Source organism: Achromobacter veterisilvae (genome assembly GCF_900496975.1).
In the GTDB taxonomy this organism is placed as follows: Bacteria; Pseudomonadota; Gammaproteobacteria; order Burkholderiales; family Burkholderiaceae_B; genus Achromobacter; species Achromobacter veterisilvae.
This window is the reverse complement of record NZ_UFQC01000008.1, coordinates 55395-170737: the sequence shown is the minus strand read 5'-3', so window position 1 is coordinate 170737 and position 115343 is coordinate 55395. Positions and strand designations below refer to the sequence as shown.

The 115343-nt window shown below is 67.6% G+C and carries 98 protein-coding genes, 1 tRNA gene and 1 pseudogene (2 of these 100 cut by a window edge); 79 read left to right on the top strand and 21 right to left on the bottom strand.

The window, feature by feature from the left end:
- Positions 1–1787: the 3' portion of a DNA topoisomerase IV subunit A gene (gene parC / locus AVE30378_RS09500; protein ID WP_129240597.1), read on the top strand. 538 nt of this gene lie to the left of the window's left edge; 1787 of the gene's 2325 nt are visible here — the last part of the coding sequence; the start codon falls outside the window, past its left edge; it ends in the stop codon at positions 1785–1787.
- A gap of 7 nt (positions 1788–1794) precedes the next feature.
- A complete protein-coding gene (locus tag AVE30378_RS09495) occupies positions 1795–3000 on the top strand; it encodes a DUF418 domain-containing protein (RefSeq protein WP_129240596.1) in 1206 nt (401 codons plus the stop codon).
- Here the strand turns inward: AVE30378_RS09495 and AVE30378_RS09490 are convergent, their stop codons facing one another.
- The 4 genes from AVE30378_RS09490 to AVE30378_RS09475 form a co-directional block, all read right to left on the bottom strand.
- Positions 3001–5634 (bottom strand): TRAP transporter permease, encoded by a 2634-nt coding sequence (locus AVE30378_RS09490; RefSeq protein WP_129240595.1) that lies wholly within the window; start codon positions 5632–5634, stop codon positions 3001–3003. It abuts the gene before it with no gap.
- Positions 5635–5798: 164 nt separating this feature from the next.
- Positions 5799–6803 carry a TAXI family TRAP transporter solute-binding subunit gene (locus AVE30378_RS09485; protein ID WP_129240594.1) on the bottom strand — a complete coding sequence of 335 codons (1005 nt, stop codon included), beginning with the start codon at positions 6801–6803 and terminating at the stop codon, positions 5799–5801.
- Between the two features lie 158 nt (positions 6804–6961).
- Positions 6962–8302 (bottom strand): aspartate aminotransferase family protein, encoded by a 1341-nt coding sequence (locus tag AVE30378_RS09480; RefSeq protein WP_129240593.1) that lies wholly within the window; start codon positions 8300–8302, stop codon positions 6962–6964.
- 45 nt (positions 8303–8347) lie between these two features.
- Positions 8348–9280 (bottom strand): MurR/RpiR family transcriptional regulator, encoded by a 933-nt coding sequence (locus AVE30378_RS09475; protein ID WP_129240592.1) that lies wholly within the window; start codon positions 9278–9280, stop codon positions 8348–8350.
- 261 nt (positions 9281–9541) lie between these two features.
- Here AVE30378_RS09475 and AVE30378_RS09470 point away from each other — a divergent pair, with 261 nt between their 5' ends.
- The 6 genes from AVE30378_RS09470 (at position 9542) to AVE30378_RS09445 (ending at position 14401) form a co-directional block, all read left to right on the top strand.
- On the top strand, positions 9542–10090 hold the full coding sequence (locus AVE30378_RS09470) for a MarR family winged helix-turn-helix transcriptional regulator (protein WP_129240644.1): 549 nt from the start codon (positions 9542–9544) through the stop codon (positions 10088–10090).
- The gene (ectA, locus tag AVE30378_RS09465; protein WP_129240591.1) at positions 10087–10647 is read left to right on the top strand and encodes a diaminobutyrate acetyltransferase; all 561 of its coding nucleotides are present in this window, start codon (positions 10087–10089) and stop codon (positions 10645–10647) included. Before AVE30378_RS09470 ends, ectA begins: the two co-directional genes overlap by 4 nt.
- 125 nt (positions 10648–10772) lie before the next feature.
- Entirely contained in the window at positions 10773–12080 is a 1308-nt protein-coding gene (ectB, locus tag AVE30378_RS09460) for a diaminobutyrate--2-oxoglutarate transaminase (RefSeq protein ID WP_129240590.1), read from the top strand.
- A complete protein-coding gene (locus tag AVE30378_RS09455; RefSeq protein ID WP_129240589.1) occupies positions 12077–12481 on the top strand; it encodes an ectoine synthase in 405 nt (134 codons plus the stop codon). Before ectB ends, AVE30378_RS09455 begins: the two co-directional genes overlap by 4 nt.
- Positions 12482–12496: 15 nt before the next feature.
- Positions 12497–13423: an ectoine hydroxylase gene (gene thpD, locus AVE30378_RS09450; protein ID WP_129240588.1), complete on the top strand. Its 927-nt coding sequence runs from the start codon at positions 12497–12499 to the stop codon at positions 13421–13423.
- A gap of 105 nt (positions 13424–13528) precedes the next feature.
- A complete protein-coding gene (locus AVE30378_RS09445) occupies positions 13529–14401 on the top strand; it encodes an MOSC domain-containing protein (RefSeq protein WP_129240587.1) in 873 nt (290 codons plus the stop codon).
- A 22-nt stretch (positions 14402–14423) separates the two neighbouring features.
- Here AVE30378_RS09445 and sugE read toward each other — a convergent pair whose 3' ends face one another.
- Positions 14424–14741, bottom strand: coding sequence for a quaternary ammonium compound efflux SMR transporter SugE (gene sugE, locus AVE30378_RS09440; RefSeq protein WP_129240586.1), 318 nt, complete (start codon positions 14739–14741; stop codon positions 14424–14426).
- Positions 14742–14932: 191 nt separating this feature from the next.
- On the opposite strand from sugE, the gene panD reads away from it, so the two are divergent.
- The 14 genes from panD (at position 14933) to AVE30378_RS09370 (ending at position 31229) form a co-directional block, all read left to right on the top strand.
- Positions 14933–15301 (top strand): aspartate 1-decarboxylase, encoded by a 369-nt coding sequence (panD, locus tag AVE30378_RS09435; protein WP_062681977.1) that lies wholly within the window; start codon positions 14933–14935, stop codon positions 15299–15301.
- Positions 15302–15365: 64 nt separating this feature from the next.
- Positions 15366–16412, top strand: coding sequence for a CDP-6-deoxy-delta-3,4-glucoseen reductase (locus AVE30378_RS09430; protein WP_129240585.1), 1047 nt, complete (start codon positions 15366–15368; stop codon positions 16410–16412).
- 180 nt (positions 16413–16592) lie between these two features.
- Positions 16593–17849, top strand: a complete 1257-nt coding sequence (locus tag AVE30378_RS09425) for a D-amino acid dehydrogenase (protein WP_129240584.1) — start codon at positions 16593–16595, stop codon at positions 17847–17849.
- Between the two features lie 4 nt (positions 17850–17853).
- Complete coding sequence (locus AVE30378_RS09420) at positions 17854–19194, top strand: extracellular solute-binding protein (RefSeq protein ID WP_129240583.1); 1341 nt, start codon at positions 17854–17856, stop codon at positions 19192–19194.
- 245 nt (positions 19195–19439) lie between these two features.
- Complete coding sequence (locus tag AVE30378_RS09415) at positions 19440–20309, top strand: TrbG/VirB9 family P-type conjugative transfer protein (protein ID WP_129240582.1); 870 nt, start codon at positions 19440–19442, stop codon at positions 20307–20309.
- Positions 20306–21895, top strand: a complete 1590-nt coding sequence (locus AVE30378_RS09410; protein WP_129240581.1) for a hypothetical protein — start codon at positions 20306–20308, stop codon at positions 21893–21895. The genes AVE30378_RS09415 and AVE30378_RS09410 overlap by 4 nt, the downstream gene beginning before the upstream one ends.
- A gap of 2 nt (positions 21896–21897) precedes the next feature.
- Positions 21898–23223, top strand: coding sequence for a hypothetical protein (locus tag AVE30378_RS09405; RefSeq protein WP_244235001.1), 1326 nt, complete (start codon positions 21898–21900; stop codon positions 23221–23223).
- The gene (locus AVE30378_RS09400) at positions 23210–23722 is read left to right on the top strand and encodes a hypothetical protein (RefSeq protein ID WP_208742369.1); all 513 of its coding nucleotides are present in this window, start codon (positions 23210–23212) and stop codon (positions 23720–23722) included. The genes AVE30378_RS09405 and AVE30378_RS09400 overlap by 14 nt, the downstream gene beginning before the upstream one ends.
- Positions 23719–25434 carry an ATPase, T2SS/T4P/T4SS family gene (locus AVE30378_RS09395; protein WP_129240580.1) on the top strand — a complete coding sequence of 572 codons (1716 nt, stop codon included), beginning with the start codon at positions 23719–23721 and terminating at the stop codon, positions 25432–25434. Before AVE30378_RS09400 ends, AVE30378_RS09395 begins: the two co-directional genes overlap by 4 nt.
- Entirely contained in the window at positions 25427–26563 is a 1137-nt protein-coding gene (locus tag AVE30378_RS09390; protein WP_165360133.1) for a general secretion pathway protein, read from the top strand. The genes AVE30378_RS09395 and AVE30378_RS09390 overlap by 8 nt, the downstream gene beginning before the upstream one ends.
- A 52-nt stretch (positions 26564–26615) precedes the next feature.
- The gene (locus AVE30378_RS09385; RefSeq protein WP_129240579.1) at positions 26616–27233 is read left to right on the top strand and encodes a type 4 pilus major pilin; all 618 of its coding nucleotides are present in this window, start codon (positions 26616–26618) and stop codon (positions 27231–27233) included.
- 549 nt (positions 27234–27782) lie between these two features.
- Positions 27783–28268 (top strand): hypothetical protein, encoded by a 486-nt coding sequence (locus AVE30378_RS32815; RefSeq protein ID WP_244235000.1) that lies wholly within the window; start codon positions 27783–27785, stop codon positions 28266–28268.
- A gap of 79 nt (positions 28269–28347) precedes the next feature.
- Positions 28348–30972 carry an alanine--tRNA ligase gene (gene alaS / locus AVE30378_RS09375; RefSeq protein ID WP_129240578.1) on the top strand — a complete coding sequence of 875 codons (2625 nt, stop codon included), beginning with the start codon at positions 28348–28350 and terminating at the stop codon, positions 30970–30972.
- Positions 30972–31229: a sulfurtransferase TusA family protein gene (locus AVE30378_RS09370; protein ID WP_129240577.1), complete on the top strand. Its 258-nt coding sequence runs from the start codon at positions 30972–30974 to the stop codon at positions 31227–31229. The genes alaS and AVE30378_RS09370 overlap by 1 nt, the downstream gene beginning before the upstream one ends.
- 76 nt (positions 31230–31305) lie before the next feature.
- Here AVE30378_RS09370 and AVE30378_RS09365 read toward each other — a convergent pair whose 3' ends face one another.
- Positions 31306–31887, bottom strand: a complete 582-nt coding sequence (locus AVE30378_RS09365; RefSeq protein ID WP_129240576.1) for a hypothetical protein — start codon at positions 31885–31887, stop codon at positions 31306–31308.
- Positions 31888–32323: 436 nt separating this feature from the next.
- Here AVE30378_RS09365 and rpsP point away from each other — a divergent pair, with 436 nt between their 5' ends.
- The 8 genes from rpsP (at position 32324) to AVE30378_RS09325 (ending at position 38571) form a co-directional block, all read left to right on the top strand.
- Positions 32324–32584, top strand: coding sequence for a 30S ribosomal protein S16 (rpsP, locus tag AVE30378_RS09360; RefSeq protein WP_129240575.1), 261 nt, complete (start codon positions 32324–32326; stop codon positions 32582–32584).
- 92 nt (positions 32585–32676) lie between these two features.
- Positions 32677–33294, top strand: coding sequence for a ribosome maturation factor RimM (rimM, locus tag AVE30378_RS09355; protein WP_129240574.1), 618 nt, complete (start codon positions 32677–32679; stop codon positions 33292–33294).
- A complete protein-coding gene (gene trmD / locus AVE30378_RS09350) occupies positions 33294–34130 on the top strand; it encodes a tRNA (guanosine(37)-N1)-methyltransferase TrmD (protein WP_129240573.1) in 837 nt (278 codons plus the stop codon). The genes rimM and trmD overlap by 1 nt, the downstream gene beginning before the upstream one ends.
- Positions 34131–34233: 103 nt before the next feature.
- Entirely contained in the window at positions 34234–34923 is a 690-nt protein-coding gene (locus tag AVE30378_RS09345; RefSeq protein ID WP_129240572.1) for a helix-turn-helix domain-containing protein, read from the top strand.
- A 90-nt stretch (positions 34924–35013) separates the two neighbouring features.
- Positions 35014–35769, top strand: a complete 756-nt coding sequence (locus tag AVE30378_RS09340; RefSeq protein ID WP_129240571.1) for an ABC transporter substrate-binding protein — start codon at positions 35014–35016, stop codon at positions 35767–35769.
- Between the two features lie 121 nt (positions 35770–35890).
- Positions 35891–36544, top strand: coding sequence for an amino acid ABC transporter permease (locus tag AVE30378_RS09335; RefSeq protein ID WP_129240570.1), 654 nt, complete (start codon positions 35891–35893; stop codon positions 36542–36544).
- Entirely contained in the window at positions 36541–37272 is a 732-nt protein-coding gene (locus AVE30378_RS09330) for an amino acid ABC transporter ATP-binding protein (protein WP_129240569.1), read from the top strand. Before AVE30378_RS09335 ends, AVE30378_RS09330 begins: the two co-directional genes overlap by 4 nt.
- Before the next feature lie 9 nt (positions 37273–37281).
- Positions 37282–38571 (top strand): NAD(P)/FAD-dependent oxidoreductase, encoded by a 1290-nt coding sequence (locus AVE30378_RS09325; protein WP_129240568.1) that lies wholly within the window; start codon positions 37282–37284, stop codon positions 38569–38571.
- Between the two features lie 196 nt (positions 38572–38767).
- Here the strand turns inward: AVE30378_RS09325 and AVE30378_RS09320 are convergent, their stop codons facing one another.
- Positions 38768–41662 carry a valine--tRNA ligase gene (locus AVE30378_RS09320; protein WP_129240567.1) on the bottom strand — a complete coding sequence of 965 codons (2895 nt, stop codon included), beginning with the start codon at positions 41660–41662 and terminating at the stop codon, positions 38768–38770.
- A 391-nt stretch (positions 41663–42053) separates the two neighbouring features.
- Here AVE30378_RS09320 and ndk point away from each other — a divergent pair, with 391 nt between their 5' ends.
- The 20 genes from ndk (at position 42054) to AVE30378_RS09220 (ending at position 63977) form a co-directional block, all read left to right on the top strand.
- Entirely contained in the window at positions 42054–42479 is a 426-nt protein-coding gene (gene ndk, locus AVE30378_RS09315) for a nucleoside-diphosphate kinase (RefSeq protein WP_006393972.1), read from the top strand.
- Between the two features lie 42 nt (positions 42480–42521).
- Positions 42522–43676, top strand: coding sequence for a dual-specificity RNA methyltransferase RlmN (gene rlmN / locus AVE30378_RS09310; protein WP_129240566.1), 1155 nt, complete (start codon positions 42522–42524; stop codon positions 43674–43676).
- A complete protein-coding gene (locus tag AVE30378_RS09305) occupies positions 43673–44167 on the top strand; it encodes a helix-turn-helix domain-containing protein (protein ID WP_129240565.1) in 495 nt (164 codons plus the stop codon). Before rlmN ends, AVE30378_RS09305 begins: the two co-directional genes overlap by 4 nt.
- 17 nt (positions 44168–44184) lie before the next feature.
- A complete protein-coding gene (gene ispG, locus AVE30378_RS09300) occupies positions 44185–45471 on the top strand; it encodes a flavodoxin-dependent (E)-4-hydroxy-3-methylbut-2-enyl-diphosphate synthase (protein ID WP_129240564.1) in 1287 nt (428 codons plus the stop codon).
- A 50-nt stretch (positions 45472–45521) separates the two neighbouring features.
- Entirely contained in the window at positions 45522–46808 is a 1287-nt protein-coding gene (gene hisS / locus AVE30378_RS09295; protein WP_129240563.1) for a histidine--tRNA ligase, read from the top strand.
- A gap of 3 nt (positions 46809–46811) precedes the next feature.
- On the top strand, positions 46812–47450 hold the full coding sequence (locus tag AVE30378_RS09290) for a YfgM family protein (protein WP_129240562.1): 639 nt from the start codon (positions 46812–46814) through the stop codon (positions 47448–47450).
- 5 nt (positions 47451–47455) lie between these two features.
- Complete coding sequence (bamB, locus tag AVE30378_RS09285) at positions 47456–48613, top strand: outer membrane protein assembly factor BamB (RefSeq protein ID WP_129240561.1); 1158 nt, start codon at positions 47456–47458, stop codon at positions 48611–48613.
- A gap of 22 nt (positions 48614–48635) precedes the next feature.
- Positions 48636–49988, top strand: a complete 1353-nt coding sequence (gene der / locus AVE30378_RS09280; protein WP_129240560.1) for a ribosome biogenesis GTPase Der — start codon at positions 48636–48638, stop codon at positions 49986–49988.
- A 3-nt stretch (positions 49989–49991) separates the two neighbouring features.
- Entirely contained in the window at positions 49992–51065 is a 1074-nt protein-coding gene (gene hisC / locus AVE30378_RS09275) for a histidinol-phosphate transaminase (RefSeq protein WP_129240559.1), read from the top strand.
- Between the two features lie 215 nt (positions 51066–51280).
- Complete coding sequence (hfq, locus tag AVE30378_RS09270) at positions 51281–51517, top strand: RNA chaperone Hfq (RefSeq protein ID WP_006218585.1); 237 nt, start codon at positions 51281–51283, stop codon at positions 51515–51517.
- A gap of 84 nt (positions 51518–51601) precedes the next feature.
- Entirely contained in the window at positions 51602–52708 is a 1107-nt protein-coding gene (hflX, locus tag AVE30378_RS09265; RefSeq protein WP_129240558.1) for a GTPase HflX, read from the top strand.
- Positions 52674–53975 carry an FtsH protease activity modulator HflK gene (gene hflK, locus AVE30378_RS09260; RefSeq protein WP_129240557.1) on the top strand — a complete coding sequence of 434 codons (1302 nt, stop codon included), beginning with the start codon at positions 52674–52676 and terminating at the stop codon, positions 53973–53975. The genes hflX and hflK overlap by 35 nt, the downstream gene beginning before the upstream one ends.
- Positions 53976–53993: 18 nt before the next feature.
- Complete coding sequence (gene hflC, locus AVE30378_RS09255; RefSeq protein WP_129240556.1) at positions 53994–54896, top strand: protease modulator HflC; 903 nt, start codon at positions 53994–53996, stop codon at positions 54894–54896.
- Positions 54897–55158: 262 nt separating this feature from the next.
- Positions 55159–56316 (top strand): ATP phosphoribosyltransferase regulatory subunit, encoded by a 1158-nt coding sequence (locus tag AVE30378_RS09250; protein ID WP_129240555.1) that lies wholly within the window; start codon positions 55159–55161, stop codon positions 56314–56316.
- Positions 56317–56392: 76 nt separating this feature from the next.
- Positions 56393–57688 carry an adenylosuccinate synthase gene (locus AVE30378_RS09245; protein WP_165360131.1) on the top strand — a complete coding sequence of 432 codons (1296 nt, stop codon included), beginning with the start codon at positions 56393–56395 and terminating at the stop codon, positions 57686–57688.
- An 83-nt stretch (positions 57689–57771) separates the two neighbouring features.
- Positions 57772–58314: a phosphoribosyltransferase gene (locus AVE30378_RS09240; protein ID WP_129240553.1), complete on the top strand. Its 543-nt coding sequence runs from the start codon at positions 57772–57774 to the stop codon at positions 58312–58314.
- A gap of 320 nt (positions 58315–58634) precedes the next feature.
- Positions 58635–58847 carry a 30S ribosomal protein S21 gene (rpsU, locus tag AVE30378_RS09235; protein ID WP_006218592.1) on the top strand — a complete coding sequence of 71 codons (213 nt, stop codon included), beginning with the start codon at positions 58635–58637 and terminating at the stop codon, positions 58845–58847.
- Positions 58848–58866: 19 nt separating this feature from the next.
- Positions 58867–60942, top strand: a complete 2076-nt coding sequence (gene dnaG / locus AVE30378_RS09230) for a DNA primase (protein WP_129240552.1) — start codon at positions 58867–58869, stop codon at positions 60940–60942.
- Between the two features lie 679 nt (positions 60943–61621).
- Positions 61622–63889, top strand: coding sequence for an RNA polymerase sigma factor RpoD (gene rpoD / locus AVE30378_RS09225; protein ID WP_129240551.1), 2268 nt, complete (start codon positions 61622–61624; stop codon positions 63887–63889).
- 9 nt (positions 63890–63898) lie between these two features.
- A tRNA-Ile gene (locus AVE30378_RS09220) sits at positions 63899–63977 on the top strand.
- Between the two features lie 101 nt (positions 63978–64078).
- Here the strand turns inward: AVE30378_RS09220 and fhuE are convergent.
- From fhuE to AVE30378_RS09205, 3 genes are all read right to left on the bottom strand, one after another.
- A complete protein-coding gene (fhuE, locus tag AVE30378_RS09215; protein WP_129240550.1) occupies positions 64079–66502 on the bottom strand; it encodes a ferric-rhodotorulic acid/ferric-coprogen receptor FhuE in 2424 nt (807 codons plus the stop codon).
- A gap of 366 nt (positions 66503–66868) precedes the next feature.
- A complete protein-coding gene (locus AVE30378_RS09210) occupies positions 66869–67885 on the bottom strand; it encodes a FecR domain-containing protein (protein WP_129240641.1) in 1017 nt (338 codons plus the stop codon).
- Positions 67886–67913: 28 nt separating this feature from the next.
- Positions 67914–68486 (bottom strand): sigma-70 family RNA polymerase sigma factor, encoded by a 573-nt coding sequence (locus AVE30378_RS09205; protein WP_129240549.1) that lies wholly within the window; start codon positions 68484–68486, stop codon positions 67914–67916.
- Between the two features lie 188 nt (positions 68487–68674).
- Between AVE30378_RS09205 and AVE30378_RS09200 the strand changes: the two genes are divergently transcribed.
- The gene (locus AVE30378_RS09200) at positions 68675–69268 is read left to right on the top strand and encodes a BPSL1445 family SYLF domain-containing lipoprotein (RefSeq protein ID WP_129240548.1); all 594 of its coding nucleotides are present in this window, start codon (positions 68675–68677) and stop codon (positions 69266–69268) included.
- 53 nt (positions 69269–69321) lie between these two features.
- Here the strand turns inward: AVE30378_RS09200 and AVE30378_RS09195 are convergent, their stop codons facing one another.
- A complete protein-coding gene (locus tag AVE30378_RS09195) occupies positions 69322–70254 on the bottom strand; it encodes a LysR family transcriptional regulator (RefSeq protein ID WP_129240547.1) in 933 nt (310 codons plus the stop codon).
- Positions 70255–70393: 139 nt separating this feature from the next.
- Between AVE30378_RS09195 and AVE30378_RS09190 the strand changes: the two genes are divergently transcribed.
- The 21 genes and pseudogenes from AVE30378_RS09190 to AVE30378_RS33095 form a co-directional block, all read left to right on the top strand.
- The gene (locus tag AVE30378_RS09190) at positions 70394–70795 is read left to right on the top strand and encodes a Zn-ribbon domain-containing OB-fold protein (protein ID WP_129240546.1); all 402 of its coding nucleotides are present in this window, start codon (positions 70394–70396) and stop codon (positions 70793–70795) included.
- Complete coding sequence (locus AVE30378_RS09185) at positions 70792–71964, top strand: thiolase (RefSeq protein ID WP_129240545.1); 1173 nt, start codon at positions 70792–70794, stop codon at positions 71962–71964. Before AVE30378_RS09190 ends, AVE30378_RS09185 begins: the two co-directional genes overlap by 4 nt.
- Before the next feature lie 32 nt (positions 71965–71996).
- Positions 71997–72683 (top strand): 3-oxoacid CoA-transferase subunit A, encoded by a 687-nt coding sequence (locus AVE30378_RS09180; RefSeq protein ID WP_129240544.1) that lies wholly within the window; start codon positions 71997–71999, stop codon positions 72681–72683.
- Positions 72673–73341 carry a 3-oxoacid CoA-transferase subunit B gene (locus tag AVE30378_RS09175; protein ID WP_129240543.1) on the top strand — a complete coding sequence of 223 codons (669 nt, stop codon included), beginning with the start codon at positions 72673–72675 and terminating at the stop codon, positions 73339–73341. Before AVE30378_RS09180 ends, AVE30378_RS09175 begins: the two co-directional genes overlap by 11 nt.
- A gap of 33 nt (positions 73342–73374) precedes the next feature.
- Positions 73375–74919, top strand: coding sequence for an acyl-CoA carboxylase subunit beta (locus tag AVE30378_RS09170; protein WP_129240542.1), 1545 nt, complete (start codon positions 73375–73377; stop codon positions 74917–74919).
- A gap of 10 nt (positions 74920–74929) precedes the next feature.
- Entirely contained in the window at positions 74930–76297 is a 1368-nt protein-coding gene (locus tag AVE30378_RS09165; protein ID WP_129240541.1) for an acetyl-CoA carboxylase biotin carboxylase subunit, read from the top strand.
- Positions 76294–76506 carry an acyl-CoA carboxylase biotin carboxyl carrier protein subunit gene (locus tag AVE30378_RS09160; protein ID WP_129240540.1) on the top strand — a complete coding sequence of 71 codons (213 nt, stop codon included), beginning with the start codon at positions 76294–76296 and terminating at the stop codon, positions 76504–76506. Before AVE30378_RS09165 ends, AVE30378_RS09160 begins: the two co-directional genes overlap by 4 nt.
- A gap of 40 nt (positions 76507–76546) precedes the next feature.
- The gene (locus AVE30378_RS09155; RefSeq protein WP_129240539.1) at positions 76547–77575 is read left to right on the top strand and encodes a Bug family tripartite tricarboxylate transporter substrate binding protein; all 1029 of its coding nucleotides are present in this window, start codon (positions 76547–76549) and stop codon (positions 77573–77575) included.
- Between the two features lie 65 nt (positions 77576–77640).
- Positions 77641–78570 (top strand): SDR family oxidoreductase, encoded by a 930-nt coding sequence (locus AVE30378_RS09150; protein ID WP_129240538.1) that lies wholly within the window; start codon positions 77641–77643, stop codon positions 78568–78570.
- Positions 78571–78620: 50 nt separating this feature from the next.
- Positions 78621–79469: a MaoC/PaaZ C-terminal domain-containing protein gene (locus AVE30378_RS09145; protein WP_129240537.1), complete on the top strand. Its 849-nt coding sequence runs from the start codon at positions 78621–78623 to the stop codon at positions 79467–79469.
- Between the two features lie 78 nt (positions 79470–79547).
- Positions 79548–80936, top strand: a complete 1389-nt coding sequence (mdtD, locus tag AVE30378_RS09140) for a multidrug transporter subunit MdtD (protein ID WP_244234999.1) — start codon at positions 79548–79550, stop codon at positions 80934–80936.
- A gap of 257 nt (positions 80937–81193) precedes the next feature.
- Positions 81194–81460, top strand: coding sequence for a hypothetical protein (locus AVE30378_RS09135; RefSeq protein ID WP_129240535.1), 267 nt, complete (start codon positions 81194–81196; stop codon positions 81458–81460).
- Positions 81457–82866 carry a pilus assembly protein TadG-related protein gene (locus tag AVE30378_RS09130; protein ID WP_129240534.1) on the top strand — a complete coding sequence of 470 codons (1410 nt, stop codon included), beginning with the start codon at positions 81457–81459 and terminating at the stop codon, positions 82864–82866. Before AVE30378_RS09135 ends, AVE30378_RS09130 begins: the two co-directional genes overlap by 4 nt.
- The gene (locus AVE30378_RS09125; RefSeq protein WP_129240533.1) at positions 82863–83474 is read left to right on the top strand and encodes a pilus assembly protein; all 612 of its coding nucleotides are present in this window, start codon (positions 82863–82865) and stop codon (positions 83472–83474) included. The genes AVE30378_RS09130 and AVE30378_RS09125 overlap by 4 nt, the downstream gene beginning before the upstream one ends.
- An 11-nt stretch (positions 83475–83485) precedes the next feature.
- Positions 83486–84259 carry a hypothetical protein gene (locus AVE30378_RS09120; RefSeq protein ID WP_208742368.1) on the top strand — a complete coding sequence of 258 codons (774 nt, stop codon included), beginning with the start codon at positions 83486–83488 and terminating at the stop codon, positions 84257–84259.
- Complete coding sequence (gene cpaB / locus AVE30378_RS09115; RefSeq protein WP_129240532.1) at positions 84256–85113, top strand: Flp pilus assembly protein CpaB; 858 nt, start codon at positions 84256–84258, stop codon at positions 85111–85113. Before AVE30378_RS09120 ends, cpaB begins: the two co-directional genes overlap by 4 nt.
- The gene (locus AVE30378_RS09110; protein ID WP_129240531.1) at positions 85110–86474 is read left to right on the top strand and encodes a type II and III secretion system protein family protein; all 1365 of its coding nucleotides are present in this window, start codon (positions 85110–85112) and stop codon (positions 86472–86474) included. The genes cpaB and AVE30378_RS09110 overlap by 4 nt, the downstream gene beginning before the upstream one ends.
- Positions 86475–86478: 4 nt before the next feature.
- A complete protein-coding gene (locus AVE30378_RS09105) occupies positions 86479–88167 on the top strand; it encodes a TadA family conjugal transfer-associated ATPase (RefSeq protein WP_129240530.1) in 1689 nt (562 codons plus the stop codon).
- Complete coding sequence (locus AVE30378_RS09100) at positions 88164–89009, top strand: type II secretion system F family protein (protein ID WP_129240529.1); 846 nt, start codon at positions 88164–88166, stop codon at positions 89007–89009. Before AVE30378_RS09105 ends, AVE30378_RS09100 begins: the two co-directional genes overlap by 4 nt.
- A gap of 12 nt (positions 89010–89021) precedes the next feature.
- Complete coding sequence (locus AVE30378_RS09095; RefSeq protein WP_129240528.1) at positions 89022–89894, top strand: type II secretion system F family protein; 873 nt, start codon at positions 89022–89024, stop codon at positions 89892–89894.
- Positions 89891–90121: pseudogene (locus tag AVE30378_RS33095) on the top strand (DUF192 domain-containing protein); the annotation flags it as partial. The gene AVE30378_RS09095 and the pseudogene AVE30378_RS33095, both read left to right, overlap by 4 nt.
- A 9-nt stretch (positions 90122–90130) precedes the next feature.
- Here AVE30378_RS33095 and AVE30378_RS32810 read toward each other — a convergent pair.
- Positions 90131–90934, bottom strand: coding sequence for a BPSS1780 family membrane protein (locus AVE30378_RS32810; RefSeq protein WP_244234998.1), 804 nt, complete (start codon positions 90932–90934; stop codon positions 90131–90133).
- A 63-nt stretch (positions 90935–90997) separates the two neighbouring features.
- Positions 90998–91966: a homoserine kinase gene (locus AVE30378_RS09085; protein WP_129240527.1), complete on the bottom strand. Its 969-nt coding sequence runs from the start codon at positions 91964–91966 to the stop codon at positions 90998–91000.
- A gap of 214 nt (positions 91967–92180) precedes the next feature.
- Between AVE30378_RS09085 and dusA the strand changes: the two genes are divergently transcribed.
- Positions 92181–93161, top strand: a complete 981-nt coding sequence (dusA, locus tag AVE30378_RS09080) for a tRNA dihydrouridine(20/20a) synthase DusA (protein ID WP_244235006.1) — start codon at positions 92181–92183, stop codon at positions 93159–93161.
- A 28-nt stretch (positions 93162–93189) separates the two neighbouring features.
- Here the strand turns inward: dusA and AVE30378_RS09075 are convergent, their stop codons facing one another.
- Entirely contained in the window at positions 93190–93648 is a 459-nt protein-coding gene (locus AVE30378_RS09075; RefSeq protein WP_129240525.1) for a CBS domain-containing protein, read from the bottom strand.
- A 38-nt stretch (positions 93649–93686) separates the two neighbouring features.
- Entirely contained in the window at positions 93687–94997 is a 1311-nt protein-coding gene (locus AVE30378_RS09070) for a YihY family inner membrane protein (protein WP_129240524.1), read from the bottom strand.
- A gap of 17 nt (positions 94998–95014) precedes the next feature.
- Here AVE30378_RS09070 and AVE30378_RS09065 point away from each other — a divergent pair, with 17 nt between their 5' ends.
- The 3 genes from AVE30378_RS09065 (at position 95015) to AVE30378_RS09055 (ending at position 97783) form a co-directional block, all read left to right on the top strand.
- Positions 95015–95386, top strand: a complete 372-nt coding sequence (locus AVE30378_RS09065) for a DUF2069 domain-containing protein (RefSeq protein WP_129240523.1) — start codon at positions 95015–95017, stop codon at positions 95384–95386.
- Complete coding sequence (locus AVE30378_RS09060; RefSeq protein ID WP_129240522.1) at positions 95383–96864, top strand: protein adenylyltransferase SelO; 1482 nt, start codon at positions 95383–95385, stop codon at positions 96862–96864. The genes AVE30378_RS09065 and AVE30378_RS09060 overlap by 4 nt, the downstream gene beginning before the upstream one ends.
- Before the next feature lie 199 nt (positions 96865–97063).
- Complete coding sequence (locus AVE30378_RS09055) at positions 97064–97783, top strand: response regulator transcription factor (protein WP_129240521.1); 720 nt, start codon at positions 97064–97066, stop codon at positions 97781–97783.
- A 14-nt stretch (positions 97784–97797) separates the two neighbouring features.
- On the opposite strand, the gene AVE30378_RS09050 is transcribed toward AVE30378_RS09055, so the two are convergent.
- Together AVE30378_RS09050 and AVE30378_RS09045 are read right to left on the bottom strand one after the other, a co-directional pair.
- On the bottom strand, positions 97798–99333 hold the full coding sequence (locus tag AVE30378_RS09050) for a sensor histidine kinase (protein ID WP_244234997.1): 1536 nt from the start codon (positions 99331–99333) through the stop codon (positions 97798–97800).
- Positions 99330–101303 (bottom strand): bifunctional diguanylate cyclase/phosphodiesterase, encoded by a 1974-nt coding sequence (locus AVE30378_RS09045; protein ID WP_129240520.1) that lies wholly within the window; start codon positions 101301–101303, stop codon positions 99330–99332. Before AVE30378_RS09045 ends, AVE30378_RS09050 begins: the two co-directional genes overlap by 4 nt.
- A gap of 523 nt (positions 101304–101826) precedes the next feature.
- On the opposite strand from AVE30378_RS09045, the gene AVE30378_RS09040 reads away from it, so the two are divergent.
- From AVE30378_RS09040 to AVE30378_RS09030, 3 genes are read left to right on the top strand one after another with little or no spacing between them, the layout of a single operon-like run.
- Positions 101827–103209 carry a putative bifunctional diguanylate cyclase/phosphodiesterase gene (locus AVE30378_RS09040; RefSeq protein WP_129240519.1) on the top strand — a complete coding sequence of 461 codons (1383 nt, stop codon included), beginning with the start codon at positions 101827–101829 and terminating at the stop codon, positions 103207–103209.
- Positions 103210–103245: 36 nt separating this feature from the next.
- Entirely contained in the window at positions 103246–104313 is a 1068-nt protein-coding gene (gene aroC, locus AVE30378_RS09035; protein ID WP_129240518.1) for a chorismate synthase, read from the top strand.
- Between the two features lie 34 nt (positions 104314–104347).
- Positions 104348–105190 (top strand): M48 family metallopeptidase, encoded by an 843-nt coding sequence (locus AVE30378_RS09030; RefSeq protein ID WP_129240638.1) that lies wholly within the window; start codon positions 104348–104350, stop codon positions 105188–105190.
- Positions 105191–105203: 13 nt separating this feature from the next.
- On the opposite strand, the gene AVE30378_RS09025 is transcribed toward AVE30378_RS09030, so the two are convergent.
- The 4 genes from AVE30378_RS09025 to AVE30378_RS09010 form a co-directional block, all read right to left on the bottom strand.
- A complete protein-coding gene (locus tag AVE30378_RS09025; RefSeq protein ID WP_129240517.1) occupies positions 105204–107168 on the bottom strand; it encodes a bifunctional diguanylate cyclase/phosphodiesterase in 1965 nt (654 codons plus the stop codon).
- 17 nt (positions 107169–107185) lie between these two features.
- Positions 107186–107869, bottom strand: a complete 684-nt coding sequence (locus AVE30378_RS09020; RefSeq protein ID WP_208742366.1) for a transglutaminase-like cysteine peptidase — start codon at positions 107867–107869, stop codon at positions 107186–107188.
- 105 nt (positions 107870–107974) lie between these two features.
- Entirely contained in the window at positions 107975–114889 is a 6915-nt protein-coding gene (locus AVE30378_RS32805; RefSeq protein ID WP_129240515.1) for a retention module-containing protein, read from the bottom strand.
- An 84-nt stretch (positions 114890–114973) separates the two neighbouring features.
- Positions 114974–115343 carry the 3' portion of a response regulator transcription factor gene (locus tag AVE30378_RS09010; RefSeq protein WP_129240514.1) on the bottom strand. Its footprint extends 287 nt past the window's final position, so 370 of the gene's 657 nt are visible here — the last part of the coding sequence; its start codon lies beyond the right edge, outside the window; its stop codon occupies positions 114974–114976.

Sequence of the window (115343 nt, the reverse complement as noted above, 5' to 3'; positions counted from 1 at the left end):
TGAACGGCGCGTCGGGCATCGCGGTCGGCATGGCGACCGAAATCCCGCCGCACAACCTGCGCGAAGTGGCGCAGGCCTGCGTGGCGCTCATCAAGCATCCGCAGTTGCCGGACGCCGAACTGCACGCGCTCATCCCCGGGCCGGACTTCGCCGGCGGCGGGCAGATCATCACGCCCGCCGAAGACATCGCCCAGATCTACGCGGGCGGCCGCGGTTCCCTCAAGGTGCGCGCCCGCTGGCAGTTCGAGGAAATGGCGCGCGGCCAGTGGCAACTGGTGGTCACCGAGCTGCCCCCGGGCACTTCGGGCCAGAAGGTGCTGGAGGAAATCGAGGAAATCACCAACCCCAAGGTGAAGACCGGCAAGAAGAGCCTGACGCCCGAGCAGACGCAGGCCAAGGCGGTCATGCTGAACCTGCTGGACGCGGTGCGCGACGAATCAGGCAAGGACGCCGCCGTGCGCCTGGTGTTCGAACCCAAGACCTCGCGCGTGGACCGCGACGAATTCGTCAACACGCTGCTGGCGCAGACCAGCATGGAAAGCAGTTCTTCCATCAACCTGGTGTGCATCGGCACCGACGGCAGGCCGCGCCAGAAGGGCCTGCGCGGCGTCCTGGTCGAATGGCTGGCGTTCCGCACCGACACCGTGGTGCGGCGCACGCGCTTCCGCCTGGACAAGGTCATCGACCGCATCCACGTGCTGGAAGGCCGGATGGTCGTCTACCTGAACGTGGACGAAGTGATCCAGACGATCCGCGAATCGGACGAGCCCCGCGCCGCGCTGATGGAGCGCTTCAAGCTGTCCGAGCGGCAGGCCGAGGACATCCTCGAAATGCGCCTGCGCCAATTGGCCCGCCTGGAAGGCTTCAAGATCGAGCAGGAACTGGCGGACAAGCGCAAGGACCAGGTCAGCCTGCAGGAACTGCTGGACAATCCTTCCGCGCTCAAGCGCCTCCTGATCAAGGAGATCGAGGCCGACGCCAAGCAGTACGGCGACGACCGCCGCACGCTGATCGAGACCGCCGAACGCGCCGTGCTCGAAACCAAGGTGCTGGACGAACCCGTCACCGTGGTGGTGTCGCAGAAGGGCTGGCTGCGGGCCCGCCAGGGCCACGGCCACGACGCCGCGCAATTCGGCTTCAAGCAGGGCGACGACCTGTACGGCGCGTTCGAGTGCCGCACCACCGATACCCTGATCGCCGTGGGCGACAACGGGCGCGTCTACTCCGTGCCGGTCGCCGGGCTGCCTTCGGCGCGCGGCGACGGCCAGCCGGTCACCACCATGATCGACCTGGGGCCGGGCACGCGCATCGTCCACACGATCGCGGCGGCCGCCGACAGCCGCTGGCTGCTGGCCACGCGCGGCGGCTACGGCTTCGCCGCCAGGCTCTCCGACATGGTCAGCCGCCAGCGCGCGGGCAAGCAGTTCATCACGCTGGAAGAGGGCGACGAACTGCTGCGCCCGGTGCCGCTGTTCGCGGGCGCCACGCAGCTTGCGCTGCTGTCGCACAAGGGCAAGTTCCTGGTCTTCGGCCTGGACGAGGTCAAGACCCTGTCGGGCGGCGGACGCGGCACCATCCTGATGGGCCTGGATCCGTCCGACAAGCTGGACCAGACCGTGCCGATCGGCGCGGGCGGCCTGCGCGCCGCGGGCATCTACCGCAACAAGCACACCGAGGACATCCTGGCCGGCGCGGCGCTGGCGCCCTACGTCGGCAAGCGGGCCCGCAAGGGGCGCGCGCTGGACGTCCGGCCCAAGCAGCCGGTGCTGTCCCCGGTGCTGGGCTAGGCTGGCGATGCGCGTCCAACCGGCCGGGGCTCCCGAGCGGCTGGCCCAGGTGGACGCGCTGCGCGGCTTCGCGCTGTTCGGCATCCTGGTGGTCAACATCGGGGTGTTCTCATCGCCGTTCTACGGCGCCGGCATGGCCGACCCGGCGTACTCCCGCCCCGTGGACCTGGCCGTGCGATGGCTGATCGCCTGGCTGTTCGAGACCAAGTTCTACCTGCTGTTCTCGTTCCTGTTCGGCTACAGCTTCACCTTGCAGATGGCGGCGGCCGAACGCGGGCAGGCCGCGTTCACGCCCCGGTTCCTGCGCCGGCTGGCGGGGCTGGCCGTGCTGGGCGGCGCGCATGCCGTGCTGTTCTACCAGGGCGACATCCTCGTCACCTATGCCTTGCTGGGCGTGGGGCTGCTGCTGTGCCGGCGGATGGCCCCGGCGCGGGCGCTGCGCGCCGCGCTGTGGCTCGTCGTCGTGGCCTCCCTGTTGTGGGCCGTCCTGGGCGCGCTGGCCTTCCTGGACCCGGCGCCGGCCGATTACGCGGCGCAATACAAGGCGGATGCGCTGTCGGCCATCGAGGCCTACCGCGGCACCATCGGCAGCACCATCGCCCAGCACGTCAAGGAACTGGCCGAGGCCGTCTGGTTCACGGTCCTCTTCGTGCAGGGCCCGTTCGTCTTCGCCATGTTCCTGGCCGGCTACGCGCTGGGCCGCCGTGAAGCGCTGGCCGACCCCTGGCGCCGCCCGCAAGCGCTGGGCCTGCTGTGCGCGCTGGGGCTGCTGCCGGGCCTGGCCGGCTCGGCGGCGTACGCCACCGCCGCGCTGCCTTCCGCGGGCGCCGCCTGGGAACTGCCCGGGCTGGCGGCCGACCTGCTGACCGCGCCGCTGCTCAGCATGTCCTATGCGGCCGCTTTCCTCCTGGCGCTGCGCACGCGTCCGGGCGCGCGGATCGGCGGCTGGCTCGCGGCGGCGGGGCGCATGGCGCTGACCAACTACCTGATGCAGTCCGTCGTCTGCGCCTTTCTTTTCACCGCCTGGGGCCTGCGGCTGTTCGCCGCGGTGCCGCCGCTGGCGGCCTTCGGCATGGCCGTGGCCATTTTCGCGGCCCAGCTTCCGCTGTCCGCATGGTGGCTGCGGCGGCATGCCTACGGCCCGGTGGAATGGTTCCTGCGCGCGCTCACCCTCGGCGCCCGGCCGGCCTGGCGGCGCGCGCGGGCGGGCTGATCAGGCCGGGTCCGTCCGCAACCGGCCGGCGGGGGCGCCGCCGTCGCGCCGGCCCTGGCGCATCCACATGCCCGCCAGCAACAACAGCGCGGGCACGTACACCCAGAAGTCGGACCAGCGCTGCGGGTTCGGCATTTTCACTTCCAGCACGTCCCAGCCCTGTTCCCAGCCGGCGCGCTGCGCGCGGCTGCCGAAGCGCAGGCCGCCGATCTGCGTCTGGTCGCCCAGGCTCATCAGCGTCAGCCCGGCTTCGGCCAGGCGCTTGCGGCCCGCTTCCGGCGTGCCGGCGCCCGGCGTCTCGGCGCCCGGCGACAGCTCGGGCAGGGCGACGGCGACGGTCTTGGTCAGATCGTCGCCTTCCAGGTTGATCCCGCGCAGCACCACCGTCAGGCGGCCGTTGTCCGGCAGCGCGGCGGCGATAGCCTGCAACTCGGATGCCGGGCGGCTTTCGTGGCGCGGCGCGAAATGGTCCATGAACCAGTCCGGACGGAAGAGCATGAACGTCACCAGCAGCAGCACGCCGACTTCGAGCAGCGTGCAGCGCGTGCGGAACCATTTCATGGTGGCCGCCGCGAAGGTCAGCGAGGCGAGGGTGGCGCCGGCCACGACCAGCGCCAGCTCCCAGCCGTAGCTGACGTCGATCAGCAGCAGCATTGGGTTGAACACGAACATGAACGGCAGGATGGCCGTGCGCGCCGCGTAGGTGGCCCCCTGGATGCCGGTCTTGATCGGGTCTTCGCCGGAGATCGCGGCCGCCGCGAAGGTGGCCAGGCCCACCGGCGGCGTGATGTCCGCCATGATGCCGTAATAGAACACGAACATGTGCACGGCGATCAGGGGGATGACCAGCCCGTTCTGGGCGCCCAGTTCCACCACCACCGGGGCCATCAGCGTGGCCATCAGGATGTAGTTGGCCGTCGTGGGCATGCCCAGGCCCAGGATCAGGCACACCACCGCCGTGAAGATCAGCATCAGCAGCACGTTGCCCATCGACACCAGCTCGACGAACGCCGTCATGCGCAATCCCAGGCCCGTCAGGGTGATGGCGCCGACGATCAGGCCCGCGGTGCCGCAGGCGATGGCGATGCCGATCATGTTGCGGGCGCCTTCCTCCAGGCCGCCGATGGCGTCGCGCCATCCCTGGCGCCAGGCGGGCCCCGCCGGCTGTTTGCGGAACCACGCGATCAGCGGACGCTGCGTGACCATCTGGAACAGCATCGCCATCGCCGCCCAGAACGCCGACAGGCCCGCCGACAGTTCTTCCACGCTCAGGCACCAGACCAGGATGCCGATGGGTATCAGGAAGTACAGCCCGGCGCGCACGGTGGGCCAGGGCTGCGGCCGCACCGGGTGGTTGATGTCGATGTCCTGCGGCAGGTCGGGGTGGCGGGCCGCGATGCGCAGCAGCCACAGGTAGAGCGCCGCCAGGACGGCCAGCAGCACCCAGGTGGCGGCGGCGCCCGCCACCGCCTGTATGCCTGTGCCGATGTAGTAGACCGCGCCCATCACCACCAGGGTGCCGCTGATGCCCATGCCCCAACCCGCCAGCTTCTGCAGCGGCGTGCGGACGGGGCCGGAAGCCATCATGGGCTGGATGCCGAGTTTCAGGGCTTCCAGGTGGACGATGTAGAAGAGCGCGATGTACGAGATGGCGGCCGGCAGGATCGCGTGGCGGATGATGTCGGTATAGGGGATGCCGACGTATTCGATCATCAGGAAGGCGGCCGCGCCCATGACGGGCGGCATGATCTGGCCGTTGACCGACGAGGCGGTCTCGATCGCGCCCGCGCGCACGCCGCCGTAGCCGGCCTTTTTCATGAGGGGAATCGTGAAGATGCCGCCCGTCACCACGTTGGCCACCGACGACGCCGACACCAGGCCGTTGACGGCGGAGGACACCACGGCCACCTTGGCCGGGCCGCCGCGCAGATGGCCCAGCAGCGCGAACGAGACCTGCATCATGTAGTTGCCGGCGCCGCACCTGTCCAGCATGGAGCCCAGCAGCACGAAGATGAAGATGTACGACACCGACACGCCCAGCGCCACGCCATAGACGCCCTCGGTGGTGAGCCACATGTGGGACATCAGGCGTTCCAGCGACGCGCCCCGGTGCGCCAGCACGTCGGGCAGCCAGGGGCCGGCCAGCGCGTAGGCGACGAACACCAGGCCCAGCACCGTCATGGGCAGGCCCAGCGCGCGGCGCGTTACTTCCAGCAGCAGCGCCAGCCCGATGACGGCCGTGGCCACGTCCATCGTCGTGGGCTGCCCGGGGCGGCCGGCCAGTTCGTTATAGAACAGGTACAGATAGCTGCCGCAGAAGGCCGCCATCAGCGCCAGCGCCCAGTCGTACCAGGGCATGCGGTCGCGCGCGGACCGCTTGCTGGCCGGATACGCCAGGTAGCCCAGGAACATGGCGATGCCCAGGTGCAGCGCGCGCGCCTCGGTGTCGTTGAAGATTCCCCAGTTCAGCGAGAACGGCAGCGGGGACGCGTACCAGAGCTGGAACACGGACCAGATCAGCGCGCCCGCGGCCAGCGTGGCGCCCGCGACGCCGCGGACGTTGCGGCCTCCGCGGTCGGCGTCGGCGACCAGTTGTTCGAGGTCCGGGGCCGGCGTATGCGGCTCTTTTGTCATGAAATTCCCCTACGAGTCATGGCGCGCGCCGTGGAGCGGCGCGCGTTGTGTCCTTGCGCGCGGCGGCGGCGCGCACGGGGCGGCAGCCGCCGGGACCGCGCGCGAGCCCGCCGGGCCAGTGAGCGCGGTCCCTTCCGGCCCGCCGGGCTGGCGGTCCCGCGGCCTTAGAGCAGGCCCTTTTCCTTGAAGTACTTTTCGGCGCCCGGATGCAGCGGCGCCGACAGCCCGTTCTTCACCATGTCGGCGGCCTTCAGGTTGGCGAAGGCCGGGTGCAGCTTCTTGAAGTCGTCGAAGTTGTCGAACACGGCCTTGACCACGGTGTAGACGGTGGCCTCGGGCACGTCGGCCGACGTGACGAAGGTGGCGGTGACGCCGTAGGTCTTGGTTTCGGCCGGGTTGTTCGGATACAGCCCCGCCGGAATCGAGGCGTGCGCGTAGTAGGGGTATTTTTCGACCAGCTTGTCCACCGCGGGGCCGGTCAGCGACACGAGCTTGGCGCCGCAGCTTGTGGTGGGGTCCTGGATGTTGGCCGACGGGTGGCCGACGCCATAGAAAAAGCCGTCGATCTTGCCGTCGCACAGCGCCGAGCCGTGCTCGTCGGGGCGCAGTTCCGACGCGAGCGCGAAGTCCTTCAGCGTCCAGCCCATGGTGGCCAGCAGTTCTTCCATCGAGGAGCGGGTGCCCGAGCCGGGGTTGCCGACGTTGAAGCGCTTGCCCTTCAGGTCCTCGAAGGTCTTGATGTTGGCTTCCTTGCGCGTCACCACGGTGAACGGCTCGGGATGGATCGAGAAGACCGAGCGCAGCTTGGGATAGGGGCCCGCCTGCTTGAACTGGCCTTCGCCGCTGTAGGCGTTGAAGCCGACGTCGGACTGCACGACGCCCAGGTCCAGTTCGCCCGCCTTGATGGTGTTGGCGTTGAAGACCGAGCCGCCGGTCGATTCCACCGAGCAGCGGATGCCGTGGGTGGCGCGGTCCTTGTTGACGAGACGGCAGATGGCGCCGCCGGCGGCATAGTAGACGCCGGTGACGCCGCCGGTGCCGATACTGACGAACTTCTGCTGGGCGGCGGCGGGCGCCGGCGCCGTGGACAACAATGCCGTGGCCAGGCCCGCCGCGGCGAGCGTCCAGGCATTGCGATGGCCCAAGGGGTGTTTGACGGACGTGGTCATGCCAACTCCTTTTGGGGTTTTTCCCCGTGAGATTGCCGGTCTCTGCCGGCGGTCGGCGCATCCCGCGAGCCGCGGAACGCCCTGTGCGAATCGTCACGTACCCGCGCGAGGCGGGCGAAGGCGCGGCGGATTCCCCCCGCCGCGCCGGCAGGCGCCGCCTAGGCGGGCGCCTGCGCGATGGCGGCGTCGATGGCGCCCGCCAGGCGTTCGGTCAATTGGTCCAGTTCGTCGTCCGTGATGATGAAGGGCGGAGCGAGCAGCACGTGGTCGCCCTGGCGGCCGTCGAGGGTGCCGCCCATCGGATAGACCATCAGCCCGCGCGCCATGGCCTCGCGCTTGATGCGCGCGTGCAGCGCAAGCGCGGGGTCGAAGGTCTGCTTGGTTGTCCGGTCCCGCACCAGTTCGATGCCCATGAACAGGCCTCGGCCCCGGATGTCTCCGACCCGCGGGTGGGCGCCCAGCGCGCGTTCGAGCCGTTCGCGCAGGCCGGCGCCTTGTTCGCGCACGCGCGCCAGCAGGCCGTCGCGCCGGATCACGTCCTGCACGGCGAGCGACGCCGCGCAGGCCACCGCGTGCCCCAGGTAGGTGTGGCCGTGCTGGAAGAAGCCGCTGCCCTGCTGCATGGCGTCCACGATGCGCCGCTGCGCCATCACCGCGCCGATGGGCTGGTAGCCGCCGCCCAGGCCCTTGGCGATGGCGATCAGGTCGGGCGTCACGCCCTCCTGTTCCACCGCGTACAGCGTGCCGGTGCGGCCCATGCCGCACATCACTTCGTCGGCGATCAGCAGCACGCCGTGGCGGTCGCAGACTTCGCGGATGCGGCGGAAGTAGCCGGGCACCGCCGTGAGCGCGCCGGCGGTGGCGCCGACCACGGGTTCGGCCACGAACGCCATGACGCTGCCCGGGCCCAGCCGTTCGAACGTCTGCTCCAGTTCCAGGGCCAGCCGTTCGCCGTACTGCTCGGCGCTTTCGCCTTCGCGCTGGTCGCGGTAGGCATAACAGGGCGAGACGTGCTCGACCTCGATCAGCAGCGGCGCGAATTGCGCGCGGCGCCACGCATTGCCGCCCACCGCCAGCGCGCCCAGCGTGTTGCCGTGGTAGCTCTGCCGCCGCGCCACGATGTGGCGGCGCTCGGGCTGGCCGATTTCCACGAAGTACTGGCGGGCCATTTTCAGTGCCGCCTCCACGGCCTCGGACCCGCCCGACACGAAATAGGCGTGCGAAATGCCCTCCGGCGCGTCGGCGACCAGGCGGTCGGCCAGGCGCTCGGCGACTTCCGTCGTGAAGAAACTGGTGTGCGCATAGGCCAGCGCGTCGATCTGCGCGTGCATGGCGGCCTGGACGTCGGGGTGGTTGTGCCCCAGGCACGAGACCGCGGCGCCGCCCGATCCGTCGAGGTAGGCGCGGCCGGCGCTGTCATAGACCCACGCGCCCTGGCCGCGCACGGCGACAGGAGGCGTCTGGCGTAGGGAGCGATGCAGGACGTGGGTATGGCTCATGGGCGGTTCCGCAATGCAGGCGTTGAAGACGAATCCGGGACGGCGTCAGGCGGGCCGGCGGGCCTGGCCGCCGGTCCAGTAAATGTTGTCGGTAAGCAGGCGCTGTTCCACCTCGGTCAGGCGGCTCAGCACCTCGTCTCCGCCGCGCGCGGTCAGGCGCGCGATCAGGTGTTCGGCCAGGCCCAGCAGGCCGGCGGTGGTATGGAAAAAGGACCCGGGGCCCTGGCGCGCCGGGCGGGCCTGCACGCCGTCGCGGTCCGGCGGGGCGAAGCGCAGCGTGTGGCGGGCTTCCACGGCAAGCGGCGACAGCGGGTCGTCGGTCAGCGCGATGAGCGCGACGCCGCGCTGGGCCGCCTGGCGGGCCAGCAGCACGGTGGCGGTGGGATAGGGCGCCTGCGAAATCACGATCAGCGCGTCGCCGGCGCCCAGGTTGTCGGCCTGTTCGGCGGGCGCGCCGCCCAGGCCGTCGATCAGCACGCTGTTGCGGCGGACCAGTTGGTAGGCATAGCGCATCTGGAAGGCGATGCCGAACGCGGAGCGCGTTCCCAGGAAGCCGACCTGCCTGGCTTCCAGCAGGGTCTGCACCGCGGCGTCGAAGGCGGGGGGCGGATTCAGCGCGCACACCGAGCCCATGGCCTGGATCTGGTATTCGGTCAGCACGTCGTGGCCGGGCGGGGCGGGTTCGCCCGCCGCGGCCTGCAAGGCGGCGGCACGGTCGCGCAGCCCCGGCTTGCCGTGTCCCGCCAGCGCCTGCTGGAAAGGCAGGCGGAAATCCTCGTAGCTGGAGAATCCGACGGCCCGCGCCAGCCGCAGCATCGTGGCGGGCGCGACGCCCAGCGCCTGGGCCTGGCGCCGCATCGACCACAGCCCCACTTCCGCGGGATGCGCCGCGACCCACCTGGCCGCCCGCTGCAATTCCGGGGGCAGGCGTTCCAGTTTTTCCTGGAGGACGAGGAGCAGGTCCGATGGCAGGGACATATCGGGCAGGGCCTTGGAAAAAACACATGATAAATCTGTGTTCAATAAGAAAACATATGTTTTTTATAGGGACTTCCACCTAGGGTTCCCAGGGGACTCCCCGCGAGCGGCTCCCGGTCGGCAAGTCCATGAATCTTGCTGCCATCCGCTGCAAATTCGTATTCATTTATTTACATCGCGCAGGGGCATTTTTGTTTGACTCGAATAGATCGTGCGCATATCATTCGTATAGAAATGAATTTGTCCGAACCCACTTCCACCATGACTGACGCCGCGAAATCCGATCCCTCACAGCAGTACGACCTGCGCATTTTGCGGGCCCTGCGCCGCATCACGCGGTCGATCGCGCTGCATTCGCGCCAGTTGTCCGCCGTCAGCCATATCACCGCGCCGCAACTGATGTGCCTGCGCACCGTGATCGGCAATGGCCCGATGACGGCCACGGCCATCAGCCGCGAAATGCACGTCAGTCCCAGCACCGTCGTGGGCATCCTGGATCGCCTGGAAGACAAGGGCCTGATCCGCCGCGAACGCGGCCGCGAAGACCGCCGCATCGTATTCGTCACGGCCACGGAAGCCGGGCGCGAACTGGCGCAAGGCGCGCCTTCGCCGCTGCAGAAACATCTGGCCGACGCGCTCAATGCGCTGCCGGAACTCGAACAGGCCACCATCACGCTGTCCCTGGAGCGCATCGTGGCGCTCATGGAACAGGACGGCCAGGCCGCCGTCGACACGCATGGCGATGTGTCGTCGCCCATCCTTGAAGTGCCCACGGGCGGGGCACCCCCAGAATCGGGAATCGTCGCATGAAGAAAAACGAACTGGATACCCCAACCCTCTCAAGTGCCGTGGCGCCGGCGGTCAACGCGCAGACCCATACCATGCGTCTGCCCGACCGCAAAGACGGCGCCGCCATCCACCGCCTCATTTCCGAGTGCCCGCCACTCGACCTGAATTCCCTCTACGCGTACCTGCTCCTCGCCGAGCACTTCCGCGACACCTGCGTCCTGGCCGAAAGCTCCGGCGGACGTATCGACGGTTTTATCTCCGCTTATGTGATCCCGGCCCGGCCCGACGTCCTGTTCGTCTGGCAGGTCGCGGTGCACACCCGCGCACGCGGCCATCGGTTGGGCCGCGCCATGCTTCGCGAGCTCTTGCGCCGCAAGGGTCTCGAGCATGTCCGCTATCTCGAAACCACGGTGGGGCCTGACAACCAGGCATCGCGCCGCAGTTTCGCCGGCCTGGCCGGCGAACTGGGCGCCCACGTCTCCGAACAGCCGTTCTTCGACCGGCAACTCTTCGGCGGCGCGGACCATGACGACGAGATGTTGTTGAGGATAGGTCCGTTCGCCTTGCCGACCCCTTAGGGGTAGCGCAAGCCCAGCGGTCTTATCGAAATACCGGGATGGTCAAGTCGATCCGGATGCGTCCGCGCGCCCGGAGGGATTCCGGCCGTCCATCAACTTATGAGATGAAAGGGAGGATTAATCATATGGACTTGAAAATCTTTGACCGGATGGAGTCGGAGGTACGGGGCTACATCCGGTCGTTTCCCGTGATCTTCAGCCAGGCCAGGGGTTCGACGCTGATCGATGAGGACGGCACCGAGTACATCGATTTCTTCAGCGGCGCCGGCACCCTGAACTATGGCCACAACAATCCTGTTCTCAAGGAAAAGCTGCTGGAGTATGTGCAGTCGGACGGCGTCGTCCATGGCCTGGACATGGCCACCAGCGCGAAGAAGCGTTTCCTGGAGACGGTGGATCGCGTGCTGCTCAAGCCGCGCAACTGGCAGTACACCCTGCAGTTCACCGGCCCGACCGGGACCAACGCCGTCGAGGCCGCGCTGAAGATCGCCCGGCAGGTCAAGCGCCGCCCGAACGTGATTTCGTTCACCCACGGCTTCCATGGCGTGAGCGGCGGCTCGCTGGCGGTGACCGCCAACATGAAGTTCCGCGAAGCCTCCGGCTACGCGCTGGGCAACACCACGTTCATGCCCTACGACGGCTATTTCGGGCCGGACGTGGACACCATGGCCTATATGGAACGCATGCTGGAGGACCCCAGCAGCGGCATGGACAAGCCCGCCGCCGTCATCGTGGAAACGGTGCAGGGCGAAGGCGGCGTCAACGTCGCCACCCTGCGCTGGCTGAAGGAACTGGAAAAGCTCTGCAAGCGCCACGACATGCTGCTCATCGTGGACGACATCCAGGTCGGCTGCGGCCGGACCGGCACGTTCTTCAGCTTCGAGGCCGCGGGTATCCGGCCCGACATCATCACCCTGTCGAAGTCGCTGTCCGGTTTCGGCCTGCCGATGTCGCTGGTGCTGATGAAACCCGAGCTGGACATCTGGAAGCCGGGCGCCCACAGCGGCACGTTCCGCGGCAACAACCTGGCCTTCGTCACGGCGACGCAGGCGCTGGAAACCTATTGGGCCAACACCGCCTTCACCGCCGACATCCAGCGCAAGGAGCGCCAGGTGCGCGACTGGCTGGAGAACCTGGTGCACAGCTATCCCAACGCCGGCCTGTCGGTGCGCGGCCGCGGCCTGATCCAGGGGCTGGTGTGCAACGCCACGCCCGCCCTGGCCAACCGCATCGCGCAGAACGCCTTCAAGAAGGGCGTCGTGATCGAGACCTCGGGCGCGCAGGACGAAGTGCTGAAGCTGCTGCCTGCCCTGACGATCGAGGAAGAGCTGCTGGGCAAGGGCCTGGAAGTGATCGAGGCCAGCGTCGCGGAAGCGCTCGCCGAAGAAGGGCAGTCCGCCCGCATCCTGAAATTTGGAGGAAAACGTCAATGATCGTACGCAATGTCAAAGATGTGATCGGCACCGCCGACGAAGTCCGCACCGATACCTGGGTCAGCCGCCGCGTGCTGCTGAAGAAGGACGGGATGGGGTTTTCCTTCCACGAAACCACCATCTTCCCGGGCGGCCGCACCCATATCCACTACAAGAACCATCTTGAAGCGGTGTGGTGCATCGAAGGCGACGGTTCCATCGAAACCATTGCCGACGGCAAGAAGTACGACCTGGGACCCGGCGTGGTCTATGCCCTGAACGAGCACGACGAGCACTGGCTGTGCGGCGGCAAGGAGCCGCTGCGCGTCATCTGCGTCTTCAACCCGCCGCTGACCGGCCAGGAAGTGCATGACAAGGAAGGCGTCTACGCATTGCCCCAGGCCGAGGCCCAGGCAGCCTGATACAAGGAGGTTCGCATGATCTCACCTGCACAGGATCCGTACGCCTCGCGCACGGATCGAAGTTCCGCCATCATCGCCCGCCAGGATCCGGTGGTCTACGAAAACGGCCAATACGCCGGCGCCCTGGGCGCCGAGCAGATCGGGCAGTACGAGCGCGACGGTTTTCTCCTGCTGGAAAACCTGTTCTCCGAAGACGAGATCCGCGCGCTGTCGTCCGAGGTCGAGCGCATGACGCGCGATCCCTCGATCATCCGCCGCGAAGAGTCCATCACCGAGCCGGGCAGCAATGCCGTGCGCTCCATCTTCATGGTGCACGTGCTCAACCCCATCCTGGCGCGCCTGGTGCGCGATCCCCGGCTGGTCAACGTGGCGCGGCAGATCCTCGGATCCGAGGTGTACATCCACCAATCGCGCGCCAATATGAAGCCCGGCTTCAAGGGCAAAGAGTTCTACTGGCACTCCGATTTCGAGACCTGGCACGTCGAGGACGGCATGCCCGCGATGCGCGCCCTCAGTTGCTCGGTGCTGCTGACCGACAACAATGAGTGCAACGGCCCGCTGATGCTGGTGCCGGGCTCGCACCGGCAGTTCATCTCGTGCGTGGGCGAAACGCCCAACGAGCACTACAAGCAGTCGCTGAAAAAACAGGAGTACGGCGTGCCGGATCCGGTCAGCCTGCAACTGCTGGTGGAGCAGGGCGGCATCCGCTCCATGACGGCCAAGGCCGGCTCGGTGGTGTTCTTCGACTGCAACACGATGCACGGCTCCAACAGCAACATCTCGCCGTGGCCGCGCGCCAACGTGTTCATGGTCTACAACAGCATGGAGAACACCTTGAATCCGCCCAAGTACGGGCTGACGCCGCGTCCCGAACATATCGCGACGCGCAAGGGATTCAAGGCGGTCACGCCGCTGGACACCCTGAAGCTGGTCGGCGGCTGAACCCCCGCCGGCAGTCAGCAGAGCCCAGGCCAAGCCTGGGCTTTTTTGTTGGCGGACCGCTCTGCTATTCTTGGCGCACCCCGCCACCCAGGAACCCGGTACGCCATGTCCGCCCGCATCCTCAGCCTGCACATCTACCCGCTCAAATCCTGCGCGGGCATCGACCTGAACGAATCCTCCATCGACCGCGCCGGCCTGGCCTACGACCGCCGCTGGATGCTGATCGGGGAAGACGGGCAGTTCATGACGCAGCGCCAGTGGCCGGCCATGGCGCTGGTCCGCACGGCGCTCACGGCGGACGCCCTGCGCCTGTCGGCGCCCGGCATGCCCGACCTGGACGTGGCCCTGGACGGCTCGGGCCTCGAATCCGGCCCGCAGGACGTCACCGTCTGGAAGGACACGATCTCGGCCCGGCGCGAAAGCGCGGCCGCGGGGCGCTGGTTCTCCGAGTTCCTCAAGACGCCTTGCGGCCTGTACAAAGTAGACGCGGCCGCGCGGCGGCCGGCCAAGCTCGACTGGGTGTCGCGCTGGACCGAGGCGCACCCCGACCTCGCGGACACCTTTTCGGGAGACCACTACTTCGGTTTCGCCGACGGCTTCCCGCTGCTGGTGGCCAACCAGGCGTCGCTGGACGACCTGAACGCCCGCCTGCGGGCCAAGGGGGCCGCGCCGGTGCCGATGGACCGGTTCCGCCCCAATATCGTCGTCCAGGGCGAATGGGAGCCCTTCGAGGAAGACCACACCGCGATGATCGAGGCGGCGGGCGTGAAGATGGCGTTCGTCAAGCCCTGCACGCGGTGCTCGATCCCCGACATCGACCAGCGCACCGCCCAGCGCTACGACGAGCCGGGCCTGACCCTGGCGGGCTATCGCAATCTGGAAATCGGCGTGGTGTTCGGCCAGAACGCCATTCTCGACGCGCCCGCCGGGGCGCGCCTGAAGGTGGGCGACGAAGTCGGGATCGAACTGGATTTCTAGCCCGGCGCCCGGGCGGGCGGCCTCAGGCCGACGACAGCTTCAGGCCCACCAGGCCAAGCACGATGAGGGTGACGCTGGCGATGCGCATCCAACTGGTGGATTCGCCGAACAGCACGATGCCGGCCACGAAGGCGCCGATCGTGCCGATCCCCACCCAGACCGCGTAGGCGGTGCCCAGGGGCAGGGATTTCATGGCCACCGCCAGCAGCCAGACGCTGATGGCCATGCCGCCCGCGGTAACGAGGGATGGCCAGAAACGGGTGAATCCATGGGTGTACTTCAGGCCTACCGCCCAGACGATTTCGAAAAGGCCCGCGAGTACCAGGATGATCCAGGTCATAGTCGACTCCTGCTGCATTCAGGGGTCGTCCCCGGAGAGAGGCATGCCGGCCTGGCGGCCGCGCGCGGCAGCGGGCCGTCCCGCTGCGGCAAAAATTATAGAATACGGGCTTCCGACGGCAGAACCGGGTGCCGGGCATCGACTCTTGCAACACTTCGCGTTCCGGGCCGCGAAACCAGGATATTTCCATCATGCAACGCATAATGCTGCGGGCAAAGCTGCACCGCGTCACGGTCACCGAAGCCGACCTTCACTATGAAGGGTCTTGTGGCATCGACGAAGACCTGCTGGACGCTGCCGGCATGCGCGAGTTCGAACGCATCGAACTCTACAACGTCACCAACGGCGAACGCTTCGATACCTACATCATCAAGGCGGCCCGCGGCAGCGGCGCCATTTCCTTGAACGGCGCCGCCGCGCGCCGGGCCCAGGTCGGCGACCTGCTGATCATCTGCACGTACGGTCCGATGTCCGAAGCCGATTCGGCCGCGCACAAGCCGCAAGTCGTGCTGGTGGACGACGCGAACCGCGTCAAGGAAATCCGCAAGTTCCCGGCCTGACGCCGGGCCGCGCGCGGCGCCTGCCTTGCCGGCCGGCGCCGCGTCAACCCTGAACCGTTTCATCATGAGCTTCCAGGTCATCATCCAACCCAGCCAGCATCAATTCCCGGTCGAGCCCGGCCAGACCGTGCTCGACGCCGCCCTGGCCGCGGGCATCGTCCTGCCCTATAGCTGTCGCAACGGCGCGTGCTCCACCTGCAAGGGGCGCGTGGTTTCCGGGGAGTTCGATGCCGGGCAGTATCCGGCGCAGATCCTTTCGCCCGAGGAACTGGCCGACGGCTACACCCTGTTCTGCCAGGCCCGGCCCGCCTCCGACATGGTGGTGGAGTCCACCGAGGTCCGGCTGGCCAGCGACATCCAGATCCGCAAGCTGCCTTCGCGCGTGCAGACGCTCGAGCGCGTGGCGCCGGACGTGACGGTGATCAAGCTGCAACTGCCGGCGTCCGAGCAGTTCCGCTACTACGCCGGCCAGTACATCGAAGTCATCCTGAAGGACGGCCGCCGGCGCAGCTATTCCATGGCGGGCGCCCCGCACACCGGCAGCCCGCTCGAACTGCACATCCGCCACATGCCTGGCGGCGTCTTCACCGACCATGTGTTCGGCGCGGGCGACACGCAGATGAAAGAGCGCGAGATCCTGCGCCTGGAAGGGCCGTTCGGCTCCTTCTTCCTGCGCGAAGACAGCGACAAGCCCGTCGTGCTGCTGGCCAGCGGCACCGGCTTCGCGCCGGTCAAGGCGATCGTCGAGCACATGATTCACAAGAACATCAAGCGCCCCGTCGCGCTGTACTGGGGCGGACGCCGTCCGCGCGACCTCTACATGCACGAGCTGGCGCAATCGTGGTCGGCCCAACTGCCCGATTTCCGCTACGTGCCGGTGGTGTCCAATGCCTTGCAGGAAGACGGCTGGACCGGGCGCACAGGCTTCGTCCACGAAGCCGTCATGCAGGACATCGAGGACCTGTCGGGCCATCAGGTCTACGCCTGCGGCACGCCGCTGATGGTGGACGCGGCCCGGCGCGAGTTCAGCGCCCAGAACGGACTGCCCCCGGAAGAGTTCTACGCGGACGCCTTCACGTCCGAGGCCGACCTGGCGAAAGCCGCGTCCTGAGCCACCGGCCATGAACGGAAGGGGCGGAACGAACGGGCCTGGAAAGGTTTGTGACTTCCGCCCCTTTTTATTCCGTAGGCGCGGGCAAATCGCCGGGGTAAACTGCCGTGGCAGCAGCTTGCCATGGGGCGCGGGCATCGGGTCCGCGAGCCGGGATGGCACGCAAGGAGCAATGCGGGCATGAAAGTAGCGGTATTGGGTGGCGGCATCATCGGAATCTCAAGCGCCTGGTGGCTGAGCCAGGCCGGCCACGACGTCGTTGTCATCGATCGCTGCACCGGTCCCGCGCAGGAAACCAGCCTGGCCAACGGCGCCCAGATTTCGGTGTCGTATGCCGAGCCCTGGGCCAATCCGCAGGCTCCCTTCAAGCTGCTCAAATGGATGTTCCAGGACAACGCGCCGCTGCTGTTCCGTCCGCAGTTGGACTGGCGGCAATGGATGTGGGGGCTGGCGTTCCTGCGCGAATGCCTGCCCGGCCGCCTGGCTCCCAACATCCGCGCCATGGTCCGCATGGCGGAATACAGCCGCGCGACCCTGCGCGGCATGCGCGCGGACCTGGGCATCCAGTACGACCACCTGGAACGCGGCATCCTGAATTTCTACCGTGACCAGCACGAATTCGAGAACTCCCAGCGCGCCGCCGGCCTGATGCGCGACTTCGGCGTGGAGCGGCGCGTGGTGTCCACCGACGAGGTCATCGCCATCGAGCCCGCCCTGGCTCCGCACCGCCAGACGATCGTCGGGGGCGACTACACGCCCGAGGACGAGAGCGGCGACGTGCACCTGTTCACGGTGGCCCTGGCCGAGCATTGCGTCCGCGCCGGCGTCGAATTCCGCTACAGCACCCGCGCCACGCGCCTGCTGACCACCGGCGGCACGGTGCAGGGCGTCGAACTCATCGGGCCCGACGGCCGCTACGGCACCCTGTCGGCCGACGCCTACGTGGTTGCGATGGGCAGTTTCAGCCCCGGCCTGCTGCGTCCGCTGGGCATCCCCTGCAACGTCTATCCGGCCAAGGGCTATTCCGCGACGTTCCCGGTGCTCAAGCCGGGCGCGGCGCCCACGGTCAGCCTGACGGACAGCAGCCACAAAGTCGTGTTCTCCCGCCTGGGCGACCGCCTGCGCATGGCCGGCACCGCGGAACTGTCGGGATATTCCCGCAGTCTGAACACCGGGCGCTGCGAGGCCATGACCCGCCTGGCGCGCGAACTTTTTCCCGACGCGCTCGATTTCGAGCGCGTCAGCTATTGGTCGGGCCTGCGCCCGTCCACTCCTTCGAACGTGCCCATCATCGGCCGCAGCCGTATCCCCAACCTGTACGTCAATACAGGGCACGGTACGCTCGGCTGGACGATGGGCGTTGGCTCGGGCCGGGCATTGGCCGATCTGCTCAGCGGACGGCGGCCAGAACCGGAATTTCCTTTTCTTGGTCTGTGAACCTATGAAGAATCTGCAATTGGCGGGCATTGCCCGCGCGATGTTCGCCAACCGGCGCGCATGGGTATTCGGCGCCGCCATGGCGATGGCCGGAGCGGCGAACGCCGCCGCGGTCGAAATACAGGTCTGGCACACGCTGACCGACGCAAACAAGGCTGAGTTCGAAAAGCTCGCCAAGCAATACAACAAGGAGCAGGACCAGGTCCGCGTCACGCTGCGCGGCTTCGCCTCGCCCTCCGCGCTGGAACAGGAAGCCGTTTCCGCGGTCAAGGCCAAGAAGGGCCCGAACCTGCTGCAACTGACCGACAACCATTCGCCCGAAGTCGTGGCCCAGCACAAGGCGGTGCTGCCGCTGTACGAACTGCTGGCCAAGTATCCGATCAAGGACCTGAACTGGTTCGTGCCGGCCACCAGCAGCTTCACGCGCGACAGCAAGGGCCGCCTGCTGGCCTTCCCCTGGATGGCCGAAGTGCCGGTGATGTTCTACAACACCGCCGCCTACAAGAAGGCCGGGCTGGATCCCAACAAGCCCGCCCGCACCTGGACCGCCCTGCAAGGCGAGCTGCTGAAGCTGCGCGACGTGGCCGACATCGACTGCCCGTACGCATCCAGCGACCAGGTCACTGTCCACCTGGAGAACCTGGCGCCGATCAACAACCAGGCGTTCACCAGCAACAACAACGGGCTCGACGCGGTCACCAAGAAGTCGACTGCTGCGGCCATGCAGTTCGATACGCTCTACATGCGCCACATCTCGCTGATGGTGAGCTGGAAGCGTTCGCTGCTGTTCATGGCTCATTCCGGCGACAGCGCCAGCGACAAGCTGTTCGCCAAGGGCGAATGCGCGGTGCTGACCTCCAACACCGGCGCCTTCGGCCAGTTCATCAACACGAAATCGCTGTCCTTCGGCGTGGCGCCGCTGCCTTACTACGACCAGGTCACCAAGGACGGCGGCAAGCCGTTCGTGAGCGGTTCGGCGCTGTGGGCGCTTGAAGGCCATCCCCAGGCTGAGGAGAAAGCCACCGCCCAATTCCTGGCCTGGCTGTCCAAGCCCGTCATCGCGGCGGAATGGCACCAGCGCACCGGCTATCTCCCGCTGACGGAAGCGGCCTTCCGCGCTTCGGACGTGTCGTTCTACGACCGCATCCCGGGCGTCCAGGCGCTGATCACCTCCATGCGCGCGCAGCCGAACACCAATAGCCGCGGCTTCCGCATGGCCAACTACGAGCGCATCGAGCCCGTGCTCAACCAGCAGCTCAACGACGCCTTCGACGGCAAAGTGCCGCCGGTCGCGGCGCTGAACAACGCCGCCTCGCAAGCGCGCAGCATCGCCGCGCAGCGCTGACGGCCCAAGGCGGCCCGGCGGCGCAAGCACCGCCGGCGCCCTGGAGAAACCTGGTCCTCGGGCCGGGTTTTTTTTCGTCCCGGGCCGGGCCCCGCGATGAATCGCGGCCCCTTTCCGGGCAGCGGGTCCGCGCGGCGGGACCAAACCATCCATGCGTACATGCCAGTCTGGCGGGGCAAAGGGCGCTCCTCCACCATGCGGTCATGCGCGTCGCTTTCCGGTGCGCCTTTCGCTCGCGGTGAGGCATGGTTCGACTCTTCTTCATGGCGGCAGGCCTGTCCTGCCTGGGGGCTTGCTCATGGTCCGGCAAGGGCCCTGCCGGATCGTCCTGGCAGGCGGCCGGGCCGGCCGCGCAAGGCTTCCGTTTCGATTGGCAACTGTCCGGCGATCCCGCCGTGGCGCCCATGCAGGTGTTCGACGACGGTAAGGAAACCTGGCTGCAATTCGCGCCAGGCCAGGCCCTGCCGGCAATCTTCGGCATCGGCGGCGATGGCGAACGCGCCTTGCCGTATTTCCGGCGCGATCCCTATGTGGTGCTGACGGGCGGGTGGAACAGCCTCTCGTTCCGGGGAGGGCGGCTGACGGCGCGGGCCCAGCGCATGCAGCCGCTGGCCGCCAGCGGGCACGAACGCATGCCGTCCGAACCGCCAGCCGTCGCGCAACGCATCGGGCCGCCGCCCGGCGCGCAGGCGCCCGTCGGCGCCTTGGCGGCCGGCGGTCCGCTGGCCGCGATCACGGGGCCAGCGGACGCGAACCAGGCCGCCGCCGCGCCGGCCGCCACCGCGCTGCCGATGCCGGATAATCCGGGCGCCGCGGCCGCGCTTTACCGCGCCGCCCCGCCGGACGCCACGTTGCGGGCCGTCCTGGCGCGTTGGGCGGGCATGGCGGGATGGACGTTCCAGCCGCAGCACTGGGCGGTGGACGTGGACATCCCCCTGTCCGCCACGGCGGAATTCTCCGGCGACTTCAAGTCGGCCGTGCGCGATCTGCTGGGCGCCACCGAACTTGCCGAGAAACCCTTGCAGCCCTGCTTCTACGGCAACAAGGTGCTGCGCGTCGTGCCGCTGGCGCAGTCCTGCACGCGCACGGCCGCGCCGGGAGGGGCCGCCGCATGACGCGCCGACTGCTCTTGTGCGCCGTGGCGTCCGGGGTGCTGGGCGGCTGCTCGGTATCCCAGCAGGTCGCCGATATGCGCCGCGCCGCCAGCGACCGGCAGGCCGGGGTGGCGGCGCGGCATCAGGCGTTCGCCGACGGCCTGTCGGACCGCGCGACGCGCCTGGCCGCGCAAGAGGTCGCCACGCCGTGGCTGGCCGGCAAACCCCAGCCCCTGGCGCGGGACGTGCTGCTGCCTCCCGCCTTGCGGGAAAACTTGCGGACCACGCTGATGCTGGCCGACGATGCCGACCTGCCCGCGGTGGCGCAGCGCCTGACCGCCGCGACCGGCATCCCCGTGCGGGTACAGCCGGACGCCTTGCTGCCGCTGGACCTGTTCCTGCCGCGCCTTGCCGTCAGCGGCGCGCTGGCCGTCCCGGCGCCGGCCAGCCTCGAGATCCGCGCTGGCGGGCAGCCGCTGGCCGACCTGCTCGATGCCCTGGCGGCCCGCTACTCCGTGCACTGGCGCTATGAGCGCAATGCGCTGGAGTTCTACCGAACCGAAAGCCGCGTATTCGATCTTCGCGCGCTGTCGCTTGCCAGCAAGGTCGACATCCGGCTGGGCCGTTCGGGCAGCAAGGAAGGCGAGGGCTTCGAAAGCGCGTCCAACACGTCGTTGTCCGCCGGCCAACACAATGCGCTGGCCATCCTGCGCGCCAGCCTCATGCCGTTCCTGACCCGTTCCGGCGTCCTGGCCGATGCGGTCGACGGCGCCACCTCCCTCGTCGTCACGGACACGCCCGAGGCGCTCGAACGCGTCGCCCGCTACCTCGAACGCGAGAACAAGGCGCTGACGCGCCGAGTGCGGCTGGTCTTCGAGGAAATCACCGTCATCGCCAACGACTCGGCCTCGGGCGGCATCGACTGGAACGCCGTCTACGCCGCGGCCGGGGCGACGGCCCGGCTGGCGCTGCCGGGCGCCGGCGCCGCCGGCGACGGCGTGCTGGAAACCGCGGTGGGCAGGGGGCCGTTCCAGGGTTCGCAGGCCATCGTTTCCGCGCTCAGCGCAATGGGAGCGGTCGTGCGCCACAGCAAGGTTCCCGTATTGACCCTGAACCGCCGGCCCGTCACGCACGCCGTAAGAACCACGTTTTCCTACATCGACCGGGTGCAGAGCACCGCCGTCCCCGGCACCACCGCGGGCGGCGCCAACGGCACGCTGCCCGCGGTGTCCATCAGCCAGAAGGAAGAAACGGTCGGCTCGTTCCTGACGCTGCTGCCCGACATCCAGGAGGACGGCCAGATATTGCTGTCGCTCGCCTACGACAACGCGGTCGCGCAACCATTGAAAACCATCACCTTCGGCGAACGCGGCAACCAGGTCCAGGTCCAGCAGATCACCATCGACGGCAACGGCACGGTACAGCAGATAGAACTGCGTCCCGGGCAGCCCATCATCGTTTCCGGGTTCGACCGCAGCCAGGACCAGCACGAACGCCGGCGGCTCGCGCCCGCGGCGCCCCTGATCGCGGGCGGCCAGGACAGCGCCGCCTCGGCACGCACGACCACGCTGGTGCTGGTGACGGCCCAGGTCGAGGAGGGCTACTAGGCATGGACCGGGTTCCCCACACGCTGCTGCTCGATTGTCCGGGCGCCGGGCGGATGCTGGCGTTCGGCCTGCGCTGGTTCGCGCTGATCGGCTCGAACGCGCCCACGCTGGCCCGTTCGCGCGGACGGCGCTTGCGGGCCAGCCACTACGTCGTCGGCGGCGCGCCGGCCACGATGGCGGGCTATGGCCGCGTGCGGCCGCAGCGGCGGGGCGGATGGCGCGCCGGACGCGCGAGGGCGCGCGGCGCGGTCCCCATCCAGGCCGCGGCGCAGCTTTTCGCCTTGCTGTATCCCGAAGGCGGACACAGCCTGGTCCGCCTGCCCGATGGCGGGCATTGGCTGGTGGCGGCCCATCGCGGCACGGTGCTGTCGCAGACCGACAGGGTGTTCGCGTCCCGGGACGAGGCCCTGCGCGAACAAGCGCTGTTGCTGGCCCAGCGGCCCGCCTTGCCCTTGCGGGAGGCCGGCGAGGTCTGGGAAGCGCTGCAGCAGGCGGTGGATCCCGCCACCCGGCTGAGCGCGCTGCCGACCCGCTGGGCCGAACTGCCGCTCGCCCTGCGGCTGTTCCTGGCATGCGTGGGGCTGGCGGCCTTCGCGCCCGCCCTCTGGAACGCGCTGGGAGCGCCGCGGCCCGGACGCGAAGCCCCCGCGCCCGGCGGCCCCGGAAACGGCCAGTCCCCGCCGGACCCCTATCTCACCTTGCTGCAAACCACCGCGGCCCACGCGCCGTCCGAAGTGCCCCGCCTGCTGGCCAGCCTGGGCAGGCTGCCCATACAGGTCCGGGGCTGGGCGCTGCGCCGCGCGCATTGCCTGGCGGGGGCGCAGCGCTGGACGTGTTCGGCGGCCTACGTCCGGGCCTATCCCTACGCCACGAACCAGGCGCTGTATGCGCTGCGGCCCGCCGGTTGGGAACTGTCGTTCCAGCCGCTGGAGGCGGCCACGCTGTCGTGGGGGATGGCTTCGGGGCAGGCATGGCTGGCCGACCTGTCCCTGCCCACGGGCATCCAGGTCGATACCGAGCTGGCCGCCGCCTTGCAGCGCCTGCAGCCGGCGTTTTCCGCCGTCGTCCTGGCGGCGGCCCTGCCGCTGCCCGTCCCCGCGCCCGCCGCCCACGGAGGCGCCGTCGCGATCCCGGACCAACCGCCAAGTATTCGCCGCCGGGCGCTCACCCTGCGCGGGCCGTTGCGTTCGTTCGCGCTGCTGCCGGACGCCATTTCGACTGCGCGGTGGTCCCGCCTATCGCTGGAAATCCAGCCGCAGCCCAGGCCCGGCCTGGCGGCAAGCACACTCATCGCAGAATTGCAGGGGGAACTCTATGAACAGGAATAGGGCGGCCGCGCGCCTCGGAATCGCGGGGCGCCTCGCCTGCTGCCTCGCGTTGTCGGCCGTGCCGGCCCAGTACGTCCGCGCCCAGCTTGCGCCGCCGGCCACGGAGGAACCGCAAGCCTGGCCGGAAGCGGAAACCGTGCGCACGCTGCTGCGCGCGGACGCCGCTGCAGCCCTGGCGGATTGCCGCGTTCCCGGCATCTGCCCGGCCGGCGGCGCAGCGGCGTCTCCAGTGCCTCCGGCGGGGCCGGCGGTTCTTCCGGCCCGGCCGTTCGACGACATCCGCGTGCTGGCCATATTCGGCGTCGCCCGAAGCCTGCGCGTCGACCTCAACGTCAACGGCGCCGTGCTGCGCTACCAGGCCGGCCGCGGCGCGCCCGTCGCGGGCTCGGCCGTGGCCGGCGCCTACCAGTTGCTCGCCATCGAAGACGCCTGCGTGCGGCTGCGCCGAGACGGCCGCGAACACACCGCTTGCCTGGACCTCGGCAGGGCCTACCCATGACGGCGCCCGCCTTGCTGCCCGCCGTCGCGGCATCGCGTCCGCCCGAGCTGCGAACGCCGGAAGACATCGCCCGCCTGGCGCCGGCGTTCGTGCGCGCCCTGGGCCGCGAATTCGACCTGGCCGCCCTGGCGGGCCGGCTGTGTCCGGTGCTGCTGGAAAACGGCGAGGTCGCGGTCTTCGCGGTGAAGGACTACACCCTGGGCGACCAGATCGACGAAGTCGAACGCATGGTCGGGGCGCAGGGATACCGGCTGGCGCGCGTGCCGCGCTACCAGTTGCCCGCGCCGCTGCTGTTGATGGTCGCCCGAGGCCAACTGGCGGCTCCGGGCCTGGCCGCGCGGGGCGGGGCGCAACGGGAAGAGCGCGCCTCGGCCCTTGCTTCGCTCTTCCTGGACATCGTGCGCTGGGGCGTGGCGCAGGGCGCGAGCGACGTGCACATCAACGTCGACCGGCGGCGCGAAGCCTGCGAAATCCGCTACACCATCGGCGGCGAATACGTCGGCACCGGCCGCTACGCAGGCCTGTCCAACGCGACCCTGCTGGAAGTCCTGGCCGTGGCCTGGATGGACGTCAGGGGCGGCAACGGCGCGGTGTTCGATCCGGCGCTGGAACAGCAGGGGCGCATCGGCCTGGACGTCGACGGCATTCCGATCGTGCTGCGGTGGGCCTCGCTTGCCGCCGACGCGGGGCCGTCGGTGTGCCTGCGCATCCTGCGGCTGGATGCAACCGCCGACGGCGACCTGCTCTCGCTGGGCTATCTGCCGGCCCAGGTGGAAACCCTGGCGCGCGCCCGCGAACGCGAGGGCGGCGCCATCGTGCTGGCCGGCGTGGTGGGTTCGGGCAAATCCACCACCATCGCCGCGCTGATGCGCGGAATCGCGCCCACCCGCAAGGTCATTACCCTGGAGGACCCGGTCGAATACCTCATCGGCAACGCCTTGCAGAACACCCTGGGCGGCGCCCTGGCGGCGGCCTGGCCGGCGGTCGACGCCAAGCTCAAGACCATCAAGCGGTCGGCGATGAACGATCTGCTCATCGGCGAAATCCGCGATGCCGACACCGGCCGCGCGTTCATGGACCTGGCCGGTTCCGGCGTCAGCCTGTACACGACCACCCACGCGGCCTGCGCCGTGATGATTCCCGAACGCCTGGCTTCGGACTCGATCGGGGTGTCGCGGGATTTCCTGGCCTCGCCCGGCATCCTCAAGCTGCTCGTCTACCAGACCTTGCTGCCGCGCCTGTGCTCCCGCTGCGCGCTGCCGGCCGACAGCCTGTGGGCGGCGTCCGCCGCGTCCTCCGGGGACGCGGCGGCCATGGACTGGCGGGCGTGGATCGAGCGGATGGCCGGGAAGTTCCAACTGGATGCCGGCGCGCTGCGGGTCCGGAACGCGGCCGGATGCCCCGATTGCAGGCGGCCCCACCTGCCGGAACTGAACGGCACGGCCGGCCGCTGCGTCGCGGCCGAGATGGTCGAGCCCGAACGCGTGGACGGGTTCCTCGAACGCGTGCGCGCCCGCGACAACCTCGGCCTCAAGCGGCAGGCCCAGGCGGCAGGCCCGGCCGCCTGGCGCAACGAGGCCACGCGCGGCGCGCAGGCGCTGGACAGCGCCCTGTACCGGGCCAGCCTGGGCGAAATCGACCCGCGTTCCCTGCTGCGCCGCTTCGACCTGCCGGCGGCCGTGCCGGACTCCGCCAGGGGCGCTCATGGCTGAGCCGCTCATGCAGGCGCCCGCCTGGCGCCGGCCCGCCGGCAGCGCACTCTTGCTGCGCCTGGACGCATTGCGCTTCCGGTCCCGCCGCGCGGACTACTACGAATATCTGGCGGATCTGGTCGAGGGAACGCAAGGGCGCAAAAGCCTGCGCGACATCTTCGAAGACGACGCGCGCCGGCACGGCCAGGACACGGTGCGCGGACGCCTGTCGCAGCACTGGGCCGCCGCGTACCAGGAAGCGGGCGGAGACCTTAGCGCCGCCTGGTCGGACACGCTGCCCGCCGGCGAATGCCTGTTGCTTGGCTGCGTGCAGGAAGAAGGCGGCGACCTGCCGGCCGCGCTGCGCGATCTGGCGCGCGCCGTCCGCCTGGCGACGGACGCGTGGCTGGCGCTCGTGTCCGCCGCGGCGGCGGGGGTGGCGGCGGCGGCGGTCGCCTTCGCCCTGCTGTGCGCCATTCCCTTTTTCAGCGTTCCTCGGCTGCAGCACGTATTCCAGGCCGTGCCGGCGGAGGACTACGCCCGGCTGACCCGCGCGCTGTTCGCGCTTGCGCAGGGCCTGCGGACATGGCTGCCCCTGTGGCTGGTGCTGGTCTTCGGCCTGGCCGGGCTGGGCCTGTGGTCGCTTCCGCACTTCACGGGGCCCCTCAGGGCGCGGCTCGACCGCTGGCTGCTCTGGCGGCTTTACCGCGATTTCCACGCCATCCGCTTTCTTTCCCTGCTGGCCGTGCTGGTCAGGCAGCACGGCTCCGCCGACACCCGCCTGCGCCGCGCCCTGGCGGTGCAGGCGCGCGGCGCGCCGCCTTGGCTGCACGCGCACCTGCTGGACATGCTGGCGCGGATCGACGCCGGCCTGGCTGGCCCGGAGGTATTCGGCACCGGCCTGCTGGAAGCGGACACCTGGTGGTACATGGCCGACATGATGGACGCCCTGGGCATGGAGGCCGGGCTGGCGCGCGCGCGCCAGCGCATCGAACTGCGCCTGCTTGCGCGCGTGCGGCGGCAGGCATCGGTGCTGCGCTGGTCGCTGCTGATCTCGTCCGTGGCGGCCGTGCTGGGGATCGCGCTCTGGCACTACGGCGTGATCGACGAACTGCGCCAGGCGCTCACCAATTTCTATGCCGGCCGATAGGGCGGCCGGAGCCGGCGGCTCGCCGGCGCTTCATTTCACCAAGGAGACAAGCATGCGGCATTTCCAGGAATTCCAGGCCGGCGCCATCGGGCAGCGGGGCTTTTCGCTGATAGAGGTGTCCATCGTCACCGCCATCGTCCTGCTGATCGCCATCGTCGGCATTCCGGCCATCGGCGCCTACGTCATCGAAAACAAGGTGCCCAAGGTCGGCGAGGAATTGCAGCGCTTCATCGCCAGCACCAAGATCAACGGGCTGGGCGGCGGCGTCACGCCCTATGCGGGCCTGGACACCGGCGCCATGGCCAACGCCTTGCGGGATTCCAGCGTCCTGTCCGTGCAGGGCACGGGCTCCGGGGCGCGCATCGTGCACGGCCTGGGCGGCAATGGCGTGGGCGGCAACGGCGTCGTCGAGGTGGCGGCGGCCGCGTTCGGCAGCGCGGGCCTGGGTTCCGCGTTTTCCATCACGCTGACCAACGTCAGCCATGCGGCCTGCCCGGCGCTGGCCTCCGTGCTGCAGCGGATGTCCGAAACCATCTCCATCGGCGGCGATGGCGGCGTCCGCGTCGTGAAGGACGCGCTGGCCGCGCCCAGCGTGCCTTACCGGGCCGCCCTGGCCCAGGCCCAGTGCAGCCAGGGCGACGTCAACACCTTTGTGTTCACCGCCAAATGAGCCGGGGCGCGCATCCGCTCCGCCAGCGCGGATTCTCGGCGCTCGGCCTGGCGCTGGCCCTGGCTTTGACCGCCATGGCCGCCATCTGGGCTTCGAACCAGCAGGTACAGCGGATCGAGGACGCGGCGGCGCGTTCCGCGGGGGTATGGCTCACCCAGATACGCCTGGCCATGGCCGGCGTGCTGTCCGCGCATTTCACCGCCCTGGCCAAAGGGGAGGCGCCGCGCAACGCCCAAGGAAAGCCGCTGTTCGCGGATTCCCTGGCGCCCGCCATGGACGAACTGCGCGCCGCGGGATTCCTGCCCGCCGATTTTCCCGACCGCTCCGCCTTGGGTTTCGCCGCAAGGCTGCGGATCGTCAGGGGGCCGACCTGCCCCGGCGATCAATGCCGGCTGGACGGGCTCGTCCACAGCGCCCAGCCGGTTCTGAAAACAGGGACGCAGTCTCCCGACCTGATCGGCATGGCAGCCATCATCGAGGCCGCGGGCGGCTACGGCGGCGCCGTGTGGCCCGGCGCGCCGGGGCGGCTGCGGGGGGCGGCGTTCAACTTTGCCAATCCCCTGGCGGGCGGGCGGCCCGGCCCAGGCGCCGGGCACCGTGGCGCTGTGGGCGGGAGCGGGGGCCGGCGAACCGGACCTGGACCGCTTCGTGAAAATCCGCGATACGCGCGATCCCCAGCTCCAGGGGGCGCTGAGCGTCGCCTCCTCGGTTGCCATCGGCACCTACCTTTCGGTCGGCGCGCGCGCCACGGAAGGACGGTACTGCGGCGTCGCCAACGGAACGATGGCCACCTCGGCCCGGGGGGAACTGCTGACGTGCCAAGCCAATGCCTGGACGCAGGCCAGCGGGAGCTTCGGCGGGGCGTACAGCCACAATTACCCCTTGGGTTGCTACCATTACTCGGGCGTGTCCACCGCCAATCCCCGCACGGGCGCCTGCTCGTGCCCCGCGGGCTACAGCGCGGTGATCGTCTCCGCGGGCGGCAAATGGACCGACACCGAGGGCTGGACCACCGGCTACGTCTGCGTGCGCTGAGCCCCGCGCGCGCCCGTTGCCGCGTATGCCCGCCAACCCTCTATAATCAAAGATTCGCCTAAATCCTGCTTCATCCACGATGAAATCCTCCGAGATTCGCCAGCAGTTCCTGCAATTCTTCAAGTCCAAGGGACACACCATCGTTCCTTCGTCGTCGCTCGTCCCCGGCAACGACCCGACTTTGCTCTTCACCAATTCGGGCATGGTCCAGTTCAAGGACGTCTTCACGGGCAAGGAATCGCGGTCCTACACGCGTGCCACCTCGTCGCAGCGCAGCGTGCGCGCCGGCGGCAAGCACAACGACCTGGAGAACGTGGGCTACACCGCCCGCCACCATACGTTCTTCGAAATGCTGGGCAATTTCAGCTTTGGCGACTACTTCAAGCGCGACGCCATCCAGTACGCCTGGGAACTGCTGACGCAGGTCTACAAGCTGCCGGCCGAGAAGCTCTGGGTCACCGTGTACCAGGAAGACGACGAGGCCTACGACATCTGGGCCAAGGAAGTCGGGGTGCCGGCCGAACGCATCATCCGCATCGGCGACAACAAGGGCGCGCGCTACGCGTCGGACAACTTCTGGCAGATGGCCGACACCGGCCCCTGCGGTCCCTGCTCGGAGATCTTCTTCGACCACGGCCCCGAGATCTGGGGCGGCCCCCCGGGATCGCCCGAGGAAGACGGCGACCGCTACATCGAGATCTGGAACCTGGTGTTCATGCAGTTCGAGCGCGATGCCGCCGGCAACATGCCGCGCCTGCCGCGCCCCTGTGTCGATACCGGCATGGGCCTGGAACGCATCGCCGCCGTGCTGCAAGGCGTGCATTCCAACTACGAAATCGATCTGTTCCAGCACCTGATCGCCGCCGCCGCGCGCGAAACCGGCATCAAGGACCTGGAAGACAACTCGCTCAAGGTCATCGCCGACCACATTCGCGCCTGCTCGTTCCTGATCGTCGACGGCGTGATCCCCAGCAACGAAGGTCGCGGCTACGTGCTGCGCCGCATCGTCCGCCGCGCCCTGCGCCATGGCTACAAGCTGGGCCAGACCAAGCCGTTCTTCTACCGCCTGGTGCCGGACCTGGTCGCCGAAATGGGCGAGGCCTACCCGGAACTGGCCGCCACGGCCGACCGCGTCGCCCAGGTGCTGAAGCAGGAAGAGGAGCGTTTCGGCGAAACGCTGGAACACGGCATGCGCATCCTGGATTCCGCGCTGGCCAACGTGCCCAAGGGCGGCCAACTGGACGGCACCACGCTGTTCACGCTGTACGACACCTACGGCTTCCCGGTGGACCTGACCGCCGACATCTGCCGCGAACGCGAAGTGGAAGTCGACATGGCCGGCTTCGAGGTCGCCATGGAACGCCAGCGCGACCAGGCGCGCGCCGCGGGCAAGTTCAAGATGGCCGAGGGCCTGAACTACGAAGGCGCGGATACGCGTTTCGAAGGCTACGAAAAGCTCGAACTCGACAACGTCAAGGTCACGGCCCTGTACGTCGACGGCACGCAGGTCCAGCAGGTCCAGGCCGGCCAGAACGCGGTCGTGGTGCTGGACGCCACGCCGTTCTACGCGGAATCGGGCGGCCAGGTCGGCGATACCGGTTTGCTGGAGGCCGACGGCCTGCGGTTCGCCGTCGCCGACACCCTCAAGATCCAGGCGGGCGTCTTCGGCCACCACGGCCTGCTGGAGTCGGGCACCCTGTCCGTGGGCGACACGCTGCTGGCCCGCGTCGATGCGGTGCGCCGCGCCCGCACGGTGCGCAACCACTCCGCCACCCACCTGATGCACAAGGCTTTGCGCCAGGTGCTGGGCGCCCACGTGCAGCAGCGCGGCTCGCTGGTGGATCCCGACAAGACCCGCTTCGACTTCGCCCAGGACGCGCCGCTGACGGCCGAGCAGATCGCCCGCGTCGAGGCCATCGTCAATGCTGAAGTCCTCGCCAACCAGCCTACCGTGGCGCAGGTCATGGCCTATGACGACGCCGTCAAGGGCGGCGCCATGGCGCTGTTCGGCGAAAAGTACGGCGATACGGTCCGCGTGCTGGACATCGGCTTTTCGCGCGAGCTTTGCGGCGGCACCCACGTCAGCCGCACCGGCGACATCGGCCTGTTCAAGATCGTTTCCGAAGGCGGCGTGGCCGCGGGCGTGCGCCGCATCGAGGCCATCACCGGCGACAACGCCCTGGCCTGGGTGCAGAACCAGAACGCCTTGCTGACGCAGGTGGCGGGCATGCTGCGCTCGACGCCGGCGGACCTGCCCGCGCGCATCGCGCAGGTGCAGGAACAGGTCAAGGCGCTCGAGAAAGACCTCGAGCAATCGCGCAGCAAGCTTGCCGCCAGCGCGGGCAACGACCTGGCCTCGAGCGCCGCGGTCGACGTCAAGGGCATCAAGGTCCTGGCCGCCGGCATCGGCGACGTGGATCCCAAGGCCCTGCGCGGCATGGTCGACAACCTGAAAGACCGCCTGAAGCCGGCGGTCGTGCTGCTGGCCACGGGCTCCGCCGATGGCAAGATCAGCGTGGTGGGCGGCGTCACCGCCGACCTGACCGACCGCATCAAGGCGGGCGACCTGGTCGGCTTCGTGGCGGCCCAGGTCGGCGGCAAGGGCGGCGGACGCCCGGACATGGCCATGGGCGGCGGCACCGACGTCAGCGCCTTGCCCGCGGCGATCGCCAGCGTGCAGAAGTGGGTGGACGAGCGCCTGTGATGAACGGCCCCGACGCCGGCGCGCAAGCGCCGTCCTTCGAACAGGAGATCGACGCCAGCGGCCTGACCTGCCCCTTGCCCATCCTGCGCGCCAAGAAGGCCCTGGCGCAGATGGCCAGCGGCGAAGTGCTGCGCGTCGTCACCACGGACCGCAACGCGATCCGGGACTTCCAGGCCTTCGCCCGCCAGACCGGCAATACCCTGGTCGCTCAGCACGAGGCCGATGGCCGCGGGGTGCATTTCCTGCGGCGGCGCTGACCGGCCCACCGGCCAGGCCAGGCATGCAAAGGGGTCCGCCTTCCGGCGGGCCCCTTTGTTTTGGCCGGGCGCACAGCTACTTGCGGACGGCGGCGGCGACGGCCTGGGTGATCGTGAAGTCGACGAGATCGCCTTCCTTCAACTGCTGGAGCCGCGCCTGCAGGGCGGGATCCTGCACCTGGACGGTGCGCATGCCGCCTTGCGGGCCTTTCAGCGTGACCAGGTTGGCGCTCTTGTTGATGTGCCAGATCTCGGCGGTGATCGTGGTCTGGCGGCCGACGGCGCCGGCGGGCATGCCGCCCTTGGGGCTGCGGGTGCTCGCCGTCTCCGTCACGACCTCGGGCGTGCCCGAACCGGCCGGGCGCACCGCCACCGCCACCGATTCGTAGTAGTCGAGCGTCAGCGTGTCGCCGGGCTTGATCTGCTGGAAATTGCGGACGTTGGGGCCGGCCTGGATGTTCAGGGTATTGCCGTTCTCGCCTTGCAGCGTGATGGTCCGGCTGGCCGGGTCCACCGCGGTGACCTTGCCCGTGGCGGTCGTCAGGGCGGCGCCGACGATCCGGGCGGAAGCCGCCAGCGGCATCGCCAGCGAGCCCGCCAGCAGGCCCGCCAAGGCCAGGCGCGCGACAGGAGTGAAGACGGATTTCTGGTTCTTCATGATGTTGCACCCTCCGAATAGAGGAAGTTGGGGAAAAACGCAGGAAAGAGGGGATGGCGGCGAGCGGCGGAGAACCCGCCCTCAGGGGAGTGGTTTGAAGAAACCGGGCAGGTGGCGCCGTGGCGGCGCGGCGGGGGAGAGCAAAGCGCGGGATCTTGCGTACGATGACATAAAACCGATCTCCAAAATCGGGTTTTTCTTCAAACGCACTGACTTTGAACGCACTAAGACAGACAGGGGCCGCAGGCACAAGCGCGGCCGAACGGCTACACTTTGGGTTGCGGCGGGCTCCGGCCCGTTTTTGTAGAATACCCGGATGTGGTGTTTTAGGATACAAATCCCGCCGCTATGCAAGATTCCCGCACTCCCATTTGCCAGCCGGCTTGTTTAAGTGCTAGAATTTCCCGTTTTTCACAACTAATTCAAGGGATTACCTATGGTGGTGATTCGCCTGGCCCGCGGTGGGTCCAAGAAGCGTCCGTTTTACAACCTGGTGGCCACCGATTCGCGTAACCGTCGCGACGGCCGCTTCATCGAGCGCGTGGGTTTCTACAACCCCGTCGCCAGCGAAGGCTCGGAAAACCTGCGCATCGCGCTGGATCGCGTGCAGCACTGGACCAGCAACGGCGCCCAACTGTCGCCCGCTGTCGAGCGTCTGGTCAAAGACTACTCGGCCAAGGTTTCCGCCGCGGCTTGATTGCCCGCGTCGCCAAGCCTCAGTCCTGCTAGCTTTACTGCGTTTTAAAGCTACCATTCATAGCTGCTTCATAGCTACCAAGAGCACGATACATGCCTGATGCCGCAACCTCCAACGCGGCGCCGACGGATTTGATCGAGCTGGGCCGCATCAGTGCAGCCTACGGCGTGAAAGGCTGGGTCAAGGTGCAGCCACATTCGGCCCATGCCGAAGTGCTGCTCTCAGCATCTCAATGGTGGTTGACTCGCCCTGTGCCTGAATTGGCGCGGGGCGCTGTCGCGTCCGCGCCTGTCGCATACAAGGTCGTGCAATCCCGTTCGCAAGGGTCCACCGTGGTGGCCCAGTTGGCGGGTATCGCAGACCGCGACCAGGCCGAAGCCCTGCGCGGTTGTTCCGTGCGGGCGCCTCGGGGAGCCTTTCCCGCGCCCGAGGAAGACGAATACTACTGGGTCGATCTCATCGGTTGCGCGCTGTACACCAGCGCCAACGGCGAACCCGCGCTATTGGGCGCGGTCGACGAAGTCCTGGACAACGGCGCCCATGCCGTCCTGAAGATCCTGCGCCAGACGGCCGGGGCCCAGGGTCCGGAACCCGTCCTGGACGCCAAGGGCCGGCCCGCCGAAATGCTCGTTCCGTTCGTGCGCGCGCACATCCATGCCGTCGATTTGGCCGCCCGCCGCATCGACAGCGACTGGCCCGCGGACTTTTGATGCGATTCGACGTCGTTACGCTCTTTCCCGAAATGTTCGGGGTAGTGCGCGACCTGGGTGTCACCGGCCGGGCGCATGCCCAGGGCCGGTGGTCCCTGCATGCCTGGAATCCCCGCGATTTCACGCATGACGTGCACCGCACCGTGGACGACCGCCCCTATGGCGGCGGCCCCGGAATGGTGATGATGGCGGGGCCTCTGGAAGCCGCCGTCAACGCCGCCCAGGCGGCGCGCGCCGCGCAAGGCCTGGGCCGCGCGCCCGTCGCGCTGCTGGCGCCGGTCGGCCGGCGCTACGACCAGGCCGGCGCGGAATCGCTGGCCGCAAGCGAAGGGATCATCCTCATTTGCGGCCGCTACGAAGGCGTCGACCAGCGGTTCATCGACCGCTGCGTCACGCAGGAAATCTCCCTGGGCGACTTCGTGCTGTCCGGCGGGGAGATCGCCGCGCTGGCGGTGATCGACGCCGCCGTGCGGCTCCTGCCCGGCGTGCTCAACGACGGCGACTCCGCCCTGCAGGATTCCTTCAACGATACCCTCTCCGGCCTGCTGGACAGCCCTCACTACACGCGTCCCGAAGTGTACGAGGGCGAACCGGTGCCCGCCGCGCTGCTTAGCGGCCACCACGCCAATATCGCCCGCTGGCGGCGCGAGCGTTCGCTCGCCCTGACGGCGGCCCGGCGGCCCGAGCTGATCGAATCCGCCCGCGCCAAGGGGTGGCTCGACAAGGCGGACGAGCGTTACCTGGCCCAACTGGCCGGCACCTGGGATCCCGCCTCCGAGGCGCCCAAACGCAGGCGCAAGCCCGCCCGGCCCGCCAAGACGCCGGACGCGTCCTGATTTTCCCTTTCCGCCCGGTCCGCAAACGCTAGGGATGTTCCTAGCTTGTGGGCCTTTCGGCCGCTCCCTAGCATTGAAAATTGCATGAAAATGAAATTTTCATATGAGCCGATCCGATCCCGCCCGCTCCGCGCCTGTGCGCCGCGCCGCCCTCATGTCCCCGGCGGCGAAGCTTCCGTCCGCCCGGCCGGAATCCGCCGTTGACCTGTGGCTGGGCCAGCAACTGCGCCAGTTGCGCAAGCAACAGGGCCGGCCGCTGGCGGATGTGGCCCGCGCCTGCGGCATCTCGCTGGGCCTGCTGAGCCAGATCGAGCGCGGCCTCAGCTCCGCCTCCGTGAAGATCCTGCACCTGCTGGCCCGCGAATTCCGCGTGTCGGTGAATTCGCTGCTGCGCAACGCCGAGCATACCGAGGGAGAGGATGGCGGACGGGTCGCCCGCGCGGGCACGCACCGCTATATCGACCTGAGCGAGAAGGGCATCAGCAAAGAGATGTACACCCCGCCGGCCTGCCGCAGCATGGACCTGTGCCGCGCCACGATCGAGCCGGGCGGCTCCACCGGCAGCGAACTCTTCGTGACGGGGCAGGGGGAACAGATCGGCGTGGTGCTCAAGGGTTCGCTGGAACTGTGGGTGGGCGACCGGGTCGTCCTGCTCAACGAAGGCGACAGTTTTTGCTACGCCAGCAGCACGCCTCGCCGCTGGCGCAATCCCGGGTCGCGGACGACCGAGGTCATCTGGGCCATTTCCAACATCACTCAAGCCGCGGGGGACGATACGAAACAGGCGCCATGAGCGCACAGCATCCATAGCGGCGCGATGACGATGGGGATCGTCGCGCCACCGGGCGTTGCCCGGATTTCTTTGCCACGACGAGGAAATGTCATGAAATTCAAGACTCTGGCTGTCTCTGTATTTGCTGCATTGTCCATGGCCGCGGGCGCGCAGGCCCAAACGGTATTGAAGGTCGGCTCCACGCCCACGGGCAGTCCTTTCACGTTTCTCGATACCAAGACCAACAGCATCGAAGGCGTGATGGTCGATATCGTGAAAGCGGTTGGCAAAGAGGCGGGATTCGAGGTGCAGATCGAACCCATGGCGTTCTCCGCGCTGATCGGTTCGCTGACGTCCAAGCGCATCGACATCGTGTCGGCGGCCATGTTCATCACGCCGCAGCGCCAGCAGGTGGTGAGTTTTTCGGAGCCCGTGTACCGCTACGGCGAGGGGCTCATGGTGCTCAAGACCGACGACAAGGAATACAAGTCCTTCGCCGACATGAAGGGGATGACGGTCGGCGTGCAGGTCGGCACCGCCTTCGTCGAACCGATACAGAAGAGCGGCGTGTTCAAAGAGGTGAAGCTCTACGACAACCCGCCCGACATGATGCGCGACGCCAACGCCGGCCGCATCCAGGGCGGCTTCATGGACTACCCCATCGCGGCCTACATCCTGACGCAGGGGAATTATCCCAACCTGAAGATGGCGCAGTCCTATCAGCCCACGGTAATGGGCAGCCTGGGGCTGGCGACGCGCAAGGAAGACGCCGCGCTGCTCGACCGCATCAACAAGGCGCTCGTCAAGCTGAAGGCGGACGGCGCCATCGACGCCATCCTGAAGAAATGGGGGCTGTCGGGCGCTTGATGCCGGCCCGGCCTCGAGCAATCGAACGCCATTGCGGCCGTCCGCCAGGCCCGCCTTTCGCGGGCCTGCGGGCGGGGCGCATGCCGCGTTCCCGCGGGCTGTCTAGTTGGGGTGGTGAGTCATGACGGAATTCTTCAAGGACGCGGCGGAATACCTGCCGATATTGCTGCAAGGCGCGAAGCTCACGATCCTGGTGACGCTCGGTTCGCTTGCGCTGTCCACGTTGCTGGGCCTGGTGTGGGCGCTCATGCGCGTCTCCGGAAACCGCTACCTGTCCAAGTTCAGCGGCGGGGTGATCAACCTGCTGCGCGGCATTCCCATCATCGTGCTGCTGTTCTACATCTATTTCGTGATGCCGGACATGGGCGTGTCGCTGACGGCGGTGCAGGCGGCCATCATCGGCCTGGGCGTGGCGTATTCGGCCTACCAGGCCGAGAACTTCCGCGCGGGCATCCAGGCCATCGACCGGGGCCAGATCGAGGCCGCCATGGCCATGGGCATGAGCTGGGGCATGACGATGCGGCGGGTCGTGCTGCCGCAGGCGGTGAAGATCGTGCTGCCGCCCTACGGCAACATCATGATCATGATGCTGAAGGATTCCTCGCAGGCGTCGACCATCACGGTGGCGGAACTCGCCTTGCAGGGCAAGCTGATCGCCGTGTCCACCTTCAAGAACGCCACGGTGTTCACGCTGGTGGCGCTCATGTACCTGGTGATGTGCGTTCCGCTGATCCTGCTGGTCCGCCATCTGGAAAAAAGGAGCGCCGCCAAATGATCGAACTCAAGGGAGTCCGCAAGAGCTTCGGCCCGCTCGAAGTGCTCAAGGGCATCGACGCCGAGATCACGAAGGGCGAGGTGGTGTGCGTGATCGGCCCGTCGGGCTCGGGCAAGTCCACCATCCTGCGATGCATCAACGGGCTGGAGCGCTACAACGCCGGGCGCATCACCGTGGACGGGGAACTGGTCGATTGCGACGCGCCGTCCATCGTGTCGATCCGCACCCAGGTGGCGATGGTGTTCCAGCGCTTCAACCTGTTTCCCCACCGCACCGCGCTGGAAAACGTGATCGAAGGCCCGATCTTCGTGAAAAAGGAACCGCGCGCGCAGGCGGTGGAGCGGGGGCGCGAACTGCTGGCCAGCGTGGGCCTGGCGGACAAGGAAAACGCGCACCCGCCGCAACTGTCCGGCGGCCAGCAGCAGCGCGTGGCGATCGCGCGGGCGCTGGCGATGCGGCCCAAGGCCATTCTCTTCGACGAACCGACTTCGGCGCTGGACCCTGAACTGGTCGGCGACGTGCTGGGCGTCATGCGCAAGCTGGCCGAGGCCGGCATGACGATGGTCGTCGTGACCCACGAAATGAGTTTCGCCCGCGAGGTCGCGGACCGCGTCATGTTCTTCGACGGCGGCGTCATGGTGGAGCAGGGGGCCGCCCGCGAAGTGCTGAACCATCCGCAGCATCCCCGGACGCAGGATTTCCTGCACCGGGTACTGCACCCCATGTAAGGAAGGACCATGCCGCAAGCGCCATTTCCGCTTTCCCCTTCGTTATGGGCCGCCACGGCGCCGCCGCCGCCCGCCACGGAGCCGCTGGCCGCGTCCACGCGGGCCGACGTGCTGGTGGTGGGCGGCGGCTACGCCGGCCTGAGCACGGCGCTGCACCTGGCGGAACGCGGCGTGCGGGTCGTGCTGCTGGAGGCGCGGGAGATCGGCTTCGGCGGCTCGGGCCGCAATGGCGGCCAGGTCATCCCGGGCCTGAAATACGACCCCGACGCGCTGATGTCGGTGTTCGGGCCGGAGCGCGGCGAACGCCTGGTCCGCTTTGCCGGCGCGACGGCGGACTCGGTATTCGATCTGATCGAGCGGCACGCCATGGACGTGCCGCGCGTGCGCGGGGGCTGGATCCAGGGCGCGCACACCGCGCAGGCCTTGCGGCTGGCGCACGGCCGGGCGGCGGAATGGGCGCGCCGCGGCGCCGACGTCCAGCCGCTGGACCGCGCGCAGGTCGCGCGGCTGATCGGCACCGACCGCTACCTGGGCGGCTGGGTGGACCGCCGCGCGGGCGCCATCCAGCCGCTGAGCTACGCGCGCGGCCTGGCGCGCGCCGCGCTGAACGCGGGCGCCGTCGTCCACACCGGATCGCCCGTCGCCAGCCTGGCGCGCGCGCAAGGCAAGTGGACCGCGGCCACGGCCGCCGGCCCGACCGTCACCGCCGACCGCGTGGTGATGTGCACGAATGCCTACGGCGGCGACCTGCTGCCCGGGCTGAAGAGGTCGATCATCGACGCCAACACTTTCCAGGTGGCCACCGCGCCGCTGCCGGAAGCGGTGCGCGCCGGCATCTTTCCCGAGGGGCACGTCACTTCCGATACGCGCAACCTGCTGCTGTACTTCCGGCTGGACCACCAGGGCCGGCTGCTGATGGGCGGGCGCGGCCCTTTCCGCGAGCCGAAAGGGCAGGAGGACTGGGCGCACCTGGAACGCGTCATGCTGAAGCTGTTCCCGCAGGTCGCGGGCACGCCCTTCGAATACCGCTGGTGCGGCCGGGTCGCGGTCACCCGCGACTATCTTCCGCATTTACATGAGCCCGAACCCGGCCTGCTGGTGGACATCGGCTGCCAGGGGCGCGGCGTGGGCCTGCAGACCAGCATGGGGCAGGCCATGGCGCAGTACGTGGCCACGGGCGACGCCAGCGCCTTGCCGGTGCCGCTTTCGCCGGTGGTGCCGTTTCCGCTGTACGGCCTGCGGCGCCTGTATGTGAACGCAGTCGTGGCCTGGTATCGCATGACGGACGGCGGAGTGTAGAGGGCCCCCACGCTGCGCAAGCTTCGCTTGCTTGCTGCCCCCCGCGGGGGCTGCGCCGCCTTAGGGCGGCCTGGCGGCGGCGCCGGGCCCCCACGCTGCGCAAGCTTCGCTCGCTTGCTACCCCGCCTTGGGGCGGCCCGGCGAAAAAAAGCCCCTCGATAGATCGAGGGGCTTTGCGTTCAGGCGCGGGCTTCGGTCAGTCGCCCAGCTTGGCGCGCTGTTCGCGCACCTTTTGCAGGGTTTCGCCGAACTGCGCCATGCGCGCCTTTTCCTGTTCGACCACGGCCGCCGGCGCGCGCTCGACGAAGCTGGCGTTCGACAGCTTGCCGTTGGCCTTGGCCATTTCGCCTTCCAGGCGGGCGATTTCCTTGTCCAGGCGCGCGCGTTCCGCCACCACGTCGATTTCGACGTGCAGCATCAGGCGGCTGGTGCCCACGACCTGCACCGGCGCGCCCGCGTCGGGCAGGGCGTCCAGCACTTCGACCTCGCTCAGCTTGGCCAGCGCCGCCAGGTAGGGGGCGTTGCGCTTGAGCGCCGGCGCGTCGCCCTGGGCGCACAGCGGCACCTTCTGCGCCGGCGACAGGTTCATTTCGCCGCGCAGCGCGCGCACGGCCTCGACCTGGGCCTTCAGTTCGGCCACTTCGCCTTCGGCGGCGGTGTCGACCGCCGCCGGGTTGGCCCGCGGGTACGGCTGCACGCTGACGCTGTCCGCGACGCCTTCCTTGCGCTTGCCGGCCACCACCGATACCTTCTGCCACAGCGCTTCGGTAATGAAGGGGATGATGGGGTGCGCCAGGCGCAGCACGCCTTCCAGCACGCGGATGAGCGTGCGGCGCGTGCCCAGTTGCTGGGCGGGCGTGCCGGTCTGGATCTGCACCTTGGCCAGTTCCAGGTACCAGTCGCAGTATTCGTCCCAGACGTAGCGGTAGAGCGCGTTGGCGACGTTGTCGAAGCGGTAGTCGGCGAAGCCGCGCGCCACGTCCGCTTCCAGCGCCTGCAACTGGCTGACGATCCAGCGGTCCACGAATGACGTCTCGCCCGCGTCCGCGCCCGTCAGGTCGTGGCCTTCGGTGTTCATCAGCACGAAGCGCGTGGCGTTCCAGAGCTTGTTGCAGAAGTTGCGGTAGCCCTCGCAGCGCTTCAGGTCGAAATTGATGTTGCGGCCCAGCGTGGCGTAGGCGGCCATCGTGAAGCGCAGCGCGTCGGTGCCGAAGGCGGGGATGCCGTCCGGGTACTGGCGGCGCGTCGCTTTTTCGATGGCGCCGGCCTGCTTGGGATTCATCAGGCCGTAGGTGCGCTTGGCGACCAGGCCGTCCAGGTCGATGCCGTCGATCAGGTCGACCGGGTCCAGGGTGTTGCCCTTGGACTTGCTCATCTTCTGGCCGTCGGCATCGCGGATCAGGCCGTGCACGTAGACGTGCTTGAACGGGATCTGGCCGGTCAGGTGCGTGGTCAGCATGACCATGCGCGCCACCCAGAAGAAGATGATGTCGAAACCCGTGACCAGCACGCTGGAAGGCAGGTAGCGCTGCAGGTCCGGGGTGTTTTCCGGCCAGCCCAGCGTGGTGAAGGGCACCAGGCCGGACGAGAACCAGGTGTCGAGCACGTCCGGATCGCGCTTGAGTTCGCCGGTCACGCCGGCGGCGCGCGCCTGCGCGGTGGCCTCGGCCTCGTCGTGGGCCACGAACACCTGGCCGTCTTCCGAATACCAGGCCGGGATCTGGTGGCCCCACCAGAGCTGGCGCGAAATGCACCAGTCCTGGATGTTGTTCAGCCACTGGTTATAGATGGTGGTCCAGTTGTCGGGGTAGAACTGGATGCGGCCGTCGGCCACCACTTCCAGCGCGACCTCGGTGATGCTCTTGCCCGGGTTCAACGTGCCCTGGGGGGCGGGTTTGCTCATGGCCACGAACCACTGGTCCGTCAGCATGGGCTCCAGGACGACGCCGGTGCGGTCGCCCTTGGGCTGCATCATCTTGTGCGGCTCGACCTTGACCAGATAGCCTTCGGCCTCCAGTTGGGCGACAACCGCCTTGCGGGCCTCGTAGCGCTCCATGCCCTGGAATTGCCTGGGGCCGTTTTCGTTGATGTGGGCGTCCAGCGTGAAGATCACGATCAGCGGCAGATCGTGGCGCATCGCGCAGGCGTAGTCGTTGAAGTCGTGCGCGCCGGTGATCTTCACGCAGCCGGTGCCGAATTCGGGGTCGACGAAATCGTCCGCGATGATCGGGATGTTGCGGTCGCACAGGGGCAGTTCCACTTCCTTGCCGACCAGGTGCTTGTAGCGCGGGTCTTCGGGATGGACGCACAGCGCGCCGTCCGCCAGCATCGTTTCCGGGCGGGTGGTGGCGATGGTCAGGCCGCGCAGGGTGACGGTCTGGCCGTCCTTGTCGACGATGGTCTGGGGGCCATCCACGAAGGGGTAGAGGATGTGCCACATGTGGCCATCGGTCTCTTCGGACTGGACTTCCAGGTCGGACACGGCGGTCAGCAGCTTCGGGTCCCAGTTGACCAGGCGCTTGCCGCGGTAGATCAGTCCCTGTTTATGCAGGCGGACGAACGTTTCGACGACGCCGCGCGACATGCGGTCGTCCATGGTGAAGTATTCGCGCGGCCAGTCCGCGGAAGCGCCCAGGCGGCGCACCTGCGCGGTGATGGCGTTGCCCGACTTTTCCTTCCATTCCCACACTTTCTCCACGAATTTCTCGCGGCCGAGGTCGTGGCGGGAAACCTTCTGGGCATCCAGTTGTCTTTCAACCACGATCTGCGTGGCGATGCCGGCGTGGTCGGTGCCGGGGATGAACACGGTGTCGTCGCCCAGCATCCGGTGGTAGCGCACCAGGCCGTCCATGATGGTCTGGTTGAACGCGTGGCCCATGTGCAGGGTGCCCGTCACGTTGGGGGGCGGGAACTGGATGACGTAGGGCTGGCTTTCCGTCCCTGTTTTTACGTGCTGGCCCGCCTGGAAGTAGCCGCGCTGTTCCCACTCGGCGTACCAGCGGGATTCCAGCTCGGCGGGTTCGAAGCTCTTGGGGAGTTCCTGGGTGTCGCTCGCGGGCGTCGCGGCGTTCGGGGGAGCAGCTTGAGTCATTACAGGGTTCCGGCAGACAGGGGCGCCCGGCCTAAGGATGCGGGCAGCAAACCGCTCATTTTAAGATGTAATGCGGTCATCACGGCGTGTTAGAATACCGGGTTACTGTAAACCTTTTAGAAGTCCCTGAATTCATTGAGGATTCCTTCGGAAATGCGCACTCGAAAACGCGTGTCCGGGGCCCCGATGGAAATCCGGGGCGAGTCCGACAGGTGGGCAGTGTCGAATCCCTGCCTTGGCCCAGCGGTTCAGGCCGGCCCGAAACGTCCTTGCGTTTCGGACCGCCTGCGCGCCAGCAGCGCGATGACGCTTCAAGGGTGACACCGACAAGCGCAGAGCCGCGCCAGGCAATTAATCAGAAACCAGTCAGAAATCAGCTTTCGGAGTTCTTATGTCCATTCAACGCACCCTCTCGATCATCAAGCCCGACGCCGTCGCCAAGAACGTCATCGGCCAGATCGTCGGCCGCTTCGAGCAAGCCGGCCTGAAGGTCATCGCCGCCCGCCTGGCCCAACTGTCGCGCGCCGACGCCGAGCGTTTCTACGCCGTGCACAAGGAACGCCCCTTCTTCAAGGACCTGGTCGATTTCATGATCTCGGGCCCGGTCTTCGTGCAAGTGCTGGAAGGTGAAGACGCCATCCTGAAGAACCGCGACCTGATGGGCGCCACGGACCCCAAGAAGGCCGCTCCCGGCACCATCCGCGCCGACTTCGCCGACAGCATCGACGCCAACGCCGTGCACGGCTCGGACGCTCCGGAAACGGCCGCCGTCGAAGTCGCTTTCTTCTTCCCCGAAATCAACATCCACAGCCGTTGATTTTCGCGGAACTGTTCTAGCTTTTCGAGTTTTACCCAGGTCATGGAATCCGCCGAACGAATCAATCTGCTGGGGCTGGACAGCTCCGCCCTGTCCGAGCTCGTCGGGCAGTGGGGCGGCAAGCCGTTCCGCGCCCGCCAGTTGCAGCGCTGGATGCACCAGCGCGGCGCCGATTCGTTCGACGCCATGACCGACCTGGCCCGCGACTTCCGCGGCCAGCTTGCGACGCATTGCCGCATCGAGGCATTGCCCGTCAATACCGAGCAGCGCTCGTCCGACGGCACCCGCAAGTGGCTGTTCGACGTGGGGCAGGGCAACGCCATCGAAACGGTCTTCATCCCCGAGGACGACCGCGGCACGCTGTGCGTCTCCAGCCAGGCGGGATGCGTGGTGAACTGCCGCTTCTGTTCGACGGGGCACCAGGGATTCAACCGCAACCTGAAGACCAGCGAAATCATCGGCCAACTGTGGTGGGCCAAGCGCGTGCTGGAAGCCGACATCGGCACCGCCCGCCTGGAAAGCGCCCGCGCCACCGAAGATACCCGTGTCGTCAGCAACGTGGTCATGATGGGCATGGGCGAACCCCTGCTCAACTACGATCAGGTCCTGCCCGCCTTGCGCCTGATGCTGGACGACAACGCCTACGGGCTGTCGCGCCGCCGCGTCACGGTGTCCACTTCGGGCGTGGTTCCCATGATGGACCGGCTGTCGCAGGACTGTCCCGTGGCCCTGGCGGTTTCGCTGCACGCGCCCAACGACGCGCTGCGCGACGAGCTGGTGCCGCTGAACAAGAAGTACCCGCTGAAGGAGCTGCTGGCCGCTTGCGAACGCTACCTGGCGTTCGCCCCGCGCGACTTCATCACGTTTGAATACTGCATGCTGGACGGCATCAACGATACCGACCAGCACGCCAAGGAACTGATACACATTGCACGCCAACTGCGGTGCAAGCTCAATCTGATTCCGTTCAACCCCTTTCCCGAGTCCGGCCTGAAGCGCTCGAACTCGGCGCGGGTGAAGGTGTTCGCCCAGCGTCTGATGGACGCCGGCATCATCACCACCGTCCGCAAGACCCGGGGCGACGACATCGATGCGGCTTGCGGCCAGTTGGCCGGAGAAGTGCGCGACCGCACCCGGATTACCGAGCGCAACGCCGCACAGCGCCAGACCATACCAATTAAACAGGTGCATGCATGACGCAGGATTTCGCTTCTGCAGTTCCAGAGACGTCCGCCGGCGCGGCGGGCAGCATAGGCTCGGCATTGCGCGCATTGCGCCAATCCAAGGGCTGGTCGCTCGACGAGGTGTCCAGCCGCATCAAGTTCTCCACGAAGCAGATCGAAGCCCTTGAAAACGAGGAATGGGCGGCATTGCCCACCGGCGTTTCATTGCGCGGCCTGGTGCGCAACTATGCGCGCCTGCTGGGCGCGGATTCGCAGGCCATCGTCGACTCGCTGGACCCCAAGGCCCGCGTCACCGGCCCGGTGAAGCTCAGCCCTGGCGCCTTGCACTCGGCGCATTCCATTCCCCAGTCCAGCGCCGAAGACGACCGTTCGTCCTCGACCTCCTGGGGGTGGCTCATCGCCATCGTGCTGGTGCTGGCCGCCGGCGTGGCGTATGCCTTCTGGCAAGGCTGGTTGCCGCAGCACTGGCTGCCGATCGACTGGCTGCCGAAGCCGATCAAGTAAAAAACCCGGTTCCACCGATGCAAGAATCCTCTCTGCCTTGCCAGGACGCGCCGCCTCCCGCCGTGGGGGCGGCAGAGCGCCGCGCCACGCGTTCGGTGGCGGTGAAGTGGGGCAACCGTGTCGTGACGGTGGGCGGCGACGCCCCGGTCGTGGTCCAGTCCATGACCAACACCGACACGGCGGACGCCATCGCCACGGCGATACAAATCAAGGAACTGGCCCAGGCCGGCTCCGAACTCGTGCGGATCACGGTGAACACGCCCGAGGCGGCCCGCGAGGTCGCCGCCATCCGCGAACAACTGGACCGCATGGGCGTGGACGTGCCGCTGGTGGGCGATTTCCACTACAACGGCCACAAGCTGCTGACGCAGTTTCCCGAATGCGCCCAGGCCCTGTCCAAGTACCGGATCAACCCGGGCAACATGGGCGGCGGCAAGCGGCGCGACGACAACTTCGCCCAGATGATCGAAGTGGCCTGCCGCTACGACAAGCCCGTGCGCATCGGCGTGAACTGGGGCAGCCTGGACCACGAACTGATGGCGCGCAAGATGGACGAGAACAGCCGCCGCGCGCAGCCCTGGGAGGCCCAGGCGGTGATGCGCGACGCGCTGGTCGTGTCCGCCATCAGCAACGCCGAGCGCGCCGAAGAACTCGGCTTGCGCCGCGACGCCATCATCCTGTCGTGCAAGGTCAGCCACGTGCAGGACCTGATCGCCGTCTACCGGGACCTGTCCGCGCGCTGCGACTATCCGCTGCACCTGGGCCTGACCGAGGCCGGCATGGGCAGCAAGGGCATCGTGGCGTCCACCGCCGCGCTGGCCGTGCTGCTGCAGCAGGGCATCGGCGACACCATCCGCATTTCGCTCACGCCCGAACCCGGCGGCGACCGCAGCCGCGAAGCCATCGTGGCGCAGGAAATCCTGCAGACCATGGGCCTGCGCGCATTCACGCCGATGGTCGTCGCGTGCCCCGGTTGCGGCCGCACCAGCAGCACGTTCTTCCAGGAACTGGCTGACAGCATCCAGGGGTACCTGCGCCGCCAGATGCCGCTCTGGCGCGCGCAGTATCCCGGAGTCGAAAGCATGAACGTCGCCGTGATGGGCTGTGTGGTCAATGGGCCGGGCGAAAGCCGCCATGCCGATATCGGCATCAGCCTGCCGGGCACCGGCGAAGTTCCGGCCGCGCCGGTGTTCGTCGACGGCGAGCGCACGGTGACCCTCAAGGGCGACCATATTGCCGAAGAGTTCCAGGCCATCGTCGAAGACTACGTCGCGCGCCGCTATGGCGCGCCCGCTTCTCATTAAAGTAAGGGTGTAGCCGTTCGCGCGCCGGCGCGCGACGCGGCATGATCAAGATGACTCAAGCTTTCCAGAAAGTCGCCGCCATACGCGGCATGAATGACCTGTTGCCGGGGGCGAGCGCCCGCTGGGAGCAATTCGAGGAAATCGTGCGCGGCTGGCTGCGCGGCTACGGCTATCGCAACGTGCGCACGCCCGTGCTTGAGCATACGCGCCTGTTCGCGCGCGGCATCGGCGAAGTGACCGATATCGTCGAAAAAGAGATGTACACCTTCACCGACGCGCTCAACGGCGAATCGCTGACCATGCGTCCGGAAATGACGGCCGGCATCGTGCGCGCGTCCATCGAGCACAACATGCTCTACGACCGCCCGCAGCGCGTCTATTCCATCGGCCCGGTCTTCCGCCACGAACGTCCGCAGCGCGGCCGCTACCGCCAGTTCCACCAGATCGACGTCGAGGCCCTGGGCTTCGCCGGCCCCGACGTGGACGCGGAACTGATCGTCATGCTGGCCCGCCTGTGGAAGCTGCTGGGCCTGACCGACGTGCGCCTCGAACTGAATTCGCTGGGCCAGCCGGCCGAGCGCGCCGCCCACCGCGCCGCGCTGATCGAGCACCTGGAAAAGCACCGCGACATCCTCGATGAAGACGGCCAGCGCCGCCTGTACAGCAACCCGCTGCGAGTGCTGGACACCAAGAATCCCGCCATGCAGGAGATGGCCGACAGCGCGCCGCGCCTGTTCGATTTCCTGGGCGAGGAATCCCGCGCGCACTTCGACGGCGTGTGCCGGCGCCTGGCCGACGCCGGCATCGAATACCGCCTGAATCCGCGCCTGGTGCGCGGGCTGGACTACTACAACCTGACCGTGTTCGAGTGGGTGACCGACAGGCTGGGCTCCCAGGGCACGGTTTGCGGCGGCGGCCGCTACGACGGCCTGGTCGAACTGCTGGGCGGCAAGCCGGCGCCCGCCGTGGGCTTCGCGATCGGCATGGAGCGCCTGCTGGACCTCTGGGAACAGAGCGTGGAAATGCCGGTCCCGGCCGAATGCGACGTCTACGTCGTGCACCAGGGCGAAGAGGCCCAGCGCCTGGCCGCGCGCGTCGGCGAAGACCTGCGCGATGCCGGCCTGTCGGTCATCGTGCATGCCGGTTCGGCCAGTTTCAAGTCCCAATTCAAGCGCGCCGACGCCAGCGGAGCCCGGGTTGCGGTTATCCTTGGCGCCGATGAAGTGGCTGCGCGGACCGCGAGCGTCAAGTTCCTGCGCGCGGATGCGCAGGGCGAAGCCGCACAGCAGCAGGTCCCGCTGGCGGGATTGGCCGAAGTATTGAATATCAAGGGTTAATGCATGGCATACGATCTGGAAGAACAGGAAAAACTGGACGCGATCAAGGCGTGGTGGGCCCGTTACGGCACGCTGGTCGTCACGCTGGCGGCGGCCGTTGCGCTGGCCTGGGGCGGCTGGTGGGGCTGGAAGGCCTATCAGGCGCACCGCGCCAACCAGGCCATGGGCTACTTCGAAGCGCTGGAAGACGCGGCCCGGCTGGGCGGCGCCGATTCGGCGGTGCGCATCAAGACCGCGGCCGCCACCTTGCGCGAAGAATATCCGGCCACGGGCTACGCCACGCGCGGCGCGCTGGTGGCCGCCCAGGCGCTGCAGGCCCAGAAGGACGACGCCGGCGCCCGCGAGCAACTGGAATGGCTGGCCGGGCAGGGCAAGAATCCGTCCATGCAGGCCGTGGCGCGCCTGCGGCTGGCCGGCATGATGCTGGACCAGAAGCAGTACGATGCCGCGCTGGCGCAACTGAACAACCCGCCGCCGGCCTTCGCCGCCTTGTATGCGGATCGCCGCGGCGATATTCTCGCGGCGCAGGGCAAGCGTGAGGAAGCCCGGGCGGCATGGCAAAGCGCCATCGATGGCCTGGGCACGACGAATCCCTTGACCCAGGTTGTGCAACTGAAACTGGATGCCCTGAGCGGAGCGTGACTGTAATGCGTAAATTTGCAACTGGCCGTACGTGGCGTGGCGCCGTTTGCCTGGCGAGCCTGCTCGCCCTGGGTGGATGCGGCCTGTTTTCCCATGACGACGGCCGTTACGACCCGGCGCCCCTGACCGAATACAAGGCCGGCATGTCCGTGCGCCAGGTCTGGTCCGCGTCGGTCGGCAGCGGATCGGGCCTGGGCTTCGCGCCCACGGTGCTGGGCGACGCCATCTATGCCGCCACGCCGGACGGCTCGGTCGGCAAGTTCGACCTGCATAGCGGGCGCCCCATCTGGAAGGCCAAGACCGACGGCAAGCTGTCGGCCGGCGCCGGCAGCGACGGCACGACCACCGCCGTGGCCTCGCCCGACGGCGACGTGATCGCCTTCGACGACACCGGCAAGGTGAAATGGAAGGTCCGCGCCACCAGCGACGTGACGATTCCGCCCGCCGTGGGCTACGGCATCGTCGTGGTCCGCAGCGGCGACTACCGCATCCAGGCGTTCGATGCCAACAACGGCGAACGTGTCTGGAACGTGCAGCGCCCCGGCCCCGCGCTGGCCTTGCGCAGCGTGTCGCAGATGGTCCTGGCCGAAGGCCTGGTCATCACCGGCCTGCCCGGCGGCAAGCTCATGGCCATCGCCTCCAACAGCGGCAACGTGCAATGGGAAGGCACCGTGGCGACGCCGCGCGGCGCCAGCGACCTCGAACGCCTGACCGACGTGGTCGGCGCGCCCCGCATCGCGGGCAACCTGCTGTGCGGCGTGGCCTACCAGGGCCGCATCGTCTGCTTCGACGTGACGGCCGGCGGCCGTCCGCTGTGGGCCAAGGACTTCTCCAGCGTCAGCGGCCTGACCCTGGACGACCGCTACGCCTATGCGCCGGACCAGAACAGCGTGCTCAACGCCTTCGCCCTGGACAATGGCGGCAATGTCTGGAAGCAGGCCGCCCTGAAGAACCGCCAGCTCACCGCGCCGGCCCTGCTGGGCGGCGCGCTCGCCGTCGGCGACCTGGACGGCTACGTGCACTTCGTGTCGCGCAGCGACGGCAGCCTGATGGCCCGCCTGTCCGTGGGCGGCGGCGCGGTCGTGTCGCCGCCGCAAACCACCCCCCAAGGTGTACTGGTCCAGACGGGCAATGGCAATCTCGTCCTGATCGGCGCCAACTAATCCTATAGAAAAGCCTTACACCGTGTCTTTCAAGCCTGTCGTCGCCCTGGTCGGTCGCCCCAATGTGGGGAAATCGACCCTTTTCAACCGCCTGACGCGATCGCGCGCCGCGCTGGTGGCCGATTATTCCGGCCTGACCCGCGATCGCCACTATGGCGAGGGCAGGGTGGGCGAGACCCCCTTCATCGTCATCGATACCGGCGGTTTCGAGCCTGTCGCCAAGGACGGCATCCTGCTGGAGATGGCCCGCCAGACCCGGCAGGCCATCGCCGAGGCCGACGTGGTGGTGTTCCTGGTGGACGCCCGGGCGGGCATCAATGCCCACGACCACGAAATCGCCAAGCTGCTGCGCAAATCCGGCCAGCAACGCGTGCTGCTGGCCGTGAACAAGGCGGAAGGCATGGGCGCCGGCGCCGCGGTTTCCGAATTCCACGAGCTGGGGCTGGGGCAGCCCTATCCCATCTCGGCGGCGCACGGCGACGGCATCGTCGACCTGATCGAACTGGCCCTCCTGGACCTGGCCGAACCGCCCGCCGAAGAGGAAGCGCAAGAAGAAGGCGAACACGACCATCGCATCAAGCTGGCGATCGTCGGGCGCCCCAACGTGGGCAAGTCCACGCTCATCAACACCCTGATGGGCGAAGAGCGCGTGATCGCGTTCGACATGCCCGGCACGACCCGCGACGCCATCGAGATCGACTTCGAGCGCGACGGCCGCCGCTATACGCTGATCGACACCGCGGGCCTGCGCAAGCGCGGCAAGGTGTTCGAGGCCGTCGAGAAATTCTCCGTCATCAAGACGCTGCAGGCCATCGAGGCCAGCAACGTCGTGCTGCTGATGCTGGACGCCCAGACCGAGATCTCCGAACAGGATGCGCACATCGCCGGCTTCGTCCTGGAAACGGGGCGCGCCGTGGTCGTGGCCATCAACAAGTGGGACGGCCTGGACGGCGAGGCCAAGGAACGCATCGAACGGGAATTCCAGCGCAAGCTGCGCTTCCTGTCGTTCGCCCGCATGCACACCATTTCGGCGCTGCGCGGGCAGGGCGTGAAGCCCTTGCTGAAATCCATCAACGCGGCCCATGCCGCGGCGTTCGCCAAGCTGTCCACGCCCAAGCTGACGCGTGAATTGCAGGCCGCCGTCGAGCAGCAGCCGCCTCCCCGCAAGGGCATTTTCCGTCCGAAGATGCGCTACGCGCACCAGGGCGGGCAGAATCCGCCGCTGGTCGTCATCCACGGCAACGCGCTGGATGCCATTCCGGACTCCTACCGCCGCTACCTGGAAACGCGTTTCCGCAACGCGTTCGACCTGGCCGGCACGCCGTTGCGCATCGAATTCAAGTCTTCGCACAACCCTTACGCGCAGGAAAGCTGATCCATGAGCCGCTTCTGGAGTCCCGTGGTCGGGACGCTCAGTCCGTATGTCCCGGGCGAGCAGCCCAAGCTTCAGAACCTGGTCAAGCTGAACACGAACGAGCACCCCTACGGGCCGTCGCCCAAGGTGCTCGATGCGATCCGCGCGGCCTGCGACGACACGCTCAAGCTGTACCCGGACCCGTCCTCCGACCGGCTGCGGCAGGCCATCGCCGAAACCGCCGGCGTGCAGCCGGGGCAGGTCTTCGTGGGCAACGGTTCCGACGAGGTGCTGGCGCACGCCTTCCTGGCGTTGCTCAAGCATGAGCGTCCGCTGCGCTTCCCGGACATCACCTACAGCTTCTACCCGGTCTATTGCGGCCTGTACGGGATCCAGTACGAAACGGTGCCGCTGACGCCCGATTTCCGCATCGACGTCGAAGACTACCTGCCCGGCCGCAACGGGCAGGCGGGCGCCATCATCTTCCCGAACCCCAACGCGCCCACCGGCCGCGCGCTGGACGCCGCCGACGTCGAACGCATCGTGGCCGGCAATCCCGACGCCGTCGTCGTGGTGGACGAAGCCTACGTGGATTTTGGCGGAGAGTCCGTCATCCCTTTGGTCTCGCGCTACGACAACCTGCTGGTCGTGCAGACGCTGTCCAAGTCGCGTTCGCTGGCGGGGCTGCGGGTCGGCTTCGCCGTGGGCAGCGCCGCGCTCATCGAAGGGCTGGAGCGGGTAAAGAACAGTTTCAACTCCTATCCCATCGATCGCCTTGCATCCGCGGGCGCGGTGGCGGCGCTGGAAGATACGGAGTACTTTGAGAAGACTCGCCGAGCCGTGATCGAAACCCGGTCGCGGATGACGGCCGGCCTGCAGGCGCTGGGCTTCGAGGTGCTGCCTTCTTCCGCGAATTTCGTGTTCGCGCGGCATCCGTCGAAGGACGCCGCGGGCCTGGCCGCCGCCCTGCGCGAGCGCAGCATCATCGTGCGCCATTTCCGCCATGCGCGCATCGATCAATTCCTGCGCATCACCGTGGGCACGGACGAGCAGTGCGGGCTGTTGCTGAGCGCGCTCGCGGAGATCCTGCGGACGTGAACCCGCCGGGCCGGTTCAAGGGCGAATACCGGAGTGCAAAGCACGAAGGCAGCCCGGTGGACGCAGGGGGTTCCGGCCGGAAATCTCTGGTGTCACTTTTTGCATCCTGGTCAAGTAGCACGGGCCGGGAAAACCCTGTAGAGTACACGTTTCGGCGTACCCCACCAGTACACAAGTACGCCACCATTCAATAACAAACAAATGGAGCCTGGCCAATGAGCAATAAAGGGCAAACTCTGCAAGATCCGTTCCTGAACACGCTGCGCAAGGACCATGTCCCCGTGTCGATCTACCTCGTGAACGGCATCAAGCTTCAAGGGCAAATCGAATCCTTCGACCAGTACGTGGTGCTGCTGCGCAATACGGTCACGCAAATGGTCTACAAGCACGCCATTTCAACCGTCGTTCCCGCGCGCGCCGTGAATTTCCAGGTGGAAGTCCCTGCTGAATAATCTCGCTCCAGCTTTACCTTTTATTGCCCGCCGGACGGCTGACGTCGGCGGGCATTTTCGCTTTGGGTCCAATATGGTGCATGTATGCGCGCTTTGATCATCAGTGTCGATCTGGGAGACCCGGATTTCGCGGCCCATGCCGAGGAATTCGCCATGCTGGCCAAGGGCGCCGGCGCGGAAATCGTCGGCACCCTGACCGCGCGGCGCGACCGGCCCGACGCCAAGTTCTTCATCGGCTCGGGCAAGGCCGACGAGGGCGTGGCCATGGCGCAGGCGCTGTTGGCCGATATCGTGCTGTTCGACCAGCCCCTGTCGCCGGCCCAGCAGCGCAACCTGGAACGCGCGTTCAACCTGCGCGTGGTGGACCGCGTCGCGCTCATCCTGGACATCTTCGCCCTGCGGGCCAAGAGCCACGAAGGCAAGCTGCAGGTGGAACTGGCCCAGCTCCAGCATTTGGCCACCCGCCTGACCCGCATGTGGTCCCACCTGGAGCGCCAGCGCGGGGGCATCGGCATGCGTGGGCCGGGCGAATCCCAGTTGGAAATGGACCGCCGCATGATCGGCGCGAAGGTCAAGGTGCTGCGCGAGCGCCTGGACAAGGTCGAACGCCAGCGCGTGACCCAGCGCCGCGCGCGCGCCCGGGGCGGCGCCCTGTCGGTGTCGCTGGTCGGGTATACCAACGCCGGCAAATCCACCCTGTTCAACGCGCTGACCCGGGCTGACAGCTACGCCGCCGACCAGCTTTTCGCCACCCTGGACACGACCACGCGCCGCATCTGGATCGAAGGGGCGGGCTCGGTGGTGGTGTCCGACACCGTGGGGTTCATCCGCGATCTGCCCCACGGCCTGATCGCGGCGTTCCGCGCCACCCTGGAAGAGACCGTGCATGCCGACCTGCTGCTGCACGTGGTCGACGCCGCCAGCCCGCAGCGCGACGAGCAGATTTTCGAAGTCAACAAGGTGCTTGCCGAAATCGGCGCCGCGGCCGTTCCCACCATTCTTGTATACAACAAGATAGATCGGGCGGGCTTGGAACCCCGGGTGGAGCGCGATGCACATGGTACGATTGCGCGAGTATTTGTAAGCGCCACCGAGCGCGCCGGTTTGGATGCGTTGCGCGGGGCAATTGCGGAAACCGGACAGATTGTGGGAAACAATGCCGCGAATTATCAAACTCTTCAATCTGAATGACCCCGGTTGGGGTCGTGGGAACAACAACGGCTCCGAGCCGCCGCCCAAGCGGCCTCAAGGCAGCGGAGACGGCCCTCCCGACCTGGACGAGGTCTGGCGCGATTTCAATAATCGCATCGGATCGCTGTTCGGGCGCAAGGGCGGGGGCGGCAACAACCGCCCTGGCAACCGGGGCGGCATGACGCCGCCTTCGCCGCGCGGCGCGCGCATCGGCCTGGGCGTGGTCGCCCTGGTCGCGGCGGGCATCTGGCTGGCCAGCGGCTTCTACATCGTGCAGGAAGGCCAGGTCGCGGTCGTGACCCAGTTCGGCAAGTACAAGAGCACGTCGCAAGCCGGCTTCCAATGGCGCCTGCCGTACCCCATCCAGAGCCAGGAGATCGTCAACGTGTCGCAACTGCGCACGTTTGAAGTCGGTTTCCGCGGCGGTTCGCGCAACAAGGTCCTGCCCGAAGCGCTGATGCTCACGACGGACGAGAACATCGTCGACATGCAGTTCGTCGTCCAGTACCGCCTGCGCGCCGACGGCGCGCCCGATTACCTCTTCATGACGCGCGACCCGGACGAATCCGTGCGCCAGGCCTCAGAAACGGCCATGCGCGAAGTCGTGGGCAAGCAGTCGATGGACTTCGTGCTGTACGAGGGCCGCACCGCGGTCGCCTCGCAAGTGCAGACGCTGATGCAGCAGATCCTCGACCGCTACCAGACCGGCGTGCAGGTCAGCACCGTCGCCATCCAGAACGTGCAGCCGCCCGAGCAGGTGCAGGCCGCGTTCGACGACGCCGTCAAGGCGGGCCAGGACCGCGAGCGCCAGATCAACGAAGGGCAGGCCTACGCCAACCAGGTCGTGCCGCTGGCCAGCGGCCAGGCGTCCCGCATGACCGAACAGGCTGAAGGCTACAAGGCCAAGGTCGTCGGCGATGCCCAGGGTAATACCTCGCGCTTCACCAGCATCCTCGGCGAATACGAGAAGGCGCCGGCGGTCATGCGCCAGCGCATGTACCTGGAAAGCATGCAGGACATCTTCACGCGCGCCAGCAAGGTCATGGTCGACACCAAGAGCAACAACAACATGCTGTACCTGCCCTTGGACAAGATCATGCATCTGGCAGCCCAGGACGCCAGCAAGTCCAGCGTCGGCAACCCCGGTTCGCCCGCGTTGGTCAGCCCGCCCATCCAGCCTCCGTTGCGCGGCAACGCCGTGCCGGTGCCTCAGTCTTCCGGCAGCAGCAACAGCAACACGCTGCCTCGCGACCGTACGTCGCGCTAACCCGGAGGAGTCCTGATCATGCAACGTCTCATGCCTATCCTGGTCGGCCTGCTCATCGTGCTGGCCGCCCTGTCTTCCTGCGTCTTCGTCGTGCGCGAGCGCGACTACGCCCTGGTGTTCTCGCTGGGCGAAGTGCGCAAGACCATCAATGAACCCGGCCTGTATTTCAAGGCCCCGCCGCCGTTCCAGAATGTCGTGACGCTCGACAAGCGCATTCTGACCATCGAAACCAACGAAGCCGAACGCATCCAGACTTCCGAAAAGAAGAACCTGCTGATCGATTCCTACGTCAAGTGGCGCATTGCCGATCCCCGCCAGTACTACGTGTCGACGGGCGGCAACGAACGCGTGGCGCAGGAACGCCTGCAAGCGCTGATCCGCGACGCGCTCAACGCATCGGTCAACGTGCGCACGGTGCGCGACGTGGTCTCGACCGAGCGCGACAAGATCATGGCCGAGATCCTGACCAACGTGGCCAAGCGCGCCGAGCCCCTGGGCGTGCAGATCGTCGACGTGCGCCTGCGCCGCATCGAGTTCGCGCCGGAGATTTCGGAATCGGTGTATCGCCGCATGGAAGCCGAGCGTACCCGCGTCGCCAACGAACTGCGTTCCATCGGCGCCGCCGAAGGCGAGAAGATCCGCGCCGAAGCCGACCGCCAGCGCGAAGTGATCGTGGCCCAGGCGTATGCCAAGGCCCAGGGCATCATGGGCGAGGGCGATGCCGCCGCGGCATCGATCTACGCGCAGGCCTACGGCAAGAACCCGCAGTTCTACACGTACTACAAGAGCCTGGAAGCCTATCGCGCTTCGTTCTCGAAGCCGGGCGACGTGCTGGTGGTCGACCCCAGCTCCAGCTTCTTCCAGTTCATGAAGGACCCGGCCGGCGCCGCCCTGGCTCCGGTCACCGTGCCGGCCAAGTGATGCGGCCGCGCTAGCGCGCAACGCAAAGCCCCTTGGATTTCCAAGGGGCTTTTTCGTATTCCGGCGGGTGGGCGCCTCGCCCCGGCGCAATGGGGGACGGTTGCTTGCGCGGGCAATTCCGGCTGGCGCCGGCCGCCGAACCATGTACAATACCGCGTAAGCTAGAAAACATTCCGCAGCGGCTGAGCGGGCTTACGCCCCTCAGCCGCTTTTCGTTTGGGCGACGCCCACGCATCACTAGGCGTTATTCAGGTAAACATTCATGGGTAACTGGTTGCTGCCCGAGAGCCTTGCCGACGTACTTCCGGCCGAGGCCCGGCGCATCGAGGAATTGCGCCGCGAACTTCTCGATCTGTACCGCACGTACGGTTTCGAGCTGGTCGCGCCGCCCCTGGTCGAATACATCGATTCGTTGCTGTCCGGCACGGGCAGCGATCTGGATCTGCGTACGTGCAAATTGATCGACCAACTGTCGGGCCGCACGCTGGGCGTGCGCGCGGACATGACTCCTCAGGTCACGCGCATCGACGCGCACTTGCTGAACCGCGCGGGCGTCACGCGCCTTTGCTATTGCGGCAACGTGCTGCATGCCCGCCCGGCGGACCTGCTGGCCAGCCGCGAACTGTTGCAGATCGGCGCCGAGATCTACGGCCATGCCGGTTTCGAGGCCGACCTGGAAATCATCCAGCTCGTGCTGGAAACGGTGGCGATCGCCGGCGTGCGCAATCCCCGGCTCGACCTCTGTCATCCGGGCGTGCTTCGCGCCATCCTGGAGTCGGATTCCGCCCTGGGCCCGCTGTCGGAAGAGGTCATCCTCCTGATGCGCGAGAAGGACGTTCCCGGCCTGGTCGAACTGTCGGCGCGCGCGCCCGGCCTGCGCGGCGAGACGCTGCAGGCCCTGAAGCTGCTGCCCAATCTGTATGGCGGCCCCGAAGTGCTGAAGGAAGCCCGCCGCGATCTGCCCCTGCTGCCCGGCGTGGCCGCGGCGCTGGATGCGCTGCAAACCGTGGTGGACACCATGCCCAGTGTGTCGTTCGGGGTCGACCTGGCCGACGTGGGGGGCTACGGCTACCATTCCGGCGTGAAGTTCGCGCTGTACGCCGAAGGCTGGCGCGACGCGCTGGTCAGCGGCGGACGCTACGACGACGTCAGCCGCGCATTCGGCCGGGCGCGTCCCGCCACGGGTTTCAGCCTGGATTTACGCAAGCTGGCGGCGGGTTTGGCGCCGGCGGAACGGGCGCGTGCGGTTCGCGCTCCCTGGGGGCAGGCCCCCGCCCTGACCGAGGCGGTTCGCCGCCTGCGCCGGTCGGGGGAAATCGTCGTCCAGGTATTGCCCGGCCACGAGCAGGATCAGGACGAATTCGTTTGCGATCGCGAGCTGGCGCTGCAGGACGGCGCCTGGACGGTCAGGACGCTGTGACTAACTCCCTCTCGGAAACGAGGGGGCCGCGGGGAGATTTCCGGATTTCCCGAGAAACTCGATATTGATTCGTAACATGAGCAAGAACGTAGTCGTAATCGGCACCCAGTGGGGTGACGAGGGCAAGGGCAAGATCGTCGACTGGCTGGCGGAATCCGTCCAGGGCGTGGTCCGCTTCCAAGGCGGTCACAATGCCGGCCATACGCTGTGGATCAACGGCAAGAAGACGATTCTTCGCCTGATCCCGTCGGGCATCATGCATCCCGGCGTCACCTGCTTCATCGGCAATGGCGTCGTGCTGTCCCCGGAAGCCCTGCTCAAGGAAATCGAAGAGCTTGAGGCCGCCGGCCTGGACGTGCGTTCGCGCCTGCAGATTTCCGAAATCTGCCCGCTGATCCTGCCGTACCACGTCGCCATCGACAAGGCGCGCGAAGCGCGCAAGGGCGACGGCAAGATCGGCACGACCGGCCGCGGCATCGGCCCCGCCTACGAAGACAAGGTCGCCCGCCGCGCGCTGCGCGTGCAGGACCTGTTCAATCCTTCGCTGTTCGACGAGAAGCTCGCCGAAGTGCTGGACTACCACAACTTCGTGCTGACCAAGTACCTGGGCGCCGAGGCGGTTTCCGCCGACGAAGTGCGCGACCAGGCCATGGCGCTGGCTCCGGCCATCGCCCCGATGGTTAAGGACGTGTCCAGCAACCTGTATGCCATGCAGCAGGAAGGCAAGCGCATCCTGTTCGAAGGCGCGCAGGGCGCGCTGCTGGACGTCGATCACGGCACCTACCCGTTCGTCACCAGCAGCAATTGCGTCGCGGGCGCGGCATCGGCCGGCGCCGGCGTCGGCCCCCAGCAACTGGACTACGTCCTGGGCATCACCAAGGCCTACACGACCCGCGTCGGCTCGGGCCCGTTCCCCACGGAACTGGTCGACGAGATCGGCACCCGCCTGGCGACCATCGGCAAGGAATTCGGTTCGGTCACGGGCCGTCCGCGCCGCTGCGGCTGGTTCGACGGCGCCGCGCTGAAGCGCTCGGTTCGCCTGAACGGCATTACCGGCCTGTGCATCACCAAGCTGGACGTGCTCGACGGCCTGGAAACCATCCAGTTGGGCGTGGGCTACCGCGTCAACGGCGAATTCCGCGACGTGCTGCCCTATGGCGCGCACGCGGTCGCCCAGGCGCAGCCGGTGCTGGAAGAGCTGCCCGGCTGGAGCGAATCCACCGTCGGCATCACCGAGTACGACAAGCTGCCCCAGGCGGCCCGCCGCTACCTGGAGCGCGTGGCCGAAGTCTGCGGCGTGCCCATCGACCTGGTGTCGACCGGCCCCGACCGCAACGAAACCATTGTGCTGCGTCATCCCCTGAAGGGCTGACATCGGGTTATTATTCGCAAGGCCGCCGCCGGTCTCACACCGGCGGCGGCCTTTTCGTATCTTTAAGCAGGAGATGCTTGCCTATGAGCACGCCGACCAATGATGACAGCCATCTGTGGGTGACGTGGGACGACTACAACCGCCTGATCGAGCGCCTGTCCTTGCAGGTGCATCAGTCGGGTTGGAAGTTCGACAAGATTCTTTGCCTGGCGCGCGGCGGCATGCGCGTCGGCGACGTTATGTCCCGTATTTTCGACGTACCGCTGGGCATCCTGGCCACCAGCAGCTATCGCGAAGCGGCCGGCACCAAGCAGGGCGATATGGATATCGCCCAGTTCATCACCATTACGCGCGGCACCCTGTCCGGGCGTGTGTTGCTGGTGGACGACATGGTCGATACCGGCAAGACCTTCAGCAAGGTCTACGACCACCTCAAGAAGCAGTTCTCCGACATCACCGAGCTGCGCAGCGCCGTGCTCTGGTGGAAGGGGCATTCCCAGGCGACGCCCGACTATTACGTCGAAAAGCTGCCCACGAACCCGTGGATCCACCAGCCTTTCGAAGATTACGACAGCCTGCGCCCGCACCAGCTCGAGGCGTGGATCCGCAAGGGTTCCCAGGGCTGAGCCAGGCGGCAGGGCGGGATGGGGCGCCTGGCGGCCTGTGGCCCCAAGGTGTCCCTCCAGTAGTCAAAATGCCCATGGCCATGCTAGAATCGCTGGTTATCGCTAAACCGAACTTGGCTTGTTACTCTTTGGGTAGTCTTTGGGTAACGGAAACAGCCAGCTGGAATCCGGTTCCCAGTGCGCGGCGCTTGCCTCTCTTGGTATGATTTTTTCGTGTCATCGAGGGCCGTCTTCGCGCAACTGGACCCGTGCAGCGTTGCTGGTAAGCAAGCCAGGTTTGTCATCAACTTTTGTTACCCTACAAGCAGGCCAATTACTTTATGCCTATCGTTCGACTGAAGGAAAACGAACCGTTTGAAGCCGCTCTGCGCCGCTTCAAGCGCACCATCGAAAAGACCGGTTTGCTCACCGAGCTGCGTTCGCGCGAGTTCTATGAGAAGCCCACGGCCGAGCGCAAGCGCAAGCACGCCGCCGCCGTGAAGCGCCACTACAAGCGCATCCGTAGCCAACAACTGCCCCCGCGCCTGTATTGATTTTTGATTCCCGAATCTATTGATTCCAGAATCATTCATCCAGGATTTGCTCGCCCGAGTCGACGTCGTCGACATAGTCGGGCGATACGTGCAGTTGCGAAAGGGCGGGGCCAACTTGCTTGGCCTGTGCCCTTTTCATAACGAAAAAAGCCCCTCGTTCACCGTCAGTCCCACCAAGCAGTTCTATCACTGCTTCGGTTGTGGAGCGCACGGCAGCGCCATCACCTTCCTGATGGAACACACGGGCGCCAGTTTCCCCGATGCCGTGCGCACGCTCGCCGGCTCGGTGGGAATGACGGTCCCCGAAGAAAACCGCAGTCCGCGCCAGCAGCAGGAGTCCGCGCGCCGCAAGGCCGAGGAATCCCGCCATACGCAGGTGCTGGATGCCGCCCAGGCGCATTACCTGAAGCAGTTGCGGGCATCGCCCGCGGCGATCCGCTACCTGAAGCAGCGCGGCCTGACCGGCGAGATCGCGGCGCATTTCGGCCTGGGGTGGTCCGGCACGGACCGCCACGGCCTGTCGCAAGTCTTTCCCAGCTACGAAGATCCGGTCCTGGTGGAATCGGGCCTGGTCATCGAGTCCGAGGACGGCCGCCGCTACGACCGTTTCCGGGAACGCATCATGTTCCCGATCCGCAACGTGCGGGGCAGCCTGATCGGGTTCGGCGGCCGCATCATCGGCAAGGGCGAACCCAAGTACCTGAATTCGCCGGAAACCCCGCTGTTTTCGAAGGGCCACGAGCTCTACGGGCTGTGGGAGGCGCGCCAGTCCATCCGCCAGGAAGGGCAGGTGATCGTGGTCGAAGGCTATATGGACGTCGTCGGCCTGGCGCAGCAGGGCATCGCGAACGCGGTGGCCACGCTGGGCACCGCCACCACGCCGGATCACGTGAAGAAGTTGCTGCGCACGAGCGACAAGGTGATTTTCAGCTTCGACGGGGACGGGGCCGGCCGCCGCGCCGCGTGGCGCGCGCTGCAGGCCTGCCTGCCCGTGCTGCGCGACGATATCGCGATCCGCTTCCTGTTCCTGCCGTCGGAGCACGATCCGGATTCGTATGTGCGCGAACTGGGCGCGGAGGCTTTCCGCGCCTGCCTGGGCGATGCGGTGGCGCTGTCGCGCTTCCTGCTGGACGAACTCGGGTCGCGGCACAACATGGACGAGGCCGAAGGGCGGGCAAGCTGCCTGCACGAAGCCAAGCCGCTGCTGGCCGCCATACCCGAATGCGCGCTGCGCGTGCAGATCGAGCGGGAAATGGCCAAGCTCGTGCAATTGACGCCCGAGGAAATGGCCCAGGTGCTGGCGCAGCAGCCGGCCAAGCCTTTCGCGCCCGGCCCCAGGCCGGGGGAAGGGGCGCAGGCGGCAGGCCAGGGGCCGGGCCAGGCCGCGGGCCACGACGCGGGCCCGCCGGACATGGGCCATGACTTCGGCGGACACGATTTCCACGACATTCCCGCCGACGAGTCCGATTACGCGGACTACGGCCATTTTCCGTCCCGGGACGGCGAATCCCCCGGGGCGGCCGCTGCCTACCCGGGCAGGCAGGAATGGAAGGGCAAGGGCGACTGGAAAGGCAAAAGCGACTGGAAGGGCGGTAAAGGCGACTGGAAGGGCGGAAAGGGCGGCTGGAAGGGCCGGCGCGACGACGTGGGCGGCTTCGAAGGGCGCCGCACCATGCCGTCGCTGGCCAAGCGCCTGCTGGGCCTGCTCCTGGCGCACCCCGAGCTGGTGGACTCCATGGGAGACCAGCAGCTTGAAGTCATCGATCATGGACCCCATCTAGGTCTAGTCAGGGACTTGATCATGCTGGCGCAGTCCAGCGGCGCCCGCCACGTCGGCGCGCTGCTGGAAGCGGCGGATCCCGATTCGGACCTGGCGACCGTGCTGAAGGGCCTGAGGGCCGACATCCTGTCCCAGGAAGACCTGCCCGATCCGCAAACCGAATGGGACGACGCCCTGCGCCGTATCGAGTTCGATGCCGCCAGGTCCGAGATGACCAGGCTGGCCGCCAGCGGATTGGCGACCGAGGAGGCGCGCAAGCGTTATTTGGAACTTTCCAGCCGCCTGACGGTACTGAAAGGTGCTGGAATACGCTAAATGCGCTAAAATCAAAGGTTTTCCGCGGGGCGGAGGGTTTCAGATCCGATGCCGCGGGCCGATGATGGATTGTGGCGCTGATTGTGGCGTTTATGGCCGATTCATGCCGGCAACGAAGGAATCAACAGCGAAATCAACAGCGCCGTTGGCAGTACAAAATGCATCTGGCTGGCGGGAATCTATTTCTGCCGCTGGAATCTAATCGATGTAAGGGTTTGACGCGGCGCCCGGGTAAGCCGGCCGAAGTAAGCCAGCCGAAATAAAAAAATGGATACGTGCGTCAAATTTGTTACGTAGTTAATTAATATAGCTGAGCGGTGAATCAGGCAAGTTCGGCGGCGGTTGTTTCCGCGTAGCGTTAGTGGTTTGGGTGCTGTGTCTACTGAGCTGCTTTGGGTAATGGCCCGATAAGCAAGCAACGCCTATTTATAGGCAGGCAGCCCCCCCGACGCCCGGGATCCGTCCCCGAATGAAGCCATGCACGCCAAGAGCCACTACGGTCGCGCACCGGAACGGCGCAAGGCGGGCTCACAAGGGCTGGCGCTGCGAACAACGCAGCCGCTTGGTTTCGGCCGATTCACCAGTTTTACCCGTAGTACCGCCGCGCTGGGCAGCCGTCCAGGGTGGCTTAATGCGGTGCAACATGCCCAATCGGGTTGCGACGACCACGGAAGCGACTATGACCAAATCCACCGGCAAATCCTCCTCTGCAATGAATGCGGCCGAAACCGAGGCCAAGACGGCCAAGCGTGCGGTAAGCATGGCGGCGGAAAAAGCGCCCGCCAAGACGGCGGTGAAGGTCGCCAAGCCCGCTGCCAAGACGGCCGCCAAAAAGGTGGCCAAGACGGCTGCCGGGGCTGACAAGCCTGAGAAGGTGACGAAGGCTCGCGCCAAGAAGGCCGAAGACAAGCTGGCCGACCTGGTGGGCAGCGCGCGTCCGGCGCCCAGCGGCCGCCGCCCGGGCCGCCCCGCCAAGAACGCCAATAACGATTCCGACGGCTTCGACGATACGATGGACGGCGAAGGCGAGGTCCTGCCCGACCTGAAGCCGCCGAAGCGCGGCGGCAAGCGTGGCAAGGCCGATCCCAAGGATCTGATCGCCCGCGGCCCCGTGAGCCCGGAAGAATACGAAGCCCGCCGCAACCGCCTGAAGCAGTTGATCAAGCTGGGCAAGGACCGCGGCTACCTGACGTACGGTGAAATCAACGATCATCTGCCCGACGACCTGGTCGATGCGGAAGCGATCGACGGCATCATCAGCACCTTCAGCGACATGGGCATCGCGGTCTACGACCAGGCTCCCGACGCCGAAACGCTGCTGATGAGCGAGAACGCGCCCGTCGCCTCCAACGACGACGACGTCGAAGACGAAGCCGAAGCCGCGCTGACCACGGTGGACTCCGACTTCGGCCGCACCACGGACCCCGTCCGCATGTACATGCGCGAGATGGGTTCGGTGGAACTGCTGACGCGCGAAGGCGAAATCGAAATCGCCAAGCGCATCGAAGACGGCCTGAAGCACATGGTCATGGCCATCTCGGCCTGCCCGACCACGATCAACGAGATCCTCGCCCACATCCTGCGCGTGCGCGAAGGCCAGGCGCAGATCGATGAAGTGGTCGACGGCCTGGTCGATCCGGAAGACGGCGAGGAATACGCCGGCGCCGGCGTCACCGCCGACGAAGACGAAAGCGACGACGGCCCCGCCGGCGGCATGTCCAGCAAGCAACTGGAAGACCTGCGCGTCAAGGCCCTGGCCAAGTTCGACGAGGTCGGCAAGCAGTTCGACAAGATGCGCCAGTCCTACGAAAAGGACGGCTACAAGTCGGACGTCTACGTGCGCGCCCAGGAATCCATCCAGAATGAACTGATGGGCATCCGCTTCACCGCCAAGATGGTCGAGAAGCTGGCCGACACGCTGCGCCAGCAGGTCGAGGAAGTGCGCCAGCTCGAGCGCGCCGTCCTGCACACGTGTGTGGACCGTGCCGGCATGCCGCGCACGCACTTCATCAAGGTCTTCCCGGGCAACGAAACGAACCTGCAGTGGGTCATGGACGAAGTGGCCGCCGGCCATCCGTACGCCGAAACGCTGGAGCGCCAGATCCCCGCCGTGCAGGAACTGCAGCAGAAGCTCATCGACCTGCAAACGCGCGTCGTGCTGCCGCTGAAGGACCTGAAGGACGTCAACAAGCGCATGGCCACCGGCGAAGCCAAGGCCCGCAAGGCCAAGCGCGAAATGACCGAGGCCAACCTGCGCCTGGTGATTTCCATCGCCAAGAAGTACACGAACCGCGGCCTGCAGTTCCTGGATCTGATCCAGGAAGGCAACATCGGCCTGATGAAGGCCGTGGACAAGTTCGAGTACCGCCGCGGCTACAAGTTCTCGACCTACGCGACGTGGTGGATCCGCCAGGCCATCACCCGTTCCATCGCCGACCAGGCGCGCACCATCCGCATTCCGGTCCACATGATCGAAACGATCAACAAGATGAACCGGATCAGCCGCCAGATCCTGCAGGAAACCGGCGCCGAGCCGGATCCCGCGACCCTGGCGCAGAAGATGGACATGCCCGAGGACAAGATCCGCAAGATCCTGAAGATCGCCAAGGAGCCGATCTCCATGGAAACGCCCATCGGTGACGACGACGACTCGCACCTGGGCGACTTCATCGAGGACACCTCCACGCTGGCGCCTTCGGACGCGGCGCTGCATGGTTCGATGCGCGACGTGGTCAAGGAAGTGCTAGACTCTCTCACCCCGCGTGAAGCCAAGGTCCTGCGCATGCGTTTCGGCATCGAAATGAGCACCGACCAGACCCTGGAAGAAGTGGGCAAGCAATTCGACGTCACGCGCGAGCGCATCCGCCAAATAGAGGCGAAGGCGTTGCGCAAACTGCGTCACCCCAGCCGGGCCGACAAGCTGAAGAGCTTCCTGGAAGGGCAGTAATCGTTTCCTGGGCCTCTAGCTCATGCCTGGTTAGAGCAGCGGACTCATAATCCGTTGGTGCCGAGTTCGACTCTCGGGGGGCCTACCAAGAAAATCAAGGGGCTACGCCATTGCGGCGTAGCCCCTTGTTCATTTGCGCGGGCCTGGCGGGATGTGAGTATGCTGCAGCCCGCGGTCGACGCACGCCCGTCAGAACCTGTACCGAAGGGTGGCCATCACTTCCGCCGGCGTGCCCCAAATGCCTTGGCCGTACCAGTTGACGGCGCGCTGGTATTTCTTGTCGAACACATTGTTGACGTTCAATTGCGCCGACAGATCGGGAGTGAACTGATAGCGAGCCAGCAGGCTGGCGACGGCGTAGCCGCCCTGTTGCTGGCGCTCTCCGTTGGGGCCGACGTTTTCATAGTAGACGCGGCTTTGCCAGTTGACGCCGCCGCCGACCGTCAGGCGGTGCCATTCGCCTGGCAACTGATAGGTAGTGAACAGGCGCAGCAGCGTGCGCGGCCGTTCGGTGTTGACGTCTTTGCCCGAGGTGTCCCGGGCGATAAACCGGGTGGCGCCCAGGAATAGCTGCCATCCTCGCGCGACTTCGCCCGCCAGTTCGAACTCGATCCCCCGCGAGGTCGCGCCGTCGGCGCCGTAGTAGGCCGTTTCGGTCGTGCCCGGCACGAGATATCCCACGTCCGCTTGGGCCAGGTTGTCTTGTTCTATGCGGAACAGGGCCAGCGACGCGTTTACCCGGCCGTCGAGGTATTCGCCCTTGATGCCGGTTTCGTAAGCCTTGCCCGTCACCGGGGCCAGCCAGTTGCCGCTGCGGTCGCGCAGGTCCTGGTAGTTGAAAATGCTGGTATAGCTGGCGTAGACCGAATAGGTCGGATTCAGATCGTAGACGACGCCGGCGTAGGGAACGAATTTCCCGTCGCTATATTGATATTGCCCCGACGATGCCCAGCCGGCGCCTTCGCGGTCGTAATGGGTGTAGCGCCCGCCCAGGATCAGCTTGAGATCGTCGGTGAGCGATAGGCGCAGCGCGCCGTATACCGCGGCCTGTTTGGTGTGGTTGCGCTCGGACAGTTCCCGGCCGCCGTAGTCCCACTCAGGTTCCGGCACCGAGCCGAAGTCGGACACGTTGAATGGACTGTTCCATGCCGTGCTCGCGCCGATCCAGTCGAACGAATACTTGTGGTTCAAATAGCTCACGCCCAGGACCGCTTCATGCTCGCGTCCGGCCAGCGAGAACGGCCCGGAAAGCCGGGCATCGGCGCTGTTCTGTTCGCGGTACCCCGGAAAGCGCACGAGCGAAGGCGTATCGGCGACCTGGCCGGTGTTCCGGTCGGGAAAGCCCCAGACGAACAGCCGCGCGTTATCGACGTCGCTGCGGCTGTGCATCAATCGCAATTGCGCGTTCCATCCGTTGCTGAAGCGGTGATCGAGGTTGGCGAAGATGTTCTGGACCTCGACCTCTTCCCAGTTCCATTTCGGCGCCACCGTGAACGAACGGCGGAAGCTTGTGCGGCTGCCGTCCGTGTACCAGAGCGGAACACCGCCGTAGGTCAGGCCTTCCGCATCGCTCTTCTGATAGCTGCCGCCCACGGCAAGGGTAGTGCGGGGCGTGAGATCGGCCTCCACCACACCGTAGAACACGCTGCGTTTGCGCTCATATCGGTCAAAGAACGACTTCTTGTCTTCATGCGAGGCGACGAGCCGCGTGCGGATGCGCCCGTCGGACGTGACGGGCGTGGACAGGTCCAGGGTGCCGCGATAGTTGTCCCAAGAGCCGGCGCTGATCGTGGCTTCGCCCTTGAAAGTCCTGCTGTCGGCGCGCTTGCGCACCAGATTGACCGAAGCCGACGGCTGACCCGCGCCCGTGAGCAGTCCGGTGGCGCCGCGCACGACTTCGACGCGGTCGTAGAGAACCGAGTCCAGTTCGGATTCGCCGGCGGCGTAATTGCTCTTGTAGTAGGTTGAAATGCCGTCGTACTGCAGGTCTTCGATAGGGAAGCCGCGGGCGGAGAAAATGGTGCGCTCGCTGTCGAGCTGCAAGGTGGAGATGCCGGTGGTGTTCTGCAGAATGCTGCCCAGGTCCTGCAGGCTCTGGTCGTCGATGCGCTGGCGTGTGACCACGCTCACCGATTGCGGCGTTTCTCGCGGCGAGAGCTTCAGCCCGGTGGCCGCCGCCGTTACCGGCGTAATGTACGATCCCGTGCCTTCGGTCGTTTCGCCTGTCCCCGTCACCGTCACGCTGTCCAGCATCGTGACGCCTCCTGCCGCGGCCCCGGGAATCCGTTCCAGCACATAGGAACCGGCGTCCCGCGGCGCGGCTTTCAAGCCGGTTCCGGCCAGCAGCGCGTTGAGCGCCGCCTGCGCCTCCAAGGTGCCCGAGACGCCCGGGCTGTTCTTGCCTTGGGCCAGTTCGCCCGCGCCAGCCACCAGCACGCCCGATTCGTTCACGAAGCGGGCCAGTACCGCGCTCAACGGTCCCGGGGGGATGTCGTAGCGCTGCTGGGCTGCTTGGGGGCGCGGGGCGGCGGCGGTTTGCGCCAGGGCGGGCGGCTGCCAGCCCGCAAGGGCCAACGCGCTTCCCGCGATCGCCAGCCGAATCATGCACGCCATCGGCGCCATGTATAGCGGTGCTCGGGCGCGAGGCGCGGGGCGATGTGGGCGGGGCGCCGGGTGGCGAGCGGCACGGATGCAGTGACGGGGCATGACGGATTTGGTTCCTCGGACGTGATTTATCGATGAGAGCGAGCCGTCGCGCTTCGCCGTGCGATATCCGCAAACCTTTGCTGCGGGCGCCCTGCAGGGCCCGCGGGCAACGAGGCTCCAGGGGGAATCCGGGCTGGCCGGGCCGCGATCGAACACGCTCTCATTTGCTATACCGAACGAGCCGCGCAAAAGCGGAACCCGGCCGCACGCATTGCGTGGGCGACGCGACGGCAGTCATGCCAGGAAGGGAAGGGGCGGTCCGGAGGCCCGGACTCAGCGGCGGGGGCCGCTTTTCGGTTCGATACTCACCCACCACGGCAGGGTGCGGTTGATCCGGATGGGCAGGACGGCTTCGAGCATGGCCAGCGCCCGGTCGGGGTCGGTGGCCGGATAGCTGCCGATGACGGGCAGATGGGCAATTTCGGGCGCAACGCCCAGATGCCCGCCGCGATAGCGTCGCAACTCGCGCGCCACCTCGCCCAGCGGCGTATTGTCCGTGACCAGAATGCCCCGCGACCACGCTTCCCGGGCCGGATCGGCGGGCTGGATGCCGTCGAGCGCCCCGCTGGTGAAACGGGTCTGCTGGCCGGCCCGGAGGATGCGGGTTGCGCCGGAGTCCGTGGCGCGGGCCTCGACGGCGCCATGGTAGACGGCCACCAAGGTCCGGTCGCCGTCCAGGCGGACCGTGAAGCGCGTGCCCAGAGCGCGCAGCCGCCCCTGGGGCGTATCGACCACGAAGGGCCGGTCCGGATCGGAGGCTGTCTGTATCAGGATTTCGCCCGCCACCAGACTCAAGCGGCGCAGATCGCTCCGGTAGTCTTGGTTGAAGGCGCTGGCGGTGCCGAGCCACACCATTGTGCCATCGGAGAGTTCGACGCTGCGGACGACGCCGGTCGCGGTGTGGTGGTCGGCAGCCCAGGCCAGGACGAAGCCGGACAAGGGCGTATGGCGCCACGCGGCCCAGCCCAGCAGGCCCGTGCCGGCCAATACGCCCAGGCCCCGCACGAACTGGCGGCGCCGGGCCATGCGCCCATTCGCCGCCTGGAAGCCGGCGACGGCGGTTTCCCGCGTCGGGCTGGCCTGAATCGGCTCGAAACGGCCGCTGATACGCTCAACATAGTCCCAGGCGACGCGGTGTTGCTGCGCGCCTTCGAGCCAGCTTGCCCATTGCGCGCGGTGCGCGGCGGTGGCCTCGCCGGACCGCAATAGGGCAAACCACTCCGCGGCCTGTTCCAACGCCTGGTGCGTGGGCTGGGCCGGACTCTGGGCAGGAGGGGCGGCGGTGTTCATGGAGCGCAAGGCAGGCTGGACGGGCGCCTCAGGCCGGGCCGGCCGACGGCGCGGGCGACACAGGCCCCGCGGCCATCTGCCGCGCTTCCAGTTGCAGGCAATGCAGCATGGCCTGGGCCACGTACTTGCGGACCATGCGGTCGGAGACGCCCAGCGCCTGGGCCACCTCCTTGTCTGTCATTTCGCAGGCCACCGCCATGATGAAGGCGTTGGCGGCCTTGACGGGAAGGCTGCGCAACATGGCGTCGATTTCATGCAAGGCTTCGAGCACGATGGCTTGATGCTCGGCGGACGGCGCCGAGGCCTCGGGCCGAGCGGCCAGTTCGTCCAGCCACGCCTGCTCGATCTGGCGGCGGCGCCATAGATCGATGCACATGCCATTGGCGATGGTGCGCAGATAGGCGCGCGCCTCGGGACCGTTGTCGAAGTCTCGTGGTGCGCGCATCAGGCGTATGAAAGTATCGTGCGCAAGGTCGGCCGCGTCGAAGGAATCACCCAGCCGGCGGCGCAGCCAACCCAGCAGCCATCCGTGGTGGCTGCAATACAAGGACTCCAGATTCGGAGAGGATGCCTCGATCGGCACGATATATTCCCATGGCATCGGTGTACCCGATACCAAGTCAATAGAAATAAGAATTACTATTAATTGTCCTTGAAACTCGGCGGCTCTGCAACACGGCCGCCGCGCGCCTCGCTCGCCGTGTGTGGCGGGCGCCTGAAAAGGCTAGCATGGCAGCATCCGCCCGGGCCGCACCGGGCGGCCAGCTTGATAACAAGAAGGAGCGCTACATGCTTGATACGTTTCCGAAGTTGCGCCGGGCCGGCGCGGCCGCCGCGGTGCTTGGCGTGGCCGGCCTGCTGTTCGCGGGCTGCACGACGACCACCCCGCAATCGACGGCCACCGCCGCCGAGAAAAAACAGGAACTGGACGCCGCGGCCAACGCCACGTTGTCCAAGCTCTATGAATCCTCGCCCCAGGCCAGGCAACTGGTGGAGCGGGCGCGGGGCGTGCTGGTGTTTCCCGCCGTGCTGAGCGCGAGCTTCATCGTGGGAGCCCAGCATGGCTCGGGCGTGCTGCGCGTGCAAGGCGCGGACAGCGGCTACTACAGCGTCACCGGCGGCTCCATCGGCCTGCAGGCAGGCGCGCAGTCCAAGGCCATGGTGCTGCTGTTCATGACGGACGGCGCCCTGGCGCAGTTCCGCAACAGCAGCGGCTGGACAGTGGGGGCGGACGCGACGGTCGCCGTGGCCAACGTGGGCGTCAACGGCAGCATCGATACCAATACCGCCCAGCAGCCCATCGTCGGCTTCGTCCTGAACAATGGCGGCCTGATGGCTGGCGTGTCGGTCGACGGCAGCAAGATCTCGCCGCTGCTTCTGTAACCGGCCGCGCGGGGATTGCATGACCGGGGCGCCTTTCGGGGCGCCCCGGCCGTTTACAGCCCCATGGCCGTTTCCCAGGGCAGCTTGGGCGGCAGGGCCTCGGTCATCGCGTCGACGAATGCGCGGATGCGCGGCGATAGGTGCCGGTTGGGCAGGTAGACCAGTTGCACGGGCGTGCCGGGCGCGATCCAGTCGGTCAGGACGAGTTTCAGGCGTCCGTCCAGGACGGCCGCCTCCGCGATGAAGCTGGCCATGCGCGCAATGCCCGCGCCGGCCACCACGGCGTCCAGGATGGCTTCCGGGTGGTTCACGTTCAGATTGCCGCCGGGCGTGATGGTGTAGCGCTCTTCGCCTTTCTGGAAATCCCATTCGTGGTAGCGGCCGGTCTGCCATTGGACGTAGGCCAGGCAGTTGTGCCGCTCCAGTTCGGCGGGCGTGGCCGGCGTGCCGTGCGCGGCCAGATAGGCGGGGCTGGCGCACGTGACGTAGCGCAGGCGCGACAGGGTCTTGGCGATGACCCGGGAGTCCGCGGTGACGCCGATCCGGATGGTGGCGTCGAGCCCTTCTTCGGCCAGGTTGGGAACGCGGTCGCTGAAATCGGAATTGATCGACAGGCCCGGGTAGCGCGCCGTCAGCGACAGCAGGGCCGGCATGATGACTTTTCTGCCCATGCCGACGGGCGCGTGCACGCGCAGCTTGCCGCGGGGAGTCAGGCTGGCGCCGGTCACCTCGGCTTCCGTGGCCTCCACTTCCAGCAGGATGAGGCGGCAACGCTGCAGCAGCAGTTCCCCATCGTCGGTCAGCGACAGGCTGCGGGTGGTGCGGTTCAGCAGCTTCACGCCCAGCTTGCCCTCCAGCAGGGAGACGCTCTTGCTGACGGCGGCGGGCGACACGCCGAGCCGGTGCGCGGCGGCGGTGAAGCTGCCGCTGTCCGCGACACGCACGAAATTGAGGACGTGCTTGAGATGCTCGATCAGGATGTACATGGCGGCCGGGCGTGGGAATCCACGCCATCTTAGCGATTCCTTCGCAGAAAGTTAAAGGTGATTTGCCCTAGGATCCGTTTATCTCTGGAATCCACCTCCCTACACTGGCCCGCAATGCTGGACACAACAGGAGACGAGGGTGGAGATCCAGAGCAATGCGCGGGCCGCGGTCGGGCCCGAGCAGGTTTATCTAGACGGTTTGGCCGCGGGCCGGTTCGAGATCCAGCGCTGCGCCGGCTGCGGCCAGGCGGTTTTCTATCCGCGCTGCGTGTGCCCGCATTGCGGCGGCACGGCGCTGGACTGGTTCGCGCCTTCGGGCAAAGGCGTGGTCTATGCCACCACCACCGTGCACCGCAAGCCCGAGCAGGGCGGCGACTACAACGTGTGCCTCGTCGATCTGCAGGAAGGCGTGCGGATGATGAGCCAGGTCAGGGCGGTCGCGCCCGGGCGCGTGCGGATCGGCATGCGCGTGGCCGCCCGGATCGCCGCCATCGGCGATGCCGTGCAGGTCGTCTTCGAACCGGCGGAGGATGTGGCATGACCTTGCGCGACTTGCGGGGCCGCACGGCCATCGTCGGGGTGGGGCAGGCCGGGCTGGGGCAGGCCTCGGGCTACACCGAGCAGGAGGTGCTGACGCAGGCGGCGATGGCCGCCATCGCGGACGCAGGGCTGAGCCTCAAGGACATCGACGGGATCACGACCTGCAGTTCCCTGTCGCCCATGTGGGGGATGTCGGTCGTCGAGTATCTCGGCATCCGGCCCACTTTCCTGGACAGCACCATGATCGGCGGGTCCAGCTACGTGGCGCACCTGCTGCCCGCGATGCATGCGCTGGTGTCGGGGCAATGCAATGCCGTCCTGGTCTGTTATGGCAGCACGCAGCGCACGGCCAGGTTCAACCGCGCCGACCTGACCCGGGTGCGGAAGTCCCTGGATCCCCAGCCCCACGAAACGCCCTACGATCCGCCCATGCCGGCGGCCGCCTACGCGCTGGCGGCAAGCCGCCACATGCACCAGTACGGCACGACGCGCAAGCAGTTGTCGGAAGTGGCGGTCGCGGCGCGCAAGTGGGCGCAACTGAATCCCGAAGCCACGATGAGGGATCCCTTGTCGCTGGAGGACGTGGCCGGCGCGCGCCCGGTGTGCGATCCCTTTACGGTGCGCGACTGCTGCATGGTGAGCGACGGCGCGGGCGCATTCGTGATGACCCGGTCGGATCGGGCGCGGGACTGCGCCAGGCCGCCCGTGTACGTGCTGGGCAACGCCACCGCCGTGTGGAACCGCCAGGTGTCGTCCATGCACGACCTGACGGTCACGGCCGCGCTGGAGTCGGGCAGGCGCTGCTACGAGATGGCCGGCGTGGGCGCGAAGGATATGGACCTGGCCATGCTGTACGACGCTTTCACCATCAACACGATCGTGTTCCTGGAAGACCTGGGCTTCTGCGGCAAAGGCGAGGGCGGCGCCTTCGTCGACGATGGCGCGATCGCGCCGGGGGGGCGCCTGGCGGTCAACACCAACGGCGGCGGCCTGTCTTGCGTGCATCCCGGCATGTATGGCGTGTTCCTCATGGTCGAGGCGGTGCGGCAACTGCGCGGCGAGTGCGGCGCGCGTCAACTGAAGGACCCGAACCTGGCGCTGGTGCACGGCAACGGCGGCACCTTGTCCAGCCAGTCCACCGCGATCCTCGGTTCGCGGCAGTCGCTGTAGGCGCGGTCCGGATCATTGTCCAGGGGAAATCCATGTTGAACAAAATCGTGCCCTCCTTGGAGGCGGCCGTCGCCGGGGTGGCGGACGGCGCCACGCTGCTGATCGGCGGCTTCGGCGCGTCGGGCGTGCCGACGGAACTGCTGCAGGCCTTGCTGGAGACGGGGGCGCGCGAGCTGACCATCGTCAACAACAACGCGGGCAACGGAGAGCCGGGCTTGAGCCAGTTGATCCGCGCCGGCAGGGTCCGGAAGGTGGTCTGTTCCTTCGCCCGTTCGTCGAATCCGAAGAAGCCGAACGCGGCCGCGTTCGGCGAATGGTATGCCGCCGGCCGCATCGAACTCGAGGTCGTGCCGCAAGGCACGCTGGCCGAGCGCCTGCGCGCGGCCGGCGCGGGAATCGGCCCTTTCTTCACGCCCACCGCCTATGGCACCCGCCTGGCGGAGGGGAAGGAAGCCCGCAGCATCGACGGCCGCGGTTATGTGCTGGAACAGCCGCTGCCGGGCGACGTGGCGTTCGTCAAGGCTCAGTACGGCGATCGCGCGGGCAATCTGACCTACCGCTACGCCAGCCGCAATTTCGGCCCGGTGATGTGCATGGCCGCCCGGCTGGCGGTTGCCCAGGTCGACGAGGTCGTGCCCTTGGGAAGCCTGGCGCCGGAGCACGTGATGACGCCGGGAATTTTCGTGCAACGCATCGTCGAGTGCCGCAATGCCAATTGAAACCTTATCGCGCGAACGTATGGCGCAGATCGTCGCCGGCGACATCCCGCCCGCTTCCTACGTCAATCTGGGCATCGGCATGCCGACGCTGGTGGCGGATTACCTGTCTGCCGAGCGCGGCGTGGTCCTGCACAGCGAGAACGGCATCCTGGGCATGAAGGGCCTGGAGCCCGGCCAGGAGGTCGACGGCGATCTGCTCAATGCCAGCAAGGATCCCGTCGCGCTGGACACCGGGGCGTCCATCACCGATCACGTCGTGTCGTTCGCCATGATGCGCGGCGGCCACATCGACCTGACGGTGCTGGGCGCGTTCCAGGTGTCGGCCGACGGCGACCTGGCCAACTGGGATACCGGGCGCGAGGACTCGATCCCGGCGGTGGGCGGCGCCATGGACCTGGTGGCGGGGGCCAAGCGCATCTTCGTGATGATGCAGCACGTGGACCGGGACGGGCGGCCGAAGATCGTGCCTGAATGCACCTATCCGCTGACCGGCAAGGCCGTGGTCGACCGCATCTACAGCGACCTCGCCATCATCGACGTGGCGCCGGACGGCTTGCGCGTGCGGGCGATGGCGCGGGGCCTGGATTTCGCCACGCTGCAGGCGCGGACCGCCGTGGCCTTGACGCTGGACGATGCGTGGACCGAATTGGCGCCCTGAGCCGACAGGCAGGCGCCGCTATTGGAGGCGGTAATGAGTTGGACTCACGAGTTGGAAGAACTGGAACGCCGCAAGGAATACTCCCTGCGCATGGGCGGTCCGGAGAAGATAAAGCGCCAGCATGACGCGGGAAAACTGGACATCCGCCAGCGCGTCGAACGGCTGGTCGATGGCGGTTCGTTCGTGGAAGTGGGCGGGCTGGCGGGCAGCGGCGAGTATGACGAGCACGGCCGCCTGACGAACGTGGTGCCGTCGAACGTGATCATGGGGCGGGCGACGCTGGACCGGCGGAACGTCGTGGTGGTGGGCGACGACTTCACGGTGCGCGGCGGGGCGAACGACGGGGCCGTCGGCGACAAGATGATTTTCGCCGAGCAGATGGCGTTCGACCTGCGCATCCCCCTGGTGCGCCTGATCGACGGCACGGGCGGCGGCGGTTCGGTGAAGAACATCGAGAAAATGGGCCACGCCCTGCTGCCCAAGATGAAGATATGGTCCTACGTGGCGCGCAACCTGGCCCAGGTGCCCGTGGTGTCCCTGGCGCTGGGGTCGGTGGCGGGGCAGGGCGCGGCGCGAGTCGCGGGCAGCCACTATTCGCTGATGGTGAAGGACACGTCGCAACTGTTCATCGCGGGGCCGCCGGTGGTGGCCAAGATCGGCCAGCACCTGAGCAAGAACGAACTGGGCGGAAGCGCCATCCACACGCGCAACGGCGTGGTGGACGACGAGGTGGATTCCGAGGACGAAGCCTTCCGGGCGGCCCGGCGCTTCCTGTCCTATCTGCCCGCCTCGGTGTACGAGGTGGCGCCGCGCGGCGAGATTCCGGCCGCCGCGGCGGACCAGGAGTGGCTGAGGACGGCCATACCGAAGGACACCCGCAAGGTCTACAAGATCCGGCCGATACTGGACACCCTGTTCGATCCCGGCAGCGTGTTCGAGATCGGACGGCATTGGGGCAAGGGGATCGTCGGCGGCCTGGCGCGCATCGACGGCTGGCCCGTGCTGTTCGCCGCCAGCAATCCCTACCACTACGGCGGCGGCTGGGACCGGCACACCGCCGAGAAATTCATCCGCCTGGTCGATCTGGCCGAAACCTTCCATCTGCCGGTGGTGAACCTGGTGGACATCGCGGGTTTCCAGATCGGCCTGGAAGCGGAAAAGGACGGCGTGATGCGCGCCGGCGTGCGGGCCTTGACCGCCGTTTCGCAGTCGACGGTGCCGTGGTTCTCGCTCATCATGCGGCGCGCCTTCGGGGTGGCCGCGGGCGGCCACCAGAACTCCAGCCGGTTCAACTTCCGCTATGCCTGGCCATCGGCCCAGTGGGGGTCGCTGCCCATCGAAGGAGGGCTGGAAGTGGCGTACCGCTCGGAGATCGAGGCGGCCGCCGATCCCGAGGCCAAGCGCGCGGAAATCGAGGCAAGGGTGCGCAGCCTGACGTCCCCGTTCCGCAGCGCCGAAGCCTTCGTGATCGAGGACATCATCGACCCGGCGGCCACGCGCGCGCGGCTGGTGGAATTCGCCAACCTGGCCGCGCCGCTGCGCCGGCCGGGGCAGGTGGCCACGGGATACCGGCCTTGAGGCGACGTCCATGAAAAAAATACTGATCGCCAACCGCGGGGCCGCCGCCGCGCGCATCCTGCGCGCCGTCAAGGCGCTGGGCCTGCGGTCCGTCGCGGTGTACTCCGAGGCGGATGCCGAGGTGCCCTACCTGCGGCAGGCCGACGAGCGTTTCTGCATCGGCCCGGCCCCGGCCCGGGACAGCTATCTCAACCAGGACGCGCTGCTTGGCGTCATGGCGCGCTGCGGCGCCGACGCGCTGCATCCGGGCTACGGGTTCCTGTCGGAGAATGCGGCGTTCGCCCGCCGCGTTGCGGCGGCCGGGCATTGCTTCATCGGGCCTTCCCCCGAGTGGATCGACGCGCTGGGCAACAAGGCGGCGGCGCGCGCGCTGATGCAGCGGCACGGGCTGCCCGCCGGCGGCAGCACGGGCATCCTGCCCAGGGACGACCTAGCGGCCGTTGGCCGGGCGGCCGAGGCGCTGGGTTTCCCGGTGCTGATCAAGCCCGCGGGCGGGGGAGGCGGCATCGGCATGGTCCCGGTCGAGGACGCCCGGTCCCTGCCGGCCTGCTGGGAGCGCGCCAGCGGCCTGGCCGAAAAGGCGTTCGGCGACGCTTCCCTGTATCTGGAGCGGTTCATCCAGGCGCCGCGCCATATCGAATTCCAGTTCCTGGCGGACAGGTACGGAAACGTCCTGTCCCTGTTCGAGCGCGACTGCTCCACCCAGCGTCGATACCAGAAGGTGATCGAGGAGGCCCCGGCGCCCTCGATCGACCGCAAGGCCGTGGCGGACATGGCGGACCGGCTGTCGGCGATCCTGGGCGGGATCGGCTACGACGTCATCGGCACGGTGGAGATGCTCTATACGCCGGAGAGCGGCTTTTCTTTCCTGGAGGTCAATACCCGATTGCAGGTGGAGCACGCGATTTCCGAGGCTGTCACCGGCGTGGACATCGTGCAGGCCCAGATCCGGCTGGCCGCGGGCGAGACGCTGTCCGCCGTGGTCGGGCAGAAGCCGGTCTTGAAGGGGCATGCCATCGAGGCGCGCGTCTACGCGGAGGATCCGGTGCGCTTCCTGCCGTCGCCCGGCGTCCTGAAGACCTTCGAGCTGCCGGGCGGGCGGCCCGGCCTGCGGGTGGAAACCGGCTATGCCGCGGGCAACCGGGTTTCCAGCCACTACGACCCCATGGTCGCGAAGATCATCGCGCATTCGGACACCCGCGAAGCCGCCACGCGCGAGCTGATCGGGGCGCTGGACAACACCCGGGTGGAGGGAATCAAGACCAATATCCCGATGATTCTGCAGGTCCTCCGGTCCGAGCGGTTCCAGGCGGGCGCGATGACCGTGGACGGTTTGCAGGCATTGATCTCAACCGAGGCAATAAAGGAGCGAGCATGAAGAAAATAGTGTCGAACGTGGCGGGCCGCGTGGTGGCTTGTTGCGTGGAGGAGGGCGCGCAGATCGGGCCGGGCGACGAGGCGTTCAAGGTCGAGTCCATGAAAATGGAAATTCCCGTCGAGAGCGAAGCAGCCGGCCGTATCGCCAAGGTTCTGGTGGCGGTCGGAGACGAAGTGGAAGAGGGGCAGGAGCTCGCATTGCTGGACTAAAGCGGGCCGCTCCGGAAAACAGACAACAAGCGAGGAGACAATGTTCAAAACGACTGATAGCGACGCGTCCGCAACCCTGGCGCGAAAGACCCCCCTGAAGGCGCTGGCGATCCTGGGATTGGCCTTGGCGCTGGGCACCGCGGGCACGGCCGGGGCGCAAGGCGCGCCGGCCTATCCCACTAAGCCGGTCACCATCAACGTTCCCTTCTCGGCCGGGGGAACGACGGACATCCTGGCGCGCGTGATCGGCCAGCGGCTGAGCGAGCGCTGGGGCGTATCCGTGGTGGTCGAGAACAAGCCCGGCGCCGGCGGCAACATCGGCACCGCGCAGGTGGCGCGTTCCGCGCCGGACGGCTACACGCTGGTGATGGGCACGATAGGCACCCACGCCATCAACCCCAGCCTGTACAAGTCCATGCCCTACGACGCCATCAAGGACTTTGCGCCGATCACGCGCACGGCCATGGTGCCCAACGCGCTGGTGGTGCCCAAGGACGCGCCGTACAACACCGTCAAGGAACTGATCGCCTACGGCAAGAGCCACCCCGGGAAACTCACCTTCGGCTCGTCCGGCCATGGCAGCACGCTGCACATGTCCGGCGAGACTTTCAAGATGATGACCGGAGTCGACATGGTGCACGTTCCCTACAAGGGCAGCACCCCCGCGGTGACGGACTTGCTGGGCGGGCAGATCTCCATGATTTTCGACAACCTGCCCTCGGCGCTGCCGCACATCAAGGCGGGCCGCCTGAAAGTCCTGGCGGTGACCTCGGCCCAGCGCAGCGAGCAGCTTCCGGATGTGCCGACCGTGGCGGAAGCCGGCGTTCCCGGGTACGAGGTCGTCTCGTGGTTCGGCCTGTGGGCGCCTGCCAGGACGCCGGACGGCGTCGTCGCGGAGATCAACAAGCAGGTGGTCGACATCATCCGGACGCCCGACATGCAGAAGCAGATCCGGGACCAGGGGGCGGTGCCGCAGCCGGACTCGCCCGCCGAATTCGCCGCCTTCATCGGCAGCGAAAGCAAGAAGTGGGCCGAAGTGGTGCGCCGCGCCAACGTAACGACCGAGTAGCACAACGATGTTCGCAGCCGAGTCCGCCGGCGTTTCCGGCGGACCGGCTCCAAGGAGACGGAAGCATGGAACGCATGATGGAAGGCAAGGTGGTGGTGGTGACCGGCGCGGGCGGCGGCATCGGCCGGGAAATCGCGCTGCAATTGGCGGCGGAAGGCGCGAAGGTGGTGGTCAACGACATCGGCGTCGCGCTCAATGGCGACAACCTGTCCGCGGACGAGGCGCCCGTGGCGCCCGCCGATGGCGTCGTGGCGGAGATCCGCGCCGCCGGCGGCACGGCGGTGGCCAACTTCGATTCGGTGGCGGCGCACGCGTCGGCCAACGCCATCATCCAGTGCGCGATGGACGAGTTCGGCCGCATCGACGGGGTGGTCAACAACGCGGGCAATCTGCGCGACCGCTCGTTCCACAAAATGAGCGAAGACGAATGGCGCTCGGTGATCGCCGTGCACCTCGACGGCACGTTCTTCGTCAGCCGTTCGGCGGCCGCGCATTTCCGCGAGCAGGAAGGCGGGGCGATGGTCCACATGACCTCCACCTCCGGGCTCATCGGCAATTACGGCCAGGCCAACTACGGCGCGGCCAAGCTGGGCATCGTGGCATTGTCCAAGATGATCGCGCTGGACATGGGCCGGTACAACGTGCGCTCCAACTGCATCGCGCCGTCCGCCTGGAGCCGCATGACCAGCTCGATCCCCACCGATACGCCGCAACAGCGGGACCGCGTCGAAAAGCTCAAGAAGATGGAGGCGGGCAAGATCGCGCCGATGGCCGTGTATTTGCTCAGCGATGCCGCGCGCGAGGTGAGCGGCCAGATATTCGCCGTGCGCGCCAACGAGATCATGCTGATGAGCCAGCCGCGCCCCGTGCGTTCGGTGCACTTCAGCGAAGGCTGGACGCCGCGGCGCATCGCCGAGGTCGCGATTCCGGCGATGCAGAAGCACTTCTATCCCCTGGAGCGTTCGCCCGACGTGATGAGCTGGGATCCCATTTGATCGCGCAGCGGCCGCGCAATCGATTTCCGGGCAACAGGGGGAGGGGCGCCATGCGCTTGAGTTACGAGCAATTGCTGAATTACGAGCTGCCGGAGATCAGGCAGCGCTACACCGCGCGCGACACGATGCTGTACGCGTTGTCGGTCGGCCTGGGGCAGGACCCCCTGGATCTTCCCGACCTGGCGCACGTGGGCAGGCAGCACGATCCGCTCGCGCTGCCGTGGATGGCCGTGGTGCTGGGTTACCCGGGCTTCTGGCTGAAGGCGCCCGAGATCGGGGCCGACACGGTGAAACTGCTGCATGGCGAGCAGGGAATGGAACTCTTCCATCCGATTCCGCCCGCGGGCGAACTGGTCGGAAAGACCCGGGTCGTCGAGGCCGTGGACAAGGGCGAGAAAGGATTGCTGCTGTACTCGGAAAAGTCGCTGACGGAGGCGGACTCGGGACGGCTCATCGCGCGGACGTTCGCGACCCACGTCCTGCGCGGCGACGGCGGCATGCCGAATGCCGGCAGGCAGGCGCGCCCCGCGCATGCCATGCCGGATTCCCCGCCGGACTGGACCGTGCAGTTGCGCACCCGGCCCGAGCAGGCGCTGATCTACCGGCTGAACGGCGACTACAACCCGCTGCACAGCGACCCCGAAGTGGCGCGGGCCGCGGGGTATCCCCGCCCGATACTGCACGGCTTGTGCACCTTCGGCATGGTGTCCCAGGCCGTATCCAGGCAGTTGCTGCCCGCGGCCGGAGGCACCCTGCGTTCGCTGTCCCTGCGCTTTTCCGGCCCCGTGTTTCCCGGCGAGACCCTGAAGGTGGAGATCTGGCGGGACGGATCCTTCCGGGCGCGGGTCGCGGAGCGCGAGGCGGTGGTGATCGACAACGGCCTGATGCGGGCCGCCTGAGCTTGTCCGGGGCGGCGCGGTGCCTGGCCCGCGCCGCTGTCAGCGGCGCGTCGGCATGGCCGCGGTACGATGCTCGCCATGCCGAAGCCCCCCTCACAGCAAGCCCTGCTCTGGGTCGTCGCGGCCTGCTTTTTCATGCAGACGCTCGACACGACCATCGTCAACACCGCGTTGCCGGCGATGGCCCGCAGCCTGGGCGAAGAGGCGCTGGCGCTCAAGCCCGTGGTCGTGGCCTATACCTTGACCATGGCCATGCTGACGCCGGCGTCGGGCTGGCTGGCCGACCGGTACGGCACCCGCCGCGTCTACCTGGCCGCGATCCTGGTCTTCGCCGTCGGTTCCATTTTTTGCGCATTGGCGCAGACCCTGGCGCAGTTGACCATTGCCCGCGTCGTGCAGGGCGTGGGCGGCTCCATGCTGCTTCCTATCGGCCGGCTGGCGGTGCTGCGCACGGTGCCGGGCGAACAGTACATTTCGGCCCTGGCCTTCGTCTCCATCGCGGGGCAGGTCGGGCCCATATTCGGGCCGACGCTGGGCGGCCTGCTGGTGCAGGCCGCGAGCTGGCACTGGATCTTCATGATCAACGTGCCCATCGGGATCGCAGGCCTGTTCGCGGTCCGGCGCTACCTGCCCGAAGACGCGTTGAGCGGCGTGGCGCCTTTCGACGTGCTGGGCTGCGGCCTGCTGTCCCTGTGCATGGCGGCTTTCTCGCTGGCGCTGGACCTGCCCGCCGGCGAGGGCCGCATGGGGTGGTCGGCCGCGCTGTTCGGCGTCAGCGCGCTGACGGTGCCGCTTTACATGATCCACGCCAGGCGGCGCGAGAATCCGCTGTTCAAGCTGCGCCTGTTCGGCGAGCCCAACTTCAGCGTGGGGCTTGCAGGCAATCTGGCGTGCCGGATAGGCAGCAGCGCGGTGCCTTTCCTGCTGCCCCTGCTGCTGCAACTGCAACTGGGATACTCGCCCCTGCAATCCGGCCTGATGATGCTGCCCGCGGCCATCGCGGGAACGGTGTCCAAGCCCTGGATCGCGCCGCTGGTGCGGCGTTTCGGCTATGACGCGTTCCTGCTGGTGAACACGGTGCTGGTCGGCGCGTCGATCATGTCGTTCGCCGCCATTTCCCCGGGCTGGCCCCTGGGGCTGCAGGTGGCGCAGCTTGCCTGGTTCGGGGCGACGAATTCCATGCAGTTCGCCGCCATGAACAGCGTGACGCTCAAGGGACTGAGCAAGCAGGACGCGGGCAGCGGCAACAGCCTTTTTTCCATGGTCCAGATGCTGGCTATCGGCCTGGGCGTCACCATAGGCGGCGGGCTTGTCGACCTGTTCTCGGGCGAGGGCAGCGCCGCCCTGGGCAGGGCGTTTTCGCTGAGTTTCCTGAGCGTGGGGGCGATCACGCTGCTGTCGGCCTGGATTTTCCGGCGCCTGGACATGTCGGGCCTGCGCGCGCCGGGCGGCAGGGCGGCCGGCTAGCCCGCGGCCGCGCGCCGCTGCGCGGCCGGAAATGGAAGAGCGCCCCAGCTCATGGTGAGTCTGAGGCGCTCCTGCCAGGCTTCGCACGCGATGGGTGTCAGACAGCCCGGCAACTCCAATCTACTGCCGGCCGGCAGGGTGGGCAATAGGGAAAACCCGGGAGGGCGACACTTTTGCCCGCCTCGGTATCCGCGAATTGCCGCACCCGCTCCGGAAATCGACACTGAAGCCTACTTTCACTGTGTCGGAGAGCGGATATGTCGGGGTTTCGGAAGCGTCAGTTGGGGCAGGGCATGACCGAATACATCGTGGTCGTGGCCTTGGTCGCCGTGGCGGCCATTGCGGTGTACCAGTATTTCGGGCAGGTGGTGCGGTCGCAGACGGCGGCCATGGCGCGCGAACTTGCAGGAGAAGACGGCGGCACCGAGGCGCGCGCCGCGCAGCAGGCCGCGAAAAAAGCGGCGGCGCAGACCAAGGCCCGTTCGCTCAAGTCCTTCACCGGCAACGCCGCGGACGCCAAGTGACCGTGCCCACCCGCCCGTCGCCCATTCAGCAGCAAGGCCAGGCGCTGGTGCTGGGCCTGCTGATGGCGGCGATGGCCGCCGCGTCCCTGGTCGTTCTTTACAACCTGGGCCAGACCGTGGAGTCGCGGGCGCGGCTGACGCATGCCGCGGATGCCGCGGCATACAGCGGCGCGCTCGAACAGGCCCGCGCGCTCAATGCGCTGGCCTACGTCAACCGGACGCAGATCGCCCATCAGGTGGCGATGGCGCACCTCGTCACGCTGGCGGCGTCCGCGCAGTATGCCCGCACGATGCGGGCGCAGCGCAATCGAGGCAACCCGCCCGCGGGCCTGATCGCCATGCTGTTCGGACCGGACATGGGGCTTGCCTATCAGGCGGCGCGGGCCGTTCCCGATGCCGAACAGCGGCTGGCCGCCGCATTCGAGCAGCACGACCGCATCGTCCACCAGGTGCTGGAAGCCGCGGCCGGCTCCGCCGTCGCCGAACTCGCCGGGTCGCGCGAACGCATCATGCGCAAGGTGTTGTCCGCCAACTTTCCGGAAACGGCGCCGGGCGGCGGCGGGTGGCGGCAAGGTCCCACGCTGCGCCTGCTGTCGGACGGATGGCCGGGCTATGTCGAGCGCAGCCTTGCCACGCGCAAGGCGGGCTTGCGGCCGGCCGTCGAGCAGGCCGCGGATCGCTACGCGTTCCTGGACAGCCGCAGCGCCACCCGCCGCAATGCCTGGATGGTCAACCCTCGCTGTCCGCTGCATCGGCATGAACTGCGGCGCCGCGGATCCACCTGGCTGGGTCCCGACGGGCGCTGGGGCGCCCTGGACACCCAGTCGTACCACGCGCTGCGCTCCAACCGCTGGGTCGGCTGCTATTTTCGCGAATACGCCATGGGGTGGGGTACGGCGCAGGGCGAGAAAAGCAGGGCGCCCGAGGGGCTGGAGTACGTAGAGGAACCGCCTCTCGATTTTTCGCAGCAGGATTTCTGGCGTTGGGTCGAGCAATCCACGTCCTGGGACATTTTCAGCGGCGCGACCAACCCCATGGCCAACTCCTATGCCATGGCCGGCGCGCAGCGCTGGCCGGGCAGGGGCTTGCCCGCCTATCGCGAGGTCGCGCTCGCGCGCCACCGCGATCCGTTGCGTTTCGCGGTGGCGGTCAGGCTGGCGGGTTCCGCCTTGAAGACCACCGACGCGGACGGCCCGATTGCGGCGCCCACGGGCCGGTTCGGCTACGCCGCATTGGGCCGGGCGGGCGGCGTCACCGTGGCCTCGGCCGCCGAAACCTACTTCGTCCGGCCGGAACGGCGGTCCGATGGCCGCGCCGAGCTTGCGACGCTCTTCCGACCCTATTGGCAAGCGCGGCTGTCCGCCGTCACGCCGCAAGAGGCCGCCCAGGCAAGGGAGGCCCCATGAAGCCGTTTCCATCGCGGCAACGCGGCCAGGCCGTGGTCGAAGCGTTGCTGATGCTGCCGCTGCTTGCCTTGTTGCCATGGGCCGTATCGTGGATCGGCGGACTGCAATTCTCGGCGCAGGAAATGGCGCAGGCCAGCCGCAAGGCCGCGATGGCGGCCGCCCTGGGGCAGCCCGTGCAAGACTCGGGCGTTGTGGCGGCGAGGGGCCTGTCGGGCGCCGCGCGGCCGCTGGCCGGGGTCGCGCCGCCGCGGCTGGCCGCCTTGCAGGACGCCTGGTTCGGCGCGGGCCTGCAACTATTGTCCGCGGAGGCCAGCACGGCACGCCAAGGCGGGCGGGAACCGCTGCGGATCGCCCGCCGAACGTACGTGGCCAGCGGAGCGGGCCATGCGCACGGGGACGCCGATGCGCAACGCCGGATCGGCCGGGCGCCGGAGTCCTGGCGCCGGGCGGCGGACGGCTCTTTGGGCCAGGCCCGGCGCCTGAATCCTCTTGTCGATCGCATGGACGGCCCGTGGCGGCGCCCGCGCTTGTCGCTGGACTGGCTGTCGGCCTGGCAGGACGTGGTGCCGGCCGACCGGCTGGGTTCACGCGGAGAACGGACCAAATGAATGCGCGGCCTTTGTCTCTCTCTTTCATCGGATGCTGCGCCAACGGGCCGACGCGGCGGCGTCCTGCCGCCTTGCGCGCGGCGGGCCCGTTGCTGGCCGGCGCGCTTGCCTGCGCGGCGGGCGCCTGGCCGGAATCCGCGGCGGGGGGGGACCTCCCGGCAAGCGCCGACGGCAGGGCCGGGCCGGCGCGGGCTTCGTCCGGTCCGGCTTCGTTGGCGGCGCTGCGCCTTCCCGCCGGATCCCGGCACGAACTGCTGGGGGAAGGCGTGTGGCTGCATGGCGCGCCGGCGCAGGTGCTGGTGTTCGATGCGCCGCGGAGCGCTCCGGAGCTGATCCGTTTTCTTTCGCACCAGCAGCCGGCCTTGGCGGACCTGAACGTTCTGCCCGGGCAGGCGATCCTGTCGGGGCAGGTCGGGCACGAACAGTGGGTCGTCCAGATGGAAGGCCTTGGGCCGCGCCGCACGGCCGGCAGCATTTCCGCGGTCGATACCCGCGCGGCAGCCGGCCAGCCCGGGCCTCCGTGGCTGCCGGCCGGCGGACGGCTCAGGCTGGATATCGCGGTGCTGGACCAGGGCGTCAAGGTCTCGGAACGCATCTGGCAATACGATCTGCCGTCCGAACGGGTGGCGCCGCGCCTGGAGGCCGGCTTGAGGCAGGACGGCTGGCTGCGTTCTCCTGCCGGAGGCGAACCGCAATGGTGGTCCCGCGGGGCGGCGCGCCTGCGCATTTCGCTGGTGCGGCTGGATGCCGGCAGCGGGCTCCTGGCCAGCGGGTGGGCGCCATGATGGGCCGCCTCGCCATGGCCGCTCAGCGGCTGCGCAGAACCGGCGTCTACGCATTGGCCCTGGCCGCGGGGCTGGTGTCGGCGTGGGCGGTGCGCGAGCATGTGCAGCAACGGATCCAGGTGCTGGAGGCCGAGGCGCGCGTGCCCCAGGTCAGCCGCCTGGTCGCGGCGTACGACCTGCCCGCGGGCACCCGGCTCGACGAAACGCATCTGGCCGTGCGCGAGATCCCCGAGCAATGGGCTTCCCGCGCCAGCATCGACCCGCTGGAGCTGGCGGCCGTCCTGGGCGCCACCTTGCAGGCCGACGTCGCCAACGGCGAACCCTTGCTGCGCGCCCATCTGACATTCACCGCGCCGGTTCCGGCGCTGGCATCCCGGCTGCAGGCCGGGCAGCGGGCGCTGACCGTCGCGGCGGCCGACCTGGGCGGCCTGGGCGAGATGCTGCGCCCAGGGGACGCCATCGACATCTATGTCAGCTTTTCGCACCGCCAGCGGGAACTGACGGTGCCGGTGCTGCAAGGCATGCGCGTGCTGGCCGCGGGGGGCGAAGCCGAGGGCGAGGCCAGGGGGGCCGGCAACATCACGCTGGCCGCCAGTCCCGACGAAGCCATGCGCTTCGTGGCGGCGCGCCAGGCGGGCGCGCTCACTGCCCTGCTGCGCCATCGCGACGATGCGGGGGCGGTGGGCCGTGTCGCACAAAGCGATCTTGCCTCGTTGATCGGGCTGGACCCCGAGCCCAAGGCCCCGCCGGGCGTGGCCATTCTTTACGGGGATCGGCTGGACGGACAGGCCGGCGGGTTCTTGCAGGATGCCGCGGGCGAGCCCCTCGCGGGCGTTCAAGGGGGGCGTCCATGATCCGCATCGTTGCAGCACTGGCCGCGCTGGCGCTGTGCCTGGCCGGCGCGCCCGCGCGGGCGGCGGCCGAAGCGCTGGAATTGCAGGTGGGCGAAACGCGGGTGCTGTCGCATCCGGGCGTCCGGCGGGTTGCCATCGGCAATGGCCAGGTGCTCGGGGCCATCGCGGCGGAGGGGCGCGAGGTCGTGGTGTTCGCCCGCGCCGAGGGCGTGTCGTCGATGCATGTCTGGACGGGCCCGGGCCAGGCAAAGGCCTACGAATTGCGGGTCGTCCCGGCGGGGGCGCCGCGCCTGCGGGCCGAGGTCCAGGCCTTGCTGGCCCGCATTCCGGGCGCGCGCAGTTCCGAAGTGGGCGGACGCATCCTGATCGAAGGCGACGATCTTTCCGACGACGACCGCTCCCGGATCGCCGCCTTGGCCGAGCGCTATCCCGCCGTGCTGGATTTCACGGGGCAGGTGGGATGGGACCGCATGGTGCTGCTGGACGTGCAGGTGGTCGAGATTCCCACTTCCAGGCTGAAGGAGATGGGCGTGCGCTGGGACGGCATGAGCCAGGGCGGCATCAATGCGGGCCTGGCATGGGACGCGGGCTCGCTCGGACGCATGAAGCGTCCGGGCGAAGCCGTGATCGAGACCGCCGGCCCGGCCTCCGCCGCGGCCGGCTACTTCGGCGTCAATGCGCTGCTGTCGGCGCGCATCGCGGCATTGGCCCAGAGCGGCGAGGCCGTCATGCTGGCCCAGCCCCAGTTGCTTGCGCGCAGCGGCGCCAGCGCGACCTTTCTGGCCGGAGGAGAGGTGCCTTATGCGTCGACCGATTCCCGCGGCAATTCCACCACGCTGTTCAAGCCCTATGGCGTGTCGCTCAGGATCACGCCCCGCATCGACCGCAATGGCGTCATCCGTTCCCTGATCGAGGTGGAGGCCAGCTCGGTGGACACGTCCTTGAGCGTGCCCGGCGGGCCGGCGCTGCGGACGCGCCGCGCGTCCACCGAATTCAACGTGCGCTCCGGCAACACGCTGGTCATCGGCGGGTTCCTGTCGCGCGAGCGCGCCACCGAGATCGACGGCCTGCCCTGGCTGCAGGACATCCCCGTCCTGGGCGCCCTGTTCTCGTCGCGCCGCTACCAATTGCGCGAAACCGAGTTGGCGATATTCGTGACGCCCAAGATCATTTCGCAGGGCGAGCCGGCCATGGCGGACCGGGTGCGGCGAGGCCGCGACGCGCTGGAGGCGGCTTTTCCCGACCCGCCCCGGCTGGGGACGGCGGCGCCTGCCGCCGCCCTGGGCTGGGATCCCTATTCGGGCGCGGGTTCCCAATGGGCCGCGCAGGAAGCCGGCGCCCCGGCCCCGCACAAGGAGTGATGCCATGCTCGACATAGAAATGACGTACGAGGACGCGGCGGTGCGCAGGATGACGGCCGCGGCGCCGCTGCTGGTCGGCAGGGGCGCGCATTGCGGCCTGCGCATCGTGAACTGGCGGGTGGGGCGGCAGCATGCGCGCCTGCTCCGCGAAGACGCGGGCATCGTTCTGGAAGACCTGGGCACGCTGGCCGGCACCCTGGTCAACGGCGCCAGGGTGGTGCGCCATGCGCCCGTGCTGCCCGGCGACGAGATCCTGATCGGCCCCTGCCGGTTGCGCGTGTCGCTGTCGCCGGCGGGCCCGGCCGCTTCGCACGAGGCGCGGGCGGTTCCGAGTCCCGCGGCCATCGGGCGCGCGCCGGCCGAAGTCCTCCCGGATCCTTCGCCCGCGCCGGCGCAGCCCCGGCCGCCGCAGCACCGGCTGCAAGAACGCCGCCGTCTTCATGCCGCCCTGCTGGATGCGCTGGACCTGCGCCGGCGCGACGTGGCGGGCATGAGCGACGGCATGCTGCGGGCCGAGGCCGAGCGGCTGCTGACGCATATCGTCGCGACGGACGCGGACCTTCCTCCGGGCGCGGACCGCGCGGCGCTGTGCCGCGAGGTGCTGGATGAAGCGGTCGGCCTGGGGCCGCTGGAACCCTTGCTGGCCGCAAGCGACATCACCGAGATCATGGTCAACCGCTATGACGAGATCTACGTAGAGCGCGGCGGCCGGCTGTCGCGCCACCAGGCGGCATTCACCAGCGAGCAATCGGTGCGCTGGGCCATCGAGCGCATCGTCACGCCCTTGGGCCGGCGCATCGACGAGAGCTCCCCCATGGTCGATGCCCGCCTTTCCGATGGTTCCCGCGTCCACGCCATCATTCCGCCCGTCGCGATGAAGGGGGCCAGCCTGACCATACGCAAGTTCCCGCGGCAGCGTCCGCGGATGCCCGACCTGATCGCGGCGGGTTCCTTGAGCGGCGCCATGGCGCAATTCCTGGCGCTCTGCGTGCGCACGCGCAAGAACCTGGTGGTCTCCGGCGGGACGGGCTCCGGCAAGACGACGCTGCTGAACATCCTGTCCAACGAGATCCCGGACGGCGAACGCATCGTCACCATCGAAGACGCGGCGGAACTGTGCCTGAACCACGATCACCTGGTCGCGCTGGAAGCGCGGCCCGCCAACCAGGAAGGCCGCGGACGCATCGACATCCGTGAACTCGTGCGCAACGCGCTGCGCATGCGGCCCGACCGGATCGTCGTCGGCGAGTGCCGCGGCCCGGAGGCGTTCGACATGCTGACCGCCATGAACACCGGCCACGAAGGGTCGTTGACGACCCTTCATGCCAACTCCCCGCGCGACGCCCTGGGACGGCTGGAATCGATGATCCTGATGGCCGGCCTGGACTTGCCGCTGCCAGCCGTGCGCGAACACATCGCCGCCAGCGTGGACATCGTCGTGCAGCAGGCGAGGCTGGCGGACGGGCAGCGCATCGTGACGTCTATCGCCGAAGTCGCCGGCATGGAAAGCGGGCGCATACAGCTACAGGACCTGTTCCGCCACGACCGCCGCCATGGTTTCGCGGGGTGCGGCGCCTTGCCCGGCTTTGCGCGGGAATGGACGGAAAGCGGGGCGGCCTTCGACGCGGCCTGGTTCTCCGACGCCGCCGGCCGGGAAGCCGGCGCATCGGCTTTTGCGCAGGGGCTGCCGTGATCTGGCTGGCGGCGGGGGGCGCGATGGTCTGCGCGGTCGTGCTGGCGTGGCGGGCGCAGGGCTGGTTCGCGCCCGCGCTGCGGCGCTACCGGGAGGTCTACACGCAGGAAGCGGGGCTTCGGCTGAGCGAAGTCTTCCTGTTCATCGATCCTGCCCAGCTCTGGGCGGGCGCCGTGGCGTGCGCGGCCCTGGCCGCCGCATTGGCCTTTTCCCTCACGGGCAGCGGCGTCGCGGCCGCCCTGGGCGCGGTGCTGGCCTCGCGCGTGCCGCGCGGGCTCGTCGATGCGCTGCGGCGCCGGCGCGCGCGCCGTTTCGAACAGCAGTTGCCGATGGCCTTGCTGATGCTGGCGTCGGCCCTGCGTGCCGGCGTGGCGCTGGCGACGGGCCTGCGCCACGTCGTCGAACAGAGCGGCGCACCGCTGGCCCAGGAGTTCGGGCTAATGCTGCGCGAACAGCGCATGGGCGTGCCCTGGGATACCGCGCTGGGAAACCTGCACGGCCGCATGCCCGCCGATTCCACTTCGCTCGTGGTGGCGGCGATGCGCATCGCCGCGCAGACGGGCGGGAACCTCGCCGAGGCGCTCGAGAGCATCGCCCATACCCTGCGCGCCAGGCTGCAATTGCAGGCGAAGCTGCTGGCGCTGACGTCGCAGGGCCGCTTGCAGGCCTGGGTCGTGGGCGCGCTGCCCGTGGCGCTGCTTGCCGTGCTGGACCGCCTGGAGCCCGAGATCATGGGCTTGCTGTGGCGCACGCCCATGGGATGGTCGGTGCTGGCCGTCGTGGCAGTGCTGGAGATTGCCGGCGTGCTGCTGATCCGGCGCATCATCCGGATCGATATCTGACGGGAGACCGCCGTGTGGCTATATCTGGGACTGTTGACGGCCGGGTTCGGCGCGGGATGGCTGGCGTGGGTGATCCTGCAGCCGCTGCTGCTGGAAAACCAGGGCGCTTCCGCTACGCTGCCCTGGTGGTGGCGGGCGGCATGGCCGTGGGTATCAGCCATGGCGCCGCTGGCGGGCCCGTTGTGCACGTGGCGCTGGCGCTTGCGCCTGACGCGCGCCATCGAGCAGGCGTCGCTGCCGGCCGGGATCGGCTACGCGCATCTGGCGGCGCTGTGCTGGAGCGCGGCCGTGGCCGCGGGCGGGGTGGCCGCCGCCGGCGCCATCGCCATGACGCAGGCGCGGCCCTGGGAGTGGGGGCCGTGGGCGGCGTTGGCCGCGCTGGCGGCCGGCGCCGCGCCCGGGCTCTGGCTGCGGGATCTCGGCCGCAAGCGGCGCCGCAGTATCGAACGCGATCTGCCTTTCGTGTTCGACATGATGACGCTGTGCGTGGAGGCGGGGCTGAGCGTCCAGGGGGCCTTGCAACTGGCGGCGCGGAGCGGGCCGCCGGGCGCCTTGCGCGATGCGCTGGCGGACGCCTTGGCGGAAATGCGGGCGGGGGTCTCCAGGACCGCGGCGATCAAGGCCCTGGCCGAACGCAGCAACAGTCCGCTTGCGCGCAATTGGGCCGCCGCCGTGGCGCAGGCCGAGGCCCTGGGGATCAGCCTGGGGCCGGTGCTGCGGGCGCAGGCGGCGCAGTGCCGCGGCGACCGTCACGCGCGCGCGGAACAACTGGCGATGCAGGCGCCGGTGAAAATGCTCCTGCCCCTGATCGGCTGCATTTTCCCGTGCACGTTCATCGTGCTGGCGTTTCCGATCGCGGTCCAGTTGCTGCAAAGCGTGCAATGAACGGCCGGGCGCCCTTGCCGCGCGGCCGTCTCAGGCTGCTGAAGGTCACGCGGTGGCGCGGCCGGATGCGGGGCCTGCTGGGCAGGCCGCCGCCGGGGCCGCGCTCAGGCATTTTGTTGACGCCCTGCGCGGGCGTGCACACCTTCGGCATGCGCTATGCCATCGACGTGGCGTTCGTGTCGGCGGCCGGAAGGGTGGTGGGGGTGCGCAGGGCGCTGGCGCCCTGCCGCGCGGCCTTATGCCTGGGCGCTGTTGCCGTCGTCGAGATGCGCGCCGGTGTTCTCGATGCCGAATACGGAGGTGTAGGCGGGATAGAAGCTGCAATACAGTACGCCGCCCGCCGCGATATTGAACGGGATCTGCAGCGTGCCCGCGAACTGGGGCGACAGGCCGATGGCCACCAGCAGGCCGGCGCAGAGGTCGATGAACAGGAACACCAGGACCCAGGTGGCGCCGTAGACCAGGAACGGCAGCTTGTTGCGCCAGCAGGCGATGCCGGAGAAGAACAGCGCCTGCACCAGCCGCAGCCCGTGCCAGGCGACCAGGACCGGCGCATGCCAGAAGAGGGCCGCGATCACGACGTAGACGATGGCGAAGAGCGTCAGGGGAACGGCCATCGCCGACAGGATGGGCTCCATGCTTTTTTCGACGGACGCGATGCGCATTCCCTCGACCATCGCATCGGTGAAGGGCAGGAAGATGACGAGGCCGGCCACCATGCACAGCGCGGCATACAGCAGCCCCATCAGGAACAGCTTCCTGAAGACGCCGGGTTGCTTGAGCGGCTTGGCCCACATCGAGGGCAGCATGATGCGGTCTGCCTCGACGTGCTTGCACGCCGACAAGGTCATCAGGGTAATGATGGGCATCAGCGCCACGACCAGGATGGGCCCGACGGGCGGCGTCGCGGTGGCGAAGATGACCAGGAGGCTGATGGCCATGGCCCAGGTGAACATGGCCAGGGGTTGCTTGCGGAACAGACGGAAACCGTCTCGAACCCATTGCCAGCCGGATGCCGCGGGTAGGAATGCTGCTTGCATGGCTCTCTAGAAGGGGAATCTCTCAAAAGGGGACGCGATATGCCATTATGGGGGGCAGGACGGTTACGGCAATATGGGCAGTCCCGGGCGGTGGCGCGCCTGCAACACTCTTTCGAAGTGTCGGGGATCGTGCGGCTTGAGGGTTTGCGCCGGCCGGGGCAGGAAAAAGTCGTACAGGCGCGAGATCCAGAAGCGCAGCGCGGCCGCGCGCAGCATCAGGGGCCAGGCCTCGCGTTCGGCATCGGTGAAGGGCCGCTCGGCGGCGTAGGCGCGCAGCCAGGCCTCCACCAATTCGGGGACGAACTCGCCCGTGTCCCGCTCGATGCACCAGTCGTTGATGCTGACCGCCACGTCGAACAGCCAGGTGTCGCAGCCCGCGAAGTAAAAGTCGATGATGCCGCCCATGAGCGGATCCTCGAACGTGCCGGCGAACAGCACATTGTCGCGGAAGAGGTCGCAGTGGGCCGGGCCGGTCGGCAGCGCCTGCCAGGCCGGGGTGGCCGCGGCGGCCTCCTGGGCGGCCAGTTCCGAGCTCAGCAGCCCGGCCTGGGCCGGTTCCAGGAAGGGCATGACCTTGGGCGCGGTTTCCAGCCACCACGACAGCCCGCGCAGGTTGGGCTGGCGCAGGGGGAAGTCCCGGGCGCCCAGGTGGGCGCGGGCCAGGGTGGCGCCGGCCAGGGCGCAATGCGCCGCGCCGGGGGCGGGCTCGTAGCCGCCGGGCAGCCGCGAAACGATGGCGCAGGGCTTCCCGTGCAGGGTCGTCAGGCGGGTGCCGTCCCGCAGGGTCTGGGGACGGGGCACCGGAATGCCGCGTTCGGCCAGGTGGTACATCAGTTCTATATAGAACGGCAACTGCGCGTGGGTCAGGACCTCGAACAGCGTCAGCACGTACTCGCCGCGGGTCGTGTGCAGGAAATAATTGGTGTTTTCGATACCCGCCGTAATCCCCCGCAGCGAAACGAACTCGCCCAGGTCGAAATGCGCCAGGAGGGCGCGCGCGTCGTCGTCGGATACGGGAGTGAATACGGCCATTGATATGCGGGAGTTAGGGGTTAACGGACGCTCGGACATAGCCTGTGCGGCGGCGCAATTTTAGACCACATGGCGGGCGGGGCTTTCCGCCGGCCGGAAGGCGCGCGGAACCGGCTGCCGGACATAATCCCGCCAAGCACCGTAAAATACCGCATCCCCTTGTTTTGTAGAGCGATTCTTGGACTCCCCCGACTGGCGGCTGTGCGTCGCCCCCATGATTGATGTGACCGACCGCCACTGCCGCTATTTCCATCGGCTGCTGGCGCCGCGCGCGCGCCTGTACACGGAAATGATCACGACCGGCGCGCTGTTGTACGGCAATGTCGAGCGTCACCTGGATTTCGACGAGGCCGAGCATCCCGTGGCGCTGCAGTTGGGCGGCAGCGAGCCGGATGCCCTGGCCCAGTCGGCCCGGCTGGGCCGGCAATGGGGCTATGACGAGATCAACCTGAATTGCGGATGCCCCTCGGAACGGGTGCAGAAGGGCGCGTTCGGCGCCTGCCTGATGGCCGAACCCGCGCTGGTGGCGGATTGCATGAAAGCCATGCAGGACGCCGTGGACATCCCCGTGACCGTCAAGCACAGACTGGGGCTGGATTACGACGAATCCTATGATTTCGTCCGCGATTTCGTCGGCAAGATCTACGACACGGGATGCCGGGTGTTCATCGCCCATGCCCGCAATGCGGTGCTTAAGGGCCTGTCGCCCAAGGACAACCGCGAGATCCCGCCCCTGCGCTACGACGTGGTCAAACAGCTCAAGCGCGATTTTCCGGATTGCACCTTCGTGCTCAACGGCGGCCTGGCCGATGCCGCGCAGTCCGTGCGCGCCGCGGACGATTTCGATGGCGTCATGCTGGGCCGCGCCGCCTGGCACACGCCGCGCGTGCTGTCCGAGGTTTCCTTGCAGTTGTGGCCGTCGTTGCGGTTGCCGAGCGACGCGCAAGTCGTGGACGCCATGACCGCATATGCCGAGCGCCAGGTCGCGCGCGGCGTGCCCCTGCGCGTGATGACGCGGCCCATGCTGGGGCTGGTGAACGGGCAGACGGGGGCGCGACGCTGGCGCCGCATGCTGTCGGATCCGGCCCTGCTGGCGGCGAACAGGCCGGAACTGATCTACGACGCGTGGCGCAGCCAGCGGCATGCGCCCGATGTGCGCGGCGCCGCATGCGAGGCGGCGCCGGCAGGAGCGTGACCGGCGGCGCGGGCCGCCAGCGCGCCCGTCAGGACTTGGCCGGTTCGGCGCTTTCGGTCGGCCAGTCGCGGATGTAGGCCTTCAGCATATTGTTTTCGAACTGCTGCGCCGCCACGATGGCCTGGGCCATGTCGTAGAACGAAATCACGCCCATCAGGGTGGGGCCGTCCATGACCGGGATGTAGCGCGCGTGCTTTTCGAGCATCAGGCGCTGCACTTCCTCGGCGCTGGTATTGGGCGACACACTGACCGGCGCGTCGTCCATGATGGAGCGGATGGTGGTTTCGCCGGCGCCGCCATGCGCATGCATGTGGCGGATGATCTCGCGGAACGTGAGCATGCCGGTCAGCGTGCCGAATTCCATGATCACGAGCGAGCCGATATCCTGCTCGCTCATTGTCTGCACGGCCTGGGACACAGGCATGTCGGGCGACGCCGTATAGAGCGTATCGCCCTTGACGCGCAAAATTTCGCTGACCTTCAACATCGGTTCCTCCTGGGCGGACTGCGCCCGAATGCTATTTGCTATTTCTTGTTCGCTTCCAATTGCAATATCGGAGCGATTCCATTTTCAGTATTCTGCGCTTCTCCGCAGACTTCTTCCAGCGTGGGCGTATTTTGCTGGGAAATCACGGCGGACGCGACCCGCAGTATTTCCGGATCGTTGCGGACCCGGGGCTGCGCGCGGTCCAGCAGAAAATGGTCCACCACGGGCGCCATCGAGGTTTTCTGAGCGTCGCAGGTCAGCACCCAGTTGTCTTCGGGCGTGCGCGTCGCCAGTCCCATGCCGCTGAGCGTTTCCAGTACCTCGTTCAATTCGTCCTGGTGCAGGCGCAGTTGCGAAGCCAGCACGTTGGCGGGCAGTCCGGGCGGATTGGCGGCCTGCGCCTTGCGCAAGGCGCGCAGGGCATCCAGGGCGTCGACGAAAGGCGCGCCGGGATAACGGTTGATTTCCCAGCGGCCCAGGCGGATCAGCGGCGCGCTGGACGCCAGCGTGGCGCCCAGCAGCACGGCCAGCCACGACAGGTAGATCCAGAGCAGGAAGATCGGCAGGGTGGCGAAGGCGCCGTAAATGACGGTATAGGTGGGAAAGCGCGTCAGGTAGTAGGCGAAGGCCGACTTCATGATTTCCAGGGCGATCGCGGTCACGCAGCCCCCGACCAGCGCGTCGCGCCACAGGACTTCGCGGTTCGGCACCACCACGAACAGCGCGGCGAAACCCAGCGCGGTCAGGATCAGCGGGATGGCGGACACGGCGACGCTGACGACTTCCGGCACGTCCCGCACCAGCCCCAGCGACTCGCGCGCCACGAACGACGTCGCCCACAGGCTGGCGCCGGCCACGACCGGCCCCAGCGTGATGAGCGCCCAGTACACCAGCGCGCGCTGCCGCAGCGGCCGCTGGCGCGACACGTGCCAGATGTCGTTGAAGGCCTTGTCGATCGTCATGATCAGCAGCAGCGAGGTGATCAGCAGGAACGCGCCGCCGATGGCGGTCAGGCGCGAGGCCTGGCGCGCGAACTGGTTCAGGTAGTCCATGATGTTGTCCGAAACGGACGGGGGCATCAGGCTGTTGGTGAGGAAATCCTCGAGCGCGACGCGGAATTCCTGGAACACCGGAAAAGCGGTGAACAGCGACAGCACCACGGCCAGCATGGGCACGATGGCCAGCACGGTCGTGAAGGTCAGGCTGGAGGCGACCTGGAGCAGTTTTTCTTCGCCGGCGCGTTCGGCGGTGAAGCGGACGACGCGTCCGGCCCTCGCGCCCCATGAAGAGCGCGATGTCGAGGGCTCGGTGGCCGCCGGCGCGGCGGCGGGCTCGGCGGGGCGATTCATCAGGCGATAATAGCAGCATGAACCCTGAACTCAACCCCCGTTTGCGCCTGCTGGCCTCGGTTTCGCTGTTTGCGCTGATCGTACTGTGCGTTACCTGGGAGACCGTGGTGGCGCCGGTGCGGCCCGGCGGTTCCTGGATGTTGCTGAAGGCCTTGCCGCTGGCGTTCCCGCTGCGCGGCATCCTGCGCGGCAATCTCTATACCTATCAATGGGCGTCCATGCTGTCGCTGCTCTACCTGATGGAAGGGGCGGTGCGCGCCATGTCCGACCCGGCCCCGCTGTCCGTCGGGATGGCATGGGGAGAGATCCTGCTGTCCTCGGTCTTCTTCCTGAGCGCCATTTTCTATGTGCGGCCCGCCAAGCGGGCCGCCAGGAGGCAACGCGCATGAGCGCCCATTCGCTGTCCGAGCTTCGCGCGGTCAACTCGTTCGCCGCCTTGCCCGCGGTTTTTCATACCCGTCTCGCGCCCCAGGCCCTGAACAATCCGCGCCTGCTGCATGCCAATGCCGATGCCGCGCGCCTGATCGGCCTGGATCCTTCCGTCCTGTCCACCCCCGAATTCCTGGGCGTGTTCTCCGGCGCGCAGCCGCTGCCCGGCGGCGACACCCTGGCGGCGGTCTACAGCGGCCACCAGTTCGGCGTCTGGGCCGGCCAGTTGGGCGACGGGCGCGCCCACCTGCTGGGCGAGGTCGAAGGGCCGGAGGGCGCCTGGGAACTGCAACTGAAGGGGTCCGGCATGACGCCGTATTCGCGCATGGGCGACGGCCGCGCGGTATTGCGGTCGTCCGTGCGCGAATACCTGGCCAGCGAAGCCATGCACGGACTGGGCGTGCCCACGACGCGCGCGCTGGCGCTGGTGGTTTCCGATGATCCGGTCATGCGCGAAACGGTCGAGACGGCCGCCATCGTGACGCGAATGTCGCCCAGTTTCGTGCGTTTCGGCTCGTTCGAGCACTGGTCGTCGCGCCGCCAGCCCGATCAGCTCAGGATCTTGACGGACTACGTCATCGACCGCTACTACCCGGAATGCCGCGAGGCGGGGAACGGCGAGCCCGCAGACGCCGACGTCCTGAACCTGCTGCGCGCGGTCACGCGGCGCACGGCCCGCCTGATGGCGGACTGGCAGGCGGTCGGGTTCTGCCACGGGGTGATGAACACGGACAATATGTCCATCCTGGGGCTGACGCTGGACTACGGCCCTTACGGTTTCATGGACGGCTTCCGCCTGGGGCACGTCTGCAACCATTCCGATACGGAAGGGCGGTATTCGTGGAACCGCCAGCCCTCCGTGGCCTTGTGGAACCTGTATCGCCTGGGCGGCAGCCTGCATGCGTTAGTGCCGGACGTCGAGGGCCTGCGGGCCGTGCTGGACGAGTTCGAGCCGGCGTTCACGAGCGCCTTCCACTCCCGGATGGCCGCCAAGTTGGGCCTGGCCGCGTGGCGGCCCGACGACGAGCCGCTGCTGGACGACCTGCTCAAGCTGATGGACGCCAACCAGGCCGATTTCACCCTGAGCTGGAGGCGCCTGGCCGATGCGGTCTCGGGGCAGCGCAGCCCGTTCGAGGACCTGTTCATCGACCGCCCGGCCGCGTCGGCCTGGCTGGACCGGCTGCTGGCTCGCCATGCGCAGGACGGGCGGCCCGCCGCCGAGGTGGCCGCGGGCATGAATGGCGTCAATCCGCTCTATGTGCTGCGCAATCATCTGGCGGAGGAGGCGATCCGAGCGGCGAAATCGGGCGACGCCGGTGAAATCGATACCTTGCTGAAGCTGTTGCGCAATCCCTATGTAGAGCAGCCGGGCCATGAAAAATATGCCGGATTGCCGCCGGATTGGGCGGGCGGCATCGAAGTCAGTTGCTCGTCCTGAATATTGCGTGTCGGCCGGAAAGCAGATTTTCCCGAGAGTTACGCGAAAATAACCATTTAGAAAAGGAATATCGCAGTTTTTTTCACTGCAATCATTCGTTTCCATTGTAAAAGTCGTAAGATTGTCGCCAACGGGACACCCGGGGACAAAGCGTCCACGGGGCATTTGTCGATACTCTTCAATATAAAGCACTCTAAATATGGCTGGCGCAGATGGTTTGCTGTGTATCGGTCTGCTTGAGGATGACGCCGATTTCCGGGAGGAATTGGCGTTAGGCTTGGGTGGCTATGGTTTCCGGGTGGCGTTTGCCTGTGATAATGCGGCGGCGTTTTATCGGCGGTTGCAGGAGCAGCCATGCGATATCGTCATTCTTGACGCCCATCTTCCCGGAGAAGACGGTTTTTCGGTTGCAACCCGCCTGCGCGCCCTGAGCCCGGTGGGCATCGTCATGCTGACCGGCCGCAGCGCGCTGGAAGACCGGGTGCGCGGCCTGGAAGGCGGCGCCGACGTCTATATGACCAAGCCCGTGGACCTGCTGGAGCTCAGTTCGGTCATCCGCAGCCTGGCCCGGCGGATGCGCCTGGCCAAGGCGCCTCGGCCGGCGGACGGGGAAACGCGCGCCTCGGCGGACAGTTCGTGGTCCTTGCAGGACGGCGGCTGGATCCTGGTGGCGCCGGATGGGGCGTCGTTGCATCTCAGCGCCCAGGAACGGACTTTCCTGATCGCGCTGATGGACGCTGCCGGAAGCGCGGTCAGCCGCCAGGTCCTGGCGGAATTGTTCCTGCCCGACAGCCCGGGCGGCTTTGAATTGCGCCGCATCGACGTGCTGGTCAGCCGCCTTCGCGCCAAGGCGCAAAGCGCGGGCCTCAAGTTGCCGGTGTTGTCGGTGCGCGGCCAGGGTTACGTTTTTGCCGCTTGAACCGGCAGCCGGCGTCAGGCCGCCGGCGCGCCGGCCGGCAAGGTGACGACGAAGCGCGTGCCCACGCCGACCTTGCTCTGCATGGTCAGTGAACCTCCCTGGTTCTGGCAGATGCGCCGGGCCAGATAGAGGCCTATCCCCATGCCCTGCGTTTCCCGGTGCGCGGCGCGCCGGAAATGCGGCTCGAAGATCCGCGTCTGCTCTTCTTCCCCGATGCCCGGACCGCGGTCGGTGACGGCGACCCAGGCCATCGCGACGCCGCCCGCGCGGGTTTGCCCGGTTTCGATGCGGACCGGCTCATTTGCCGGCGAATATTTGATGGCGTTGTGGATCAGGTTGCGCACCACCACGCTGGTCAGCGGGCGGTCGCAGTAGACGGGCAGCGGCGTTTCGGCCTGCAGCACCAGCGCGTGGGCGGTGTCCGGCCGCATCGCGGCCACGACGTCGCGCGCGAGTTCGGCCATGTCCGTCTGCTCGCCGCGGGGCGTCCAGGCCTGTTCGCCCAGCCTGTCCTGATTCAGAAGCTGGTCCATCAGTTCGGTCATCCGGCCGACCGAGCGGTGGATGCGCGCCAGGCGGCCGCCCACCGTGTCGCCGCCGTCGGCGAGAATCATGTCCAGCGACTGGGCCGCCGCGCTGATGGTGGCGAGCGGCGCGCGCAGTTCGTGCGAGATCAGCGCGTTCATCTGGCGCTGCGTATCGAGCGCGCCGGCCAGTTCGGCCAGCCTGAGTTCGCCTTGGGCGAGATGCGCCGCGTCGGCGGGGGCGGGGCCGCCGCGGCCCGCAAGGGGCTGGGGGCCAGCCTGCCTGCCGATGGCCAGAAGCAGCAGGGCGCCCGACACCAGCAGCAGCCGCGCGAGTTCGAACGCCGCGCCCGCGCCATCGGCGCCTTCTTGCCTCAAGGCGTCGTGGCCGAGTATCCACGCCGACACCCCGTACGCAACAGCCAGGGCCAGCGCCGCCGCGCTTCCGGGGCCCCTGCGCGCGGCGCGCGACAGGAACCAGCCGGCCAGCGGGAGGCTGGCGATGGCGCAGGCGCCCGCGATCGCGGCGGAGAGAGTGCCGTTGCCGGGCCCGTAGGTGAAGATCAGCGCCAATGCGGCGGCGACCGCCAGCACGATGCCGGCCCAGCGGCAGGCCACGGCCAGCCGCTGGGCGGTGGGCGACCCCGACAGGAACGGGACGGTCAGCGCAAGCAAGGCGGCATAGGAGCCGGCCTGCAGCGCGCCGGGCGGCAGCAGGGAGGGCGTGGCGCGGAACAGGCCTTCGACCAGCATGAACGCCAGGCCGGCGCCATGCGCCGCGTTGCGGGTGGCCGCCCAGGCGAGGGCGCAGGCCAGGCCGCAGGCCATCGCCACGCCCGCCGTCAGGCCCAGGTGGATGTCTTCATAGGGATTGCCTGGCGCGTAGGCCAGGGCGGCGGCGGGAAAGAGCAGCGCGTACAGCAGTATTCCCAGCCGCGGCGGGAGGGCTTGCCGTCCGGCGCTTGCGCGGCGGGCGCGGCAGCGGCGAAAAAGCCGGCGGATGCGAAGAGGAGATCCTTCCGTCAACTAGAAACCCATGGATGTTCGGATGCGAGGTCGTGAGCCTGCGCGAAGTTTACGACAGCGCCGCGTATCGCGTGGACGCCAAGGCCTTCCAGGATGTTCTGCGTCGCGATGTCGGGCACGTCTTCCGCGTAGACCTCCATGCGCAGCGTCGTGGCCGTCGCGACCACGGTCGCGGCCAAGTGCCTGCTGCCCGGGCTGTGCAGCAGGCCGGTAATGAAGCCGCCGCTCAGTTTCAGGTAGGCCAGGGGAAACTCGTGCAGGCGTTCCATGGCGCCGAACTGCTGCGACAGGCGCGCCACGCCGACCCGGCCGCCGGCGGCCGCGGCGATGCCGCAGAGCTGGCGCAGTTCCACTTCGTGTTCCACGAGCGCCGCCGCGTCGACCTCGATGATGAGGCGGGGCGTCAATGCTGGACGGTCGGCCAGCATGCGTTCCAGCCGGGACAGGAACGAGGGCTGCGCGAGCGACGCCAGCGTTATGGGCACCGCCAGCGCGCCCGCGCGGGCATACAGCCAGTCCAGTCCCAGCCGCAGGGCCTGCACGTCGCATTCCGCCGACAGCCCGAGCCGGACCGCGGGCGGCATGAAGATCGACGCGGGCACCGGATCGGCATCGGCGGTGTCGTGCAGGGTCAGGCTGGCTTCCTGGTGCAGCAGGGCGCCGGACATATCGTGCAAAGGCTGCACGGACAGCGAGAACCGATGCTGCTCCAGCGCCGTGACCAGGGCGTCGTGCCAGCTATATTCGCCGATGTGGGTGCTGTCGGGGGCGCGATTGGCCGGCGTGATCTGGTCGTCGTCGGCGCTTTCGGCGCACATCAGCGCGTGATCCAGGCGGGCGAGGATTTCGCTCATGTTGTCCCCGGGCGCATACGCGGCCATCGCCAGCGCCCAGCGGCACCACCCGTGCTTGTCCATCGGCACGCGCAGCGAGCGCAATTCGCGCCGCACGCGCTCGGCCAGCAGGCCGGCTTGCGGCGCCGAGGCGCGGGGCAGCAGCAGCGCGAAATCGGATCCGCTCAGGCGGGCAAGGAATGCGTCCTGGCTGCCGAACTCGGCCACCAGCTTGTGCAGCCGGTCGGACGACGAGCGCAGCCACTGGTCGGTGAACGCGCGGGAAAGATGCCGGTTGATCTGCGCCAGGTCGCGCTGGCGGAACATCAGCAGGTGGCCGCCCGTCTCGGATTCCTTGTCCGTCAGCGCCAGCCTGAACTGTTCGATGAAGTACCGGCGGTTGCGCAGGCGGGTGACGGGGTCGCGGTAGACCTCGCTTTGCAGCGATTCGATCCGGGCGTTCTGTTCCTGCACCGTGGCGGCGACCATGCGCTGCGCATCGACCAGCGCCTGGTCCGCGCTGGCCGGCGCGCCGTTGCCGTCCAAGCTCGCATCGTTGCCCGGCGCCAGCGCGCGCACGCGTTCGCGGACGTCCCGCGAGGCTTGCGCCTCCGTCCGCCGGGCCAGGTTCAGGGCGAACAAGGTCCAGAGGGCGCCCGCGGCCAGCACCAGCCCGAGCACCCGCACGCCGCCTCGCCACAGCGTGTCGCGCGCCTGCCGCGAATCCGCCTGGACGGTGACGATGCCCTGCGCGCCGCCGCCGGCGGCCGTGAAGGGGCGCGACACGGCGGGCGCCTCCATGTCCAGCCAGGCGTTTCGCCAATCGTGTTCCCGGCCCGGCGCGTCTTCCGGCCCGGCCTGCCGTTCCAGGATGGGGCCGCCCTGTCGGTCCGCGATGCGCACCAGCGCGTACTGGCCCCGCCCGAACATCTCGTCCGCCAGCGCGGCCCGCTCTTCGGCGCTTCCGCCGGAACGCGACAAGGCCCAGGCGAGCAGGCTGGCGCCTTCTTCGCTGCGCTGCGCCAATTGCGTTTGCAGGTATCGGTGCGCAGCCATCATCCCCAGCGCCTGGGCGCCGAGCAGGACGAGGCCGATCAGGACGGCGGTGAAAAAAAGAGGCCGGCGGAAAGTGGACATGTATTTGAAGGTTCCCTACCTGCCCGGCGCGGCGCCCCGGGCGGAGCTGCCCAGTGTCCGGTCGACGGGGGCATCGGACAAGGAAGCGTCCGACAAAACCTGGATAAGAAACGTGACACACGTTACCAATACATCAGCGATGCCTTCTGTACTGTAATTCTACATGTCACATAACGTACCGAATATTACTAAATCTGCCCCAGGACCGGCCAAGCTGTGCAATTATTTCGAACCCGGCCGCCTTCCGAGTGACAACTATCGAGACAAGGCGTATTAATTTTTCGGGTTCCGCTGTCGTAGTAGTAAGGACGAAGCATGCCGCAAGGAGCCGGGGAACGCTATGCTTGAGCCGCTTTCCCCGCCCGCGAGCACTCAAAGAACCGTAGGAATACAAGGAAAACGAGGCGCGTTGCCTCCGAAGTGTGGCGTTTTTTTGCGAAACTAATGCATAATTTAAAAAATGTTACAGCCCTTGGGTTCCATTCCGAACCGCAACGCCGGGGGCTTATGGATAGGGGGCTCCGTGCGTGAGAGTTACCTGCTCGCACTGTGCCTGGTGCTGGCGGTCGCGCTTGTGGCGCTATGCCTGATCTTCATGCGCAGGGAGCGCGCGTTTCGTCGCCGCCTGACGCGCGATGCGTTGACGGGCGTCCTCAGCCAGCAGGAATTGCACCGGCGCGCGCGCGCCTGGCTCGACGGCGCCGGCGAGCGTTCGCGCAGGGGCGCCTTCTTCCTGGTCGCCTTCGAACAGTACGCCGAGATCAGCGCCATGTTGCGCGCCGGGGAAGACCAGGCCTTGCTGGTGCAGGTGGCCGGCCGGCTCAGCCTGATCGCGCGGACCCTGGGCGGCATGGTGGCGCGCACGGGCGCGGACGCATTCACGCTCTGTGTGCCCGAAGTGAACGAGGAAGGGGCGGCGCAGGTATCGGCCAAGCTCCTGGAAGACCTGAGCGCGCCCTACGAACTGGGCGGCCGTCCGCTGATCGCCGTTTTCCGCGTCGGCGCGGCCTTGTATCCCGAACACGGGCGCAGCGTGGAAGAATTGCAGCGCTGCGTGCAGGTGGCCCTGGTGCCGCTGAAGGACCGCGGCGGCCCCGGCTGGAGCCTGTTCGATTTCCGCATGCTCGCGCGCCAGCGCGACCGGCAAGGCCTGGAAAACGACTTGCGCCTGGCATTGACCACGCCGGACATGGAGCAGTTCGAACTGTATTACCAGCCGGTCTGCGACAGCGGCACGGGCGTGGTCCAGGGATGCGAGGCGCTGTTGCGCTGGCATCACCCGGTGCTGGGCAGCGTGTCGCCCGCCGTGACCATCGAGCTGGCCGAGCGCAGCGGCCTGATCGTGCAACTGGGCGCCTGGATACTGGAACGGGCATGCACCCAGGCGGCGCAGTGGCCCGCGGCCTGGCGCGTGCACGTGAACCTCTCGGTCAAGCAAATGGACGAGGACGGCCTGGTCGAACTGGTGTCGAACGTGCTGGCCGGGGCCCATCTGGCGCCGCGCAAGCTGGTGCTGGAGATCACGGAGTCCATCTTCATCCTGCACTATGAGCAGCACGTGAAGATACTGAATGCGCTGCGGGCCAAGGGCATCGGCGTGGCGCTGGACGACTTCGGCTGCGGCTATTCCAGCCTGAACCACCTGCGCTCGCTGCCCATCGACTGGGTAAAGATCGACCGCAGCTTCATTTCCGCGCTGGAATCGGACGCCGGCAGCCGCGAGGTCGTGTCCGCGCTGTTCGGCCTGTGCCAGGCCATGCATCTGCCCGTGGTGGCCGAAGGCGTCGAAACCGAGGGCCAGCGCGAGATCCTCAAGTCCCTGGGATGCCGGGTCATGCAGGGATTCCTGCTCGGACGTCCCGCGCCGGCGTCGGAAATCCAGGCTTTGGCTTCGGCGGTGTCATAATCGGGGTTGCTTGCAAACCCGACCCGTTGACTCCCTATGCCCGGCAATACCCTAGGTACTCTCTTTACCGTCACCAATTTCGGCGAATCCCACGGACCCGCCATCGGCTGTGTCGTGGACGGTTGTCCTCCCGGGCTGGCCCTGGACGCGTCCGACATCCAGCTAGAGCTGGACCGCCGCCGTCCCGGCACCTCGCGCCACGTCACGCAGCGCCAGGAAGCCGACCAGGTCGAGATCCTGTCGGGCGTGTACGAGGGGATGACGACGGGCACGCCGATCGGCCTGCTGATCCGCAATACCGACGCGCGCAGCAAGGATTACTCCAACATCGCCGACACCTTCCGGCCGGGCCATGCCGACTACGCGTACTGGCGCAAGTTCGGCGTGCGCGATCCGCGCGGCGGCGGGCGTTCGTCGGCGCGCCTGACCGCGCCCACCGTGGCCGCGGGCGCCATCGCCAAGAAATGGCTGGCCGAGCAATATGGCGTCAAGGTCCGCGGCTACATGAGCCAGCTCGGACCGGTCGCCATTCCCTTCGTGTCCTGGGACGAAGTCCCCAATAACCCGTTCTACGCGCCCAACGCCGAGGTCGTCCCGGAACTCGAAGCCTATATGGACCAGTTGCGCCGCGACGGGGACTCCGTCGGCGCCCGCATCGAGGTCGTGGCGGAGAACCTGCCCGCGGGTTGGGGCGAGCCGATCTACGACCGCCTCGACGCCGACATCGCGCACGTGATGATGGGCCTGAACGCGGTCAAGGGCGTATCGATCGGCGCGGGCTTCGACAGCATCGTCCAGCGCGGTTCGGAACACGGCGACGAGATCTCGCCCGACGGCTTCCTGACCAACCATGCGGGCGGGGTGCTGGGCGGCATTTCCACCGGCCAGCCCGTCACCGTGTCGCTGGCCATCAAGCCCACGTCCAGCATCCGGGTCGAGCGCCGCTCGGTGAACCGAGCCAACGAGCCCGTCATGGTGCAGACGCTGGGCCGCCACGATCCTTGCGTCGGCATCCGGGCAACGCCCATCGCCGAGGCGATGCTCGCGCTCGTGCTGATCGACCATGCCTTGCGCCATCGCGCGCAATGCGGCGATCCGGTCTGATACGCTGGCGTTCTTCGAATACCTGGAGGCCGACATGATCCGGAAACGTTATCCGTTGCGCAGCGCGGGCGCGGCGCTCGCGCTGGCCGCCCTGGCCGGCTGCACCGGCATGAACACCACGCAGTCCGGCGCGATCGGCGTCAATCGTACGCAATACATGTCCAGCATGGTGCCGTCGCAGGCGCTGGAACAGGAAGCGAACCAGCAGTACGCCGACATCCTCAAGCAGGCGCAGGCCAAGGGCCAACTGGACCGCGACGCCCAGCAACTGGCGCGCGTGCGCGCCATTTCGCAGCGGCTGATCGCGCAGGCGCCCGTGTTCCGGCCGGATGCCTCTAGCTGGAAATGGGAAGTGCACGTGCTGTCCAGCGACGAGATCAACGCCTGGTGCATGCCGGGAGGCAAGATCGCCGTCTACACGGGCCTGATCTCCAAGATCAAGCCCACCGACGATGAACTGGCGGCGGTGCTGGGCCACGAGATTTCCCACGCGCTGCGCGAACACGCGCGCGAGCGGGTATCGCAGCAGATGGCCACGAACCTGGGGCTGTCCGTGCTGTCGATCGCCACGGGGTCCAGCGCGGCGTCCGATCTGGGCGGGCAGCTCACCAGCGTGATGTTCACGCTGCCCAACAGCCGCACGCACGAAACCGAGGCCGACCGGATGGGCGTGGAGCTGGCCGCCCGGGCGGGCTACGATCCGCGGGCCGCCGTGACCTTGTGGCAGAAGATGGGCGCCGCCGAACAGGGCAGCGCGCCGCCGGAGATCCTGTCGACCCACCCGTCGGCGGCCTCGCGCATCAGCGATCTCCAGGCCGCGGCGCAGCAAGTGCTGCCCCTTTACGAACAATCCAAGGGCAAGGCCGCTGCCCGCTGAACCCGCGGCGCGCCTACGCCCCGCCCGGGGCGGTCTTGACCCCCGGGCCCCGCATGATGCCGATGCCCAGGTTGGCAAGGATCCGCTGGGTTTCGGCGTCGGGAACGTCCTCGGCGTAGACTGCGATATCCAGGTCCCGCGCGGTTTCCAGCACCGACGCGGTCAGTTGCTGGCTGCCGGGGCTTTGCGACATGCCGCCCACGAAGCCTCCGCCCAGTTTCACGTAGGACAAGGGCAGGGTGTGCAATTGCGCCACCGCTCCGAACTGTTGCGCCAGGCGGCGCACGCCGATGTGCGCGCCGAACTCCGAGGCGACGCGGGCCAGCGTGGCGATCTGATCGTGGCATTCGACCAGGCCGTGGGCGTCGATTTCGAGGTACAGGCGGCGCGCCAGCGGCCGGTGCTCCGTCAGCAGCAGGGCCAGTTGGCGGAAGAACTTCTGGCCCCGCAGCGAGGGCAGGGCGACCCGCACGGCCAGTTCGCCCGGGTTGGACGCCAGCCAGTCCAGCGCCAGGCGCACCGCTTCCAGGTCGCAATCGGCCACCAGGTCCAGGCGCACGGCCGGCGGGATGAACAGCGTCGCCGGGATGGGCTCCTCGTCGTCGGCGGTGCGAAGCATCAGCATGGCCTCGATGCGGACCGTGCTGCCGTCGGTGGCCAGCAGGCGTTCGGTGGCCAGCTCGAAACGACGGTCTTCCAGGGAGGACAGGATGGCGTCCTTCCAGGCGCGTTCGCCGGATTCCGAGGGCGACTGCATGTCGGTCGCGCCCGCGATCACGACCTGGTCGTTGCCGGCGCTCTCCGCCCGCATCAGCCCGAAGTCCAGGCGCGCGAGCACCGGGCCGGCCTGGTTGCCGTGGCCGTAGTCGGTCATGGCTTGCGCCCAGCGGCACAGGTGTCCCTCGCCGACCGGAATACGCGAAGCGTGCAGGTCCGCCCGCAACTGTTCGGCGACCATCATTGCCTGCGGCGCCGCGCAGCCGGGCAGCAGCAGGGCGAAATCCGATCCGTTCAGACGGGCCAGCAGGGGCGCGGCCACATGCATGCGCTTGAGCGTGCCGGCGATGCGTTCGCAGGCCGCGCGCAGCCATTGGTCGATGAATTCCCGGGGCATGTGGCGGTTTAGGTCCGCCAGGTCGCGCTGGCGGAAGACCAGGATGTGGCCGCCGTCGACGGCGCGCCCGGCAATGGCCGGCGGCGCTTCCAGCGCGCGGCGGAATTCGTTGACGAAGTACTTCCGGTTCGGCAGGCCGGTGACCGGATCCTGGTTCAGTTCCAGCTCCAGCGACTCGATCTTGGCGTTCTGTTCTTCGGCGCTGGCGTAGACGCGTTCGCGGGTCTGGTTCAGGGCCTGGACCACGCCGGACAATTCGGGCACGCGCGCCTCGACCTGCCCGGACGGCGACTCCTGGCCGATGCTGCGCACGTGGTCGCTGATTTCGCGGAGCAGGCGGTTCTTGATCCACCCCACCAGCAGAAACGCGAACACCGCCCAAAGAATGCCCGCGCCGATCACCAGCGCGATCATTTTCAGGCTGCTGCGCCACAGGGCTTCCCAGGCATAGGCGTCATTGGCGACCAGCGTGACCTCGCCGATCTGGCGCCAGCCGTCGCTGACCGCATGGGTGGCCGGTTCCGGGTTCAGCGGCGCCAGCGACTGGAACCACGCCGGCACCGACGCCGCGGTGGCCGTGGACCGGCGTTCGATCAGGACCTTGCCTTCCGGATCGGCCAGGCGCACGAGCGAGAAATGCCCGCCGTCGTACAGCGCCGACACCAGCAGTTCCTGGACCACGGGATCATTGTTGGCGGGTTGCGAGAGCGACAGGGCCAGCGATACGGCGGCGTCGGTGCTCTGCACCTGCAATTGGCCGGACAGGTACTCGCGGGCGGCATTCACGCTGAGCGCCAGCGTGCCCAGCAGGATGACGCCGATCGCGAGGGTAACGCTGAGCAGTAGCTGTCGAAGTATGGACATGGTCTTGTTTCCGGAAATCAGGGGCGCACGCCTTCCCGTTCCATGCGTTGAAGTAGATCGCGCCAGCGGCTGAGGCGGTCAACCGGGGCGGCGGGCTTGCCGTCGACATAAACGCCGTCGGCGTTGAAACTGAACACCGGCGTCAGGTCGCGGCGCTGCGTGGCCGGGAGGATGGTGGAGATCAGGCTGTCCAGTACCAGCGGCACGGCGTTCGGGGTCTCGTAGTAGCCCAGCACCATGTGGGCGACCTGGCTGCTGCTGGCGGCGCCGCCGATGCGCGCGCGCACGTAGATGAAGCGCAGCTTGTTGGCCGGGACCCCCAGCGCCAGCAAGGTGAAATATTTGCCGATGACATAGTCTTCGCAGTCGCCCGCGCCTTTGCCCAGCGATTCCAGCGGCGTGGCCCAATAGTCGGCCTGCTTCCAGATCGTGGCGTCCTCGCCCGACAGCAGGGCGCGGTTCCAGAAGTCGTTCGCCAGCGCCAGCGTTTCCTTTTCCTGGGCGGGAGCGGCGCCGCGCATCAGTTGCAGCCAGCTCGACACCGCCTTGGCGCCTTTCGCGCCATAGCGGCTGGCCGACAGGCTTTGCAGCCGGTCGGCATTCACCTCCAGGGCGGAGCTGCCGCCCCAGCCGCAAGCCAGGCATAGCAAAACCAATCGGCACAGCTTCAGCGTGCTTTGGTAACGGCGGGTCGATGGCATGAAACGGATTTTCACATTTTTCCGGACACCTTAGGCGTGCCCTGGGAAAAAATGTGCTGCGCCGCGCGGGGAAGGCCGAGGCGCCGGCCTTTCCCCGCCTACTGCTTAGTGGTGGTCGACGTTGAGCTTCCCCTTTTGCAGCAGGTCGTTGATGATGGCCTGGTTGTTCAGGGCCTGTCCGTGGGCGTCGTGGGTGAGGTCGACGTTTTCAAGCACGATCTTCTGATCCGCGCCCTGGCCGATCTGGCCCTTGGTGTTGATCTCGATCACCGTGTTGCTGCCCTCCTGCTTGAAGTTCAGGTACTGCGTCAGGTTGCTGTCCTTTTCGCCCACGAGCAGATCCTTCAGGTCCAGGACATCGCCGCCGTCGGCCGGCTTGTCCAGCGAGAAGTCCTTGATCCGGTCGACCGCCGGGTTGGACGTCGTGCCCTGGTCATTGAACTCCCAGCGGAAGATGTCGGAACCGTCGCCGCCGATCAGGGTGTCGTTGCCCTTGCCGCCGATCAGCACGTCGTTGCCCTTGCCGCCGTCGAGCGTATCGTTGCCATCGCCCGCCAGCAGGATCTCGGCCTTGTCGGTGCCGACCAGGTGGTCTCCCGCCTGATAGGTCACCGAAACATTGGCGCTATCGCTGTGGCCATCGGCCGTCTGGATCGTGTAGGAGCCATTTGCGACGTTGTCCGTGACGGGATGGGCGTGGGAATAGTCGACGGTCATCGTGAGCAGATAGTCTTCCGCTCCGGTGCCGCCCGAGCTCGATCCGTTGTCGTCCACGTTGACGATGTGGATTTCGTAGCGGTTATCCGCCGTGGCGACGATGGTGTCGCCGCTTTGCAGGACTTTGTAGGCGCCCGTGCTTCCTTCCAGGCGATATTCGACGCGGATCCAGTTGGCCGGCAGGTCATGGTTCAGCGTGAGGATTTCGCCGGCCATCAAGGCGATGGTGATTGTGTCCTGGTCGTTGCCGCGGCTATCGCCGACCTTGCCCAGATAGCCGTCCACCTTGAGCTGCGCCCGATCCTGGCCGATTTGCGCGAAATCGCCGCGGTTGACCGTCAGGAACTTGTTCGCATTGTTGGTGTTGCTGGTGCCATCGAAGTCAAGCTTGGCGACCGAGCGCGCCGAGAAGTCCGCTCCCTTGTCTTTCCAGCCCGTGTTCACGGTCAGCGGCCCCATCGTCAGCGCGCCGGTGCCGCGCACGTCGTTGGCCAGCAGCGATCCCGACTGCACCGCAAGCTGCGTGCTCAAGATGTTGGTGATGATGCTGTCGTTGACCGCGTCCGGCGCCTGGTAGACCGGCGCCGTCACATTCAGGGTGAGGGTGGAGCTCGCCGTGTCGCCGTCGCCATCCTTTACCGTGTACTGGATGGTGTCCGTGCCCGCGCTTTGCGGCTGATAGCGATAGTCGCCCATATTGTCGCCGGCCAGGTCGATGGTGAACTTGCCGTGCGAGGTCGTCACGGTCAGTTCGGACGTGGCCGAATTGAAGGTGTAGTTCGCGCCGGAGGGGGCAGTCACCTTGTTGGTCGCCGCGTCGTAGTTGTACGTCTTGCCCTCGATGACCAACTGCGTGATGCGCGCGCCGTCCAGGTCGGCGCCCAGCGTGCCTCCCGTGGCGATATCGCCGGTGATGGGCGGCGCGATGGTGCCTTCGATCGCCGCATCCAGACCGTTCAGGTTCTTTACCAGGATAGTGTTGCTATCCGCCGGCTGATCCGGGTTGTAGGAAACCGGATCGATATATTTGCCGGTGGCGCTGGTGCCCAGGCCGATGCCGTACGAATTGATCTGGTTATCCGTCAGGAACTTCTCCCACGTCGCCTGCAGGCTGGAGTTGACGGAGCCGTTCTCGGGTTCTCCATCGGTGAAGAAGTACGAGATGTTCTTGACATTGGCGCCTTCCAGCTTGCCCGAGTCAGAGTTGTTCCACGCATTCATTGCGGTATTCAGCGCCGCCTGGTAGTTGGTGCCGCCGCCATAGCTCAGCCCATCGACCAGCGCCTTGGCTTCCGCCAGGGTCATCCAGCCGCTGCCCTTCTGGTTCGCGGAGGAATTGAACTCCACGATCATCACGCGCACGTCGCCGGCCTCGCCATACTGGTCCAGCAGCTTGTTGACCGAGGATTTCAGCACATCCAGGCGCGACAGTTCCTTGTTGCCGTTCTTGACGCCGCTGCCGTAGTTCATGCTGCCCGACGTATCCAGCGTCAGCATGATGTTGGTGCCCTGGGACGACAGCGCCGAGGTCTCGGCGATCGGCTTGAGTTCGGGCGCGGTGTCGGTGATCAGCACGCCCAGGTCGCCCGTGGCCTTGCCGCCGAACTTGTCTTCCACCGTGATCTGGAAGTGGTCCTGGACGTTGGTATCGTCGCCGGTATGTTGCTGCGCGCCGCTGGTCTGGTACGTGTAGGTCACCTTGCCGGTCGCGGCGTCGTAGCCCGTGAGCGTCAGCGTGCCCTTGCTGGTGGTCAGCGTGACCGGGTTGTTCGCCAGATCCGCCAGGCGTTCGAGGGTAAGCGTTGCATCCGCATTGCCCGCGCCGTCGAGGGTGATCGACTTCAGCCCGGCCGCCGCGGTGATCGTGAAGGAACCGCCGTCGACCGCCTGCGCTTCCGATACGCTCAGCACGCCTGGCGCGCCGGCGTTGTTGTCTTCGATGACCAAGGTGGGGCCGGCCGGCTCCACGCCGCCGACCTGGAACTGGCCGGTGGCGTAGTCGCCATCGGCGTCCGTGACGCGGTATGTGAAGTCGATCAGGTCGTTGGCCGTGCCGTTCATGGGCTGGTACTGATAGAACTCCCACTTGCCGGTGGCCGGCGTCAGGCGGATCTCGAACACCAGGTTGCCCGAGGCGTCCAGCCCCTGAATCAGGTTGCCGTTGGAGGCCACGTTGGTCGTGATGGCGCCGCCGTCGCGCGTGGTCAGCCCGCTTTCCACGCCCGTCAGTTGCAGCGTGCCGGGGCCGTCTGCGCCATAGGCGTATTGCAGGGTGCCATCGGCATAGGCGATGGCATGGACGTCCTCGCTGCCCAGGAACGTTATGCCCGTCACCGTGAAGTCGCTGTTGTCGCTGGACGAATTCTTGTGATTGTCGGTGGCCGAGACCACGATCGTGTCGAAGCCGCCTTCCTCGACCCGGAAGTTCGCCGCGTAGTCGCCGCCATTCTGGTCGGACGTGAAGGTGCGTTCGGCGATCAGCACGCCGTCGCGATAGAAGCGGGCGATGCCGCTTTCCACTTCACCCCCATACATCGCCGCGAAATCGATGGTCGCGCCGTAAGCGATCTTCCCGCCGGTAAGGTGGATCGTCAGTTCTTCCGACGCGCCCTGGCCGTTCAATTCACGGTAGTCCACCTCGTTGGCGATGTTGTGGTACGGCGATCCCGTGCTCGCCACGCCCAGGCCGGAAGTGCTCTGGTTGACCTTGGCATCGGTGAGCGTGAGATCGGAGCTGGAGGTGAAGCCCTTGGCCGAGACCTCCACGGCGCCGTTGCCGAATGTGAATTTCCATTGGCTGTCGCTGCTGGAGCTGCCGGCAAAGGATACCGTGCCGGTGTAGACGTCCGGGATGCCGGTGGATTCCACATTGACGGGCGAGTTCTGCTGAACCACGGGCGAATCGTCTTCGATCGTGACGTTCAACGTGGTGGAGACGGGCGGATTGACGCCGTCGGCCACCTTGACGTCCACGGACAGGCCGAGGGTGTCTTCGCGGGTCGTGTCGGGATGATCGACCGGTTCGAGCATCTGGACCGTGTACGCGCCCGTATTGTCGATCTTGATGACGATCGCGTCGGTCGAGCCGGCGCGGCCAGTCAGGGTATGGCCATTGTCTGACAGCGTCCAGACGATGGGCACGCCGTTGGAACTGAGCTCGCCGTTGGCGGGCGCCACCAGCGTGATGGTGTAGGCCGCGTCGCCGTTATCGTCGGTGATGTTCAACTGGCCGTTGGCCTGCGCCGAGTCGGTCGTGTCCGACGTGCCGTTGCTGTCCTTGATGCCGCCGCTCAATCCTTCCTCGGATACCGAGGTGGAGGCGCTTTCAACTACCGGCGGCTTGTTGATGTCGACAATGGCGGCATTGCCGCTGTCCGAGATGCCGGAGGGCAAGGGCGTGCCGCTGGCGGTCTGGCCGGAAAGCGTGGCCGAGAGCGTCATGCTCTCGGTGCCTTCATAGATGCCGTCGGCGATAGTGGGCACCTGGATCACGATGCCGCCGGTGGTGCCGGCCGGGACGGTGATGCTGTACGTGCCGTCGGCGTTGGCCGTGACGGTGGCGGGCACGCCGCCGATGGTGACGGTGGGCACGCCCACGTCGTCGGTCTCGATCTCGCCGCCCAGCTTGAAGGTGAGGGTGGTATCGGCGTCGACGGATTGGCTCAGGGCGACGTTGAAACTCGCCGTATTGCCTTCGATCACGCTGCCTGCGTCGGACACGTCGAGCGTGGGCACGTCCTTGCCGCTGCCCTCCGTATCGACGATGGTGGCGGTGCCGGTGTCGGTGATATTGCCGGGCAGCGCCACGCCACTGTCCGAGCTGCCGGTCAGGGTGGCTTCGAGCGTCAGGTCCTCGCGGCCCTCGAAGACGTCGTCGTCGGTGGTGGGCACGGTCACCACGATGCCGCCGGTGGTGCCGGCCGGGACGGTGATGCTGTAGGTGCCGTCGGCATTGGCGGTGACGGTGGCGGGCACGCCGCCGATGGTGACAGTGGGTACGCCCACGTCATCGTTCTCGATTTCGCCGCCCAGCTTGAAGGTGAGGGTGGTGTCGGCATCGACCGGCTTGGTCAGGGCGACGTTGAAGACCGCTTCGCTGCCTTCGTTGACGTCGCCCGCGTCGGAGACGGTGATAGCCGGCACGTCGGCGCCCGGATTCGGGTTGGACGGATCGGTGCTTTCGGTGTCGACGATGGTGGCGGTGCCGGTGTCGGTAATGTCGTTGGGCAGCGCGACGCCGCTGGCCGAACTGCCGGTCAGGGTGGCTTCGAGCGTCAGGTCCTCGCGGCCCTCGAAGACGTCGTCGTCGGTGGTGGGCACGGTCACGACGATACCGCCGGTGGTGCCGGCCGGGACGGTGATGCTGTAGGTGCCGTCGGAATTGACCGTGACGGTGGCGGGCTGGCCACCGATGGTGACGGTGGGTACGCCCACGTCATCGGGCTCGATCTCGCCGCCCAGCTTGAAGGTGAGCGTGGTGTCGGCATCGACCGGCTTGGTCAGCGCGACATTGAAGACCGCATCGCTGCCTTCGTTGATGTCACCCGCGTCGGAGACGGTGAGAGCCGGCACGTCGGCGCCCGGGTTCGGGTTGGACGGATCGGTGCTTTCGGTGTCGACGATGGTGGCAGTGCCGGTGTCGGTGATGTTGCCGGGCAGCGCCACGCCGCTGTCCGAGCTACCGGTCAGGGTGGCTTCCAGCGTCAGGTCTTCACGGCCCTCGAAGACATCGTCGTCGGTGGTGGGCACGGTCACGACGATGCCGTCGGTGGTGCCGGCCGGGACAGTGATGCTGTACGTGCCGTCGGCGTTGGCCGTGACGGTGGCGGGCTGGCCACCGATGGTGACGGTGGGCACGCCCACGTCATCGGGCTCGATCTCGCCGCCCAGCTTGAAGGTGAGGGTGGTGTCGGCATCGACCGGCTTGGTCAGGGCGACGTTGAAGACGGCGTCGCTGCCTTCATTGACATCGCCAGCGTCGGAGACGGTCAGAGCCGGCACGTCGGCGCCCGGGTTCGGGTTGGACGGATCGGTGCTCTCCGTATCGACGATGGCGGCGGTGCCGGTGTCTGATATGCCCGGCGGCAGTTGGGCGCCGTTGGCGGCCTGGCCGCTGAGGGTCGCTTCCAGGGTCAGGCTCTCGCTGCCTTCGAAAGTGTCGTCGTCGGTAGTGGGCACGGTCACCACAATGCCGCCGGTCACGCCTGCGGGAAGCTGGAAGCTGTATGTGCCGTCCGCATTGGCCGTCACCGTGACGGGCACGCCGCCGATGGTGACGACGGGAACGCCGACGTCGTCGGTCTCGACCTGGCCGCCGATTTTCAGCGTGATGGTGGTTTCGCGATCCAGATCGATCGTATTGCCCAGGCTGATATTGAAAGTCGCGGCGTCGCCTTCGTTGACCGTACCGGCATCGGAGACCGAAATCGTCGGCACATCGAGCACGCCGGTGATGGTGACCGTGACCGTCGCCGTGGAGGCGGCGCCGGAGGGATCGGTAATCGTGTAGGAAATGGTGGAGGTCGCCGTCTCGCCTTCGCCCAGTCCCTTGTATTCGCCATTGGGATTGAAGACGTACGATCCATCGGGATATACGGTGAATACCCCGCCATTCGATCCCGGCACGGTGAGGCCGGCGCCCGTCATCGGCCGGCCGTTCACGGAGACCAGCGTCAGCGCGTCGCCGTCGGGATCGGAGTCGTTCGCGAGCAGATTGCCGCGGATCGCATCGTCCTGGCGGGTGGCGATGGCATCGTTCTGGGCCAAGGGCGGCGTGTTCGCCAGCCCCCCCTGTCCATCCCCATCGTCGTCGCCGCCGGCGCCGGTCGCGGACATGCGGGGCAGGACGTCGTCGCCGCGGGCCGGGTTCGGATAGGCCAGGTCCAGCGGGCTGGTGGTTTCAAGAATGCGGGCCAGGCGCACGAAGCTGCTGCCGCCGGCATCGCCGCCGCCGGCCACGATGGCCGCGGTGGGATCCAATTCATCGAACGGGTCGCGGCCGTCGCGCAGGGCGGCCAGGAGGCGGTCGGAGTCGGTGCCGGTGGGAGGCGCCACCGCGGCTTCGGACGGGTCGGCCAAGGGGCCGCCGATGTCGCCGTTCACCGCCACCTCGCGGCCTTCGCCGATGACGATCGGCATGCCGTCGCCAACCTGAAGCGAGACCGAGGCGCCCGAGGCAGTGACCACGTCGCTGCCCGCGGGAACGCTGCTGCCCTGGTGCAGTTCGGTCAGGGATCCGTCGCTATTGCGTATCCACGCGCGACCGGTGATTTCGTTGACGACTGCGGGTGAGGTGTTGGCCATGTCGGTTCCGTTTCAGGGAGTTATCCAAGATGGCCAAATACTAGATTGCGCCGCCGGCGCGGGATATTGTCCTCAAGGACAGTATCAGGAGGGAATTTTCATCCGGCTGTCGGCGGGAGCGGAAATGCCATGGACGAGCAGGGCCAGTTGCAGGCGGTCGGTCACGCCCAGCTTTTCGAAAACGGCGGACAGGTGGGCCTTGACCGTGCGTTCCGTGATGCCCAGCGCCTCGGCGATCGGCGCGTTGGCCTGGCCGTTGGCGGCATAGCGCGCCACCGTCATTTCCCGTTCGGTCAGCAGGCCGCCGTCCCAGGACTGCGAGTCCTGGGCGCGTTCGGCGACCAGCCTGAGCAGCCGCGACACCAGCGACCTGCCCATCCAGATGCCGCCGGACGCGACGACTTCGAGCGCCTGCGACAGCGCCGCCGCGGGCGCGTAGCCATGGCAGTAGCCG

What these genes read in the sequence shown, in the direction of transcription:
- AVE30378_RS09495 (WP_129240596.1), top strand. Translation starts at nt 1,795, where the DNA reads ATGCGCGTCCAACCGGCCGGGGCTCCCGAGCGGCTGGCCCAGGTGGAC.
- AVE30378_RS09490 (WP_129240595.1), bottom strand. Translation starts at nt 5,634, where the DNA reads ATGACAAAAGAGCCGCATACGCCGGCCCCGGACCTCGAACAACTGGTC.
- AVE30378_RS09485 (WP_129240594.1), bottom strand. Translation starts at nt 6,803, where the DNA reads ATGACCACGTCCGTCAAACACCCCTTGGGCCATCGCAATGCCTGGACG.
- AVE30378_RS09480 (WP_129240593.1), bottom strand. Translation starts at nt 8,302, where the DNA reads ATGAGCCATACCCACGTCCTGCATCGCTCCCTACGCCAGACGCCTCCT.
- AVE30378_RS09475 (WP_129240592.1), bottom strand. Translation starts at nt 9,280, where the DNA reads ATGTCCCTGCCATCGGACCTGCTCCTCGTCCTCCAGGAAAAACTGGAA.
- AVE30378_RS09470 (WP_129240644.1), top strand. Translation starts at nt 9,542, where the DNA reads ATGACTGACGCCGCGAAATCCGATCCCTCACAGCAGTACGACCTGCGC.
- ectA (WP_129240591.1), top strand. Translation starts at nt 10,087, where the DNA reads ATGAAGAAAAACGAACTGGATACCCCAACCCTCTCAAGTGCCGTGGCG.
- ectB (WP_129240590.1), top strand. Translation starts at nt 10,773, where the DNA reads ATGGACTTGAAAATCTTTGACCGGATGGAGTCGGAGGTACGGGGCTAC.
- AVE30378_RS09455 (WP_129240589.1), top strand. Translation starts at nt 12,077, where the DNA reads ATGATCGTACGCAATGTCAAAGATGTGATCGGCACCGCCGACGAAGTC.
- thpD (WP_129240588.1), top strand. Translation starts at nt 12,497, where the DNA reads ATGATCTCACCTGCACAGGATCCGTACGCCTCGCGCACGGATCGAAGT.
- AVE30378_RS09445 (WP_129240587.1), top strand. Translation starts at nt 13,529, where the DNA reads ATGTCCGCCCGCATCCTCAGCCTGCACATCTACCCGCTCAAATCCTGC.
- sugE (WP_129240586.1), bottom strand. Translation starts at nt 14,741, where the DNA reads ATGACCTGGATCATCCTGGTACTCGCGGGCCTTTTCGAAATCGTCTGG.
- panD (WP_062681977.1), top strand. Translation starts at nt 14,933, where the DNA reads ATGCAACGCATAATGCTGCGGGCAAAGCTGCACCGCGTCACGGTCACC.
- AVE30378_RS09430 (WP_129240585.1), top strand. Translation starts at nt 15,366, where the DNA reads ATGAGCTTCCAGGTCATCATCCAACCCAGCCAGCATCAATTCCCGGTC.
- AVE30378_RS09425 (WP_129240584.1), top strand. Translation starts at nt 16,593, where the DNA reads ATGAAAGTAGCGGTATTGGGTGGCGGCATCATCGGAATCTCAAGCGCC.
- AVE30378_RS09420 (WP_129240583.1), top strand. Translation starts at nt 17,854, where the DNA reads ATGAAGAATCTGCAATTGGCGGGCATTGCCCGCGCGATGTTCGCCAAC.
- AVE30378_RS09415 (WP_129240582.1), top strand. Translation starts at nt 19,440, where the DNA reads ATGGTTCGACTCTTCTTCATGGCGGCAGGCCTGTCCTGCCTGGGGGCT.
- AVE30378_RS09410 (WP_129240581.1), top strand. Translation starts at nt 20,306, where the DNA reads ATGACGCGCCGACTGCTCTTGTGCGCCGTGGCGTCCGGGGTGCTGGGC.
- AVE30378_RS09405 (WP_244235001.1), top strand. Translation starts at nt 21,898, where the DNA reads ATGGACCGGGTTCCCCACACGCTGCTGCTCGATTGTCCGGGCGCCGGG.
- AVE30378_RS09400 (WP_208742369.1), top strand. Translation starts at nt 23,210, where the DNA reads ATGAACAGGAATAGGGCGGCCGCGCGCCTCGGAATCGCGGGGCGCCTC.
- AVE30378_RS09395 (WP_129240580.1), top strand. Translation starts at nt 23,719, where the DNA reads ATGACGGCGCCCGCCTTGCTGCCCGCCGTCGCGGCATCGCGTCCGCCC.
- AVE30378_RS09390 (WP_165360133.1), top strand. Translation starts at nt 25,427, where the DNA reads ATGGCTGAGCCGCTCATGCAGGCGCCCGCCTGGCGCCGGCCCGCCGGC.
- AVE30378_RS09385 (WP_129240579.1), top strand. Translation starts at nt 26,616, where the DNA reads ATGCGGCATTTCCAGGAATTCCAGGCCGGCGCCATCGGGCAGCGGGGC.
- alaS (WP_129240578.1), top strand. Translation starts at nt 28,348, where the DNA reads ATGAAATCCTCCGAGATTCGCCAGCAGTTCCTGCAATTCTTCAAGTCC.
- AVE30378_RS09370 (WP_129240577.1), top strand. Translation starts at nt 30,972, where the DNA reads ATGAACGGCCCCGACGCCGGCGCGCAAGCGCCGTCCTTCGAACAGGAG.
- AVE30378_RS09365 (WP_129240576.1), bottom strand. Translation starts at nt 31,887, where the DNA reads ATGAAGAACCAGAAATCCGTCTTCACTCCTGTCGCGCGCCTGGCCTTG.
- rpsP (WP_129240575.1), top strand. Translation starts at nt 32,324, where the DNA reads ATGGTGGTGATTCGCCTGGCCCGCGGTGGGTCCAAGAAGCGTCCGTTT.
- rimM (WP_129240574.1), top strand. Translation starts at nt 32,677, where the DNA reads ATGCCTGATGCCGCAACCTCCAACGCGGCGCCGACGGATTTGATCGAG.
- trmD (WP_129240573.1), top strand. Translation starts at nt 33,294, where the DNA reads ATGCGATTCGACGTCGTTACGCTCTTTCCCGAAATGTTCGGGGTAGTG.
- AVE30378_RS09345 (WP_129240572.1), top strand. Translation starts at nt 34,234, where the DNA reads ATGAGCCGATCCGATCCCGCCCGCTCCGCGCCTGTGCGCCGCGCCGCC.
- AVE30378_RS09340 (WP_129240571.1), top strand. Translation starts at nt 35,014, where the DNA reads ATGAAATTCAAGACTCTGGCTGTCTCTGTATTTGCTGCATTGTCCATG.
- AVE30378_RS09335 (WP_129240570.1), top strand. Translation starts at nt 35,891, where the DNA reads ATGACGGAATTCTTCAAGGACGCGGCGGAATACCTGCCGATATTGCTG.
- AVE30378_RS09330 (WP_129240569.1), top strand. Translation starts at nt 36,541, where the DNA reads ATGATCGAACTCAAGGGAGTCCGCAAGAGCTTCGGCCCGCTCGAAGTG.
- AVE30378_RS09325 (WP_129240568.1), top strand. Translation starts at nt 37,282, where the DNA reads ATGCCGCAAGCGCCATTTCCGCTTTCCCCTTCGTTATGGGCCGCCACG.
- AVE30378_RS09320 (WP_129240567.1), bottom strand. Translation starts at nt 41,662, where the DNA reads ATGACTCAAGCTGCTCCCCCGAACGCCGCGACGCCCGCGAGCGACACC.
- ndk (WP_006393972.1), top strand. Translation starts at nt 42,054, where the DNA reads ATGTCCATTCAACGCACCCTCTCGATCATCAAGCCCGACGCCGTCGCC.
- rlmN (WP_129240566.1), top strand. Translation starts at nt 42,522, where the DNA reads ATGGAATCCGCCGAACGAATCAATCTGCTGGGGCTGGACAGCTCCGCC.
- AVE30378_RS09305 (WP_129240565.1), top strand. Translation starts at nt 43,673, where the DNA reads ATGACGCAGGATTTCGCTTCTGCAGTTCCAGAGACGTCCGCCGGCGCG.
- ispG (WP_129240564.1), top strand. Translation starts at nt 44,185, where the DNA reads ATGCAAGAATCCTCTCTGCCTTGCCAGGACGCGCCGCCTCCCGCCGTG.
- hisS (WP_129240563.1), top strand. Translation starts at nt 45,522, where the DNA reads ATGACTCAAGCTTTCCAGAAAGTCGCCGCCATACGCGGCATGAATGAC.
- AVE30378_RS09290 (WP_129240562.1), top strand. Translation starts at nt 46,812, where the DNA reads ATGGCATACGATCTGGAAGAACAGGAAAAACTGGACGCGATCAAGGCG.
- bamB (WP_129240561.1), top strand. Translation starts at nt 47,456, where the DNA reads ATGCGTAAATTTGCAACTGGCCGTACGTGGCGTGGCGCCGTTTGCCTG.
- hisC (WP_129240559.1), top strand. Translation starts at nt 49,992, where the DNA reads ATGAGCCGCTTCTGGAGTCCCGTGGTCGGGACGCTCAGTCCGTATGTC.
- hfq (WP_006218585.1), top strand. Translation starts at nt 51,281, where the DNA reads ATGAGCAATAAAGGGCAAACTCTGCAAGATCCGTTCCTGAACACGCTG.
- hflX (WP_129240558.1), top strand. Translation starts at nt 51,602, where the DNA reads ATGCGCGCTTTGATCATCAGTGTCGATCTGGGAGACCCGGATTTCGCG.
- hflK (WP_129240557.1), top strand. Translation starts at nt 52,674, where the DNA reads ATGCCGCGAATTATCAAACTCTTCAATCTGAATGACCCCGGTTGGGGT.
- hflC (WP_129240556.1), top strand. Translation starts at nt 53,994, where the DNA reads ATGCAACGTCTCATGCCTATCCTGGTCGGCCTGCTCATCGTGCTGGCC.
- AVE30378_RS09250 (WP_129240555.1), top strand. Translation starts at nt 55,159, where the DNA reads ATGGGTAACTGGTTGCTGCCCGAGAGCCTTGCCGACGTACTTCCGGCC.
- AVE30378_RS09245 (WP_165360131.1), top strand. Translation starts at nt 56,393, where the DNA reads ATGAGCAAGAACGTAGTCGTAATCGGCACCCAGTGGGGTGACGAGGGC.
- AVE30378_RS09240 (WP_129240553.1), top strand. Translation starts at nt 57,772, where the DNA reads ATGAGCACGCCGACCAATGATGACAGCCATCTGTGGGTGACGTGGGAC.
- rpsU (WP_006218592.1), top strand. Translation starts at nt 58,635, where the DNA reads ATGCCTATCGTTCGACTGAAGGAAAACGAACCGTTTGAAGCCGCTCTG.
- rpoD (WP_129240551.1), top strand. Translation starts at nt 61,622, where the DNA reads ATGACCAAATCCACCGGCAAATCCTCCTCTGCAATGAATGCGGCCGAA.
- fhuE (WP_129240550.1), bottom strand. Translation starts at nt 66,502, where the DNA reads ATGGCGTGCATGATTCGGCTGGCGATCGCGGGAAGCGCGTTGGCCCTT.
- AVE30378_RS09210 (WP_129240641.1), bottom strand. Translation starts at nt 67,885, where the DNA reads ATGAACACCGCCGCCCCTCCTGCCCAGAGTCCGGCCCAGCCCACGCAC.
- AVE30378_RS09205 (WP_129240549.1), bottom strand. Translation starts at nt 68,486, where the DNA reads ATGCCATGGGAATATATCGTGCCGATCGAGGCATCCTCTCCGAATCTG.
- AVE30378_RS09200 (WP_129240548.1), top strand. Translation starts at nt 68,675, where the DNA reads ATGCTTGATACGTTTCCGAAGTTGCGCCGGGCCGGCGCGGCCGCCGCG.
- AVE30378_RS09195 (WP_129240547.1), bottom strand. Translation starts at nt 70,254, where the DNA reads ATGTACATCCTGATCGAGCATCTCAAGCACGTCCTCAATTTCGTGCGT.
- AVE30378_RS09185 (WP_129240545.1), top strand. Translation starts at nt 70,792, where the DNA reads ATGACCTTGCGCGACTTGCGGGGCCGCACGGCCATCGTCGGGGTGGGG.
- AVE30378_RS09180 (WP_129240544.1), top strand. Translation starts at nt 71,997, where the DNA reads ATGTTGAACAAAATCGTGCCCTCCTTGGAGGCGGCCGTCGCCGGGGTG.
- AVE30378_RS09175 (WP_129240543.1), top strand. Translation starts at nt 72,673, where the DNA reads ATGCCAATTGAAACCTTATCGCGCGAACGTATGGCGCAGATCGTCGCC.
- AVE30378_RS09170 (WP_129240542.1), top strand. Translation starts at nt 73,375, where the DNA reads ATGAGTTGGACTCACGAGTTGGAAGAACTGGAACGCCGCAAGGAATAC.
- AVE30378_RS09165 (WP_129240541.1), top strand. Translation starts at nt 74,930, where the DNA reads ATGAAAAAAATACTGATCGCCAACCGCGGGGCCGCCGCCGCGCGCATC.
- AVE30378_RS09160 (WP_129240540.1), top strand. Translation starts at nt 76,294, where the DNA reads ATGAAGAAAATAGTGTCGAACGTGGCGGGCCGCGTGGTGGCTTGTTGC.
- AVE30378_RS09155 (WP_129240539.1), top strand. Translation starts at nt 76,547, where the DNA reads ATGTTCAAAACGACTGATAGCGACGCGTCCGCAACCCTGGCGCGAAAG.
- AVE30378_RS09150 (WP_129240538.1), top strand. Translation starts at nt 77,641, where the DNA reads ATGGAACGCATGATGGAAGGCAAGGTGGTGGTGGTGACCGGCGCGGGC.
- AVE30378_RS09145 (WP_129240537.1), top strand. Translation starts at nt 78,621, where the DNA reads ATGCGCTTGAGTTACGAGCAATTGCTGAATTACGAGCTGCCGGAGATC.
- mdtD (WP_244234999.1), top strand. Translation starts at nt 79,548, where the DNA reads ATGCCGAAGCCCCCCTCACAGCAAGCCCTGCTCTGGGTCGTCGCGGCC.
- AVE30378_RS09135 (WP_129240535.1), top strand. Translation starts at nt 81,194, where the DNA reads ATGTCGGGGTTTCGGAAGCGTCAGTTGGGGCAGGGCATGACCGAATAC.
- AVE30378_RS09125 (WP_129240533.1), top strand. Translation starts at nt 82,863, where the DNA reads ATGAAGCCGTTTCCATCGCGGCAACGCGGCCAGGCCGTGGTCGAAGCG.
- cpaB (WP_129240532.1), top strand. Translation starts at nt 84,256, where the DNA reads ATGATGGGCCGCCTCGCCATGGCCGCTCAGCGGCTGCGCAGAACCGGC.
- AVE30378_RS09110 (WP_129240531.1), top strand. Translation starts at nt 85,110, where the DNA reads ATGATCCGCATCGTTGCAGCACTGGCCGCGCTGGCGCTGTGCCTGGCC.
- AVE30378_RS09105 (WP_129240530.1), top strand. Translation starts at nt 86,479, where the DNA reads ATGCTCGACATAGAAATGACGTACGAGGACGCGGCGGTGCGCAGGATG.
- AVE30378_RS32810 (WP_244234998.1), bottom strand. Translation starts at nt 90,934, where the DNA reads ATGCAAGCAGCATTCCTACCCGCGGCATCCGGCTGGCAATGGGTTCGA.
- AVE30378_RS09085 (WP_129240527.1), bottom strand. Translation starts at nt 91,966, where the DNA reads ATGGCCGTATTCACTCCCGTATCCGACGACGACGCGCGCGCCCTCCTG.
- dusA (WP_244235006.1), top strand. Translation starts at nt 92,181, where the DNA reads ATGATTGATGTGACCGACCGCCACTGCCGCTATTTCCATCGGCTGCTG.
- AVE30378_RS09075 (WP_129240525.1), bottom strand. Translation starts at nt 93,648, where the DNA reads ATGTTGAAGGTCAGCGAAATTTTGCGCGTCAAGGGCGATACGCTCTAT.
- AVE30378_RS09070 (WP_129240524.1), bottom strand. Translation starts at nt 94,997, where the DNA reads ATGAATCGCCCCGCCGAGCCCGCCGCCGCGCCGGCGGCCACCGAGCCC.
- AVE30378_RS09065 (WP_129240523.1), top strand. Translation starts at nt 95,015, where the DNA reads ATGAACCCTGAACTCAACCCCCGTTTGCGCCTGCTGGCCTCGGTTTCG.
- AVE30378_RS09060 (WP_129240522.1), top strand. Translation starts at nt 95,383, where the DNA reads ATGAGCGCCCATTCGCTGTCCGAGCTTCGCGCGGTCAACTCGTTCGCC.
- AVE30378_RS09055 (WP_129240521.1), top strand. Translation starts at nt 97,064, where the DNA reads ATGGCTGGCGCAGATGGTTTGCTGTGTATCGGTCTGCTTGAGGATGAC.
- AVE30378_RS09045 (WP_129240520.1), bottom strand. Translation starts at nt 101,303, where the DNA reads ATGTCCACTTTCCGCCGGCCTCTTTTTTTCACCGCCGTCCTGATCGGC.
- aroC (WP_129240518.1), top strand. Translation starts at nt 103,246, where the DNA reads ATGCCCGGCAATACCCTAGGTACTCTCTTTACCGTCACCAATTTCGGC.
- AVE30378_RS09030 (WP_129240638.1), top strand. Translation starts at nt 104,348, where the DNA reads ATGATCCGGAAACGTTATCCGTTGCGCAGCGCGGGCGCGGCGCTCGCG.
- AVE30378_RS09025 (WP_129240517.1), bottom strand. Translation starts at nt 107,168, where the DNA reads ATGTCCATACTTCGACAGCTACTGCTCAGCGTTACCCTCGCGATCGGC.
- AVE30378_RS09020 (WP_208742366.1), bottom strand. Translation starts at nt 107,869, where the DNA reads ATGCCATCGACCCGCCGTTACCAAAGCACGCTGAAGCTGTGCCGATTG.
- AVE30378_RS32805 (WP_129240515.1), bottom strand. Translation starts at nt 114,889, where the DNA reads ATGGCCAACACCTCACCCGCAGTCGTCAACGAAATCACCGGTCGCGCG.